85 protein-coding genes, 1 tRNA gene and 2 riboswitches are annotated in these 96,013 nt (G+C 37.8%); of the genes, 59 read left to right on the top strand and 27 right to left on the bottom strand.

Annotation, left to right across the window (positions count from 1 at the left end):
- Positions 1-227: 227 nt before the first annotated feature.
- Positions 228-362 carry a hypothetical protein gene (locus tag IWB18_RS12600; protein WP_269747913.1) on the bottom strand — a complete coding sequence of 45 codons (135 nt, stop codon included), beginning with the start codon at positions 360-362 and terminating at the stop codon, positions 228-230.
- 278 nt (positions 363-640) lie between these two features.
- On the opposite strand from IWB18_RS12600, the gene IWB18_RS06725 reads away from it, so the two are divergent.
- The 6 genes from IWB18_RS06725 (at position 641) to IWB18_RS06700 (ending at position 6,222) form a co-directional block, all read left to right on the top strand.
- Positions 641-1,495, top strand: coding sequence for an SDR family NAD(P)-dependent oxidoreductase (locus IWB18_RS06725; protein WP_195682849.1), 855 nt, complete (start codon positions 641-643; stop codon positions 1,493-1,495).
- A gap of 50 nt (positions 1,496-1,545) precedes the next feature.
- On the top strand, positions 1,546-1,785 hold the full coding sequence (locus IWB18_RS06720) for a hypothetical protein (protein ID WP_195682848.1): 240 nt from the start codon (positions 1,546-1,548) through the stop codon (positions 1,783-1,785).
- Positions 1,786-1,981: 196 nt separating this feature from the next.
- Positions 1,982-2,839: an SDR family oxidoreductase gene (locus IWB18_RS06715; RefSeq protein WP_195682847.1), complete on the top strand. Its 858-nt coding sequence runs from the start codon at positions 1,982-1,984 to the stop codon at positions 2,837-2,839.
- Positions 2,840-3,006: 167 nt separating this feature from the next.
- Complete coding sequence (locus tag IWB18_RS06710; RefSeq protein WP_195682846.1) at positions 3,007-3,870, top strand: SDR family NAD(P)-dependent oxidoreductase; 864 nt, start codon at positions 3,007-3,009, stop codon at positions 3,868-3,870.
- 48 nt (positions 3,871-3,918) lie between these two features.
- Entirely contained in the window at positions 3,919-5,166 is a 1,248-nt protein-coding gene (locus IWB18_RS06705) for an MFS transporter (RefSeq protein ID WP_195682845.1), read from the top strand.
- 231 nt (positions 5,167-5,397) lie between these two features.
- A complete protein-coding gene (locus IWB18_RS06700) occupies positions 5,398-6,222 on the top strand; it encodes a 3-methyl-2-oxobutanoate hydroxymethyltransferase (protein ID WP_195682844.1) in 825 nt (274 codons plus the stop codon).
- Between the two features lie 162 nt (positions 6,223-6,384).
- Here IWB18_RS06700 and IWB18_RS06695 read toward each other — a convergent pair whose 3' ends face one another.
- A complete protein-coding gene (locus IWB18_RS06695) occupies positions 6,385-7,035 on the bottom strand; it encodes a TetR/AcrR family transcriptional regulator (protein ID WP_195682843.1) in 651 nt (216 codons plus the stop codon).
- 265 nt (positions 7,036-7,300) lie between these two features.
- Between IWB18_RS06695 and IWB18_RS06690 the strand changes: the two genes are divergently transcribed.
- The 3 genes from IWB18_RS06690 (at position 7,301) to IWB18_RS06680 (ending at position 10,392) form a co-directional block, all read left to right on the top strand.
- Complete coding sequence (locus IWB18_RS06690) at positions 7,301-8,053, top strand: response regulator transcription factor (RefSeq protein WP_195682842.1); 753 nt, start codon at positions 7,301-7,303, stop codon at positions 8,051-8,053.
- A gap of 209 nt (positions 8,054-8,262) precedes the next feature.
- Positions 8,263-8,775, top strand: a complete 513-nt coding sequence (locus IWB18_RS06685) for a trigger factor (RefSeq protein WP_195682841.1) — start codon at positions 8,263-8,265, stop codon at positions 8,773-8,775.
- Positions 8,776-9,198: 423 nt separating this feature from the next.
- A complete protein-coding gene (locus tag IWB18_RS06680) occupies positions 9,199-10,392 on the top strand; it encodes a GGDEF domain-containing protein (protein WP_195682840.1) in 1,194 nt (397 codons plus the stop codon).
- A gap of 203 nt (positions 10,393-10,595) precedes the next feature.
- Here the strand turns inward: IWB18_RS06680 and IWB18_RS06675 are convergent, their stop codons facing one another.
- The gene (locus tag IWB18_RS06675) at positions 10,596-11,381 is read right to left on the bottom strand and encodes a DUF305 domain-containing protein (RefSeq protein WP_195682839.1); all 786 of its coding nucleotides are present in this window, start codon (positions 11,379-11,381) and stop codon (positions 10,596-10,598) included.
- A 347-nt stretch (positions 11,382-11,728) separates the two neighbouring features.
- Between IWB18_RS06675 and IWB18_RS06670 the strand changes: the two genes are divergently transcribed.
- From IWB18_RS06670 to IWB18_RS06610, 13 genes are all read left to right on the top strand, one after another.
- Positions 11,729-13,132: a sigma-54 interaction domain-containing protein gene (locus IWB18_RS06670; RefSeq protein ID WP_195682838.1), complete on the top strand. Its 1,404-nt coding sequence runs from the start codon at positions 11,729-11,731 to the stop codon at positions 13,130-13,132.
- 257 nt (positions 13,133-13,389) lie between these two features.
- Positions 13,390-14,793 carry a trimethylamine methyltransferase family protein gene (locus tag IWB18_RS06665; RefSeq protein ID WP_225877789.1) on the top strand — a complete coding sequence of 468 codons (1,404 nt, stop codon included), beginning with the start codon at positions 13,390-13,392 and terminating at the stop codon, positions 14,791-14,793.
- A 142-nt stretch (positions 14,794-14,935) separates the two neighbouring features.
- Positions 14,936-16,495, top strand: a complete 1,560-nt coding sequence (locus tag IWB18_RS06660) for a BCCT family transporter (RefSeq protein WP_195682836.1) — start codon at positions 14,936-14,938, stop codon at positions 16,493-16,495.
- Positions 16,496-16,587: 92 nt separating this feature from the next.
- Entirely contained in the window at positions 16,588-17,856 is a 1,269-nt protein-coding gene (locus IWB18_RS06655; protein ID WP_195682835.1) for an MFS transporter, read from the top strand.
- Between the two features lie 321 nt (positions 17,857-18,177).
- Positions 18,178-18,510: a CGGC domain-containing protein gene (locus IWB18_RS06650; protein ID WP_195682834.1), complete on the top strand. Its 333-nt coding sequence runs from the start codon at positions 18,178-18,180 to the stop codon at positions 18,508-18,510.
- Between the two features lie 214 nt (positions 18,511-18,724).
- Positions 18,725-19,171, top strand: a complete 447-nt coding sequence (locus IWB18_RS06645; protein ID WP_195682833.1) for an SRPBCC family protein — start codon at positions 18,725-18,727, stop codon at positions 19,169-19,171.
- Between the two features lie 357 nt (positions 19,172-19,528).
- Positions 19,529-20,632, top strand: a complete 1,104-nt coding sequence (locus IWB18_RS06640; RefSeq protein ID WP_195682832.1) for a flagellin N-terminal helical domain-containing protein — start codon at positions 19,529-19,531, stop codon at positions 20,630-20,632.
- 213 nt (positions 20,633-20,845) lie between these two features.
- Positions 20,846-22,534 (top strand): [Fe-Fe] hydrogenase large subunit C-terminal domain-containing protein, encoded by a 1,689-nt coding sequence (locus tag IWB18_RS06635; protein ID WP_195682831.1) that lies wholly within the window; start codon positions 20,846-20,848, stop codon positions 22,532-22,534.
- 23 nt (positions 22,535-22,557) lie between these two features.
- Entirely contained in the window at positions 22,558-23,700 is a 1,143-nt protein-coding gene (locus tag IWB18_RS06630; RefSeq protein ID WP_195682830.1) for a SpoIIE family protein phosphatase, read from the top strand.
- A 216-nt stretch (positions 23,701-23,916) separates the two neighbouring features.
- On the top strand, positions 23,917-24,450 hold the full coding sequence (locus tag IWB18_RS06625) for an NADH-quinone oxidoreductase subunit NuoE family protein (protein WP_225877788.1): 534 nt from the start codon (positions 23,917-23,919) through the stop codon (positions 24,448-24,450).
- Positions 24,419-26,287 carry an NADH-ubiquinone oxidoreductase-F iron-sulfur binding region domain-containing protein gene (locus tag IWB18_RS06620; RefSeq protein WP_195682828.1) on the top strand — a complete coding sequence of 623 codons (1,869 nt, stop codon included), beginning with the start codon at positions 24,419-24,421 and terminating at the stop codon, positions 26,285-26,287. The genes IWB18_RS06625 and IWB18_RS06620 overlap by 32 nt, the downstream gene beginning before the upstream one ends.
- 12 nt (positions 26,288-26,299) lie before the next feature.
- Positions 26,300-28,042 (top strand): NADH-dependent [FeFe] hydrogenase, group A6, encoded by a 1,743-nt coding sequence (locus IWB18_RS06615; RefSeq protein ID WP_195682827.1) that lies wholly within the window; start codon positions 26,300-26,302, stop codon positions 28,040-28,042.
- Positions 28,043-28,153: 111 nt separating this feature from the next.
- The gene (locus IWB18_RS06610) at positions 28,154-28,648 is read left to right on the top strand and encodes an ECF transporter S component (RefSeq protein ID WP_195682826.1); all 495 of its coding nucleotides are present in this window, start codon (positions 28,154-28,156) and stop codon (positions 28,646-28,648) included.
- 92 nt (positions 28,649-28,740) lie between these two features.
- On the opposite strand, the gene IWB18_RS06605 is transcribed toward IWB18_RS06610, so the two are convergent.
- On the bottom strand, positions 28,741-29,112 hold the full coding sequence (locus IWB18_RS06605) for a VOC family protein (protein ID WP_195682825.1): 372 nt from the start codon (positions 29,110-29,112) through the stop codon (positions 28,741-28,743).
- A gap of 77 nt (positions 29,113-29,189) precedes the next feature.
- Positions 29,190-29,534, bottom strand: coding sequence for a (2Fe-2S)-binding protein (locus IWB18_RS06600; protein ID WP_195682824.1), 345 nt, complete (start codon positions 29,532-29,534; stop codon positions 29,190-29,192).
- Between the two features lie 408 nt (positions 29,535-29,942).
- Here IWB18_RS06600 and IWB18_RS06595 point away from each other — a divergent pair, with 408 nt between their 5' ends.
- The 8 genes from IWB18_RS06595 (at position 29,943) to IWB18_RS06560 (ending at position 39,595) form a co-directional block, all read left to right on the top strand.
- Positions 29,943-30,329 carry a metal-dependent transcriptional regulator gene (locus IWB18_RS06595; protein WP_195682823.1) on the top strand — a complete coding sequence of 129 codons (387 nt, stop codon included), beginning with the start codon at positions 29,943-29,945 and terminating at the stop codon, positions 30,327-30,329.
- A 16-nt stretch (positions 30,330-30,345) separates the two neighbouring features.
- Positions 30,346-30,654 (top strand): FeoA family protein, encoded by a 309-nt coding sequence (locus IWB18_RS06590; protein WP_225877787.1) that lies wholly within the window; start codon positions 30,346-30,348, stop codon positions 30,652-30,654.
- 111 nt (positions 30,655-30,765) lie between these two features.
- Positions 30,766-32,766 (top strand): ferrous iron transporter B, encoded by a 2,001-nt coding sequence (feoB, locus tag IWB18_RS06585; protein ID WP_195682822.1) that lies wholly within the window; start codon positions 30,766-30,768, stop codon positions 32,764-32,766.
- Between the two features lies 1 nt (position 32,767).
- Positions 32,768-32,932, top strand: a complete 165-nt coding sequence (locus IWB18_RS06580) for a FeoB-associated Cys-rich membrane protein (protein ID WP_195682821.1) — start codon at positions 32,768-32,770, stop codon at positions 32,930-32,932.
- Between the two features lie 179 nt (positions 32,933-33,111).
- A complete protein-coding gene (locus IWB18_RS06575; protein WP_195682820.1) occupies positions 33,112-34,323 on the top strand; it encodes an EAL and HDOD domain-containing protein in 1,212 nt (403 codons plus the stop codon).
- Positions 34,324-34,498: 175 nt separating this feature from the next.
- Positions 34,499-35,869 (top strand): FAD-binding oxidoreductase, encoded by a 1,371-nt coding sequence (locus IWB18_RS06570; RefSeq protein WP_195682819.1) that lies wholly within the window; start codon positions 34,499-34,501, stop codon positions 35,867-35,869.
- 182 nt (positions 35,870-36,051) lie between these two features.
- Positions 36,052-39,279 carry a DEAD/DEAH box helicase gene (locus tag IWB18_RS06565; protein ID WP_207740768.1) on the top strand — a complete coding sequence of 1,076 codons (3,228 nt, stop codon included), beginning with the start codon at positions 36,052-36,054 and terminating at the stop codon, positions 39,277-39,279.
- A 133-nt stretch (positions 39,280-39,412) separates the two neighbouring features.
- Positions 39,413-39,595, top strand: a complete 183-nt coding sequence (locus tag IWB18_RS06560; protein ID WP_195682818.1) for a hypothetical protein — start codon at positions 39,413-39,415, stop codon at positions 39,593-39,595.
- On the opposite strand, the gene IWB18_RS06555 is transcribed toward IWB18_RS06560, so the two are convergent.
- The 4 genes from IWB18_RS06555 to rsxC all read right to left on the bottom strand — a co-directional run bounded on the left by IWB18_RS06555 (position 39,579) and on the right by rsxC (position 43,696).
- A complete protein-coding gene (locus IWB18_RS06555; RefSeq protein WP_195682817.1) occupies positions 39,579-39,971 on the bottom strand; it encodes a pyridoxamine 5'-phosphate oxidase family protein in 393 nt (130 codons plus the stop codon). The genes IWB18_RS06560 and IWB18_RS06555 overlap by 17 nt on opposite strands.
- 184 nt (positions 39,972-40,155) lie before the next feature.
- A complete protein-coding gene (locus IWB18_RS06550) occupies positions 40,156-41,037 on the bottom strand; it encodes a methylenetetrahydrofolate reductase (RefSeq protein ID WP_195682816.1) in 882 nt (293 codons plus the stop codon).
- A gap of 63 nt (positions 41,038-41,100) precedes the next feature.
- Positions 41,101-41,730, bottom strand: a complete 630-nt coding sequence (locus tag IWB18_RS06545; protein WP_195682815.1) for a methylenetetrahydrofolate reductase C-terminal domain-containing protein — start codon at positions 41,728-41,730, stop codon at positions 41,101-41,103.
- A 1-nt stretch (position 41,731) separates the two neighbouring features.
- Positions 41,732-43,696, bottom strand: a complete 1,965-nt coding sequence (gene rsxC / locus IWB18_RS06540; RefSeq protein ID WP_195682814.1) for an electron transport complex subunit RsxC — start codon at positions 43,694-43,696, stop codon at positions 41,732-41,734.
- Between the two features lie 490 nt (positions 43,697-44,186).
- On the opposite strand from rsxC, the gene IWB18_RS06535 reads away from it, so the two are divergent.
- From IWB18_RS06535 to IWB18_RS06490, 10 genes are all read left to right on the top strand, one after another.
- Positions 44,187-45,524, top strand: a complete 1,338-nt coding sequence (locus IWB18_RS06535; RefSeq protein ID WP_195682813.1) for an FAD-dependent oxidoreductase — start codon at positions 44,187-44,189, stop codon at positions 45,522-45,524.
- A gap of 171 nt (positions 45,525-45,695) precedes the next feature.
- Positions 45,696-46,508: an epoxyqueuosine reductase gene (locus IWB18_RS06530; protein WP_195682812.1), complete on the top strand. Its 813-nt coding sequence runs from the start codon at positions 45,696-45,698 to the stop codon at positions 46,506-46,508.
- 86 nt (positions 46,509-46,594) lie between these two features.
- Positions 46,595-46,774: riboswitch (cobalamin riboswitch) on the top strand.
- 150 nt (positions 46,775-46,924) lie between these two features.
- Positions 46,925-48,223: an MATE family efflux transporter gene (locus tag IWB18_RS06525; protein WP_195682811.1), complete on the top strand. Its 1,299-nt coding sequence runs from the start codon at positions 46,925-46,927 to the stop codon at positions 48,221-48,223.
- A gap of 59 nt (positions 48,224-48,282) precedes the next feature.
- On the top strand, positions 48,283-49,215 hold the full coding sequence (gene nikB, locus IWB18_RS06520; protein ID WP_195682810.1) for a nickel ABC transporter permease: 933 nt from the start codon (positions 48,283-48,285) through the stop codon (positions 49,213-49,215).
- Entirely contained in the window at positions 49,215-50,027 is an 813-nt protein-coding gene (nikC, locus tag IWB18_RS06515; protein ID WP_207740767.1) for a nickel transporter permease, read from the top strand. The genes nikB and nikC overlap by 1 nt, the downstream gene beginning before the upstream one ends.
- An 18-nt stretch (positions 50,028-50,045) precedes the next feature.
- Complete coding sequence (locus IWB18_RS06510) at positions 50,046-51,524, top strand: ABC transporter substrate-binding protein (protein WP_195682809.1); 1,479 nt, start codon at positions 50,046-50,048, stop codon at positions 51,522-51,524.
- A gap of 16 nt (positions 51,525-51,540) precedes the next feature.
- Complete coding sequence (locus IWB18_RS06505) at positions 51,541-52,326, top strand: ABC transporter ATP-binding protein (protein ID WP_195682808.1); 786 nt, start codon at positions 51,541-51,543, stop codon at positions 52,324-52,326.
- On the top strand, positions 52,319-53,101 hold the full coding sequence (locus IWB18_RS06500) for an ABC transporter ATP-binding protein (RefSeq protein WP_195682807.1): 783 nt from the start codon (positions 52,319-52,321) through the stop codon (positions 53,099-53,101). Before IWB18_RS06505 ends, IWB18_RS06500 begins: the two co-directional genes overlap by 8 nt.
- 279 nt (positions 53,102-53,380) lie before the next feature.
- The gene (locus IWB18_RS06495) at positions 53,381-54,001 is read left to right on the top strand and encodes a class I SAM-dependent methyltransferase (RefSeq protein ID WP_195682806.1); all 621 of its coding nucleotides are present in this window, start codon (positions 53,381-53,383) and stop codon (positions 53,999-54,001) included.
- Between the two features lie 86 nt (positions 54,002-54,087).
- A complete protein-coding gene (locus tag IWB18_RS06490; RefSeq protein WP_195682805.1) occupies positions 54,088-54,621 on the top strand; it encodes a DUF2284 domain-containing protein in 534 nt (177 codons plus the stop codon).
- A gap of 34 nt (positions 54,622-54,655) precedes the next feature.
- Here IWB18_RS06490 and selB read toward each other — a convergent pair whose 3' ends face one another.
- The 4 genes from selB to prxU all read right to left on the bottom strand — a co-directional run bounded on the left by selB (position 54,656) and on the right by prxU (position 58,906).
- On the bottom strand, positions 54,656-56,575 hold the full coding sequence (gene selB, locus IWB18_RS06485; protein ID WP_195682804.1) for a selenocysteine-specific translation elongation factor: 1,920 nt from the start codon (positions 56,573-56,575) through the stop codon (positions 54,656-54,658).
- 1 nt (position 56,576) lies between these two features.
- A complete protein-coding gene (selA, locus tag IWB18_RS06480; protein WP_195682803.1) occupies positions 56,577-58,007 on the bottom strand; it encodes an L-seryl-tRNA(Sec) selenium transferase in 1,431 nt (476 codons plus the stop codon).
- 70 nt (positions 58,008-58,077) lie between these two features.
- A tRNA-Sec gene (locus tag IWB18_RS06475) sits at positions 58,078-58,174 on the bottom strand.
- A gap of 138 nt (positions 58,175-58,312) precedes the next feature.
- Positions 58,313-58,906 carry a thioredoxin-dependent peroxiredoxin gene (gene prxU, locus IWB18_RS06470; RefSeq protein WP_207740766.1) on the bottom strand — a complete coding sequence of 198 codons (594 nt, stop codon included), beginning with the start codon at positions 58,904-58,906 and terminating at the stop codon, positions 58,313-58,315.
- Positions 58,907-59,220: 314 nt separating this feature from the next.
- On the opposite strand from prxU, the gene IWB18_RS06460 reads away from it, so the two are divergent.
- The 4 genes from IWB18_RS06460 (at position 59,221) to IWB18_RS12700 (ending at position 64,478) form a co-directional block, all read left to right on the top strand.
- Positions 59,221-59,391 carry a hypothetical protein gene (locus IWB18_RS06460; protein WP_195682801.1) on the top strand — a complete coding sequence of 57 codons (171 nt, stop codon included), beginning with the start codon at positions 59,221-59,223 and terminating at the stop codon, positions 59,389-59,391.
- 105 nt (positions 59,392-59,496) lie between these two features.
- Complete coding sequence (locus IWB18_RS06455) at positions 59,497-60,588, top strand: DUF362 domain-containing protein (protein WP_195682800.1); 1,092 nt, start codon at positions 59,497-59,499, stop codon at positions 60,586-60,588.
- A 154-nt stretch (positions 60,589-60,742) separates the two neighbouring features.
- On the top strand, positions 60,743-62,782 hold the full coding sequence (locus tag IWB18_RS06450) for a methyl-accepting chemotaxis protein (RefSeq protein ID WP_195682799.1): 2,040 nt from the start codon (positions 60,743-60,745) through the stop codon (positions 62,780-62,782).
- Positions 62,783-62,966: 184 nt separating this feature from the next.
- Positions 62,967-64,478 carry a PucR family transcriptional regulator gene (locus tag IWB18_RS12700; protein ID WP_332310671.1) on the top strand — a complete coding sequence of 504 codons (1,512 nt, stop codon included), beginning with the start codon at positions 62,967-62,969 and terminating at the stop codon, positions 64,476-64,478.
- A 16-nt stretch (positions 64,479-64,494) separates the two neighbouring features.
- On the opposite strand, the gene IWB18_RS06440 is transcribed toward IWB18_RS12700, so the two are convergent.
- The 5 genes from IWB18_RS06440 to IWB18_RS06420 form a co-directional block, all read right to left on the bottom strand.
- Positions 64,495-64,854 (bottom strand): FMN-binding protein, encoded by a 360-nt coding sequence (locus IWB18_RS06440; RefSeq protein WP_195682798.1) that lies wholly within the window; start codon positions 64,852-64,854, stop codon positions 64,495-64,497.
- 22 nt (positions 64,855-64,876) lie between these two features.
- On the bottom strand, positions 64,877-65,641 hold the full coding sequence (tatC, locus tag IWB18_RS06435; RefSeq protein ID WP_195682797.1) for a twin-arginine translocase subunit TatC: 765 nt from the start codon (positions 65,639-65,641) through the stop codon (positions 64,877-64,879).
- Between the two features lie 17 nt (positions 65,642-65,658).
- Positions 65,659-65,829 carry a twin-arginine translocase TatA/TatE family subunit gene (gene tatA, locus IWB18_RS06430; protein WP_195682796.1) on the bottom strand — a complete coding sequence of 57 codons (171 nt, stop codon included), beginning with the start codon at positions 65,827-65,829 and terminating at the stop codon, positions 65,659-65,661.
- A 19-nt stretch (positions 65,830-65,848) separates the two neighbouring features.
- A complete protein-coding gene (locus tag IWB18_RS06425) occupies positions 65,849-66,190 on the bottom strand; it encodes a Sec-independent protein translocase subunit TatA/TatB (RefSeq protein ID WP_195682795.1) in 342 nt (113 codons plus the stop codon).
- 77 nt (positions 66,191-66,267) lie between these two features.
- On the bottom strand, positions 66,268-67,809 hold the full coding sequence (locus tag IWB18_RS06420) for an FAD-dependent oxidoreductase (RefSeq protein ID WP_195682794.1): 1,542 nt from the start codon (positions 67,807-67,809) through the stop codon (positions 66,268-66,270).
- Between the two features lie 333 nt (positions 67,810-68,142).
- Here IWB18_RS06420 and IWB18_RS06415 point away from each other — a divergent pair, with 333 nt between their 5' ends.
- Together IWB18_RS06415 and IWB18_RS06410 are read left to right on the top strand one after the other, a co-directional pair.
- On the top strand, positions 68,143-69,276 hold the full coding sequence (locus tag IWB18_RS06415) for an exonuclease SbcCD subunit D (RefSeq protein ID WP_195682793.1): 1,134 nt from the start codon (positions 68,143-68,145) through the stop codon (positions 69,274-69,276).
- Complete coding sequence (locus tag IWB18_RS06410) at positions 69,273-72,047, top strand: AAA family ATPase (RefSeq protein ID WP_195682792.1); 2,775 nt, start codon at positions 69,273-69,275, stop codon at positions 72,045-72,047. Before IWB18_RS06415 ends, IWB18_RS06410 begins: the two co-directional genes overlap by 4 nt.
- An 11-nt stretch (positions 72,048-72,058) precedes the next feature.
- Here IWB18_RS06410 and IWB18_RS06405 read toward each other — a convergent pair whose 3' ends face one another.
- A complete protein-coding gene (locus IWB18_RS06405) occupies positions 72,059-73,228 on the bottom strand; it encodes a cation:proton antiporter (RefSeq protein ID WP_195682791.1) in 1,170 nt (389 codons plus the stop codon).
- 45 nt (positions 73,229-73,273) lie between these two features.
- Positions 73,274-73,347: riboswitch (Fluoride riboswitch) on the bottom strand.
- Positions 73,348-73,493: 146 nt separating this feature from the next.
- Here IWB18_RS06405 and IWB18_RS06400 point away from each other — a divergent pair.
- Complete coding sequence (locus IWB18_RS06400; protein ID WP_195682790.1) at positions 73,494-74,177, top strand: DUF1287 domain-containing protein; 684 nt, start codon at positions 73,494-73,496, stop codon at positions 74,175-74,177.
- Positions 74,178-74,220: 43 nt separating this feature from the next.
- Here IWB18_RS06400 and IWB18_RS06395 read toward each other — a convergent pair whose 3' ends face one another.
- Positions 74,221-75,117 carry a prenyltransferase gene (locus tag IWB18_RS06395; protein ID WP_195682789.1) on the bottom strand — a complete coding sequence of 299 codons (897 nt, stop codon included), beginning with the start codon at positions 75,115-75,117 and terminating at the stop codon, positions 74,221-74,223.
- A gap of 124 nt (positions 75,118-75,241) precedes the next feature.
- Here IWB18_RS06395 and IWB18_RS06390 point away from each other — a divergent pair, with 124 nt between their 5' ends.
- The 12 genes from IWB18_RS06390 (at position 75,242) to IWB18_RS06340 (ending at position 87,238) form a co-directional block, all read left to right on the top strand.
- A complete protein-coding gene (locus tag IWB18_RS06390) occupies positions 75,242-76,165 on the top strand; it encodes an ABC transporter substrate-binding protein (protein ID WP_195682788.1) in 924 nt (307 codons plus the stop codon).
- The gene (locus tag IWB18_RS06385) at positions 76,158-76,895 is read left to right on the top strand and encodes an ABC transporter ATP-binding protein (protein WP_195682787.1); all 738 of its coding nucleotides are present in this window, start codon (positions 76,158-76,160) and stop codon (positions 76,893-76,895) included. Before IWB18_RS06390 ends, IWB18_RS06385 begins: the two co-directional genes overlap by 8 nt.
- A complete protein-coding gene (locus tag IWB18_RS06380) occupies positions 76,873-77,637 on the top strand; it encodes an ABC transporter permease (RefSeq protein ID WP_207740765.1) in 765 nt (254 codons plus the stop codon). The genes IWB18_RS06385 and IWB18_RS06380 overlap by 23 nt, the downstream gene beginning before the upstream one ends.
- Positions 77,638-77,766: 129 nt before the next feature.
- Positions 77,767-78,531: a transporter substrate-binding domain-containing protein gene (locus IWB18_RS12480; protein ID WP_225877786.1), complete on the top strand. Its 765-nt coding sequence runs from the start codon at positions 77,767-77,769 to the stop codon at positions 78,529-78,531.
- 12 nt (positions 78,532-78,543) lie between these two features.
- Positions 78,544-79,206: an amino acid ABC transporter permease gene (locus IWB18_RS12475; protein WP_225877785.1), complete on the top strand. Its 663-nt coding sequence runs from the start codon at positions 78,544-78,546 to the stop codon at positions 79,204-79,206.
- The gene (locus tag IWB18_RS06370; protein ID WP_195682786.1) at positions 79,203-79,940 is read left to right on the top strand and encodes an amino acid ABC transporter ATP-binding protein; all 738 of its coding nucleotides are present in this window, start codon (positions 79,203-79,205) and stop codon (positions 79,938-79,940) included. The genes IWB18_RS12475 and IWB18_RS06370 overlap by 4 nt, the downstream gene beginning before the upstream one ends.
- A gap of 200 nt (positions 79,941-80,140) precedes the next feature.
- Positions 80,141-81,811: a PP2C family protein-serine/threonine phosphatase gene (locus IWB18_RS06365; RefSeq protein WP_195682785.1), complete on the top strand. Its 1,671-nt coding sequence runs from the start codon at positions 80,141-80,143 to the stop codon at positions 81,809-81,811.
- Positions 81,812-81,832: 21 nt separating this feature from the next.
- A complete protein-coding gene (locus tag IWB18_RS06360; RefSeq protein WP_195682784.1) occupies positions 81,833-82,618 on the top strand; it encodes a transposase in 786 nt (261 codons plus the stop codon).
- 55 nt (positions 82,619-82,673) lie between these two features.
- Positions 82,674-84,071, top strand: coding sequence for a hypothetical protein (locus IWB18_RS06355; protein WP_195682783.1), 1,398 nt, complete (start codon positions 82,674-82,676; stop codon positions 84,069-84,071).
- A gap of 434 nt (positions 84,072-84,505) precedes the next feature.
- A complete protein-coding gene (locus IWB18_RS06350; RefSeq protein ID WP_195682782.1) occupies positions 84,506-85,504 on the top strand; it encodes an ABC transporter substrate-binding protein in 999 nt (332 codons plus the stop codon).
- Positions 85,505-85,528: 24 nt separating this feature from the next.
- The gene (locus IWB18_RS06345) at positions 85,529-86,431 is read left to right on the top strand and encodes an ABC transporter permease (RefSeq protein ID WP_195682781.1); all 903 of its coding nucleotides are present in this window, start codon (positions 85,529-85,531) and stop codon (positions 86,429-86,431) included.
- 15 nt (positions 86,432-86,446) lie between these two features.
- Positions 86,447-87,238, top strand: a complete 792-nt coding sequence (locus tag IWB18_RS06340; protein WP_195682780.1) for an ABC transporter ATP-binding protein — start codon at positions 86,447-86,449, stop codon at positions 87,236-87,238.
- Between the two features lie 26 nt (positions 87,239-87,264).
- On the opposite strand, the gene IWB18_RS06335 is transcribed toward IWB18_RS06340, so the two are convergent.
- The 7 genes from IWB18_RS06335 to IWB18_RS06305 form a co-directional block, all read right to left on the bottom strand.
- Positions 87,265-88,218, bottom strand: a complete 954-nt coding sequence (locus tag IWB18_RS06335) for an L-lactate dehydrogenase (RefSeq protein ID WP_195682779.1) — start codon at positions 88,216-88,218, stop codon at positions 87,265-87,267.
- A gap of 51 nt (positions 88,219-88,269) precedes the next feature.
- A complete protein-coding gene (gene carB / locus IWB18_RS06330) occupies positions 88,270-91,491 on the bottom strand; it encodes a carbamoyl-phosphate synthase large subunit (RefSeq protein ID WP_195682778.1) in 3,222 nt (1,073 codons plus the stop codon).
- Between the two features lie 173 nt (positions 91,492-91,664).
- Entirely contained in the window at positions 91,665-92,642 is a 978-nt protein-coding gene (locus tag IWB18_RS06325) for a uroporphyrinogen decarboxylase family protein (RefSeq protein WP_195682777.1), read from the bottom strand.
- 167 nt (positions 92,643-92,809) lie between these two features.
- Positions 92,810-93,787, bottom strand: coding sequence for a uroporphyrinogen decarboxylase family protein (locus IWB18_RS06320; protein ID WP_195682776.1), 978 nt, complete (start codon positions 93,785-93,787; stop codon positions 92,810-92,812).
- 36 nt (positions 93,788-93,823) lie between these two features.
- Positions 93,824-94,444, bottom strand: a complete 621-nt coding sequence (locus IWB18_RS06315; protein ID WP_195681646.1) for a corrinoid protein — start codon at positions 94,442-94,444, stop codon at positions 93,824-93,826.
- A gap of 278 nt (positions 94,445-94,722) precedes the next feature.
- Positions 94,723-95,700 carry a uroporphyrinogen decarboxylase family protein gene (locus IWB18_RS06310; RefSeq protein WP_195682775.1) on the bottom strand — a complete coding sequence of 326 codons (978 nt, stop codon included), beginning with the start codon at positions 95,698-95,700 and terminating at the stop codon, positions 94,723-94,725.
- 41 nt (positions 95,701-95,741) lie between these two features.
- Positions 95,742-96,013, bottom strand: a 272-nt coding sequence (locus tag IWB18_RS06305) for a cobalamin B12-binding domain-containing protein (protein ID WP_195682774.1), incomplete at its 5' end; no start/stop codon positions are given.

Raw genomic sequence — 96,013 nt, 5'->3', positions numbered from 1 at the left:
TAATCTGAGTCATTTGGGTTTCCTCCTCGGGTTGATGGTTTTTCGACAACTCTATTTTATCCGAGGTTGAACCCTTTTGGCTCAATTTTTTTAATTTTTGAATTTACACCATTATATAGACTTTATCGACTCAACACAGCTACTAGTTTTTTAAATCTGGCATTCTCTTTTTCAATTTTGCAATACTTTTTAGCATCGCCGGTGGTCGTGCTTCCGTATTTCTTGCGCTAACGGTGATAGGTCTGCTCTGCTATGCCAATCTGTCTCGCGGTTTCTCCAATAGTTTTTCCCTGGCTGTACAAAACTTCAACCTCCCGAAGTTTTATGATGATCTGTTCCGTTGTGTAATTTACTCGTCCCATTTTTACATCATCCTTTAGAGTGATTTTATCATATCACCCCAACTCTAAATCTAAATACATTTTAAGGGGTCTGGCCAATACAATTACATAATTTTAACTATATACACAAATCGCGCATATTAGTAAAATGTAGAAAAAATATAAATTTGGGAGGGTGAATTGCGTTTTCTATAAGTCAAAGTCAAGGAGGTTAAAAGTTGCAAGAAAAAAATCATTTATCAAAAATTGATGTAATACATTAGGTGTACAAAACAACTTAATAATAGGAGGTTATTTATATGGAGAAAAGTAAATTTTTAGATCTGACTGCTAAATATGCTAATGAAACAGAACCATTTGCAGAACTAATTAACTTGAAAGGTCAGGTGGCGGTTGTTACAGGCGGCGCAGGCACTCTTGGGTATCTGATTTCCAGACGACTTTTAGAGGCTGGTGCTTCAGTTGTGCTGACTGATATCAATGAAGAACGTGGTGCTTATGCGGAGGAATCACTTATTTCTCTTTGCGGAAAAAACGTTATATTTAAAAAGGGCGACATTACAAAAACAGAAGACATGGATGCTGTTATGAACTTTGCAGTTGAAAAGTACGGCAGACTCGATATATGTGTTCACAGTGCAGCATACTGGAGCTACTATCCAACACTTGGAATTTCAGATGAAGAGTGGAACTACACAATTGATACAGTTCTGACAGGTACAATGATTGCTTGCCGCAGTGCGGCAAAAGTTATGAAAGAGCTTGGAAACGGGGGGAAGATTGTTCCGATTCTTTCAGACGCTTCGATAAATTGCGAACCACCATTGGGCGTTCTCGACCACTACGCTGCTGCAAAAGCAGGAGCAAGGGGATTTGCAAGATCCTTTGCACGGGAAGTGAAACAATATGGCATCAATGTCAACATGATGTTGGCTGGAGCAATGAATACCATTGGTGCACGCTTCTTGAATGTAAAAGGGATGGAGAATCCAGAAACTCGTGCAAAAATGGCGCATACAAATATGCCAATGAGCAATACTCCCGACGACATGGCACGCGTTGTATTCATGTTATGTACAAAAATATCTGATTTCATGTATGGTGCTGATGTAATTGTAGATGGTGGTGCTCATATCAATCTTGGCAAAGAATAAAACCAGGAATTCTTGATACAGGCCAGGCAAATAAAAAACGGAAATTTGGAATGACAGCTGAATTCAGCATTGCAGCTGGCGGTGATGATATTCTATTAAAATATACTGGTTTTGCGGGTCGTCTGGCAAATTCTACCGAAATGGCTGAGCCTGTAGTCTTCTTAAATAGCAATATGGCATCTTATATTTCAGGAGCTTTATTAGCTGTAGACTTTGGAACGGCTGGGCTTACAGAAAGAATCATGGGTGGCGCTACATTCGACATGGTTAAAATTCATTTCTTTGGATGATAATACTTGTCTAGGTCTGTTTTTCTGTACCCATTCATCGCTAGTCATCCAATTATAAATTATTTAAGGGCAGTTTTAAGAATGTCTATTTATTGATGAAATAAAATTCCTGTTCAAGAAGTTGATCGTAAGAAAATAATATTATTCAAATTTTGTAATTAAGAAAATTAAAGAGTGTGAAAGGAGAAGACTTTATATGTGCAATAAAGTTGTAACTGCAATTACTGGTGGAGCTGGTGGATTTGGAGAAGCAGCCGCTATTGAATTAGGCAAGAAGGGGACTGTTTTGCTTGGCGATTTCGATGAGGTTGCTCTAGAAAAACAAAAGGCTAGATTGGAATCTCTAAGCATCGATGTCAATACGATGTATTTGGATGTGCGTGATAAGGTAATCTGTAAAGAATTTGCAGAATATGCGGCGTCCATTGGAGATGTCAAACATGTTATCAATATTGCAGGAGTTGGTCCCCACACATCTTATATCGAAGACCAACCAGTTTCAAGTCCGGAACTTACCTTTCAAACAAATTCTATTGGGACAATTTATATCACAGATTCTTTCTATGAAGTAATAGCGGAAGATGGCGTGATGATTAATTTTGGATCTCTTGCTGGGCATTATATACCAGTAGACGAGAAAATAGCAGGAGTATTTGACAGTTGCTACGAAGATAGCTTCTTACAAAAGCTTGTGGGTATGGTTTCTGGACAAGGCAAAAGTGAATTGGAACAATCTCAAATGTCTTATTTGTTGTGTAAGGCATTTGTAATCCATTACACAAAAAGAAACGCAAAACGTTTTGCTGCAAATAAAAAGAGCCGTATTCTTACAGTATCACCAGGGGCCCATTGGACGAGACATATATGGGACCTTCCTGATGTTTCTAAAGAACGTACAATGGGAGCCCAAATAGAAAGCCGATGGGGAAAAACAGTAGAAATGGGTGAAATATTATCATTTCTTTGCAGTGAAAAAGCAGGCTTTATTACAGGGGTAGATATTCTTGTTGATGGTGGGGCATTGGCAAATGTAAAGGTGAAGCAGATTGATTAGTTTGCTTTGACTGCCTAGTCTGTTTTTCAATGCACTACTAAAACGTGCCTGGCATTTTGGAAATTTTCGAATTTTTGTGCATGAACAATTACATAATTTTGATTATATACGAGAACATTGCATAATAGTAAAATTTAGAAAATATATAAAATAGGAGGATGGAAATTATGTTCACTATGCACGAGGGATACCAAAAGTTGTTAGGATTGGATATTACAGGTATGCCCAATAGGATTATTGGGGCAGCAAATGCGACACCGATGAAAGAACTTTTAGACTTAACTGGAAAAGTCGCAATTGTCAGCGGCGGTGCTATGGGTATGGGATTCTGCGCTGCTAACAGATTGTGCGAAGCAGGAGCGAGCGTTGTTGTTGCTGATGTAGCCGATGAATACGCCGACAAAAATTTAGAATTTTTAAAATCTAAAGGATACAAAGTCAAGTACTGTAAAACAGATGTAAGCAATGTTGAACAAATTAAGGCAGCTGTCGATTTTACTGTTGAAGAATTTGGCGGTGTAGACATACTCGTTAACAATGCATCGGTTTGGAGTCACAGGACACTAAGCGAAATCTCAAAAGAATCATTAAAAGAAATAGTGGACGTAAATTTAAATGGAACTTTGTTTTTCACACAGGCAGTAGTGGATGTTATGGAAAAGCAAGGTCGCGGCGGAAAGATAATAAACGTAGCTTCAGTTGCAGGATTGTCTGAGGATCCGGGGCCGGTTATGTTTGAGTATGTTGCCTCCAAATCAGCAGTAATTGCACTGACTAAATCGTTAGTTAGAGCATTACAGCCACTTAAAATCAATGTAAACTGTGTTATCCCAGGAGGGATGATGACACCGGGTGCTATGCTTACACAGGCTACTGAGGCGGCATTAGAGATTAGAAAGACTCTTAAATCTCCACCAATTGGTGATCCTGATCATGTTGCCAGAGTCGTCTTTATGATGGCTACACAAATCAGTGATTATATGCATGGTGCCGAAATTATTGCTGATGGAGGTGCGTGCTGCGGAATATAGTTGAATAACAGGGTCTTAATTAAAAGTAATTAAAAAGGGGGAATATTAATGGACAACATAACTAGGGCACGAAATACAACTTTAGGCGCTATGATTATGACAGCTTTTGCAATAGGTTCATATGTGACGATTCCTGTATTTATTTTACCGCTCATCATGAAATTAGGAGTTGGTGTGGGTGAAATAACACTAGTTTTCACTTTTGCAGGTATTGGTGGATTAGTAACTTCATTTTTACTTGGAACTTTGGTGAAAAAAATACCAGTAAAGGTATTGGTAGTATCAGCAGGGATTTTGTTGGCTGGATTTTTCGTAATTCTAGGTACTGCAACAAATATTGTTTTGATTTATATAGGTGCAATCGTTTTCGGTTATACAACAACAGTTGGTGGATTTGGTATAGCCCAGACTGCCATTACCTGGTGGAATGCAGCAAACATAGGAAAAAAATTAAGCCTTGTTAGTGTTGGGGTGGGTATTGCTGGAATGATTTTTCCAATAGTTGTTGGAATTTTACTAAACAAAATGAGTTTTCAGGTTATTTCAATTGGAGTTGGAGTCGTTTCTGGGAGCATAATGATCCTGTGTGGATTATTCTTGATTTCGGATCATCCTTCTAAATATGATTTAACTGCGGTAGGAGCTGAAGAAGCTTCGGCCCAACAAGCAAATCAAGCAGGTGCAAGCACTAAGAAGTCTTTAAGTGTGAAGCAGATCATTTCCACACAATATTTCTGGTTTATTATCATTTCATTGTTTATTATGACGCTGGCAAGTACAGGTTTTACGAATAACGCACCTACATTTTATACAACGATTGGTATTTCTGAAACTATGGCTGCTACACTGGCAGGAATTACATCGGGTGTCGCTATTCTATTTTCATTACTATTTGGTATCATGGTTGACAAATTTGGCCCTGTTAAATCAATTACAATTTATGGCGTTTTGATAGCAATTGTATTTGTTGGAGCAACTTTCCTGTCAGGGGTAGTTGGGGGAGCAATCATAGCTGTTTTGCTAGGACTAAAAACCATGACAGGCATGATAGGATCCATGACATTGCCGAGACTCTTCGGAAGAAAAGAAGCTGCAAGTGTTATCGGATACTCAATGGTTTCGCAAAATATTGGCGCAATGTTCGGAGCGCCATTTGCAGGGTTCCTGTTTGACGCATTTGGAAACTATAATACATTTTTCTTAACTGCAGCTGCAATGGTTGTTGTTGCAGTAATATTCATAAACTTGGGTTCAGGCAAAAAAGCATATGAAAAAGTGGATCAGTTAGCAGCTTGATCAAAAATGTACATTTGTAGAACTCAAATGGTAGGATGAACCAGCATTAAAATACATAAAATTGGGCATTTTACCCTGTGAGATTCAATGATATCATGATATCAAATTCATTAATTGAATAAATTGTAAAATTTATGAATTTAATAAATTAAAAAGGAGAGAATATTAATGACAGAAAAAAATCAAGAAATCGAAGTAAAAAAAGAAGACAAGAAAGTACAAGCGTCCAAGATGAAAAAGGGACGTAAAACAATTGCGTACATACAGGAGTTAAAGGACAGTGGAACCCCAATTGTTCAGATGTGTCCAGCTCAGCGAGATCAGTATTTTACAATGGCTGCTGAAATGGCAGGTTGTGACATTTGTCGTTTGACAGTACCAGCAGAGAATACCGCAATGTCAATTGCGAATGCACCTTGGTGGATTCGTACTGTTCGAAACGCTGCGAAGACGATCCATATCAATTTTTATATGCAGACTCCGACTTTTGCTTCGAAGGAAAAAGCTTTGGAGTATGGCGCTATGTACATGGCAGAAGGTGCTGATTCACTGCTTCCAATGGGCGTTAATAACGAAACTTTGAAGTACATGGCTGACAATCATCTTGTGGTATTCGGTCATGTGGGGGCACTGTCGGGCTGGCAGACAAGCAGACATGGAGGCTATAAGCGTTTAGGCAAGACTGCTGAAGATGCGATGAAGGTATTTCGCATGGCTTACGAGTATCAGGAAAACGGCATGATGGGTATGACAATTGAGCTTACACCAATTGAGGTGACCAATGCTATTGCTAAAAAATTGAGTGTACCAGTAGTATCAATAGCAGCAGGAGGTGCTGCTGATGGTTGTGAGATGGTTGACTTTGATACCTTTAATATGATGCCGGCACCTGTTTCACACGCCAAGGCTTACGGTGATTTTTTCAAGTGGGCTGCAGGTGCATATGCAGGATGGGCAAATGATGTTCGTACAGGTGCTTACCCAGAGGATAAACATGGCTTTCATATGGAAGATAGAGAACTGGAAAAATTCCTAGATGCCATTGAAAAATTTTAATTTTTAACTTCTCATAGTATAATCGTTAGCATACAAAATCTAATAAAAGAAAAAAGGCTCTAAACAGCAATTCAATTGCTGTTTAGAGCCTTTATATGAATGCGCGCAATGTATGAGTACAAAACTTGAAATTCACGGTAGATGTGTAATTGCGGTTTGTCATTATTCAATCACAAAGTTTGGTTTGATTTTAATGGTTATCCGGTCAAGCAAATCGATTGCTTCTTTGTATGAACTTTCTAAAAAGGATTCATCGGCATGATATGGGCGAAGAACTTGGTAATAATAGTATTTTTCAAAAACATCCTGATCGACATTTATGTCCCCATTACAATAGTGATACAAAATTCCTCTTGATGCATAACGAGAACTTATATAATCTAATTCGCCTTCAATGCTGTTTTTGTCAAAATCTATCTTTGATAAATGATAGTGCCTTGCTTTTTCTGAACTAATAAAATCGATGTTAAATAATAAATATCGAATAAGTTCATTAAAAAAACGATGTGCATGAGGATCTTGCTTGTAATACCGTGAAGTCCAAACTGCAGAAGCAGCGTTTGTAATAAGTGTGTTAGTTACTCCTACCTCTAGGCCTTTTCTTTCAAAAACAGACAATATATTGACTGAGATATCATTTTGTACTTCTTGACCTAAATTAAATTTCGTCGCAAAATAATATGTTATAAGCTGTTTTTGTATACCGCAACGTTTTGCAATTTTATCCATAGTTGCGTTAGTGTACCCTAATTCATAAAATATTTCTTTTGCATTTTCGAGGATTATCTTATGTTTTTTATTATTGTTTTCCATAATAAAAAATATATCAGTTTATCTTATATAGCGCAAGAGTTTTTTGACATGTCAAAATAATCCTTGACAGTATAACGAAATGCGTGGTATATTTGACGTGTCAAAAACAATAATACCAAACAAATATACAATATAGAACTACAGTCGCGTTGATATGTAAACTGACAGAAATTTTCCGGCAATTATTTATAAGTCTTATTAGCATCTTTGTTTTTCTTGAGTTCATTAATTGAATGAGCAAATAAAAAGTAAAGGAATTCAAATCATGAAGAAAGACTATAGCAAATTACCTTGGATGGAAATCAATAAATTTTTACTCGAAGTCGAACGTTTAAGACAATCGAAAGACCTTTTTGCTGAAACTGTAAAACATATCGAGCAGATAATTGCTTATGATCAAGCCCGAATATATTTTATCAATGATTCTAGCAAAATAATTGACGAAATTTTGTTCGGCGTTGATAAATGGTGGAGCAGGATATACGTAGACTATTATTCAAAATCAAAACGCTATTCAATAAAAAATTCCACCAATAGACAGGGTAGCCATAAAGCTTTGTATAATTGGAATGATTTTGAAGAAGATGATTTCATTCGTGATTATATACGGCCACAAGGGATCAAATCAAGCCTTGCTTTTATTTTTTATAATGAAGACAGTTCAATTAATTGTATATGTATGTTGGATAGGACGGGAAAAATTAGTTTTTCAGAAACGGAAACTGAAATTGTAAACATAATTCAGCCCCATGTACAAAATCTTTCAATGAATCTAGTGAAAAATATCAATGACATTCAACATTCAAAAGCAAACAACAGTATTTTTGACCTGCTAACAAATAGAGAGCAAGAAATTGTCGACTATTTATCCCGTGGTCAAGCACCTTCAACAATCAGTGATGAATTATATATTAGCAAAAACACAGTATACCGGCATATAGCTAATATTTACTCAAAGCTACAAGTTAGTAATCGGCAGGAACTCATAGTGAAGATATTAGGTGTCAACAATTTTTAGTAAATTATAAACAAAACAAATTATTGCAATAAAAAAATTTAAGTCTTTTGATTTTCAAATTTGTTAATGAATGAAGCTGCATTGTTCAACTGGAAGAATCAGTCAATTGGTAGATAGTATAATTTAATGGACGATTATAAACATTCAACACAGTTCAAGTAATTACGTTGCGATTGAGAGAATGCAATTTTTAGAAGGAGAAAATAAACATGGACAGTATTACTGAAATAAGTTACAAGGGAATTAAAGTGGATCGTTTTGAAAAGCTGACTTCACCGAAAAAATTGGAAAGAATCATGAAGGATGCCGTCATTGATAAAGTGTTAGAAATTAATGATATAGACGTACCAAAGACTCAAGTTGATGAAGAAGTTAAAATGATGCTTGTTGAATATAACCATAGATTGAGGTATGAGAGTATGGGATATGCAGGGAATATGGAGTTAGAACAAGATGATTTAGAAGAGCTTCTGGTTAAATTCAGGGCAGAAGCTTTTAAGTTAATAAAAACAAAATTGATACTTGAAGAGATTATAAAGGCTGAGAATTTAGAAGTGACACAAAAGGAGCTCGAAGAAGAAGCCCGTGCTTTGTCTGAACGTCAGCATATTTCGATTGATTTGGTCAAGGATTTTCTCGGTGAAAATTTTGAATCGTTGAAAGGTGATTTATTGATAAATAAAGCGATTGATCTTATTTGTGATAATGCAGAATTTATATAGATTTGGATTAAGGTTTCAATTTTCTATTCTAATCTATTTATGCTTGACTAAATCACAAAGACAGCTCGATTACTGAGCAGGAGGAACTGGTTTGTCAAGACTAAATGAAAAACATATTAAGGCCATTCATTTCTGCTTAAAAGTCCGGTGTACTTGGGTTGGATCGACAATAGGCTAGCTTTATCTATTTCCAATGCCACCCTGTATGCTCCGATTCCACCAAATTTTACTATAAATTTAATATTTTCACATGCGCCGGATCAGTTTGCTGATCTGGTTTTTTATTTGACTGGAAAACTGTAGTTGAGTTGAGTTATAATAAATTTGTTACGCATTTTAAATTGAATTTCAAAAGGGGGAAAACAAGAAAATAAATTCTTGGAATTCAAATACGACATTTCGTAAGCACGAAAGGATTATTTTATGAACTTTGATTTATTTACGGTAATTCAAATATATATGTTTGTAAATTATACATGTACGCTAATATTGGGACTTGCTTGGTATCGAATCAAGGATAAGTATAGTGGTATTTTTTTCGTCTTTTTGGATTTTATATTCCAATCTGTAGGTCTTACATTAGCAAGCCTTCAATTCCTAATATCACCGATTTATTCTGTCATTCTTGCGAATACCTTAATGTATGTTGGTGCAATATTACTTTTACTTGGTGTTGGAAAGTTTATGAACATAAAAATACAAAATGTTCCTTATATTTTTACTAGTATACTTTTTATTTGTCTATATAGTTTTTTTACTATAATTTCTCCTGACACAAGGATTCGACTTATAGTTTTTACGGTTATGATTTCACCTGTTTTCATTCACACAATTTATATTATTTTATATAAAGCGGACAGAAAACATAGAAAATTTGCGGTTAATGTAGCGATAGCGCATACACTGCTTTTGCTGATTCACGGTTCGAGAGCGTATATTGGTTTGAATAATTTCAGTTTACTGGATTACAGTAATTTGCATCAAAGTGAGTCACTGCTCATAACAAGCAGTTTATTACTTATGATTTATCTTACATTTTCGATAACCCAAATGATTCATATGAAATTGCTGTTCCAATTGGATCGATCTAATGATTACACCAAGAATCTTCTAGTTAAAACACAGCATCTTGCCAATACGGACAGTTTAACTAAAATCTATAATAGAGGAAAAATTGAAGATATATTGAAAGAAGAAATAAATATTTATAAAACCTATGGTCGCTTATTTTCAGTTTTGATGGTTGACATCGACCATTTCAAGCGATTTAATGACGAATATGGACACGACTTTGGAGATCAAGTAATAATTGAAGTTTCCAGACTCTTGCAACAAAGTCTTCGTGCTACAGATTCGATAGGAAGATGGGGTGGCGAGGAATTTCTCATCATTTTAAAAGATTCAAATTTACAAGTGGCTCAATCGGTTGGACAAAAGCTTATAAACATTATAGGTGATAAAACCCTAGAATATGATGAAATTAAAGAGAATTTGACAATTAGCATAGGATGTTCAGTAATGAAAGAAGATTATACGATGAGTACACTGATTAAAAGTGCTGATACATCATTGTATAAAGCAAAACAGAATGGACGTAATCGTATTGAAATATTATGAATTAGTGCATAAAATGAGCTCAAAGGAGTGATTGTTGATGCAAGGTAAAAAAGTGGTTTTTATCTTTTTATCAATTCTATTGCTGATGTTAACTTCTTGTGGAAACAAATTAGTGCAGCCGGAAATGCATAGAAAAACGGCTTAATAATTGAGCCGTTACTTTCTAATTTCCTGATTTATTTGCTTCTTTTATCCATTTGCGATTATTTTTCCTCCAAGATATTTTTTGCCCTTAGATACTCTTCTTCTGTAATTTCTCCCTGTGCAAAACGTCTGTCTAATAATTCTTTCGCATTGTTTTTCAAAGGGTCAGACTTTCTTTTGTTTCCCAAGATTAGTATGATAGCAACAATAATGGCTACTATCCCAACACCAATCAATATCAACGGCAAGAAGTACCACTCCCGTTGATTCCAAAGCATGGGCATTCGATCAAAAATTACTGAGTCTTCATTGAACCATTCGTTCAACCATGCACTCATCTGGTGGATTTCATCCATTTGTTTCGATCGAATCGAAATGGCCAATTCTTCCACTTCGACGTGTTCTGCAAGACCTTGTTGAATTAATTGTTGGGACATCCTTACAGCTTCTATGTGATGCGGGATCATGTCTTCCAAGAAATTTTCATCCAATTTCTGACCGGTCAAGCCTTCATAATTGCCCATCATAGGTTCATATTCTATTTCATGGGGTCGATCTGGATACCATATTTCCAGCCATTCTTTCATCAAATCGATTTCTTCTTGTTGCGTCTCTATAATTTGCTCAGCAAAATCTTGCATTTCACTTCGGACGGTGTTATCTCGCAAAATTTTCGCATTCCGTACAGCTTCTTCATGATGAGGAATCATATGCAAAAGATATTCATACTCGCTATCCACAAATTCAAAATTACCCCGCATCATACCCGGTCCCATCCCGAGAGTGAAAAAGGCCATTACCACAAGCAGCAAAAGGATCACTATTTTGTTGATTTTCTTTTTCAACTTCATCCACCTCCAATCTTTTTCTGTTTCCAATATTTTTACCCATGCCTGGAATATCTACACTTTAGCGGGTTCTACTTTTCAAAACTCCATTCACTTAGAATGATGTATTTCATATCTTGACTTTGGTAAATGGCAGTTCAACCTTTTATCGAAAATCCGAAAAAGTATTAAAAATAGATCGATCGCGGCTTGAATAAGAGACTGAAATATAAACCAGATGTAGTGTTATTCTTGTGTCAATAATAGATTTTAGGTATGCGGTATGGTATACTTTTATATGGTAGGTTTTTGTAAATAGCAATAAATATTTTATAAAATATGACCTAATTTGGAGTTGTAATGCGATGAAAGATAATTTTGATCACAACAAACAGTATATGGATTATTTACATTCTATTCCTAAAGAAGTATACATTAAAATTCTTGAAAATTGTTTTTCTGATATTTACGTTACAGACAAAGATAGAAAAATTTTATACGCAAATCCGAATTCCTTGAGACATTACGGTGTACCACCTGAAGAAATGGTGGGTAAAGACAGTGAATCATTCAGAAAGGGAAAGTGGACTCCTTCTGCATTAGACCTCTGTATGAGAGAGAAGCGTACAGTTTTTGTCGAACAAAATTATCTCATGATTGGGAAAAATATTTCCTCTGTACTGACTCCAATTTTTGATGAAGACGGAGAAATCGAGATGGTAGTGGCAATAGCAAGTGAGCCACCGGTCAATTACGATTTGACATGGAGAAAAGTCGATGGTCAGATTTCTAGTAAATCAGGGATAGATCATGATGGATCCGAGGATAAAAAAGATGATATCATCGCTCAGAGTTACGTGTTTTGTAAAATCCTTAACACAATAAAAAAGGTGGCAAAATCAGATGTTTCGATTTTGCTCACGGGCGAATCAGGTGTTGGTAAAACACTTGTGGCTGAATATATACATAAAATCAGTTTAAGAGAGGATAATCCGTTTTGGGCTATAAACTGCGCAGCTATCCCTGAAAATCTGTTGGAGTCTGAACTATTTGGTTATGCGCCGCATGCTTTTACCGGTGCCAGCAACAAAGGGAAAATTGGACTTATAGAGTTGGCAGATGGTGGCACTTTATTTTTGGATGAGATTGGAGATCTTGCTCCGAGTTTGCAGGCAAAACTTTTGGACGTCTTAGAAAACAAGCGTTTTATTCCTGTCGGTGGAAACGAGATGAAACATGTGGATATCCGAATAGTTGCAGCGACGAATTCAGATTTGGGAAAATTGGTTGCTGACAAGAAGTTCAGATCGGATTTATATTGGAGACTGAATACTATCAATATAGAGATCCCTTCATTAAGGGAAAGAAAAGAAGATATTCTACCATTAACTTCATATTTTCTTAAAAAATTTAATGAAAAATATAAAAAGGACATTGAATTTTCTCCAAAAGCCATCGCTGTTTTTTTAAGTTATGACTGGCCCGGGAACATAAGGCAACTGAAAAATATGGTAGAAAGGTCAGTTCTTTTGGCAATAGGCGGGTCTGTTACTGCCAAAGATCTGCCGGAATTCATAATTGAAAGCGTAGCAATGGCTGAAGATAATTCGAATGAAAGCTACGATCGCATTTTGGACAGCATTGGAAAGCACCTGATCAGAGAGTCATATAAAAAGCATAGAAATATGAAAAAAGTAGCAAAAGAACTGGGTATGACTCATTCAAAAGCGTTTAGATTGGTAAATGAGTACTGTCAGGATATTAAATAGAACAAAATTGTAAAAGTGTAAAAAAATTAAATATGAAATTATTATATCAGTATTCTTGAGGATATATTTCAGAAATGAAATCCGAAAGAATACTTTTTTTGTAAAAATGCCTATTTATGCGATAAAGAGGCTGGTGTGAGTATTGGCATTATTCTTGCAACTAATTATGGTGTTAAAGAGATTTGTCGGATGGTCTATATCTTTTTGGGTTGGTGATCATTTGGGATTTCTCAAAATAAATTTATGGGAGGGTAATGATGAAAGATTTTTCTAGTTTATTTACCAGCGGTGATGATGTGGATTTGATTCATGAGAAGACGATGTACTTATTGGAAAATAAGGGTGTGCTTTTCGAATTGGATGAAGCAGTAGAATTATTTAAAAAACATGGTTGTCGCGCTGAGGGTAATATTGTATTTATGAAAAGAAGTTTCGTGGAAGACATGATCGAGTTGGCTCCAAAAGATTTTGCTTTTAAATCAAGAGGGCGAAAACAAAATGTGGGAATTGGACAGCCCATGATGCTTCAATCATCGTTGGGGCCTGTAAATGTGTTGGATGGTGGTGTTTATCGTCAGGCAACGTCTGAAGATTACTTGAATTTTGTAAAACTTCATCAAGGCAGTGAAATAATCGATTTGATCGATGCAGATCTTGTTGTACCAAACGACGTACCCTTAAAGGATCAGATGGCATTCACAACATTGACCACTCTCAAGTATTCCGATAAAATCATCGGCGGGCATAATGGGAATAGGGAACGATGTGAAAAGTTTCTGGATTTAGTCATGGACTTTAATGATGACCATGAAAGTTGTCAGACTTATACGCTAGCTACAAGCATGCCGCCTTTTGCTTGGAATAAGGAAATGTTGGAGACCATATTTGCCTATGCAGAAAGAGGCCAGTGTCTTGTAATGGCTGGTGTTGGACTTGAAGGAATGACTTCACCCCAAACGTTGGCTGGAACTGTATTGCAAAATAACGTTGAGATATTGGCGGGAGTGGTCCTGTCCCAGTTAATAAATCCTGGGACCCCAATTATATATCAGCTTACGTCTTTGAAATGCGATTTAAGATATTCCTTGTGCACATGCGGTGGGGCGGAGACGGCACAGTCTTTTCTTACCATGGCAGAGCTTGCCAAATTCTATGGTCTGCCTTACAGAGCCAATGGCTGCTTGTCGGACGCGAAAGAGGATGACTACCAGTCTGGAATGGAATCCTTCATGATTGCTTTAGGAGGACTTATGACAGAACCACAATTTGTATACATGGTAGCCGGGATCCTTGATTCTTACGGAGCGCTTGGTTATGAAAAATTTATTTTGGATGAAGAGTGCTTTAAAATAGCACGTCATTTCCTGAGTGGAATAACGGTCAATGAAGAAAGGCTTCAAATGGATAAACTTATGAAAATCAAACATAAGGACAATTATTTGGGAAGAACAAGCAAAGTGTATCGGGAAGATTTTTATCTTCCAAACCTTGCAAATCGCGAAAAACATTCGGTTTGGGTCGATCAAGGATCACAGAGCGTAAACACAGCGGCGACACTGGCGTGGAAGACTAGAGTAGCAGAATATCAGATGCCAAATCAACTGGAAGCTTTTCAAGAAAAATTGATTCGAGAAAATATATCTGAAGAATTTCTTTTATGACATTTATCATTTGTCTCAAAATTTTGTTTAGAGGATAACTGGATCAGGGATTATTTAAAATTTTGAAAAACTCAGATATCCTCATACGGCACGATGACATATTGAATAATTCTATGGAAAGCGAATGGAGTTGGTGCTTTGTATGATAGAAAAAGTTAAAGCTGAAGGTGTTCAAAAGGATCAATATGATGTAAAAACAGACAAGACTATTTTTATAGGAGCTTTGTTTATAATTGTTCTGGTATGTGGAGTAAGTATTGTTTTTCCCGAGACGACGCTTTCTATAGTGGAAAAGGCCAGGGTTTTTATAATTACCAAGTTTGATTGGTTTTTTCTGGCAATTGGATTGGCCAGCCTGATTATTTCAATTTACTTAGGGGCTGGACGATACGGGAAAATAAAACTTTCGGAAATCGATGAAAAACCTGAATTCAGTTACTTCAGTTGGTTGTTTATGATTTATTTTTCAGCAATTGGTTCATCAACATTGATGTGGGCGATCTGTGAGCCATTGGCAATAATTTCAGATCCCCCTTTTGGATTTCTTCCCTTTTCAGAAGAGGCGTATTTTGTTTCGATCCCGTACGGAATGTTTCATTGGGGACCTATAGCCTGGTCGTTTTTTGCCTTGCCGGGTTTAGTGGTATCTTATTGTTTTTATAAAAGAAAGAAAAAACGCCTGCAGATATCAAGTGTATTGTCCGATGTTATTGGGAAAAAAAATTCAGAAGGCATTTTTGGCAAAATCATCGATATAGCGTCCATTTTTTTCACATTTTGTACTTTTGGTCCAAGCTTGGGATTTGGAGTTCCTGTTTTGACACAATTGATAAGTAACGTGACTGGACTGCCATCAAATGATTATATGCAATATGCTGTCTTGGCAGTATGGACGATGATTTTTACATGCAGCGTTTATCGAGGCTTGACAAAAGGAATTAAAGTTCTCAGTGACATCAACATGTGGCTTTTGGCACTTCTGTTGATAATGGTCTTTTTTGTATCAGATCCACTTTATATCCTTAGAAGTATTGTTGAGCAGTCAGGTGAGCTTGTATCAAATTTTGTGAGAATGGCGACTTATTCAGATGTGTTTAATAACGGTTCTTTTGCCCGGGACTGGACAGTATTTTATTGGAGCTGGTGGATGGTGGAAATACCATTTATGTCGATATTTATTGCACGTGTATCAAAGGGAAGGAGCTTTCGAGAACTTTTATTCGGAATAATTGGCGCCGGATCCATAGGAACGATGTCAGTGTTTTGGGTTCTGGGAAATTACGGCTTGAAGTTACAAAAGACTGGAGCATATGATTTGGCTGGTATTTATAATACCCGGGGATCCACGATGGCGGTTGTTGAAACAATGAACAGCCTGCCGTATCACGAAATTATTTCAATTGTTATGATTTTATTGTATTTTGTCTTTTTGGCAACTTGTATCGATTCAGGATCTTTCACGATGGGATGCATGGCTTCAAAAGAAATCAAAGATTACCAGCAGCCTTCGAAAATCAATCGTGCTACATGGGCGGTAACCATAGCACTGATAGGTGTGGCAATCCTCCGTTTGGGTGGCGGATTAGCGGCTATCCAAACAATAATAATTATTGTCGGATTGCCTTCGGCAGTTTTGTTGATCCTTTTAGTCGCAGCAATTTTTAAATGGTTGAAGGAAGATTATCCGCAAAATTACTCATGATTTTCAAGATTGTCGTCCACCTTTCGTTTTTATGTGAAAGAAAATAGAGAAATTATTTGATACAAATAAAATAATCGATGAGGAGATATGAAATGAAAAAAAATAATCTAAAACGATTTTTGGCCTTGACATCCATAGCCTTTGCTTATGGGACAATGTATTTGCTTCCATATATGAAAGGGGTATGGTATGACCAGATGATTGCAGCTACTGGTTTTAGCAATGAACAACTGGGTTTTCTTGTTACAGTTTATACGATAGTACTTTCAATTACCTACATACCTGGTGGTTGGGTGGCAGACTTGATCAAACCCAAAAAAATATTGGCTTTTAGCTCTGCATTAAACGGTCTTTTATGTTTTGTATTCATGATGTTTTCTAGAAATTATGCAATTGCAATGCTGGTCTGGGGGGCGGCCGGTTTTACAGGTGGCTTTGCGTTTTGGCCGGCAATGTTAAAAGGTGTAAGATTGCTGGGAACAAAAGATGAGCAAGGACGAATTTACGGGATTTTTGAAGCCTTGAATGGCATTGCATCGTTGTTGGCGAGCATGTTCATGGTCTGGATATCGACCTTGTTTGTTACAGAAATTGCAGGATTCAAAGGTGCACTGACTACTATGGGAAGTATCGGTATAATCGTGGCATTGGCTGTATGGTTCTTGTTTGATGAAAATCTTACATACAATGAAGATGCGTTATCGGAAAGTTCAAAAATCGATTTAAAATCTTTTGTTAAAACTTTAGTGATGCCAGAGGTTTGGATCGTTGCATTACTTATGTTTGTAGGTGTCACTATTTTTGACTTGTTGGCATATCTAACTCCTTATAATACCTCTTTCATAGGCATATCGGCAGCAACTGCAAGTTTTATCGGTACGTTTAGACAATATGGGTGCAGAGTCGGAGGGATAGGAGGTGGATTCATGGCTGATAAAGTCTTGAAATCTTCAGCCTTATGGCAAATAGTATCAATGGTAGCATTTGTTCCACTAGTATTGGTGTTCGGGCTTATCCCCGAAGGGGCAACGGTACCGGCAGTAATAATGGGGTTTGTTTTAGCGTTAATGGCATATGCTCAACGTGTAACCTGTTACTCTCTTTTGACAGAATTGCAGATTCCTGCAAATGTAAGTGGTACCGCTCTCGCGCTGGTAACTCTCATTGGTTATTCTCCAGATTTTTTTGTTCATACCATGTGGGGGAATTGGATCGATCAGCATGGGAATGATTCATATCAAATGATCTTCAACTACAACGCTGTTGTTGCGGTAATCGGTATCTTATTGGCATTGATATCCTTCAGGATGGTTCGAAAAAAAAGACAATTCGCAATTCAGGAGCTTAGTGAAGAAAGTTAAAACGTATTATTAAAAGGCTTGAGGTGAATGTTAACGCATTCTTCTCAAGTTTTTTTATGGATAGAATGCGCTGGTTGCATCAATGATCAAGTGATAAAAATTTATGACAACAGACGTCGATTTTCACGGTTGTACATCTTTCCAATATAGTATATTATAAATGTTGATTTAATCAGAACAGTATAGGCTTGGCATAAAACTTTTGCAAATCAGAATTTTTGAATTTGCGAACTGCATGAAACGTTTGAAGTTAACATTGCGAAAAATAAAAATGACTTGAACAATAGCTTAAATACTTTTTGAGAATACAGGGAGGTAAATATGAAAGTTGGATTGATAAGATGTTTGCAGACAGAGGATATGTGTCCTGCAACAACATGCTTCAAAGTTATGAACTTAAAAAAGTTAGCTTTTGAAGGTGTTGAAGAAGATATTGAGGTAATTGGAGTTAATACCTGTGGCGGATGTCCCGGCAAGAAAGCGGTAACTAGAGCGGCCGAGATGGTTAAACGTGGTGCGGACACCATAGTTCTAGCCTCTTGTATAACAAAGGGGAATCCCATTGGGTTTGCTTGCCCACACGCAGAACAAATGAAAGCCGCCATAGAAAAGAAAATTGGAGAATCAATAAATCTGATCGACTACACTCATTGAAGCATTTAAAAGAATCGGATGTTTTATAGAAATGCAACCATTTTTGAGGGTTGTATTTTTTGATGTTAAGATGCAATAATTGATTTACTGATATAAAATTTAATATTTGGGTATAAACGAAGCAAAGAAGTGTTGATTATGGTGTGGTCGATTTTGTGTGTTTTATGGGTCCGTCGATTTTGATGAACCCTGAAATTGAAAGGAGATTTTTCCTGTGTCTAATTTAAAGAAAAGTATTTTTATCAATGCGCCAATGGAGAAGGTGGCTAAATATGGCACGAATCCCAAGGAGTGGGGACACTGGTACGCACATTTGTCAGATCCGGAAAATCTAGTAGGTGAAGGTGAAGCCGGAACCGTTGGAGAATTTAAATATACAATGCTCGGCATGCACTTGCCCATGAAAGTTGAAGTCATAGAAAATACTCAAAGCCCGGAGAAACATGTCTGGATGGGAACGTTTGAAGGACCATTATCTGGAAAACAAACTTTTACATACATAGCGAAAGATGGTGGGACCGAAGTAGATGTTGATATCGAATATACTGTGCCTGGAAGCATCTTGGGCAGGATTGCCGATATATTGATTATCGAGAAGATCCAGGAGAATGCAACTGTTGCCACATTGGAAAATCTTAAAGCGATTTGCGAATCCGCATAAAATCACTTAAATATCAACAAAAATCATCTGATTGTATAAAGCTTCGTTTGTTACCAGTAATAATGCATTACTTGCTGAATAAATGCTTCCTAATAGTTGTGTTAAAGTAAATCGACCATACTATTATAACAAATTACGCCGCATCGCGTTGCTGATGCGGTTTGTTTATTATATTGATGGGAAACTTGAATAGTAGAGTTGTACTTACTATGAAATGATAAATAATTTAATTAGCCTATTAAACTTTTTTAAATTCCGCCGATATTGATAACAAGAGTAAAAGAAGAAATGTCGGCCGACATCTTCCATACTTAAAAGGCAAGGATGCCAATACAAAATTTCAAGGAGGAAATTAAAATGAGAATCAATAACAACATTTCAGCAATGAACACGTATTCAAGGTTGTCAAGCGCTCAAAGTGCACAATCAAAATCTTTGGAGAAATTATCTTCTGGACTAAGAATCAACAGAGCAGGAGACGATGCAGCAGGTCTGGCAATATCTGAAAAGATGAGAGGCCAAATCGGTGGACTTAATCAAGCAGTAAGAAATGCACAAGACGGAATCAGCTTGATCCAAACTGCTGAAGGAGCATTAAGCGAAACACACTCTATTCTTAATAGAATGAGGGAACTTGCAGTACAAGCAGCAAATGATACTAACTCAACTGAAGATAGAGATGCAATTTCAACTGAAATCAATCAATTGAATGAAGAGCTAGATAGAATAGCTGGAACAACTCAATTCAATGGAAAAGCCTTGTTGGATGGATCTTTTGGTGTAAAAGATGCTGGAACTGGAACAATAGCTGTTGGCACAGCTGGTGTAACGAGTACAAATATTTCTGGGGCAAAAGCTGGAGAAACATACACACTTGCAGTAGAAGCATCAGGTGAGGTATCTTTAACTGATACTTCAGGAAATGTACAAGTGTTATCAGGATTAGCTAGTCCGGCTAGTTTTACTGGTACTCTAAACTTTGATAAAATGGGAATTAGCATAGGGATGGATGGTGCAGATTTAGATACAGTAGCATCATTTGGAACAATTATAACAGATGCTACTAAAGATGATCAAAATATTCAGATTGGAGCCAATTCAAATCAGAAACTAGCTGTTAGCATTGACAGTATGGATTCAACGGCATTAGGAGTAGATTCAATTTCAGTTTCATCTCACGATGATGCAGAGTTAGCAATTAATGCAATTGACAGTGCTATAAATAAAGTTTCAACACAAAGATCTAAATTAGGTGCATGGCAAAATAGATTAGATCATACAATAAACAACTTGACAGCTTCAGCTGAAAACCTAACTGCAGCAGAATCAAGAATCAGAGACGTAGACATGGCTAAAGAGATGATGGAATTCACTAAAAACAACATCCTTAACCAAGCATCTACTGCAATGCTTGCACAGGCAAATCAAATGCCACAAGGTGTACTTCAACTTCTTGGATAATACAAAAATTGAATCAAATATACACAGAAGCACGGATTTGGGTTTATTCCCGGATTCGTGCTTTTTTTTCAAACACCGGGGACGGTTCTTTTTGTTTGCGGAGCGTTGCTTAATAAAAGATTGTTAAATATTTAATTAATTAATTGGATTATACCTTTGCTTGATGTAGAATAAACCTATAAACAACAATTCGTAGATAGAGGAGCAAGTATTATGGATAATGGCAAAGGAATCGTTTATACGCTGACAGCCAACTGTCACGACTGTTATCGCTGTGTTCGTGTATGCCCTGTTAAGGCAATCAGGGTTCATGATGGCCAGGCTTCGGTGGAACGGGATCTGTGCATAGGATGCGGAACCTGTGTTCGTGAGTGTCCACAACATGCAAAATTGATTCGCAGAAGTCTGGAAGATGTAAAAGAAATGGTTGCAGATAATAAGGTAGCTGTTAGCCTGGCCCCTTCTTTTGCAGCTTTTTTCCCCAGAGAACAGTGGCTTAAATTACCAGGTGCTCTTAAGAATCTGGGATTTTCATATGTTTCTGAAACAGCTGAAGGAGCTAAGAGAATCACTGAGGAGTCTTTTAACAAAAATGCCAAGGGAAGCATCTGTACGGCCTGTCCTGCAGTCGTCAATTACATAGAAAAGTATCGACCACAGTATCGTAATCAAATGATCCCCGTAGTTTCTCCCATGGTCGCACACGGTCGTATGCTCAAAAAAAGACTTGGGGAAAACTGCAAAGTTGTTTTTATAGGGCCCTGCTCTGCAAAAAAACAGGAAGCTTTGCGGGAAGAAAATCTAGATGCAGTAGATGGGGTATTAACATTTGAAGAACTTTTACAGTGGATGGAAGATGAAAAAATCAATTTCGATGGAATAGAGGAAGAAGCCTTTGAAAGCCACGGAACTTTAAGTGAAGCAAGGCTATTTCCATTACAGGGCGGAATGTTGAAAACAGGGAATCTTTCTTTGGACAGCACAGACGAAAACGTACTTCATATCAGCGGTGCAGATGAAGTGCTGGCCTTGTTTGACATGCCGGTCGAACAGTGGCCATACAAGTACGTGGAACCTCTCTTTTGTACAGGAGGGTGCATAAACGGTGCGGGATTTCCTTCTGAAAAGAATTTGTTTTTGCGAAAACAGGATATTATTTCCTATGCAAAAATCCAGGGTGAGAATTCCATTGAGGACATAGACCGGACAGTTACCTGTGAGACGGGTTTTTATGAAGAATATCCCCAGACATATTACGGATACGTATCTGAGGAAGTCATAGCCGACATTTTAGATAAAACCGGAAAAGCCTCTGCTGATCTTCAGCTTAACTGTGGTGCCTGCGGATATAAGACTTGTCGCGAAAGCGCAATTGCCATGGCAAAAGGTATGGCTCAACCTGAAATGTGCATGCCATATATGAGAAGGCTGGCTACACAAAAGACAGATAAAATAATGGAAACCAGTCCAAACGGAATCGTCATTTTAGATCAAAATCTACATATCATTCACATGAATCCGGCTTTTAAGAAAATGTTTCTTTGTAATAATGCTTTGCTGGATAAAAGGATATCCTACCTTTTAGATGCTTACGGATACGAGAAAATGATAGAGGGATCAGAACCCCGACATGAATGCATTAATTCCAAGTACGGGGTAAAGTACCAGGAAATTTCTTACTTTTTACCGGAAGAGAATCAATACGTGGGCATCTACATCGATTTGTCAAAGATCAAATTTGATGAGAGACAGCTGGATGTGATAAAGAAGCAGACCTTGGAAAATGCGAAAGAACTATTAAATCACCAAATAGGATTTTCCCAGGAACTTGCCCACTACCTGGGTGAAAGTACTGCTAAAAGCGAGGAGATGCTGCAGCGGTTGATGAATCTGTTCGAATAAACAGGGGAAGGGGAGAAGTTGCATTGAATTATATACAAAGTACGATTCGCCAACAAATCAAGGACAACAAAAATGTCTGTGGCGATGTTGTTCTTATGGAACGGACGGCAGAATACACTACAGCAATTTTATGCGATGGGATCGGATCCGGGATATATGCTAATATTGCAGCTATCGCCTGCGGAAATCGACTGTTGACCCATGTAAAAAACGGGATGTCTGCTCAATCGGCCAGTTGCATGGTGGCAAGCTCAATGCATAAAGCCCGTACGGAGGCATTTCCTTTTGCTGCGTTTACTCTTGTCAAGATCCTGAAAGATGGACACTATACCATACATACATACGAATCTCCAGTTCCCATCGTAATTAAGGACAGCCTTGCTTATCTTCCTGCAATGATTGCTTTGAAAGCAGACCAGGAGTTTGTCATGGAAACTTCGGGGGCACTTGAGAATGGAGATGGCATCTTGATTTTTTCAGATGGAGCATCCCAGGCAGGCATGGGAAGAGGTTATATAATGGGCATAGGAGAAAAGCGGATATGCGAATCAGTAAACCATATGCTGGATCACAATAAAGGCCATGATGATATATGTGATGGAATATTGAAACTGGTCAAGGAAAAAAGCGGAGGATATTGGGAAGATGACACTACCCTTGCCCTTTTAAATTCACGTCCGAAAAATTCTATGGTGGTAATGACAGGACCGCCCTCTTCCATGTCAAAAGACCGGGAGTTTGTGATTAAAGGTACACAATTAGCGGGTTGGAAAGTTGTTTGTGGTTCTTCAACGGCTGACTTGGTAGCACGAGAACTTGGAAGGTCGGTTGAAAAAAAAGAAAGAAGGCACTTTTATGGGTCTGTGCCTGAATACAATATTGAAGGCATAGATGTTGTAAGTGAAGGAGCATTGGTCCTAAACAGGGTATATAATATTTTGGATGAAAAATTCGACGAAAAAAATGAATTTTCCGTGGTAGAACGGATATCGTCCTTATTGCGAAAGGCAGATGATATAACGTTTTTAGTTGGTAATGCCTACAATAACGCCCACGTCGCTTTATCTTTTAAAGAGATAGGAGTTATGCCGCGGCATATGATCGTCAAAAAGCTGGAAACTAAATTAAAGGAGTTGGGAAAAATCGTGACAGTGTACTATTATTGATGTCATGAAAATTTAATATAGTAATAATTATTGAAATTATTATTTATTTATTGACAAAGTTTGAGTTAGTGTTTATTATAGTTGTAACAAATGACTTCCAAGGAAAGTCTTTTATTAGAGAAAGATCTCCTTGGAGCTTTTTTTACCCGACAAAATATGTTAAAAAACTAACATTATAACTTGGCTCAATATTTTAAAAAGAAAGGAATGTGGACGATGGAAAGAAGCAAGTTGGCAAAAGTAAAGTTGCCGAAGGAGAAACTTGTGGAGTTGGATGCCTTCATAGACAGCTTGGAGGATAAAGAGGGCTTATTGATTCATATATTGCATAAGGCTCAAGAAATCTTCGGATACCTGTCTTTGGAAGTTCAACTCTATATTTCAAAACGATTGGACATACCTGCTGCTAAAGTTTTTGGAGTTGTAAGTTTTTATTCGTATTTCACTCAAGAACCAAGAGGAAAGCACACCATAAGCATGTGCATGGGAACTGCATGCTTCGTTAAAGGATCCGAACAGATTTTGGAGACATTTTGCAATGAGCTTGGAGTGAAATCAGGAGAAACATCCAAAGACGGTCTTTTTACGATCAAAGATGTTCGATGCATAGGAGCTTGCGGTTTGGCACCGGTAGCCATGATCGACGACAAGGTATACGGACATTTGACAGTTGAAAGTGTAAAAGAAATCCTTGATGAGTATCGGAAGGAGGAGCAAAATGAAAATCAGCACTCTGAGTCAGTTATATGAGGCGAAAGCCAACAATGAATCCATTTATAAGTTGCGCGAAACTGGAGATGCAGTAGAAGCCAAGCCTGAAATATTAGTAGGAATGGCGACATGTGGTATAGCTGCAGGAGCAAAAAAGACCATTGCTGCCTTGGAGAAGGCACTGAAAGAAAACGGTCTGACAGACGTTAAAGTCAATTCCGTAGGATGTATCGGCTCATGTTATTGTGAACCCACCATTCAAGTAAATATTCCAGGCCAGGCTCCTGTTTACTACGGATACGTGGACGAAATGGCAGCTGGGGAAATCGTAAAAAGCCATCTTGTAAATGGAGTTGTTTTTGATTCCAAATTGTTGAAAATCGGATTTGAAAAGGCGGACAAGGAAAAAAGAGACGGAAAGCGACAGCAGCGTATTGCACTTCGTAATTGCGGTTCTGTAGATCCCCAAAATATAATGGATTATATAGCTTATCGAGGTTATGAGGCTTTGGGAAAAGTCCTGGAAGAAAAAGATCCTGAAGCTGTTTTGGAAGTAATCAAAAAAAGTGGTCTCAGAGGACGCGGTGGTGGAGGATATCCTACAGGTTATAAATGGCATGCGACAGCCATCCAGCCTGGCAAGGAAAAATATATCATCTGCAATGCTGACGAAGGAGATCCGGGCGCATTTATGGATCGTTCCATTTTGGAAGGTGATCCCCACAGCGTACTTGAGGCGATGGCCATCGGCGGTTATGCAACAGGGGCAAATAAGGGATTCATATATATTCGTGCAGAGTATCCACTAGCCATTGAGAGATTAAAAACTGCAATGGCGCAAGCGGAAGAACTGGGACTGCTTGGCAAAAATATTTTTGGAAGCGGATTTGATTTTGATATTGAATTGCGCCTTGGTGCAGGTGCTTTTGTTTGCGGAGAAGAAACTGCATTGATCCACTCTGCAGAAGGTGTGCGCGGAGAACCTACAAAGAAACCACCGTTTCCTTCTGTGGCCGGATATAAGGGAAAACCGACAACTGTAAATAACGTAGAGACATATGCAAATGTACCCCCGATAATTTTGAACGGCGCTGATTGGTTTGCGGGCATTGGCACGGAAAAATCCAAAGGAACTAAAGTTTTTGCATTGGTCGGGAAAGTCAACAAGGTGGGCTTGGTAGAGGTTCCCATGGGGACAACTCTTAGAGAGATAATATACGATATCGGAGGAGGAATAACTGGTGATAAGAATTTCCGAGCCGTCCAAACAGGCGGACCTTCTGGAGGAGTTATCACTGTAGAAAATCTCGATACACCAATCGATTATGACAGTTTGAAGGAGATAGGCTCCATGATGGGATCAGGCGGCATGATTGTAATGGATGAATCCGACTGCATGGTAAACATAGCTAAATTCTACCTTGGGTTTACCCAAGAAGAATCCTGCGGAAAATGTACACCTTGTAGAATTGGAACCAAGAGAATGTACGAGATTTTAGATAAGATCACCAAGGGTGAAGGAGAACCGGAGGATTTGGTGAAATTGGATAGTTTGGGACAAAATATCAAATTGTCGGCATTATGTGGCTTGGGACAGACTGCGCCAAATCCGGTGCTTAGCACCATGAAATATTTTAAGGAAGAATATGAGCGACATGTCTTCGACCACAAATGCGATACCGGAAGTTGTAAGGGAATGCGTGTATATAGGATACTTGAAGACAAGTGCATCGGTTGTCGAGCATGTGTAAAGGTTTGCCCTGTTAACTGCATCAGCATGGTTCAAAAACCGGCCCATCGTATTGATCAGACGCTGTGTACAAAATGCGGAGCTTGTTTTGCCGCATGCAAGTACGATGCGATAGTCATAGAATAGGAGGAGCGAACGATGGAAACCGTAAAAGTTACTATAAATGATATTGAAGTGGAAGTAAATGCGAATTCCACAATATTGGAAGCGGCGAAAATGGTGGACATTCAGATACCGACCTTATGTTATCTGAATCTGGAAGGATTTGATATTGCCAACCAAACCGCATCATGTCGTGTATGCGTAGTGGAAGTTGAGGGACGACCGGCACTTGTTCCTTCTTGTGCAGAAATCGTTACAGACGGAATGGTGGTTCGAACCGATTCGCCTAAGGCAATTGCAGCCAGAAGAACAAATGTTGAATTACTATTATCAAATCATCCTAAAGAATGTTTGACTTGCAGTAAAAACTTGGAATGCGAGCTCCAGGAACTGGCACAGCGCCTTGGCGTCATGGAAATCAGTTACGAAGGAGAAAGAATGTTGCATGAGATTGACCATTCCTCACTTTCATTGGTCAAAGATCCCGAAAAATGCATCATGTGCCGTAGATGCGAAACCATGTGCAACGAAGTTCAGACTTGCGGTATATTATCTGCTGTTTCCAGAGGATTTGCCGCTCACGTAGGTCCCGCATTCCATCTTAACATGGTAGATACTTCATGTACGTTTTGTGGACAATGTGTTGCAGTATGTCCGACAGGGGCACTTACTGAAGTCAACAACGTCCGTAGTGTAGTAGCAGCGCTTAACGATCCCACCAAACACGTAGTGGCCCAAGTGGCACCGGCAATTCGAGTTGCCATTGGCGAAATGTTTGACATGGATCCGGGAACCATAAGCACGGGACAACTTGCAACTTCATTGAGACGTCTGGGATTCGACGGTGTTTTTGATACGGATTTTGCAGCAGATTTGACCATTTTGGAAGAAGCATCTGAATTGGTACATAGATTGGAGAATAATGGGCGGCTACCTATTTTGACCAGTTGCTGTCCAGCTTGGGTAAGGTTTATTGAGCACCAATTCCCGGATTTATTGGATATACCATCAACATGCAAGTCTCCACAAATGATGTTTGGTGCAATTGCAAAGACATACTATGCAAAGAAAGTAGGATTGGACCCAAAAGATATCGTAGTTGTATCCATCATGCCTTGTCTGGCTAAAAAGACTGAAGCTGCCAGAGAAGAAATGGATATAGATCATATGCACAATGTAGACCTTGTTCTAACGACACGTGAGTTTGGAGCCATGCTAAAAGAAGCGGGAACAAATTTTGCTCATCTTCCTGTGGGCGAATTTGACTCGATCCTGGGTGAAAGTACAGGGGCAGCTGTTATATTTGGCACAACAGGTGGTGTTATTGAAGCTGCGGTTAGAACAGCATATGAATGGATAACCGGAGATGAACTGGAAAATGTAGAATTCAAACAACTTAGAGGTCTGGAAGGTATAAGAAGCGCCACGGTAGAAATTGGAGATAAATCTCTGAATATCGGTATTGCACATGGATTGGGAAATGCTAGAAAACTCTTGGAAGAGATTCGCGAAGGAAAATCCAATTATCATGCAATTGAAATCATGGCATGCCCGGGAGGCTGCATTGGTGGGGGCGGACAACCTTACCATCATGGAGACATGGAAATCCTGCGCAAACGTCAAGAAGCAATTTATCGAGAGGATGCAGGCATGAAAGTACGAAAATCCCACAAGAATCAAGAAGTTTTGAAGTTGTATGAAGAGTTTCTTGGAGAACCCTACGGAGATAGAGCACATAAATTATTGCATACTCATTATTCACCTAAAGAAAGAATTTAGTTTCAAAGAGCAGTGGTTTCTGCCGCTGCTCTTTTAAGTATAAAATAAGGTATTATTCTTTAAAGTATCATAGAGAAGCATTATACGATAACTTGCATTGGAGGAGTACATATGAGTAGAGAAGTAGAATTTATAACTAAAACAGGATTATTGCTGGCATTGGCACTGGTGATTCAAATAGGGCTTGCACCATTTGCACAGCCTGTAGTGGGACCATTGATCAACATGTTGTTAATATTGTCCGTAATATTGGTAGGACCCTGGGGAGCAGTAGTGGTAGGTTCCTTGACACCGATAATTGCTTTCCTTGTGGGGATCATGGGGCTTTTTCCAGTAGTACCAGTTATCATATTGGGCAATTGTGCCTATTCATTGGTTTTCTGGGTGTTTGGCCGGAAAAATCGAATCATTGGTTTGATAATCGCTGCAGTCTTAAAATTCATAGTATTGGCCGGAGGAGTAAGATTGTTGGCTATGTTCTTTATGCCTAATTTGCCGGCACCAGTCATAGCAACTTTGTCCTTGCCACAGCTTTATACAGCACTGGTGGGGGGGAGCGTTGCCTTACTGGTAGTGCATTATCTGCCTAAAAGAATGGTTGAATAAAAGGGACGAAACAAAAGGGACGGTTCTTTTTGTTTGGAGAGTATGATTATAAAAAGCGATTCACCCAGTTAACGGTTGAATCGCTTGATTTTTTACACATGCTGATCTACGAGTATAGTGTTGCCATCAGGGTCTTTAATCATAAAACTAGCTGGTCCTGAACCTTGTGGGTCGGCTTTTTCAACAAAGGAGATGCCTTTGTCGATCAACTCTTTTTGAAGGTCACGAATATCTGTGAATTCTTCAAGTGCTTCTGCGTTGTTGTTCCAACCGGGGTTGAATGTCATGATATTGCTATCAAACATGCCTTGGAATAGACCAATGACACAGTCATCATTTTTCATGATCAACCAGTTTTCAGCTATATCGCCATGAAAAGCCTCAAAACCTAATGCTTCATAAAATACTTTTGATTTATGGATATCTTCGACTGCTAAACTTAATGAAAACGCACCTATTCCCATCTCTATTCTCCTCAATTCGTAATACCTGATATTTACCCATTATATTTAGTCAAATAAAGTCAACGGTAAGCTTATTTTTATCTCCCAAGATCGATCATGTTTTGGATAAGTGGTTTACAACGACCACAAGGTTCACCGGTTTCCTTGTCGATTCCGGTTCCGGCTTTTGTAGCTTCTCCAACTTTCTCTACAGTATCAGCACCAGCTTTTATAGCAGCTAAAACCGCATCGTAAGAAACCTTTTCACATCCGCACACGGTAGATAAAATGATCGGCAATTCTGTTTTGCACCCTTCACATTCACCACACACACAAATTTTTTCCTTTAAATCATTGACAGTTCTTGCACCGCCGATCATAGCCCTTCTAATTGCAATGTAATCCACATCGTTAGTCGTACAAATGATTCTGTTTGCTGCCATAAAAAACGCCTCCTGATTTCATATTGTAATAATGTACTACTTTTCATTTTCTGATATTTAAGATTGATTGTCAAGTTGCTTAAAAAAACAAAACAGCAGTAAAACAGCAGGGACGGTTCTTTTTGTTTGCATTTGAATTAGAAGTCATTAGTCGTAATTTGAGTTTAACATATTTTTTAGAGCACTGGATTTTGAAAATAAGTGTACTTCATTTTGCAAGCCAAGAGCTAATGGACAGTTTTGTTTATGAAAAAGGCGAGATAACTGTAAAGAGTTTATTGAAAACGAATAAGGTAATATTGAAAGTTTTCGTTGTCATCATACGAAAAAAAGTTTGACAAGTATAACAATGTGTATTAAACTGTTAATAAGTTAACCTGAGTTAACAAAATGCCAAGGAGATGTAATATGAATCTAAGTGAGTCTGTAGAAATGTATCTAGAAACAATCTATTTTATACAAGAAAATCATGGACATGCCCATGTTATAGACATAGCAAACATGATGAATGTTTCGAAAGCTAGTGTTTCTAAGACCATGAATCAATTAAAAGAAGAAGGATTGGTCAATAAGGAAACTTACGGACATATTACATTAACAGATAAAGGGGAGACAATCTCCAGGGAGATCGTCAAAAAGCATTATTCGATTTCACGTTTCTTGGAAAAATCATTGAAATTGAACCCATCTGAAGCTGCAAAAAATGCTTGCAAGATGGAACACATCATAAGTGACGAAATGATAAAGGCAATCGAAATGTATTTGGAAGAAATAGATCAATTGGCAGGAAAATAGAAATGGGGAGGTTAATATGGAATTGACAATGGGTAGTGGATTATTTAGACGAAAGCGAAATCGTCATGGGAAAATTAAAGAAACCAACATAGAAGCCAAAATCAATCTAACTCATGCGGCAATTGACGCAACATATGAAATAAAAGGAATTGATACTGAAGATCAAGTAATGAAAGACTTTCTTTTTACTTTGGGATGTTTTGAAGGAGAGAAAATCACATTGATTTCAGCTTTGGCAGATAATTATATAATTCATATAAAAGATGCCAGATACAGCATAGATTCACAATTGGCAAGTGTAATCCGGATCGGAAATACTGAATAAGACCCGGATTATGTTGCTTTTGCGTAAGAGAAAAAAATTTTAAAGTAAAAGTTAACTTAGTCTAACAATTAAACTTATGAACTTATAATATTATACCTTAGGAGGTCACCAATGAGAATAGCATTAACAGGAAACCCAAATAGCGGAAAAACAACTTTATTCAATGTTATAACCGGGAAAGTGGAACATGTAGGAAACTGGGCTGGTGTAACAGTAGATAAAAAAGAGGGAGACGTTAAAGGAGATTGGAACAAAACCGGTACGAAAATTCGAATCGTTGATTTACCTGGTGCATATTCAATGTCTCCATATTCTTCTGAAGAAAGCATCACAAGTAATTTTGTCAAAAATGAACAACCTGATGTTATTATAAATATTGTGGATGCCACAAATTTAAGTAGAAGTCTCTTATTAACAACGCAACTGCTTGAGTTGGGAATACCTGTCGTAGTTGCACTAAACAAAATTGATTTGCTGAAAAATAAAGGAATCACTATAAATTTAAAAGTACTGTCAAAAAAACTAGGTTGTCCGGTTGTTGAAACTTCATCCATCCTAAAGAAGGGAATGGTTGAAATCATAGACCAGGCAGTGAAAGTTTCCGGAAAAGGACAAAAAGCACCTTTCCAAAGCTCTATTTTGAATAATGATGAGTTGGATAAAAAAGCATACGAAGCCAAAGATAAGGAACGATTCAGATTTGTAGACAAGTTGGTAAAAGAAACGGAAATTAGGGAAGTAGAAAGTAAAAAACAGACCAGACAAGATGCCATTGATCGAATAGTTGCCAACAAAATATTGGGCATACCAATATTTGCAGCTGTTATCTACTTGGTGTTTTCTATTTCTCAAAGTTGGCTAGGACCATTGATTGCAGACTATTTTGTTGGTTGGATCGATAAATTGTACGTTTTTGTAGACGGGATAATGGGTGAAAATATATCACCTCTATTGAGCACTCTGCTTTTGGACGGAATCATAGGCGGTGTGGGAGCACTGATTGGTTTTCTGCCATTGATCATGGTTTTGTTCTTTCAACTTGCCTTGTTGGAAGACAGTGGCTACATGGCCAGAGTAGCAGTAGTTATGGACAGATATCTAAAAAAAGTTGGACTTTCAGGAAAGTCTATCATACCGATGATAATAGGTACCGGATGTGCAATACCCGGCGTTATGGCTACTCGAACAATTAGAGATGAAAGACAACGGCGAACTACAGCCATGTTGACTCCTTTTATGCCTTGTGGTGCAAAACTGCCAGTGATCGCATTATTTTCCGGGGTGTTTTTTGAAAACGCCGCATGGGTAGGTACATCAATGTATTTTGTAGGCATAGGAATAATTATCGGTGGAGCTCTGATCGTTCGAAGAATAACCAAAGAAAGTTCTGCAAAATCTTATTTCATTATGGAATTGCCGGAATATAGACTGCCCAGCATCAAAAGAGCATATGTCTCTATGATGTCAAGAGCAAAAGCCTTCATAATTAAGGCAGCAACAATAATTCTTGTTTGTAACGCAGCCATACAAATAATGCAGACTTTCAACTGGAATTTTCAGCTTGTGGCGGAAGGTATGGAAAATACAAGTATTCTAGCCAGTCTCGCAAATCCGTTTGCATACTTATTATTGCCTTTGGGATTTGGTGTGTGGCAATTGGCAGCTGCAGCCATTACCGGGTTTATAGCAAAAGAGAATGTGGTTGGCACCTTGGCAGTTGTATATGGAATCAGCAACTTTATAGATACTGAAGAGTTGGCCTTAGTATCAGGAGCAAATGATGTAGCTTCGATCATGGGATTGAGCTCTGTGGCAGCTTTGGCTTATTTAATGTTCAATCTGTTTACACCACCATGTTTTGCAGCTATCGGAGCCATGAATGCAGAAATGGAAAGCAGAAAATGGCTTTGGGGAGGAATCGCTTTCCAATTGAGTATGGGTTACGTTGTTTCATTTATTGTATACCAGGTGGGCACATTGATAACGACAGGTTCATTTGGAAACGCTTTTGTACCAGGTCTTATAGCCGTAGCATTCATCATTGGGATCATTTTTTACTTGATGCAGAGAAATAATCAAGAAGAATACGAAGCTTTAAAGGAGTTGGGTTAAGATGTTGGAGAATCTGATCGTATTTTTAGTAGTAGGAATGATCATTTCAAGTGCTGTTTACAAAATTTACAAAGATAAGAAAAAAGGTGGAGGTTGCGCATCCTGTCCATACAACACTAGTTGCAGTGGTGGGATACAAAATACCGGTGAATGTGATATAAAATGATGTAAAACAAACAAAAGGGACAAACAAAAGGGACGGTTCTTTTTGTTTGTTTTTTTGTTTACCATCACTAATCGATTTAGAAAATAGAATGATCGATAATTGAACCAAAACATAGTAAGAATCCGTCTCTACTGATATAATAATTGAGTAAGTTAAAAAAAGTTTATGTGAGGTTAAGCATGTATATCGCAAGACAACCAATATTTAAAACCAATAAAGATGTATACGGATATGAATTGCTATTCAGATTGGAAAGGGACTCAAGCGGATTTGGAGGTGCCACAGAAACCCAGGCTACTGCAAGCATAATAACAAGCTTGTTCGAATCAGGAATAGAAACCATTGTAGAGAACAAAAGGGCCTTTATAAATTTTAACAGAGAACTCTTGGAATTGGATCTGGTAGAATTGTTGGATAAAAATAGGCTGGTCATAGAGGTGCTTGAGAATGTTGAATTGGACCCTTTGCTTATAGAGAGAATTCAGTGCTTGTCAAACAATGGTTATGAAATCGCTCTGGATGATTTTGTTGAGAGCTACGAAGAGTATCCCTTGGTAAAATATGCAGATATTATTAAACATGATATAATCGCTACTCCTTTGGAGACAATAGAAATTAGTGTGGAAAAAGCTTTAAAAGATAGAAAAATCTTATTGGCAGAGAAAATTGAAACGGAAGAGGAGTTTTTGAAAGCCAAGGAAATGGGTTTTAAATTATTTCAGGGTTATTTTTTCAGCAAGCCTTCAGTAGTCGGACAAAAGAATGAAACAATAACGACGACAAAAATCCAATATCTAAGGATCCTTCAAGAACTTGATTATGAGGAACCATCGTATCAAAAATTGGCGGAAATAATTGAGATGGATGTTAATCTTGCATATAGATTATTGAGAGTTGTTAGTGCAAGGGTAGGAGATGACCTGATCTATTCAATCAAACGGGCATTGACATTTATGGGATTAAAAGAATTGGAGAGGTGGATCAAGGTATTGATGATCCAGGAATTGGGCGTAAACAAACCTAAGGAACTTGTACGCATTTCTTTGATTCGTTCAAAGTTGTCGGAGCTGATAGCTTTATCAAGCAATCTGAAAAAATCAAAACATGAAGCAGCAATAATGGGGCTTTTCAGTACTATCGATGCAATCCTGGATATGGATATGGAAGATGCGTTAAAAGATATTACTTTATCCCCAAAAGTTTCCAATGCCCTTGTTCTAAGCCAAGGAGAGTTATCCATTATAAAAAAAATCATTGAAGCATACGAAATAGGTGAGTGGTCAGAAATAGATTCCCTGGCAAAAGAAATCAATATTGAACAAAATGCCATATACGATCATTATTTGGAGTCGGTGAAATGGTCAAAGGAAATAATGGACATGATTTATTAAAAAGAGCAAAAGGAAAGGAACAAAAGGGACGGTTCTTTTTGTTTTCACTATAATAGATTTATATTGTATAGGTGAGGGTATAAATATACAAATGTTTAAGGTTCAGTCAATTTCTACTATTGGAATTAACAAGAACAGTTAATTATTAGATTTGTCTTCGCAACAGCCTAAATGAATGGGGATGAGAACGGACATGAATTCACATGATGTTAAAATCAACAGGATTGTTCAAGAATTGAGGGAACGTAAAACAACTTCACCTTTGAGTTTGAGAAAAAGAACAGTTTCTCATACCGTACCTAAGCCAAAAGACAAGAAATACTCGGATGATAAGCTTGATATCAGCGATCTCGATGAAATAATATTAATTGACGTAGAAAATCGTACTTGTATTGCTGAACCAGGAGTGACTTTTGAGAAACTTGTTGCAGCCACATTAAAGCATGATCTTGTACCTGCAGTAGTTTCTGAGCTTAAGACAATAACAATAGGTGGAGCGGTTGCAGGTTGCTCTATAGAATCAATGTCATATAAATTAGGGGGATTTCATGACAGTTGCATAGAATATGAGGTCGTAACTGCAAAAGGAGAGGTGCTTAAATGTACTCCCAACAATGAGAATAAACTTATATTTCAGATGATGCATGGTACATTCGGAACTTTGGGTATAATCACGTTGCTTAAATTTAGACTTTTACCTGCAAAAAAGTTCGTTAAAGTAACATATCACAAATGTAAGACTCTTGAAGAGTACAAGGCAGAAATCTGGGATCATTACATTAAAAAAGACCTCGATTTTATGGATGGAATAATTCATTCACCGAACGAGTATGTTTTGAGTGCCGGAGAGTTTGTTGATGAAGCTCCATATACCCACAATTATGACTGGATGAGAATTTATTACTTGAGCACCTCAAAACGTCAGGAGGATTATCTGGAGACTTCGGACTATTTTTTCAGATACAACAAAGGGGTTACGAACGTGCATCCTAAATCGTTAGTTTGCAGGTTATTATTTGGAAGGGCGATGAATTCCAATAATGCTCTGAAATTCGCCAATACTTTCAGAAAAATTATTCCTCCAGACAGTATTCCGGTTACACTTGATACATTTATTCCCTTTTCAAAAATGGAAGAGTTTACCGAATGGTATATTAAGGAGATAAATCATTTTCCCTTGTGGTGTGTACCGTACAAGGTTGTCCATAAATACGAGTGGATATCAGACGATTTCTTGAAAAACGTCGAGGATGAGCTATTTCTCGATATTGCTCTATATGGCATGAGAAGAAAAAATCCAGAATACTATTATAAAATTTTGGAAAATAAACTTTCTGAGATAGGTGCCATAAAAACTCTTATTTCGACAAACTTATACTCTGAAAAGGAATTTTGGAGCATATGGAATAAAGAAAATTACTATAACGTCAAAATGAGAACTGACCCGGATTGCATATTCAGGGATCTTTATGATAAAACTTGCAGAGCTGCCAGAGGATTGGAAAACGGATCTGATAAAGAAGAGACCAACGATTTTGTAATGTAGAATTTAAAATTTATTGAGCCTGACTTTTATACGATTAGTTGAAAGTGAGGCTCTTTTTGTTGAGCTATAATGCTTGTAAAGAAACAAAAAGAACCGTCCCTTTTGTTTTCTTGTGATATAATCAAAAATATAACCAGTTATAAATTGAATTTTTAAAATATATGCAAAGCAGGTGAGAGGTTTTGAAATCAATTTTACCTATTGGAATATATGAGCAGGTTGTAAATGAAGTGATTCATAATGAGTTGGAGAATCTTACTAGCGAGTTTGAATTTTGTATTCAAAAAAGTCCTATTGATTCGGTCACATCACAAGAAGTTTTGTCAAATTATTTGGCAAAGATTATAAGCAAGGTATTTATATCTCTTGATCGAAGAGATCACGAAATTGAAGACAGAGTATCCTTGGCAAACGAGTTGATTAGATATATGGCGCATTTTTTGTCTAAACAACCGAACCCTGACGTGGATTTAATCAGACGACTTGATAATTATTGGATCCACAAAGAAGGAGAGATGCTGCTGGCCATAGCTGAAAAACAGACAGGGTTGATAAATAAAAAATCCAAGTGGGTAGTTACGAGACCAACCACCAGTGTTGCAAGGCAAACCTTGTTCACGGGAGCAGCACAAGAACCAAGAATGGATTCAGAAATTCGCAGAGAAATATTAAGTTGCAAACAGATAGATTGGCTAGTCTCATTTGTCAAATGGACCGGACTTAGGCTAATTATGGATGAATTGAAAGAATTTACCGAAAAAGGTGGCAAGCTTAGAGTTATTACAACATCTTATTTGGGGGCAACAGATTATAAAGCGGTACTGTGGTTGTCAGAACTTAAAAATGCTGAAATAAAAATTTCTTACGATACCGAACGAACAAGACTGCACGCAAAAACGTATGTCTTTTGGAGAGATACAGGATTTAGTACGGCTTATATTGGATCTTCAAATTTGTCTGAGAGTGCCATGACTAGTGGTTTGGAATGGAATATTAAAATTTCCGAATATGATTCGAAACCTGTATTGCAAAAGATTGATGCAACTTTTGAAACTTATTGGAACAGCACTGAATTTGTTTTATTTAATCCGAGAACGGATGCAAATAAATTGAAAATTGCGCTTCAAAAAGGCAAAGGCATTGATTCAGGGAAAAATTCCGCACTTGATGTTCATTATTTTGACATAACACCACACCATTATCAACAGGAAATCTTAGATCAACTTGACGCTGAACGTAGGGTACACGGTCACTTTAAAAACTTGGTTGTTGCTGCAACAGGAACTGGGAAAACAGTAGTATCAGCTTTTGATTATAAACGATATCAAAAAGGTAATGACAGAGCTAGACTGCTATTTGTAGCGCATAGAAAAGAAATCTTGATTCAAAGTCTGCAATGTTACAGAAATATTCTCAGACAATCAAATTTTGGCGGTTTGCTGGTAGATGGAATCAGACCAGAAAGTTTAGAACACGTATTTGTTTCCATACAGTCTTTAAACTCAACGGGTTTTATTGAAAGTCTACCGTCGAATTATTACGATTTTATTGTTGTAGATGAATTTCATCACGCGGCAGCACCTTCTTATAAAGACTTGCTTGATCACTTTAAACCCAAAATACTACTGGGACTTACAGCTACACCTGAGAGAGCAGACGGCCAAAGTATTTTTGAACATTTTGATAATCCAGATGCCATTCAATTAAGATTAGTGGAAGCCATCGAAAGAAAGCTTTTAAGTCCATTTCATTATTTTGGAGTTAGTGACAACATTGATTACAGACAGGTTAGATGGCAAGCTGGGAGATACAGCGTTGAAGACTTGAATAATTTAATTGTATTGGATGAATTTCAAGCACAAATGCGTGCTGAACAAATAAAATTAGCTATTGAAAATTACGCTTTGGACTGGTCCGAAATCAAAGGGATAGGATTTTGTGTTTCAAAAAAGCATGCAGAGTTCATGGCAGGCTATTTTAATGACTCAGGGATTCCGTCAGATTGCTTAACTGCTGATTCCGATCCTGAAATCAGAGAAAGCGTCAAACAAAGACTTGTTTTAGGAAAGATATTATTTGTGTTTGTAGTAGATATCTACAATGAAGGGGTTGACATACCGGAAATTAATACGGTTCTTTTTTTAAGGCCGACTGAGAGCTTGACTGTTTTTTTACAACAACTTGGAAGAGGACTTAGATTGTCACAGGGAAAAGAAGCATTAACTGTTATAGATTTTGTAGGACGTCAAAGAGCGGAATACAATTTTGAAGGGCGCTTTAGAGCTCTTATGAAGCAAACCAGAAAGTCTGTCACTCAGGAAATAGAAGCTGGCTTTGTTCATGTACCAAAAGGGTGTGCTATATATCTGGAAAAAGTGGCACAGAAAACAGTTCTAGATCACATTGCAGGCGCTGTTAACAACAAGAGGCAAGTACTTCGCAAAATCAAAGATTGGAAGCATGGCAACCACTCAAATAATTTTTTGGAGTTTTTTAGATATTGGCATGTTAGCCCCATTGAAGTATATAAAATAGATTCAAAAAATGCAACAATATCTGGGCTTTCTGAGCAGCCTGGATCTAGCAAGGATTTGGATAAACTGTTAGGTAAAGGATACGCAAGATTATCGCAAGTGAAGGCAGTTCATTGGCTCAAATGGCTCTTGGAAAACTTGCCTGATTACAGAAACAAAAATTTTAAACTTGAACAATTTATGAAAAATGATTCCAATAGCAAAGTATCGAATGAATTGAAAATGATTTACCTGAATATTCTTTATTATACATTTTTATCAGATGGAGCAGATAAAAACGGGATGAATCTTGAAGATGCTTTAATTATGCTATTTGGACATAAATGTTATTTTGACGAGCTTATGGCAGTTGTTCAGTATACTTACGACCAGCAAGACCAAGTAACGATGCCTTTGGGAGAGTTGAATGGAGCACTCGAACTTTATGGTGCCTACACAGTAAATATGATTCTTTCAGCTCTCGGTAAACACACGTATAAAAAGTGTTACCCTTTTCGAGAAGGAGTTTTATATTTAAGTGAGCAAGACATGGATGTATTTTTTATTACTCTTAATAAAAGTGAGGCGGATTTTACAGAAACTACTCTATATGATGATTATGCCATTAATGAAAAACTCTTTCATTGGCAAAGTCAGAGTAGGACTACGATACAATCTCCTACAGGGCAAAGATATGTAAATCAAAATGGCAGTGATCGAAAAGTTCTTTTATTTGCAAGGGCTTACAAACAAGATCAAGGTTTTACTGGTCTTTATACCTGTTTAGGCTTTGCTGATTATGTTCGCCACGAAGGTTCAGCTCCTATTAGTATAGTGTGGCAACTTAGAAATCGAATGCCTGCCAAGTTACTGGAATTAGCCAGTAAGGCTGAATAACAAACAAAAAGAACCGTCCCTTTTGTTTGTCCCTTTTGTTTGGAAGGAATAGAGCTGGCAGAAAAGTATTTGGGCGTAAAGTTTCCACTGACTACTGAAATAATAAGGTGTGAACATGTTGAACGTCATCCTCATGGGTGTAGAAAAGAAAAATGTGTTTATTATGAAACCAGAAAAGATTCCAGAGCAGTTTGATATGATGGAAACGATAAGATTTGAAATATCGAAATTGGCAAGTGAAACATTAATTAATACACGGATTCGGGGATTGACCCAAATCCGTGTTGTCTTTTTTAAATTTAAAATATTACAGTAGTAGGTTCTTCAGAAAAGGAACTGAAAGTAGCAGTAGCATCTCTTAAGAACAGGACTTCAGTATTGTCGTCAGTGGCTGAATAGATGCTTTTTAACATTGGATAAGCTTCAAGCATATGCTCTTTGGCTTCTGTTCGGTCATCACGCACTACGGTTGCTGAGACTCGCAACCACTTGTCGCCGTTGTAAGCACATATCTCCACCTTGGGATTGGTTTCCATTTGTTTTGATACAGACTTGACTTTTCCGGTTTGAATATAAATTTTTCCTTCAAATAAATCGACTGTCCCAAAAGGTCTAACCCTTGGCTGATCATCTTCCACTGTTGCCAAATAGTAGGTTCCACATTTTTTAAGAAATTCGTACACATCATGCATTCTAACATCCTCCTATCGATTTTTACGATCATCTACTTAATCAACATGATATCACATTAAGGGTTATAATGGATGCATAGATATTTATTTAGTTAAAAATATTTATGCTTAAACAGAGGTTGTAAATCAGAAAAGATCACCTCAGAAATGATATCTGAAATGATCTTTTGTAGGTTCTTGATTATTATAATCCAGCTTGGTCAAGAATTGCAGGGATCTTTGATTCCCAGCCTAGTGCCATAATGTGCACTCCTTGGCAGTAATCTTTACATTCTTTAATAATTCTGGCGGAAATTTCTACGCCGGTAATACCTGCTTTAGTCTTTTCTTTATCAGCCTTCAACTCTTCAATCATATCATCAGGAACGTGAACACCAGCTACGTTTGCATTCATGTATCTGACCATGCCCACATTTTTCGGAATGATGATTCCAAGTTGTACAGGTACGCCAAACTGCTTGGCCTTATCCATGAATTTGATGAATTTTTCAGGTTCGTACACGCCTTGAGTTTGGAAATATTCAACACCAGCTTTAACTTTTTGCTCCATTTTAGCCAACTGTGCATCTACTGAATCGCTGCAAGGAGAAACAACAGCACCTTTTGAAAATTTAGGAAATTCTCCGTCTATTGCATTTCCAGCTATATCAAATCCTTCTTCCATACGCTTAACAGCGTGAGTCAATGATACAGAATCCAAATCGAATACAGGTTTTGCCTGTGGGTGGTCACCTAATGTTGTGTGGTCGCCGGTAAGCAACAGCAAGTTGTCAATGCCCAATAGTGCAGCACTCAAGATGTCAGACTGCAGTGCGATTCTATTTCTATCACGACAAGTTACTTGAAATATAGTATTCAATCCGTTGTCTTTAAGAACTTTACAAGTAGCCAGTGAACCTAGTCTCATTACAGAGGACTGGTTGTCTGTAACATTCACTGCGTGAACTCTGCCTTTTAAAAATTCATTGGCTTCCTCAACTAAATGTTCGATATGAAACCCTTTTGGAGGTCCTACTTCAGCAGTTACTACAAATTCACCACGATCAAAAAACTCGGTTAGTCTCATTACTTAATCACTCCTAATCATCATTTTCTTATTAATTATTCGCAAATTTTTGTTGATATAATTTTATTCAGCGTCTGTCTGTTCAGCATCCGGATGCCAATAGTTGCGCACTTTAGGTTCATATTTCAAGGTGTCCAACTTGTTTAGTTTCTCTAGTTTTCTGTAAATACGTTCCCATCCGCATTCCATTTCTTTGTCAACTTCACACATTCCATCCTTGGCGCCGCCACATTGTCCGTTGACCAGACTTTTCGAGCAGGAAGTGATGGGGCATATGCCGCCTGTGTAATTAAGGTAACATTCTCCGCATTGTGCGCAGTCAACCTGCAAAGGAGTAACACCTTGGAAGCCAGGTAAAGGAAATGTGTCGCATCCGGAATAGACTCGCTTGTCGTCCAGATATTTTGCAACAGTTTGTATCCCTACACCACAAGAAAATACAATGACAGTATCTGCATCTTTGATTTTATCCATGTGTTTTTTCAGCTGTAAAGCCAAATTGTCCGGGTGGCAGATGTAATCTGTAGTAACGATTTGAGTTATATCGTTGGTTTCTGATAATTCCTTTTGCAACTCTTCTGCTTCGTGTTCAGCAAAATAAACCTCTTTGCAACCGTGACAGTTGACGATGAAAGTTTTTCCTTTAGCCAGTGACTCTATAGTTTCTTTTGATTTTAGTTGGGTAATCAACATTTTATTTACCCTCCCTTATAGCTTTTTTTCCGATTTTGATTCTGTCCACAATCGGTATTTTTGAAGAACAGATATATGAACAGGAACCGCATTCAATACAATCCATAACGTTTTGTTCTTTCATGCCTTCCCAGTTTTCAGCTGGGGCATATTTGGTATAATATAGTGGTTTTAGTTCCATCGGACAAACATCCACACATCGTCCGCACTTGATGCATTCGACTGCTTCAGATACTTTGGTTTCAACAGCAATGACGCCATTAGTGCTTTTTATAACTGGAACATTAAGATCACGAACCTCAAAGCCCATCATCGGACCGCCTAGTTTGATAGTCGTATCGTCCCCTTTAACTCCACCGCAATGCTCTATTATGTCTTTTACTGATGTACCATTTTTTACCAGATAGTTACCTGGATTTTTAATTCTTTCACCTGTAACGCTGACGATTCTTTCAACAAGAGGCATTCCTGTCTGCATGGCATCGGAAACTGCTTTTGCAGTACTGACGTTTGCTACTAAGGCCCCTACATCCGTTGGGAAACCGCCACTGGGAATTTCTACACCCAACATACGTTTAACAAGCATTTTTTCTGCACCTTGCGGGTACTTTGTTTTTACAACAGCGACTTCAATATTAGGAATATCCGCCGTTTTTGCCTCTAAAATTTCTATTGCATCATGCTTATTGTCTTCTATTACGATAACGCCTTTTTCTGCTCCAGACCCTTTGATCAGAGTTTTCATACCAAAGATGATCTCTTCCGGATATGTAGTCATTAACTTATGGTCTGCAGTCAGCATGGGCTCGCACTCACAACCGTTAAGAAGTACAGTGTGTACCTTCTGTGGTGCTTTTAATTTTACTGACGTCGGGAATCCAGCGCCACCCATGCCTACGATCCCTTTTTCCCTGATAAGCTCGATAATTTCATCTCTGGTGATATCATTCAGATCCTTTGCCGGCTTAACTGATTCGTGAATTGAATTTTCACCATCTGATTGTATAACCACAGCCATGGTTTTAATTCCTTGGATCGGGTGGAGTCTTGGTTCAACAGCGACTACTGTACCGCTGACGCTTGAGTGGATCGGACTGCTGACAAAGCCGTTGGCTTCAGCTAATTTTTGTCCTACTTTTACAGTTTGTCCAACTTCTACGATCAAATCAGCGGGAGCACCTGCATGTTGCGATAATGGAATAACAACAGTTCTTGGTTCCGGGAATGAAACCAGATCGATGTTTTCGCTAAATTCTTTTTTCTCGCTGGGATGAACGCCGCCATAATAACCTTCAAATCTGCTTTCGCGAACTGAAGTGACATATTGGTTGATGAATTTATGGTTTATTTTTGAGTAATCCCGAACCTCTACTTGTTGTGCAAGCAACTCATCAAGTCTTCCCAAACTTTCCATTTTGTTATAGATTTTTTCCCATGCGCAATCCTTATTTTTATCCACTTCACATTTACCGTCTTTTGCTCCACCGCATTGACCGTTAAGCAAACTTTTTGCACAGTCAACAATTGGGCAAATACCACCTGTAAGATTCAAATAACATTGCCCGCACGCATCACAAAGTGTTGTAGTCAAAGCCATGCCGTGCTGACCATCTACGGAAATGGTGTCACTGGCAGCATAAACCGGATTCTCCAACTGCTCTGCGACTGTTTGAATGCCCAGACCGCAGGAAATAACAAAGATATCCTCAGCTTCTTCAGGTACTATTGATTGAAGCAACTTTGAAGTCAGTGTTTCGTTACATAGAAAATCGATTTTTGCTGAACCAACTACAGTTTTACCCTGTTCCTTGGCAAGTTGCTCTAAATTGCTGCACTCAGGCTCGTCGCCAATTTCAAATTCCTTGAAGCATTTGTTGCATGCAAGGATAAACAAGTTGTCCTTGTCTTCAAGAAACGGGGTTAACTCTTCCTTTCTTTTCAGCTTAAACTTGGTATAATTTTCCAATTATATCCCCCTCCATCAAACTTAGTAAAATTGAATTACATTAAATATTTTTTGGAAATTTTGGTAACTGAACTTGCAAAAAACTGATTTAAAAATCTTATGATAAGGATTACAAAAATCTTAATCAAGTTTAGCACAATATTCTGCGAATATCTAGAGGATTGTGGAGTAAAAAAATACATTTACATAATTATTTTTCTAATAATCAATATATGAAAAATAGAATAGCATCATTGAAAATAATAAGATATATGTGCGAAATCAAAGTGTAAAAGCGACAATAAATACAATATATAGATTTTGGCGATGTGTGGTATTTTACACAAAATAATTTTAAATTAAAAAGTTAATGACATATGTCGAAAATATTATTGACACCCTCGGGGGTATAGGAGTAGAATCATGTTGTAGATAATTAATACATAAACGACCGTTTACAAATTCTAGATAGATGTAAATGCTCGATAAAATTTTTTAAGGAGGAGCAAAATTGAAAAAAGTTGTTGTAATAGGCGGAGGCGTGGGAGCAAAGGGATTTCTAAATGCTTCTTTTGCTATGAATGATGATATTGAGTATACGCTAATAAGAAGTAATGAGAGAGGTCCTGTTCCTTGCGGGATTCCATATGCTTTTGGTACGCTGGACGATCCAAATGAAAATCTTTCAACAGATAAGAATCTTCTGGATAACAACGTAAAGATGGTGATCGACGATGCAGTCGAAATAGATCCCGAAACAAAGCATGTAAAAACCAAGAGCGGAAAGGTATTTGACTACGACAATCTTATTTTGGCTACTGGATCACATCCAGTTTTTCCACCGTTTCCAGGAAGAGAATTAAGGGGAATTCACGTAATTGAAAAAGATCTTGATAAAGTGGTAGAGTTAAAAAAAGAGATTGAAAAAGCCAAGTCGGTTGTGATTGTAGGTGGAGGTTTTATAGGGATTGAACTTGCGGATGAAATAACCAAGATGGGTAACAAGTCAATTACTTTGGTTGAACTGGCAGATCATTGTTTAAGTGTTGCTTTTGAACCTCATATTTCAATTGAAATAGAGGACGTGCTAAAATCTCATAATATCAATATAATCACCGGTGTTGGAGTAGAAAGCTTTGAAGGCAAAGAGTCAGTTGAGAGAGTCAAACTCGGTGACGGTCAATTGATCGACGCAGACTTGGTAATTGTGGCGATTGGTGCATATCCCAACGTAGATTTGGCAAAAATGATTGATCTGGACCTGGATGACCGAAAAGCTATAAAAGTAAATGAGTTCCAGCAGACTTCAGACGAGGATATATTTGCTATCGGAGACTGTGCGTCAAAAATCGATATATTTACAAACAAGACAAGCAATATTAGGTTGGCATCCGTGGCGGCAAAAGAAGGGCGTAATGCTGCTCTTAATTTAGGTGACCAAAAGAAACCATTGTCAGTCATAGGTATTATGAATCTTTTTTCTACTTCAGTTGGAGGCAAGTACTTTGCAGCTGCCGGGATGACAAAGGCACAGTGCCTAAATGAAGGATTTGAAGTGGTCGAAGTTGAAGTATCGGCACCAAATCATCATCCGGGAACACTGCCAGGAACAATAGTAACAAGATCAGTATTCTTTTTTGATAGCGCAGACCTAAAATTATTGGGAGCTCAACTTATTGGTGACAAGGAAGTTGCGGAGGTAGTAAACACCCTGGGAATTGCAATTCAAAACAACGTAGGAGCAATGGACTTGTACAGTTATAATTATGGAACGCACCCACTGGGAACGGCATCTCCCAACCATTATATTCTTCATCAGGCAGGTTTAAAGGCAATAACGGCAAAATAAATCAGAAAGTCCAAATTCCATTCTTTTAAATTAAGAGTGGAATTTTTATTTTTAATATTGTAATCATCGTCACTACTGATAAAATTACTCTATGATGATGTTGAAAATCAAGAAAATAAAATGATCAAAATATCGAGATATAAAAACATGTGAGAACAAATGCAAATTTAAATGAATAGAGTCAAAGGAGCTGACGGCTTGAACAACAAAATCATCGAATGGATAACAGATCATGTGAAAAATTATAAGTTCCAAAATAACACAGAGTCAGATTGGCGAGACCCCATTGTAGGATTTGCCAACGCAGAGGACGAAATGTTTCTGCAATTAAAAAAGATTATTGGACCCACACATGCTATGCCTCATGATTTGGTTCCAAGCGCAAAATCGGTGATCACATTTTTCATACCTTTTTCAAAGAAAGTGATAAAAAGCAATATCGGCGGGGAAGAAAGCTCCAAAGAGTGGGACATCGCATCGATAGAAACAAACAATTTGATAGGCGATCTCAATAAATATTTGTTTGATAAAATAACTGAAAAAGGTTATAAGGCATCTCTACTGCCGGCAACGTACAATTACGATGAAGTCAAGCTAAAAAGTGACTGGTCCCACAGAAGCGTAGCGTACATTTCAGGGATTGGAAAATTTGGAGTTAACAATATGTTTATTACAGAAAGAGGCTGTTGCGGCAGGCTTGGAAGTATTGTAACCGACATGAAGTTGAAGGCCACGATCAGGAATGATGAGGAGTATTGTCTTTTTAAACACGATGGATCGTGTAAAAAATGCATTGAAAAATGCGTCAATGATGCCTTTACACTTAAGAATCAGGAGGTAGTATTTGATCGCAAAAAATGTAATGAACAGATTTATGAAAAAATAATTCCAGAGTATGAAATTGGCATAGGAGATACCTGTGGGAAGTGCCTGTGCGGGGTGCCGTGTTCCATGACTATTCCAATAAAATATCAAGAGGTCTGATGATAAGATAAGAGTTGTATTAAAAAATCGATTGAAAAAATTGCTTGAAAGAAAAATTGTAAATTGATATAATCAAAATCACAATAAAATATTTAAAGTATTAAGGTGCCTTGTAAAAAAGGAGAATAGGGAAGTCGGTTGAAATCCGACACGGACCCACCACTGTAAGCAGCTACAAACTTTGAAGATGCCACTGGTATAAACCGGGAAGGCCAAAGTGAGAACGATCTGCAAGTCAGGAGACCTGCCTTAAGAAATGGTTTTGGCGATAGGGATTTTCGTGCAAAATAAGATAAGTTACTTTATAAGATGGGATAAAGTCTCTTGGCAATTGCCGAGAGACTTTTTATTTTTAGCATGAAATATAATTGACTTTTACAATCAACAAGTAGACTTGTTCATGAATGGAGAATGATATGAAACACCTCGATTATTTAAGACTTGCGATCCCTTTGGTAATTTCAACGATAACTCAGCCGATTTTAGGAGCAGTCGATACTGCAGTAGTCGGACATTTGAACAATTCTGTCTATATAGGTGGAGTGGCCATAGGAACGGTGATTTTTAATACAATTTATTGGCTTTTTGGATTTTTAAGAGTCAGTACTTCAGGGTTTACAGCCCAAGCTGATGGGAGAGGCAGCGAAAAAGATTTGACACTTTCTTTTTTGAGACCTTTTCTTTTAGCAGTGCTTATAGGATCATCTATAATTATTCTCCAATATCCAGTAAAGATGGTTGTGAGTAGTTTATATGGCGATAGTAGAGAGGTGTTGAATTCAGCGCTGTCATATTTTGAAATTCTGGTCTGGGGTGCTCCATTCGTATTGATAAGTTACGTAAATATCGGTTGGCTTATGGGAAAGAGACTGATTAGAGAAACCTTATTTCTGCAAATATCTACAAACGTGCTGAATATATTTTTGGATGTAATGTTTGTCATTTTTCTGGGTTTCAATGTTCGAGGTGTTGCATTGGCCACCTTGATTTCACAAATTTATGGATTTATCGTTGGATTTATCATTATATACAAAAGCCTTGATGGGATGGAAATTTTAAAATTTATTCCTGAAGCAATTCACTTGAAGGCGTTAAAAAAAATTTTTACTGTGAACTCCGATCTTATGATACGAACGATATGTTTGTTGACAATGACCAATATCTTTATGAAGCAAAGTGCTGAATTTGGAAAGGATCTCTTGGCTGCGAATGCAATCCTATTTCAAATCCAATATATAATTTCATATTTCTTTGACGGTTTTGCAAATGCATCGAGTATATTTGCAGGTAGATTCAAAGGGGCAGGTGATAAAAAAAGTCTTGATTCCGTAATTGCAATCTCAAATTTGTATTCATTGATAATTGCAATACTTACGGCAACGATCATGATTGTTGCAGGGGATAAGATTTTTGGATTATTTACTGATTTGAATCAAATAATAGATTTATGCATAGACTACAAGATTTGGCTTATTATCTTTCCGTTTTCAATAGGATATGGATTGATTTTGTACGGATTATATACTGGCTGCACTTTAACAGGTCCTGTTAGGAATTCTCTATTGGCAGCTTTGGGTGTATTTATGCTGATTAGATCCGTAGCGATTCCAATGATAGGAAATCACGGTTTGTGGCTGGCATTTATCCTTTTTAGCTTGACTAGAAGTTTGTATCTTTATATGTCACGAAAAAAACTGTTTTTGAATATTGAATAGCTTAATCCTCGGATGATATTTCGATTTGAGATGTGATTTGAAAACAAGTGAGGTGCTCGATGAAAAAATATATTTTAACTAGGATGGTACATCTTCTAATTGTCATGTTTGTAGTTTCATTTTTTACTTTTGCCATGGTTTACATCGCTCCCGGAGATCCCGCAGAACTGTTGTTAAGTGCTCACGATACGATACCAACATCTGAAGTTTTAGAAAAAACAAGAACTGAAATGGGCTTGGATGATTCATTTATAATACAATTCGGCAGATGGTTGAAGGGAGTTTTGCACGGGGATTTGGGAACATCCTATGTTTCAGGTGAAGCTGTCTGGGACAGGGTGATTCCCCGGCTGGGGATGAGTATCAAATTGGCGGTAACTGCTTTTATATTATTGGTCGGAATATCATTTCCACTAGGTTTTTTATCAGCCGTATTTAAAAGCAAACCCGTAGATCATACGATCAGGATAATTTCCTTTCTAGAAATTTCTGTACCTACCTTTTGGTTGGGATTGATTTTGATATATACATTTACAGTAAAATTTCAATGGTTTAAGATTATGGATCAACAGTCTGTAAAAAGCGTTGTTTTACCGGCATTTACATTAGCAGTACCTTTAATAGGCAGATACACAAGAATTATACGGGCCGCCATACTGGATGAGTACTCAAAAAACTACGTTTTGGGTGAAAGATCGAGAGGTGCTGGTGAGCTCAGCATTCTTTTGCGAAATGTCCTGCCTAATTCGATACTTGGTATTTTGACTTTGTTGGGCTTGTCAGTGGCACTATTGCTGGGAGGTACGGTAATAGTTGAAAATATATTTTCCTGGCAGGGACTGGGTTCATTGGCATTGCAATCTGTTACATATAGAGATTATCCTGTATTGCAATCGTACGTATTGTTGATGTCGATCATATACGTAAACGTTAATTTTGTTGTGGACGTTGTTACAATAATACTTGATCCAAGATTGAGAGAAGAAAATTAATGAATGCGATTAAAAAAAATATCTATTATAAAATTTTGGCTGTGGCTGTTATTTTTATTTTTTTTGCTTTAGTCGCCCCTTTATGTGCTCCAAATGATCCTTTGCATACAGATTTTGAACACGTTCTTGAAAAGCCGGGTGAGAACTATCTTTTGGGAACTGATCAGGTAGGGAGATGCGTGTTGTCAAGAATCTTATATGGAGCGAGGGTATCGCTCGGGATGACATTTTCACTATTGGGAATGGTGTTCATATTTGGAGTTGGAATAGGAACGGTAGCCGGAATGTCAGGAAAAGTTGTTGATTCATTTATAACTAGGTTGATAGATGTAATATTGTCATTTCCTGAAATAGTATTTGCAATTGGAATAGTGGGAATAATTGGTCCGGGAATAAAAAATACAATATTTGCCTTATCGATAATATGGTGGACTAAATATGCCCGTCTGACAAGAGTTTTGGTGATATCGATTAAAAATTCGGAATACCTTGCTGCTGCAAGAATGGCGGGAGCAGGAACATTAAGATGCGTCTTTAAATATATACTGCCAAACATCGTGTCGCCGCTTGCAGTTCAATTTGTTTTGGATATCGGCAATATAATGTTGGCTTTGGCAGGTCTTTCTTTTTTAGGATTGGGAGTTCAACCACCCATACCCGAGTGGGGCAACATGTTGAATGAAGGCAGAGCCTATCTGCAGACTGCACCCTGGCTGCTTCTATATCCTGGTTTGGCAATTTTCTTGACGGTATCGCTTTTTAATGTTTTGGGTGATATGACAAGAGATTTTTTAGATATAAAAAATATTTAATATTTGAGGGGGATAACAATGAAAAGGAACAGTTTAGTTCTCTACGCTATAATTATGATTATGATAATCAATATTGCGTTTGTTGGGGCTGGATGCCAGAAAGACGATTCCAATCAGGCAGGGTTGGGGGAAGGAGAAACAAGCAATTCAAATATAAATTCCAGTGAAGACAAAAATCTCAATATGGCAATTTTTTGGCTCGATCCAAATATTGAACCTACTGAGGGTTGGAATGGTTGGACATTGACGCGTTGCGGAATTGGAGAAAATCTGATTCAAATTGATGAGAACTTGAATGTTAAACCGGTCGTGGCCGAAAGTTATGCAGAAGTTGACGAAAAAACGTATGTGTTTAATATCAGGGAAAATGTGAAATTTCAAAATGGAAAAAATGTTACTGCAGATAGTTGTAAACAATCCATTGAGAGAGCCTTGCTATTAACTGATCGTGAAGATGTAAAATTCAATTTGGATTCAATTGATGCTGAAGGGCAAATGTTGACTATAAAATTAGTAGATGAATTTGATCCCGATAGCGGGATGAAATTATCAAAAAATGAATATCATTGGAGTGGTGAAATCGGTATTGATACGGTTGATGTTAAATACGTACAAGATGGCACTACCCGAGCCATGATGTTGCAATCAGGAGAAATCGATTTTGCTCCACAAATTGAGACTAACGATTTAAGATTGTTTAAAGATGATGACAGGTATGTCGTATTAAAGGGAGCGAATCTTAGAGTATTCCTTTTAAGACTGAACATGGAAAAACCTTATATGCAGAGTAAAGAATTCAGGCAGGCTCTAGCTTATGGAATTGACAAGCAGACATACGCAGATAATATTGTACATGGTATAAATGCAAAGGGGCCTTTCAACAGCATGCTGCCATTCGGATCCTCGGGAGAAGATGTGCACGAGTATTCTCCTGAAAAGGCAAAAGAATTGTTGGATGATGCCGGCATAGTGGACACGGACGGCGATGGGATCAGAGAGTTAGACGGTGAGAATATAATATTGAAGTATTACTCCAGGACCAACCATGGAGCGGGAGCAAATAATATTGGCATTGCGATGCAATCTCAATATAAAGATATAGGTATTGGATTAGAAGTTTTTCAAGTTGAGAACTACTCTGATATTGCAAAAAAGGGAGAATTTGATCTATTGTGGGAAAGATGGACTTCCGCTCCTTCTGGGGATCCCCAATATTTTTTTGATGCAAGCTATAAAACCGGAAGTGCAGGCAATTTCGGAAATTATTCAAATTCTAAATTTGATGAAATTTGCGACAAGTTAAATGACGCAACTGAAAAACAAGAAAGAGAACAGTTGGGAATCGAGGGCGCAAAGTTGTTGGTCGAGGATGTTGCCTCACTTTTCATGTATTATCAAGAGGGCAACGTAGTAGTCAGCAGTGAAATAGACGGAGTTCATAGATTTATATCTGAAATCTACTATATAGATGAGAGATTAGGTTTCAAAAATCAGTGAAAGATAGGACTTGTTTATGAAAAAAAATTTTTTATCCGTTAGTAAATTGAATATCAAAATGGACAATAGTTGCGTTTTAAGCGATATTTCATTCGAACTTGAATCTGGTGAAATACTGACAATAGTTGGAGAGAGCGGTTCGGGCAAGACTACGCTCTTGAAAAGTATAATCCGATTGCTTCCGCCGAAGGCTCAAATAATCAGTGGGAATATTTTGTTTGAAGGAAAAGTATTATCTGAAAATAACTTAAAAAGAATAAGAGGAAAAGAAATTGCATTTGTTTTTCAAAATCCAGGAGATTATATGGATGCAGTAATGAGAATTGACAAGCAGTTTATTAATTTTATCAAGAGACATCAGGGAGGATCTTCTTTAAAAGCGCTTAGCAAGTCAAAAAAAATATTAAAAAGTTTAAAATTTATCGACGTTGAAAAAGTTTTGAAGTCCTATCCACATCAATTGAGCGGGGGAATGAAACAAAGAATAGCTTTGGGTATGGCATTGGTTCTCGATCCAAAACTGGTTATGGCCGATGAACCGACAAGTGCGTTGGATGTGTTGACTCAACGCGATATTATGACTGAAATCAAAAATATGAGAGATAGAGATAACACAAGTTTTTTGATCGTAACACATGATTTGGGGTATGCAGCACAGATTTCTGACAGAATAATTGTTATGCAGCAAGGAAAAATAGTTGAAATTGGCACTCCGATTGAAATTATTCAGAATCCCTTGAAAGCATATACAAAAGAGCTGGTTGGATCAATTCCAGGATTTAAGGAGGCGAAATATGGATAATAAATTAATATTCAGAGGGGATAAAATTTCAAAACACTATGGTACACCTCAAAACAAAGTTTTAAAAGAAGTAAGCTTTGAAATATATGAATCAGAGTGTGTAGGCTTTGTAGGTGAAAGTGGATGTGGTAAAAGTACTCTTGCCAGGATAATAACTCATTTGACTCAAGCGAATGGCGGGGACTTTTTTTTAAAAGAAAAACTGATGACCAATCTTTCAAAAATAGAAAAAAAAGAATATTACAAAAAAGTTCAGATGATTTTTCAAGATCCATTGAGCACTTTTAGTCCGAGAATGAAAATAAACGAATATCTATTGGAACCATTTATAAATTTCAAACTAAGTAATAGAAAAGGGGCTCAAATTTCAGTAGATAAAATTATGAATTCCATGAAGTTGCCTTTGGAGTATTTAAATAAATACCCCCACGAATTAAGCGGCGGTGAATTGCAAAGAATAGTTATTGCAAGAGCGGTTTTACTTGACCCGGAATTAATAATTTGTGATGAGGCCACTTCTGCACTGGATGTAACAACTCAAAAACAAATTATAACTCTATTAAAAGATATTCAAAAAGAAAGAAGTTTTTCTATTATGTTCATAACACATAATTTGGCTCTGGCCGAACAGATATGCAACAAGATATACGTCATGAAAAACGGGAAAATTCTTGAAGAAATTGGCACTAAAAGTATAATCAAGGATGCCAAACATCTTTATACTCGACAATTTTTTACAGCCGGAAGACTAGGTGAAAAATTTTGTGATGCATAAAATCATACCTGCCCCATTAAGGGGCTTTCTGTTTTTTTGGCATGATTTTAGTTTAAAAAGCCGGATCAAAAGCCAGAAGAAGTCGAATCTTCAAATACTTGAAGTTTATCTGTATTTATAGTATTCTCATAGCTAAATATTGGTATGATTATCAGTGTATAAATTTATTCTAAATGGAATCAATAAATAATGGTAGTCATGGCGAGATAAGTTTGGAAAATCATTTAATTAAAATACGATCGATGAATTAAAAAAATTTAGTAAAAGGAGTGCTTGTCCATGGGTAAAAGATACAGTAACCTGTTATTCAATTTTATTGCACCTACGTACGGTTTGTTTTACGAATTCCAGAAAAAGCATTATGATAAAATATTAGACGTGATAAAAAGTGAAATTGATTTAACGGTTTACCATAATATGGTGGACGTGGGATGCGGCACAGGAGCGCTGTGCTCAGTATTAAATGAAAAAGGAATTTCCGTGACGGGTATAGATCCTGCAGAGAGAATGCTTGAAATAGCTAGGAATAAACTGGAGAACCAAGATATCGTTTTTATCAATGCAAATGTTCTTGAAGCATTGCCTTTTCAAGATAAGGCATTTGATATTTCCATCGCTTCATATGTGGCCCACGGATTAAAGGATGAAGAGCGAAAGAAAATGTATGCTGAAATGAGCAGGGTAACAAAATATAAAGTAATAATATACGATTACAACCAGAATCGAAATTTGTTGACTACGATCATCGAGTGGCTTGAAAGAGGAGATTACTTTAAATTTATCAAGGTAGCAGAAAATGAAATGAGAAGTTGCATAAGGGAAATGAAGGAATGCTTCTTTGAGGTCAAAGTTATAGACGTGGACAGTCATGCTTCCTGGTACATTTGTACACCAGCTTGATGAGCAGATATATTTTGATATTGTTCCAATCATTAAATTTATGATAACATATATATCAGAATAATTTAGATGATTGGAATGATTACATGATTTCAAGAGAAGAAATTGAAAAGGGGATTGCCAAATACCCCATATTTGAATATGCTTTTTTCAATACGGACGAGTTGAATTTTTATCCTAATGTAAGAAAGATCTGTGAAGCACAGTGTCCACAATATGGCAACTCGTGGTCTTGTCCTCCCGCAGTGGGAACTTTGGAAGAATGTAGACAACGATGCACAAATTATAAAAATGCATTTATATTCAGCACAATTTCTGAAGTGAAGGATATTTTGAATATGGAGGAAATGCTTGGAGCAAGGCATGAGCATACAGACATAGTTCAAGCTGTACACCGTGAAGTTTTTGGCAAGGATGCGGATGTGCTGGTTTTGACGGCAGAGTCTTGCGAGATATGTGATGTCTGCGCATACCCGGATGCCAGATGCAAATACCCCGAAAAAATGTATCCATGCATAGAAAGCCAGACTATTTTGGTTACTGAAATTTGTGAAAATCATAATATGACATTTTTAAATGGGCATAATGTAGTAACATGGTTTTGTTTGATCTTATATTAAAACTGCACCTCAGATCAGCTGAGATGCAGTTTTTTTAAGTTCGGAATTTATCAAAATTCGGTCCTGGAACCCTGTCGTTGTCTAAACGCACTGTAACACCTATGGAATCAAAGTATTCCAGAAAATATATGGATGACTTTCTACTGGTGTTCAAAATGTCCCTTAGCTGAGCTACAGTAATGGCACCATGGGTTTTAATTTGTGAAACCACAAGGTTATATACCAAATTGATGCTATTGGCTGAAACAAATGATCCAGGTTCAACTTCCACCAATATTTGAGTCGCAGACAAAAAACGCAGGATCTCTTCCACCGTTTTTTGAGGGATTTTAACTTTTTCGGAGACTTGTGAAATGGTCCATACCGGATGGTCTTCATTTAAAAAAATGCCTTTGATTGTGTTTATTTCTCTAGAGGTCTTTATAGACTGAAGCCTTGTTTTATCTATTGGTTCAAAATATTGACTGTCAATCTTGAATTTTTCTTCCTCAATCAACATGTCAGCCAATTCTTCAAATTCTTTGGCCGACGAGTCTGGTAAAATTTTATTCTTAATTTCTTCCTTTAGCATTCGATATCTATAGGGATGTTTTTTAAAAAATATTTCTAATTCTTCATTTATCTTTGACACTATTTCATCGTACCAAGTTTTATTCAAGTAGTTGCCTGAAGAACTTAAATATCGGACAGTTCCTTCTTTGATCATGCCATCCAATATTTTTTTAATTAGATCACGGTCTAAAAGAGTTGTTTTATAAAGTGATTCCAGATTGAACAGACCCTTCGAATCAAAAACTATGGTTTCCAAGAGATCTCTAGTGTTTTCTGATTCAGCGATTTGAAGCATTTCAAAAGACTTTGGATCAAAGCGTTTTCTGCTTTTGGTTTTGTGAAAGAGTATGGTTCCACCGCCAATTGTTTTAACTGGGGAGTAGGAGCGAATTATAAAGCGATCGCCTCTAAGTGCTACTATTGGTTCTTCTAATCTGAGTTGAACGTAGCCTTTAGAACCTTCTTCGATACTGTCACCGTTTAACATTCGGATCCTGGCTATAACGGTAGTGGTACCTGTATGTAGATGCACTCTTTGGTTATGAATAAGTTCAACGCTTCCGGGAACCATGTGAACGACAGCATCCATCAGAGAAACAGGCTTTGTCATATCTTTTTCAATTACTACGGTCCCTCTTTTAATATCCTGCTTTTCTATACCTGAAAGGTTAAGAGCACACCTGTCTCCAGCAATAGCAGCAGTCACAGAATTGTTTCTGACTTGAATACTTCGAACTTTGGATGACAAACCTTCGGGTAAAATTTCAACTGTATCACCCTTTTTAATTATGCCGCCGGAAACAGTCCCCGTAACTATGGTGCCATGCCCGGTGATGGTGAATACTCTATCCACAGGAAGTCTGAATAAAGATTGGTAGGAATTTTTGGAAGATTTTATTGTAAGTTCATCGATCTTATTTATGATGGATTCGACACCTTCACCGGTGATGGAAGAGACAGGAATTATATCTATTCCATCTAAGGATGTTTCCTTAAGAGCTGTAGCAATTTCTTTTTGTCTATTGAAGATCGTAGCTTTATCAACCAAATCGGATTTAGTCAGAGCAACAAATCCAGTGTTTACACCCAAGACTGACAAAATATCCAAATGTTCCCTGGTTTGAGGCATTATGCCTTCATCTGCTGCTACGACCAAAATTACGAAATCTATTCCAGTTATACCGGCAACCATAGTTTTGATGAATTTTTCATGTCCGGGAACATCAATAATGGAGACCGTAGAACCGGAGGGGACCTCCATGTGAGCAAATCCCAATTCTATGGTCATGCCACGGATTTTTTCCTCTTTCAATCTGTCCGTATCTGCCCCGGTCAGGATTTTAACCAAAGCTGTCTTTCCGTGGTCGATGTGTCCCGCTGTTCCGAGAGTTATGTGTTTCATGTCAATCACCTAAAACCTTTCGCAATTCTTCAGCAATTATGGGAAAGTCTTCCTTTTTAAGGGTTCGAACATGAAGAAGCAACTTATTATTGACAATGCGGCAAATAATAGGTCTTTTGCATTGTCGTAAAGATTTTGCAATGGAATTTAAAGATTTGTCGACAACATGTATTCCAACTGCTTTGCCCTCCAGCACTGCACCAGGGAGAGAACCTCCACCGGCTTCTTCTTCGACGTCAATGATTTCTGTGGTGCATAAATTTTCCATAGTTTTATTTAATGTATCTTCCAGTAGTCTAGCAGCTTCTGAAAGTTGATTTTTATCCTTATGAAGCATTTCCAAGACAGGGATCTCGCTGATGAAATTTTCAGTTCTAAGATAGATATCCAAAACAGCACTCATTGCCGCTATGGTCATTTTGTCGCATCTAACTATCCTGGCCAATGGATTTTTTTTGATTCTTTCGATCAGATTTTTTTTGCCTATTATTATTCCCGCTTGCGACCCACCCAGGAGCTTATCTCCGCTAAAAGTTACGATGTCAGCACCGGCATCAAGACAATCCTTTGGCGTTTTTTCATGAGAAAGTCCCAGTAGTGACAACTCAGAAAGGCAACCACTGCCCAGATCTTCCATTTTGATTATGTCGTGACATTCTGCAGGTACCAAAATATCTTTTAAATCCACTGATGAGACAAATCCGGAAATTTTATAGTTGCTGGTGTGAACCTTAAGTAGGATCGATGTGTTGTCGCTTAAGGCATTTTCGTAATCGGATGGATGGGTCTTGTTGGTGGTGCCCACTTCTTTGATAAAACAACCACTTTGTTGGATTATCTCGGGAATTCTAAAACTGCCACCGATTTCAACTTGTTCTCCACGAGACACTATCACTTCTTTACCTTGAGCAAACGTATTGAGACACAAGAATACGGCTGCCGCATTGTTATTGACGATCACAGCAGATTCAGATCCGGTCAATCTGCACAAATCTTCTTCAAGGTGATCGTATCTGGAACCCCTTTTGCCCTTTTCCAGATCGTACTCTAGATTGCTGTAACCGGAAGAGATCTCTGCAACTTTGTTTATAGCTCTGTCAGGCAAGGGCGCTCGGCCTAGATTTGTGTGAAGAACAATCCCGGTTGCATTGATTACTTTTTTTAAAGAACGCATCTCTTGAATCTTTAGGGATTCAACCAAATCTGATATTATTTGAAGTTTTAAATCCCCTTTATCTTGAATTTTCAAGTTGAGTCGATGTTCTTTGTTCGCAATTATAGAATCTTTTGTTTTTTGCAAAATTTTCCTTAAATGAATAATAACTGTTTCTCTGCCTAGAGATTCAATGCAATCAATTATTATAGGATCTCCCAGCAGATCATTAACTGGGGGTATGGATCTAAGAACTGATTTTTTGTCAACTGCGACCATCAAGATTCCTCCTATGCAAAAAATGACCGGGATGAATGGACTTCCCAGTCATAGTAAATTTCATTAAAAATGGCGGGAGCGTGTAGGAATTGAACCCACCTCGGACGGTCTTGCCGCCCGACATCGGATTTGAAGTCCGTGAAACCCACCAGGGCTTATCCGTTCCCATGATTTGATTATAGCTTTTAAGATAAAAAAATTATACACAAAATTAAATTTTTTTAAAGGTGGTTCGAATATCATACTTATATCTCGAACCACCACCATTTATTTATAACAGCTTTTAATAACCCATCTTACTAATGTTATTCCTTGGGCGGCTGCCAAACCTTCCAAACATTTCCAGCCAAATCGGTTGAAGGTTTAAGAGTGCTGCCACCTTCTTCCCAACCAGAGGGCATGACCTCTCCAGTCTTTTGATGATGCTGGTAAGCCTTGATTTGACGAACAAGTTCTTTTGGATTTCTTCCTACCGGTGGGCTCAATATCTCGGCTGCTTGGATAATGCCATCGGGATCGATGAGGAATCTTCCACGAACGTTTTGTCCGGCATCTTCGTCATAAACTCCATAAAGCTTGCCTATTGCACCGGTTTGATCTGAAACCATTGGGAAAGGCATGTCTTTGCCTGCCATCTTGCTGAGTTCTGTTTCGTTCCATATCTTGTGAGAGAAGACGCTGTCTGTACTTACGGAAAGCACTTCAACATTTAACTCCTGTAGTTTGTCATAGCTCACGGCTATGTGTGAGATTTCGGTCGGTCAGACGAATGTGAAATCGCCTGGATAGAAACATACGACGACCCATTTACCACGGTAGTCAGACAAGGAAACCTTTTTGATCTTGCCTTGATAAAAAGCTGATCCGGTAAAATCAGGGGCTTGTTTAGTGACTAGCATGTTTAACAACTCCTTTCAAATTTATATTCCCTTACAATTACAGTTTATTCATAATTTTGATAAAAGTCAACGAAATCGCTCTATTTAAACGTGAGTATTTTTGTATTATAAATATATTTTACTATATGAATTTATATGTTGGAAAATTTTGCTAAAATAGATATTGAGCAAGTTTTCGAATCTAAATTTATTTATAATATATTAATGGTAGACTTGACCATAATGAACGTATTATAGTAATTTAGTAGTAGTTATTTGTAGAAAATACACTTGCGAATAAAAAATGCATAAAATATATTGAATCGGAGGAAATTATGAAAAACAAGAGAACTCAGGGAATCATGTTTTGGGCGTTAGGATTGGCGATGCTTTTGTTCAATGCCGTAAACTATTTGATGGGATTGGGTTATGAGAGACCATCCCTGACCATCATAGGAGTTGGTTTGCTTTTTACCGGACTTAATATACTTAGAAAAAATAGATAAGGGTATTTTGTATATGAAACGAGGGCGTGATTTGTACCATTTAAACATTGTTTGCCTGGAAAAATAGAAGTATCATTGAATTTAAACTAAGGAAGGTGGGAGATTATGGACAAGAAAGATTTGATCATAGTATACGGAAAAGATCCCAAAGAGATGGCAAAACAAGTATTGGCGGCATCAAAAATCGAAGAAATGATAGGCGACAAAAACAGAAAAATAGGATTAAAGCCTAACCTTGTAGTAGCAAGACCAGCAGAGGGTGGAGCAACGACACATCCGAAAATGGTTGCTGGAGCCATAGAGTATCTGCTGGAAAAGGGGTTCAAGAATTTGGCTGTTATAGAAGGGTCGTGGGTGGGAGATCGGACTTCCGAAGCATTCCAGGCCTGCGGTTACAAGGATTTACATAAAAAGTACGGGATAGAACTGATTGATACTCAAAAGGATTCGTACAAGTTGTACGATTGCAAAGGTGTGGATATAAATATATGCGACAGTGCTATGGAAGTCGATTTTATGATAAATATGCCTGTTTTAAAAGGTCATTGCCAGACGAATGTAACATGTGCACTTAAAAATAACAAAGGTGTGATCCCCAACAAGGAAAAAAGAAAATTCCATACCATGGGATTGCATAAGCCCATTGCACATCTAAATGTAATTGCAAAAAATGATTTCATACTAGTCGATGGAATATGCGGTGACCTGAACTTTGAAGAGGGTGGAAATCCTGTGCCCATGAACAGGATTATCGGTGCAACAGATCCAGTATTATGTGATGCGTATATTTGTGATTTAATGGGGTATTCTTTGGAAGATGTTCCATACATAAAATTTGCTGAAAGTCTTGGAGTTGGGAATGCAGATACTTCTTCAGCAAATCTGATCGAATTGAATGAAGCAAAAGGTTTTGAAAAAACTTTTTCACCAGGGCGAAAAGTGGAAAGACTGTCTTCCTTGGTAATTGAAAATGACGCATGCAGTGCATGCTATGGTAGCCTTATACATGCTCTTGACAGATTGGATGAAACCGGTGAATTGAGAAAAATTAAGAAAAAAATATCGATTGGTCAAGGCTTCAAAGGCAAAACCGGAGATATTGGAATTGGTATCTGCACCAAGGAATTTGATAACTACGTTAACGGATGTCCTCCCAAAGCTATCGAAATAATAGAATTTTTACGCAAGCAGATTTAATTTGGTTTAATCGATGAGAGAGTTTTCTCATCGATTTTTTCATAATTTTTTGCGAATCGATCATAGATGCTCTTAACAAAAACCCTTTACTGCCGATTTAATATAAATAAGATACTTTTTATAAATTTTTATCATATTAAATAGGAGGGGAAAAATGGGCAATAACGTGAAAAAGAGGAAAAATTCAATAAAGACTAAATTACTTGTCATACCGATCATCGTTGTTATACTTTCTGTAATTTCCATCGGAATCATATCTTCGCTGACAAGCAGATCCAGCTTGATCCATCAAATGGATCAAAACGGATTATTCATTTTGCAGGAGTTTGAAAGCAGGTTGGAGGACAACACCGATTCTTTGGAGGTAATCAATGAATTGATCGAAAATCAAATCAGAGGAGCTGCCAAAGTTGCTGCAAGTTTGGGAAATGAACTGAGCAATGAACGAATAACCAAACTCGCGGTGGATCTGGGTGTTGATCAAATCAATTATTACAATGCAGATGGCATAATTGAATATTCAAACATAATTGAATACGTTGGGTGGGAACCGTCGCCGGATCATCCGCTTTTTGAATTTGCCAGAAACAACCAGACAGAGTTGATGGAAAACATAAGGGCTGACGTTGAAACAGGAATATACTTTAAATATGGTAACGTTAAGAATTCGGACGGCACTTTTGTTCAAGTGGGCATAGAGGCCGACAGTGTTAATAAATTGACTGAACAATTCGGGTATCAACGATTGGTTGAAGATTTGGCATCAAGCGAAGAAATAGTGTATGCGATGTTTGTAGACAATAATTACAAGGTAAGCGCACATAGTGACATCGAAAGCGTTGGATCAGATGCAGCAGACAAGACAAGTGTAGTTTCGGCTATCGACAAGGGGGAAGACCATTCTTCAAGTTCCAGTTATGGAGATGAAAAAATCCCTGTCTACGATATCGTAATACCGGCTGAAATAGACGGAAACAGAGTAGGGGCCATAAATATCGCATATTCTATGGAAGATGTAAATGCAACTGTGATGAAAAATATTATAACCATCGCAGTTTCGGGATTGTTGGCTTTACTTTTACTTGGTTTTATATTATTTACAACTTCAAATGGTGCTGTGAAAACCATAAGAAAGCTCAATGAAAAGATGAATATAATGGCATCTGGAGATTTCAGCCAAGATGTACCTTCAGACCTTATAAATAAAACTGATGAATTTGGAGAAATTTCTCAAGCTGTAAGTAGTATGCAGATATCCATACGTCATATCATAAAAAATGTTATGGACAAATCTCAACAAGTGGCGGCTCATTCAGAAGAACTTACTGCCACGGCTCATGAAGCAGCAAAGGCAGCTGATGAAGTTTCCATGGCTATTCAAGGGATTGCCAACGGGGCAAGCGAGCAGGCTAACGATACTGAAAAAGGATTTCAATCTGTGACTGAATTGGGTGAAGTTGTCAATTCAAATGCAACATACATAACAAATCTCAATGATTCCACTTCCAGGGTAAACAACTTGAAAGATGAGGGATTGAAACTGATCAAAGATCTTGTGGAAAAAACAGAAATAAGCAGGAAGTCATCCAGAGATGTTCAGGAAGTGATCAAAAATACAAGTGCGAGCGCCAAAGAAATCGTCACTGCCAGTGAAATGATAAAAAACATAGCTGATCAGACTAATTTACTTGCATTGAATGCTGCTATTGAGGCTGCAAGAGCGGGTGAAGCAGGCAAGGGTTTCGCAGTTGTTGCAGATGAGATCAGAACCCTGGCGGAGCAGTCCAACCAATTTACTCAAGAGATAAGCAAAGTCATCAAAGATCTTTCTGAAAAAATTGAATCTGCGGTTCAAACTATGGAGGAAGTTGAAGATGTAGTGAAATCTCAGAGCAACAGTGTGGATTTAACAAGTAATAAGTTTAAAGGTATTTCCGATGCAATCGAAGAGATGAAAGAAGCTATAGAAAAGGTGAACAATTCCGGAAACGAAATGACTAATCAAAAGCAGATCATTCAGCTGGTCATGGAGAATCTTTCTGCAATATCTGAGGAAAATGCCGCAGGTAGTCAGCAAGCTTCAGCATCGGTTGAAGAGCAGACGGCTTCCATGACTGAAATATCCAACTCCAGTGAGGAATTATCTAAAATTGCTGAAGAGCTTAATGCGCAAATAGAGAAATTTATGATTTAGCAAACATAATAATAAAAATTAATTTCCAAAGCAGATAAGTGCTGTAGCCATTCACCTGCTTTGGATTTTTTATTTGCAAGAAATTTCATATTAATTTCATTAATTTTCAATAAATGATATAATTCACTAATAGAATTTGTATTTCAATTGGATAAGTGCGTAAAATAAAATTAAGGAGGAAACCGTGAGAATCAAAAACCTTCTACAGTATATTGAAAATTATAAGACGGATTTTATTAGTACAAATATTCTGGAAATTGATATAAATAATATATATCACGTTTCAGATGAAAATTGTATCAAAAACAAGAACGTTATATTTTATGGGAAGAGCGCTGAGTTTACAAAACGAATTGATGGGAAAATAATTATTTCAGACAAGCCAGTGGATTGCCAATACGGATGCGAGTGCAACTTTATCGTAGTAAAAGAAAACATGATTGAAAAATCAGCAGAGATAATCAAAGATTTGCTAACTAATGAAAATTTAGTACTTCAATATAAAAATGATATGTTTGAGGCAATCATTGAAAAGCGTAATTTGAGACATATCTTGGAGTTGACATTCAAATATCTCGAAAATCCAATTATCGTCACTGATTCCAGGTATAGATTGATTGATCTGTATCCTGATAAAAGACTGAATGAACCGGTTTGGGACAATATTAGAGAAAAAGGGTATGCAACCCAGGAACTGATGAATCAAATAGAATCTGACAAAACCAAGGAAGAAACACTAAAAAGAAATTTTCCTTTCTTTCTCGACTGGGGATTTGCAGGCAACTTTAAACGGATCGCCAGAAAAATTTCTGACGGCAAGAATTTTTTCGGTGTAATTGGAGTCTTGGAATCATATCGAACTTTCAAAAATATTGATTTGGAAATCGTCGAAAGTCTCAATAAAGTAATTGTAAATATTTTGTTGGATACTGATCCTCCAAATGCTGAAGAATCGTCCTACAAACAAACACTTCTCTCAAATATAATAGAGGGAGATCTTGCAGACAGAAACAAGCTGGAATACTCTTTTGAAATTTCCAAGACCAATTGGAAACCACCATATAAAATCGTTGACATACCTTTTGATATTAAAAATTTTCATATATCAACACTAAGAAATATTCAAGATACGATCATAAGAGAAATACCTAAAGTTCAGACTACAATGCACGGATCAAATTTGGTAGTTTTGCTTTATGGAGGCGACAAATACAATGGGATCGAGAAAATAGGAAGGATCCTTAAAAAAATTGATTTTGACTGTGGCGTAAGTGATGATTTCTTTGATTTGACAGACGGTTTTTTCTACTATAGACAATCAAAAGTGGCTTACGACTATGGAGTTAAAGAAAAAAAAGAGACGAATATACATTGCTTTAATGAGTACTATGAAGTATATTTTTACGACACTTTGAATAAAGATGAAGACTGCAAGATGTTCATTTATTCAGGGACTCATAAATTGATCGAATATGACAAGGCTCACGGAACTGATTTTACTGATACTTTATCTACATATTTAAATTGTTTTAAAAATATTCCGCAAGCTTCGGAAATGATACACATTCACAGGAATACGTTAAATTACAGGATAAAAAAAGCGGAAGAAATTTTAGGGGTTTCGTTGGATGATGACCGGATTTGCAGGCAAATTCAAACCTCCATAAATATTATGAAAAATAGAGGTTCTGCCTAAGCAGAACCTCTATCGATTATTTCGCCTGTTCCAATGCAGTGTTGACTGCATCTTTTATGCCCCCTGAAGTTTTAGTGGCACCGGATATGGAGTCTACTTCTGTTGATTGTGCTGCAATAATCGCCTCTTCCAATTTATCAAAGGCTATGGTGCCGATTCCTTCAGTTTCTCCATGTTCGATTACTGAAACATCGGATATCTTTCCGTCAGTAACAGTAACTGACACTTTGAGACCGGAATGCATGCCCAAATCGCTGGTTCCTTCATATGTACCGTCTTTGTACATTGACGATGAAGTGGAGGAACTGCAACCAAGGGTTGCAACAATTATTGTGATCGTGACAAGTGTAATTAGTAACAGTTTGATTTTTTTCATAAAGTTCTCCTTAATGTATTAATTATATTTCGTTTTCTCTCTTTTGCTTTCTTCGCCCTATAAGTTTGCTAAGTAATACACTGATTTCGAAAAGCAAAAGCATGGGCAAAGCAACTAAAATCTGTGAAACAATCTCAGGCGGCGTAATTAACGCACCAATGAGAAATAGCAACACTATAACGACTTTCCTGCTTTTGACGAGCCATTCGGATCGAATTAGCCCCAGTTGACTCAACAAAACTGTAATCACCGGCATTTCGAAGACAATACCAAAAGTGAGCAAAGTGGAAATAATGAAATTTATGTAACTTTGTATTGAAATAGTTGGAGTGACCAACTGATTTTGATCTACTGTCATAAAAAAGTTTAGCATTATCGGCAAAGCCAGTATATACGCAAATGATGCACCAATAATAAAACAAAGCAATCCGGCCAGCAGGGATAAAAAAACTACTGCCTTTTCTCCCTTTTTCAAACCTGGCTTGATAAAAGCCCATAATTGGTACAATATTATCGGAGATGACAGGCAAATCCCTATTATCAACGATATTTTTATGTATTGTGAGAACAGTTCACCCGGAGCCAAATAAACCAGAGAGTAACCCAATTCCTTTGAATTCGAGATCAGGATACTGACGATTTTGTCTACGTAGTTAAAACTGACCATGGAAAAAATGAAGAACACAATTATGATTTTAAAAAGTCTTTTTCGGACTTCTCCCAAATGTTCAACAATTCCCATATGATCCTTTGAAGATTTTTTTCTGAATTTTTTTTTGTTTCTCAAAAAAATCGACCCCTAAATTAGCTTTTTTCCATCTCCGATTCGGAAGTATCATCTTCTACTCCATCTTTGAAGCTTTTAATAGTGGCACCAAAAGTCCTGCCAAGTTTAGGAAGTTGTTTCGGTCCGAAAACTATCAGAGCGATCCCTAAAATAATTAATAATTCAGATGTACCAATTCTACCAAACATAGTAATTCTCCTTTATTATTTATTGTGAAACGACTTCCAGAGATTCGGCCTCCGGTGGATTCACTTTGTTTTCATGAGTTTTTCCGATATTTTCAATTGATTTTTTTGTCTCGATAAACGGTTTGTTGATTTCGTCTTTAATAGTATTTAGAGGCTTGGTAGCTTTTTCTATGGGTTCTTTTACCTTGGCCATGGGTTCAACTATATTTTCGTCTATGTTTTTGGTCAGATCGCTTGTGTAACTTTTTATTTTATTCAAAGCACTACCAAGTTTTTTGGCGTAAGAAGGTAATTTTTCCGGACCAAGAACCAATAAGGCCACGATCAGTACTACTATTAATTCAGATGTACCTATTCTCATAATTCACCTACTTTCTTTAACTTCAAAATGCTGGATTTCAAGCTGAAACCCATAAGGTGTTCCAGCTTGAATTTAAATTAAAGAGAAGTCAGCTTTGCGGCATGGGCACCTGCTTTTCTGCCCCAATGTACTGTTCCTATTATAGCTGTACCGGAACCTGGATAATATGGACCCAGCCATCCACCAGCATTTAATCCACCTGCATATAGTCTTGGAATGATTTCGCCGTCTGTATCGATTGCCTGTGCATCTGTATTGATTTTGACACCACCGATGGCTCCCAGATTGAATGCAACGTTTTTATATGCGTAAAACGGACCAGAAATTGGCTTGATTCCAGTTTCACGATCAAATTGGTTATCAGAACCGCTATTGGCATCTGAGTTCCAAGTCGAAAGGGTTGCAGCAAGGTTTACGGCATCAACATCAATCTTTTGTGCAAGTTCTTCAATAGTTGCACCTTTTATGACCACACCGTCTGCGATATCTTTTTCTAGGCTTTCAGTTGTCCATCTTGCGAATTCATCTGAAAGACTGCTTTCTCCGAAGATCATATAAGTGGGTGCTCCAAATTGACTTTCTTGTTGGAAAATAGCTCTGTAATGGAATGCATATGTAGCATCTTCACTTACAAATCTTCTTCCTTGTTTGTTGACTATGAATGATGGGAACATGGGTACTCTATTGTCAGTGGCCGCACCTGTTTTACCACAGAAATCTATTGTTCCACCAAATCCGCAGACTGCAGCACCGATCTCCATTGCCATCCTTATTCCATCACCGGTATCTGTCTCGGCACACAACGGAACTCCATTATTCAAAGACCAATATTGCTGAGGAGCTAATTCTTTAGCCATTTCCTTGTTGTTGTCTACGCCTGCTGCTGCCAATATTACACCTTTTTTAGCTTTTATATTGAGGGCTTTTCCACCTTGGTTTGCAACAACCCCGATTACTTCTCCATCATCATTCGCTATCAAATCAGTAACTTCGGTTTCGTATTCGATGACCGCACCTTTGTCCAAAGCTGTATTAAGCATGGCTTGTACCAATGGAACGCCTCCGCCATGGCCGCCCCCACCTTCGTAGACGTGTATTCTGTCGGCAAATAAGTTTTTATCGACGTATGGTATGTTGCAATGTCCGTAAACACTTGTAAAGTTCAAACCAAGTCCTGACAACCAGGAAATATGATCAGCGGCACCGTAAGCCAAATCTTTTACAAGTTCTTCATCGACTAAACCTTCTCCTGCCCTTAACCACAATTGAAAGTGATTTTCTGCTGTATCGTTCTTGAAACTTGTCAGGTTCTTTTGAAATTCTGTTCCTGCAGCCTGCATTACACCGCCTGAATAGTTGGTAGTTCCACCTGCAATACCGGCCTTTTCGAGTATCAATACTGCTGCACCGTCGATAGATGCTTGAGCAGCAGCTGCGACACCTGTTCCACCTGCCCCAACTACGAGTACCTCTGTCTCTTTATCCCATTTGATGTCTTTTGTGGTGTTGCCGGAACCTTCTTGCGAACAAGCTCCGAAAATTCCCATTGTGGCAACTCCGATAGTTCCTACAGCAGCGCCTTTAATAAAATCTCTACGGCTAACTCCTTTTTTCTCCATTGACTGATATCCCCTTCCTAATTCAAAAATTGATAATTAATTAATTAACTATCGTTCATTTAAACGAATTATATAGATAAATCTGACAATAATATATATCAATATTGCCGAAAATTGGTTTAAATCTTGTTCGAAATGACGAAAGCATATATAAAGTTGAATTTTAACAAATGATGAGTGATAAAATTTACACAATAAATCAATGTGGCGTTAATCAGATGAGAGTGGGGCTTATTTATCATAATTGTTTTGAGGTTTGATTTCCGTAACTGTGAAAGGTTATAATTAAATTTGATTGGATCAAAAATACGAAAATATGAAAAGAGGTTGGATATGCGACTGATTCATTTGTCGGACCTTCATTTGGGCAAGAGAATAAACGAGTTTTCCATGATTGAGGACCAGGAATATATATTGACTAAAATAATCAACATAATAGATGAAAAAGAAGTTGAAGGAGTTATGATTGCCGGAGATATATACGACAAGGCGGTACCACCGGCTGAGGCCATACAACTTTTTGATGATTTCATAACCAGGTTGTCTCATAGAAATATTCCGGTGTTTATCATTAGCGGCAACCACGATTCAGCAGAGAGGATGGCCTTTGGATCAAGGCTTCTTGACAGTAAAGGTATATTTTTATCACCGGTTTTCAGCGGCAGGGTCGAATCTATAAGGATGGTTGACAGTTTTGGAGAATTAAACTTCTATCTGCTCCCGTTTATCAAACCTGCATATATAAGAAAAATTTATCCGGACGAAAATGTTGAATCATACAACGATGCCGTAAAAGTTGCAGTAAAGAAGATGGAAGTTGACGAAAATAAAAGAAATGTACTTATAGCACATCAATTTGTTACCGGTGCAACCCGGTGCGAGTCGGAGGATATTTCCGTTGGAGGCATTGACAATGTGGAAGCAACGATATTCAAAAGCTTTGACTATGCGGCTTTGGGGCACATCCATAGTCCTCAGGATATGGGTATCAATGTAAGATATTGCGGAACGCCGCTCAAGTACTCTTTTTCTGAGGTGAATCACAAAAAATCCGCCACTATCGTTGAAATCGGGGGAAAAGGAGACTTGTCATATTTTACCGTTGACCTGATACCCAAAAGAGACATGCGCAAAATCAAGGGATCGTACATGGAAGTAACTTCGAGAGAAAATTACATCAATACGAATGTCGAGGATTATATTCATATTACTTTAACGGATGATGACGACATACAGGATGCAATAGGCAAATTACGTTCCATTTACCCCAATATCATGAGCATCGAGTATGACAATAAAAGGACCAGGGAAAACAAGCAGATCGATGGGACTGAAAACATTGAAAAAAAGACACCTTTGGATATGTTGAAGGAACTTTATGAGTTGCAAAATAACACTCCCATGACAAAAGAACAGGAAAATTTAGCATCGGATATGATTGAAAAAGTTTGGGAGGTCGAAAGATGAAACCACTGAATCTGATTGTGAGCGCATTTGGACCTTATGCAGAAAAAACGGAAGTAAATTTGAAAAATTTGGGCAATAGAGGACTTTATCTCATAACAGGAGATACCGGCGCAGGAAAGACGACGATTTTTGACGCGATCACTTTTGCTCTTTATGGGGAGGCCAGTGGTGACAACCGAGAAGCCGGAATGTTCAGAAGTAAATATGCCAAAGATTCAACACCCACATATGTTGAAATGGAGTTTTTATATCAAGGAAAAATTTATAAAGTGAGAAGAAACCCTGAATACGAGCGGCCTAAAAATTCAGGAGATGGTTTTACCAGTCAAAAGGCGGAAGCTACGCTTAATTATCCCGATGGAAGACAGCCGGTTACAAAAACTCGGGAAGTTACAAAAGCCATTGTGGATCTAATAGGTTTGGACAGAAGCCAGTTTACACAGATTGCAATGATAGCTCAAGGTGATTTTCTAAAATTGATATTAGCAAAAACAGAAGAACGAAGCAGGATCTTTAGAGAAATATTCAATACAAAACCATTTTTAAAGCTTCAAGACATGTTGAAAGAAGAATCAGGAAATCTCAGAAGAAAATATGAAGATGTTGAAAAAAGTATCCAACAATATGTGAAAGGCATAATATGTGATCCGGACGATGTGCTTAACATTGAGCTGAGAAAAATAAAAGATGGCAAAAATTTGGGTCTGATAGAAGACACCTTGGAACTTCTGGAAAAGATAATTTCTCAGGACGAAAGACTTTTGAACGAATCAAAGCAGAATATCACGGAATTAAGTAATTCCATCAACAAACTGAATGTAAAGATTGGCAAAATGGAGTCAGCATCCAAAACGAAGAAAAGTCTTGAAACCGCAGAATCGATAGTCGCAAGTTTAGGACCCAAATTGAATTTGTTGAAAGATGAATATGAAGCTGAAAGCAGGAACCTTCCCAAAATCGAGTTGCTGGCCGTAAATATCGAAATTGAAAATCAAAAACTAAACAGTTATGATGAACTGGAAATCTTAAAAAAGTCCAGCTCTGAGATAGATAAAGAAATCCAGTCGGGCAAGTTGAAAAGAGAAAACTTTCAGAATATACATCAAGGTCTCAAAAAAAATGTTGAAAAATATAGAAATGAAATTTTGGGGTTAAAAGGCTGTGAAGAAAAAAAAGCATCAATGGAAAAAAGATTAACAGAAACCGAGAACATTTTAAAGGTGTATATGGAATTGAGCAACTCGATACATCATCATCATGACTTGGAAGAAAAATATGCCAAGGCGCAAAAGAACTACAGCGAAATATACGATGAATTTATTCATCTTAGAAATTTATATGATTTAAAACAAAGAGATTTTTTAAATCAACAGGCTGGAATACTTGCTGAAACTTTGATTGAAGGCGAAAAATGCCCGGTTTGTGGATCGATCGAGCATCCTCATCCGGCTAAGTTGATGAAAGACGCCCCGACTAAAGATGAACTTGAAAACATCAAAGAAAAAATCAGTAAAATAGAAAAGAAAGCTACTGATTTAAGCGCCCATGCAGGCAGTGAAAAAGGGAAATGGGCCAAGTCCAGAGAAATAATAACCGAGAAAAGCAAGGAATTATTTGGGGAATGTGAATTTGAAGAGATTGAAGACAGGCTTACAAATAAAATCCAGGAATTAGAACAAATAATTCAGTTGCAAAAGCGGGAATACGAAGAAGCAACTTTAAATACTTCAAAAAAAGGAAAGTTGGAGATCGAACTTCCCAAATATGAAAAAAAATTGAACGAAGTTACTGAATCGATAAGCAAAGCGAATGTATATCTTGCCGGGAAGGAAGAAAGACTTAAAAATTTGATCGATCATATTGCCGGATTAAAAGAAAAACTGGAATTTGACAGCAAGCTGCAGGCAGCTGAAAAGATTGATAAACTAAGATCAGAGAAATCACTTTTACAGAAAAAAATAGACGAAGCAAGGAAAACTTACGAGCAAGCTCAAAAGACATACGAGGAAAATAAAACTAAGATAATTACTTTGAAAAATGAGTTGATGGATCATGAAGAATTGAACTTGGAAGATTTGTTCAAGGACTTGGAAAATTTGAAAATGAAAATGGATAAATCCGAATCAAAAAAAGAGGTGCTGACTTTAAGGTTAGCAACCAATAAAGAAATCTTCGACAACATAAAAAATCAAAAAGAATTTATGGTTGAAGTTGAGAAAAAATGGACATGGGTCAAGGCTTTATCTAATACCGCAAATGGAAATATAAGCGGAAAAGATAAAATCATGTTGGAAACCTATGTGCAAATGACCTATTTTGACAGAATAATTGATAGAGCAAATTCAAGGCTAATGACAATGACTGCAGGCCAGTATGAGTTGACTAGAAAAAAAGAAGCGGAAAATCAAAGAAGTCAGAGTGGGTTGGAATTGGATGTGATCGATCACTATAACGGAACAGAAAGAAGTGTCAAAACACTCTCCGGGGGGGAATCATTCAAAGCGTCATTATCCCTGGCCTTGGGATTGTCTGATGAGATTCAATCTTCGGCCGGGGGGATACAACTTGACTCCATGTTTGTTGACGAAGGTTTTGGATCCTTGGATGAAGAGTCACTGGATCAGGCTATCAAAGCGTTGCATAATCTTACTGAAGGCAACAGGTTGGTGGGAATAATATCTCATGTAGCTGAACTCAAAGATCGAATCGATAGACAAATTATTGTAACCAAAGATAGAACCAGCGGAAGCAGGATAAGGATAGAATCTTGAAATCAATAAGGTCAAAGCAATTTATTTTGAAGTCTATCGATTCCAACAGCTCCCAATGGGGCGGTAATCATAATCGCCAGAACAGCTACTGTGAGGATTGTATTGCCGGAGGCTACACCGGCAGACAACGGAATCGAACCAATTGCCGCCTGTACGGTGGCTTTTGGTGTATAAGCAATTGCACAAAACAACTTTTCCTTAAAATTCAAGTTGGTATTTACCAAGCTGGTGAACACTCCTGCGATTCTAAATATCAACGCACAAATAATCAGGATAAGAGCGGAAACCCCTGCAAGTGGCACATATCTGATGTCAATGGCTGCGCCTACGAGAACGAATAAAAGAATTTCAGATGCAACCCAAATTTTTGAGAATTTACCCATCAAGCGTACAGCTAAGACTTGATAGGATTCCAAAATCGTTCCTCCCAGAGCCATTACTGCCAGCAGACCCGAAAAAGGAACAACAGCGGCAATATAATCTTCAAGCGAAACTAATAGAAATGAAATACTGAGGATTATCAATACTTTTATTGTATCGCGGGTATGAATTGTTTTGAATAATTTAACTAAGATCAGCCCGGTGACGATTCCAGTAGCAAGACCAAGAATTACTGACAAGGGCACTTTCAACAAATTTAGACCATCGAATCCGGATCCGGTGTACATACCCAAAAAAGAAGCAAATAAAATAATGACAAAAATATCATCAACTGAAGCTCCCGCCATTATAAGTTGAGGTATTTTTTTTGAAGAGCCTTTTCCATTTCCAATCATTTCTATCATTCGAGGAACCACCACGGCAGGTGAGACTGCCGCAAGCACACTTCCCATTATGGCAGCTTCCAGATAGGAAATATTAAAAATCACAGGCGCAAGAAATGTTGTCAAAGTCAATTCAAACAGTGCTGGAACAAAACACATAAGAAATGCAGGTCTTCCAACTTTTTTGAGATCGTTGATATCCAAAGACAGACCAGCACGGATAAGAATAACTATCAGAGCGATTTCTCGTAACTCTGTGGAAATGTTAAGTATGTCATCTGAAATCATATCCATTGCATACGGTCCAAGTATGATTCCGGCAATCATCATGCCCAGTAGAGGAGGCAATCTGAATTTGTTTAAAACACCACCCAGGGAAAACCCGAGGATCATCATCAATGAAATACTGAGAAGCATAATTTCCTCCTAGAATAAAAAATAAGCTGACGATCTGCAATAAAATTAATCGCAGAAGTCATCAGCTTTTACAAGCGGTTTTGGCTTAGCCATGGGAGAACTTCATTCCCAATATTTATAAAATATCACAAAAGATTTATATTTGCAATGGAAATCAAATCAGATTGAATATAAATCTCCAAAATCATTGAATGCTAATTAAATGTTAAGCAATTTTTAATAGACTTGGTATACAATCTTTGGTGTCTCGCAGGGAGGGTTTTATATGAGTGCCAGGAAAAGAAATAAAAGAATAAAGATCAAAAAATCAAGATTGATCATAATAGCAGTAATTATCTCATTTTCCACTTTTTTTCTAGGCAATCTTGATATACTGGACCGAGGATATTATAGAGCCAAGGATTTTGGAATAGAAACGCTTAAAAGTCAAAATGATAAAAATGAGAATGGAATTGACGATTATTCGGATATAATGCTGGGCGCTAGAGAAGACATAAAAAATGACCCTGAATATATTAGTACTTATTATGAAGGTGGTTACCCACCAGATGACGAAGGAGTATGTACAGATGTGATCTGGAGAGCATTTAAAAATGCCGGTTATGATTTAAAAGAAATGGTCGATAAAGATATAGAAGAAAACTTGAATGAGTATTACAGGATATCAGGAAAACCGGACCCCAATATTGATTTCAGAAGAGTGCCTAATTTAATGGTTTATTTTCAGCGTAATACCACATCACTCACCCTTGATCCATATGAAATCAAAGAGTGGCAACCGGGAGATATAGTTACATTCAGAGACACTCACATAGGGATCGTATCCGATAAAAGAAATGAAGAAGGAGTGGCGTATATAATTCACAACGGTGGTGATCCTGCCGAGGAAGATATTTTGACTCGAGAAGATACTATCAAGACTATTTCAGGACACTTCAGATTCAAATAAGAAGCCACTTAAACCGTATTATCAGGTTTGAAGTGGCTTTTAATTATAAGAGAGATATGATTGTCAACAGATTAAAGGAAATGTGCAGCCAGTTGGTTATCCTGATGCCACTAGTCTCGTGCGAAACTGTCTTGTATGCTTTTACCGCAACGGGTATGGTTATGAGGACTGACAATGATGCCAAAGGTAGTTTTCCAAAGTATACAAATATGCAAGTTAGAAAATAGGATGCCAAAATTATGGCTGCGTAGACAATTTTTCCAGTATTTCTGCCGAAAATGACTGTAAAAGTCTTGATGCCGAGCTGTTTGTCTCTATAATAATCCCGAATTTCGTTTGACATCATCATAAGAGGGATCATTAAACCTGCTGGCAGTGTATAAATTATCGGCTCCCATGAGAAATGTTCGCTAAACACCATGTAACTTCCCAGTACCATCAAAGATCCCACCAAAATTAGGGATAATATGGCACCGAAACCTTTTCGCTTATAGACGAAGGGTTCTCCTGTATATGCGTATGCACCAATGATACCGACCAAACCTATCAGCATCAATTTCGGGGTGCTCATTCTAATCAAAACAATACCGATGACTGCGGTTATCAGAATGCAAAGCATGCTGAATGCGAAAACAAGCATATCAAAAGCAGTCCTGTCGTATTTTAAAAACTTGTAGGTTTTTTCACCGGGTCTGTGGTATTTGAATGAACCTTCATAGAAATCATTTACAAGATTTGCTGAACCAAGAACCGCCATGCCGGCTATTGTAATAAGCACTATCTTGATGATATCCACGGATTTATCACCTGAAAAAACATAACCCGCCCTATGAGCCATTATAATCCCCAATGTAGTTGAAGATACGGACAAAGTCAGGGATAACGGCCTCAATGCCACCCATAAGTCTTTAAATACTTTAATTGTAAAACTGACGTTCATGTAAACCTCCTTGATAAATATTTCATTGATTTAAAAAAAACGTACCTATATAATAAACTGAAGGTTAAAAATCAATGGTTTTTTTCCGACATCATATATTTTACAACATCGAGGAGGATATTTAATGAAAATTTTAAAAAAAATCGCTATTTTAATCACAATAGCCATGTTGCTATCTTTTGCAGGATGTAAAAATGATACTGGAGAACAGTCCCAGGACGATGAGAAACTTCAACTGAAGATAGGTGTGATGCCCGCAGTGGATTCGGCACCCATATTTTTAGCTGATCAGAACGGATATTTTGATGAACTTGGATTGGACGTAGAGGTGCAGATATACACAAATGCAATGAACAGGCAAAGTGCGTTGCAAAGTGGGGAACTGGATGGTGCCATGACAGACGTGATAGCTTTGGTAAACAACGTTGAAAATGGATTTGACATCAAGGTCACTACAAGTACGGACGGTGCGTTTCCTTTTTTGATCAATAAAGATTACGATGGGAGCAAAGACGTAAAAGTTGGAATGATGGAAATCAGTGTGTCAAACTACCTGACAGACAAGAGCCTGAAAGACTACCAAGTTGAAAAAGTGTATATAAATGAAATCCCTGCGAGATTGGAGATGGTGGCCACTGGCAATCTGGATATGGCAGTGATCCCTGAACCCATGGCATCACAAGGTGAATTGAATGGGCTGAAAAAAGATTTGATAGAAAATGATGATGAGTTTTCACCCGATGTCATGGTCTTTACTGGAACAGCAATAAGCGAAAAAGAAGAAGAGTTGAAACTATTTCATCAGGCATACAACAAGGCGGTTGAAGTCATCAATGAAGATGATTCGGCAGCGAGAGATGTTTTGATACAAACATTAGAATTAAATCCGGATATCAAAGACAGCATATTGATGCCCGAATACAACAAAGCAAGAGTGCCTAGTGAAGAATTTTTAAAAGGAATCATGGAATGGAATGAAACCGTAATTGGCAAAACACTTGATATGGAATATGAAGAACTTGTGGAGAGTAGATTTGTAAATGATTAACGTACGAAATATCGATGTTAAATATGGCAGCGAAACAGCTTTAGCGGGTCTGTCGTTAAATGTTGAAAGAAATTCTACATGCGCTATAATAGGGCCGTCAGGGTGTGGGAAAACTACATTGCTTTACGCATTGGCCGGGATTTTAAAAACATCGAGCGGTAGAATTGAAATAAACGGAAGTGAATTGAGCCACATTAGACCAAACACTGGTTTGATACTTCAAAATTACGGGTTGTTGCCTTGGAAGACTGTTTGGAACAATCTGGCATTTCCTTTGAAAACAAGAAGTGTGAGCAAGACCGAAATTCGTGAAAGGGTTGGATCTACGCTGGATATCCTAGGGATTGGTGAGTTTTCAAAGAAGTATCCTGATGAATTGAGCGGAGGCCAGAAACAACGGGTGGCAATTGCTCGTTCTTTGGTTTTAAAGCCGGATTTATTGCTAATGGATGAAGCATCTTCAGCTTTGGATGCCATTACGAAAGAACAAATCCAAGATTTGATTTTGGACATTTACAAGAAAAATAAAATGACCTTGGTATTTGTCACCCACAATATTGAAGAAGCTGTTTTTTTAGGACAGAAAATTGTGGTAATGAATAGCGGAGAAATCAGCAAAACAATACATAATCCTTGCTTTGAGCTTGAAAACCTTAGAACCAGGATTGAGTTTTATCAAATGTGTCTCGAAGTGAGAAAGGTGTTAGATGAAGATAATGAAAAGTTTTAAACTAACCAAGACATTGTACAGTTTTATCTTCGTTTTGATTTTTTGGTACCTGCTTCATATATCTGTTAAAACGGCAGCTATCCCTTCACCTTACGAGACGATTGTAAATTTCGTTGAAATATTTCCGCAAAAACTGAGTCTTCACCTTGGTGCGAGCATGGGAAGGGTATTTTTAGCTTTGGGCATATCTATTGTTTTAGGTAGCATGATAGGAATTTGGACCGGTATTAGTCCAAAGGCGGACAGCATGATTTCGCCGCTTGTATATCTTCTTTATCCAATTCCCAAAATAGCTTTTCTACCGATTTTGATGATTTTGTTTGGTCTCGGGGATCTTCCAAAAATTTTGTTGATCGTGATTATAATAATCTTTCAATTCACCATGGCAGCCAGAGACGGAGTGAAGGAAATACCCAGGGAGTTGACGTATTCAGTAAAATCCTTGGGATTGACAAAACCGCAAATGTACTTGCACCTTGTAATCCCGGCAATATTGCCAAAAATAATTACCACGGCAAGGATCAGCCTGGGTGCAGCAGTATCTGTACTATTTTTTGCAGAAAATTTTGCAACAACATATGGGATAGGTTATTTTATTATGAATCAATGGGCCATGGTAAATTACAAGGAAATGTTTAGTGGGATATTGGCTTTGAGTTTGGCTGGATTTGTCATATTCTTGATAATAGACCTCATCGAGAATATAGTCTGCAAGTGGGTGCAACAAGGAAGACAAGAGTAGTAAGAATGATTTATTTTTCAAAATATCAGCGTTGTTGATTAAATTGGGCGGAAATAGTTCATATTTTATTTTGATTAATGTATAATGAATCAATAGAACAAATTTCATAATTTAAAAGGGGGAAAAGATATGAAGAAAAAAATGATTTTAATTTTAATTTTAATTTCGGCATTAGTGATTTTTGCCGGGTGTTCCGGAGGAACCGATAATGGTGAGGACAAAGTATACAATATTGCTACGGACACAACATTTGCTCCATTTGAGTTTCAAGACAGCTCAGGAAATTATGTAGGCATAGACATCGAGTTGCTTGCTGCCATCGCAGAGGATCAGGGTTTTAAATACGAGCTTAATCCTTTGGGATTCAGTGCCGCAGTAGCTGCACTGGAATCTAATCAAACAGATGCGGTCATAGCAGGTATGAGCATCAATGATGATAGAAAAAAGAAGTATGACTTTTCAGAGCCATATTACGATTCAGGTGTGGTAATGGCTGTGAGCGCTTCAAATTCCGATATATCCGGTTACGAAGACTTGGAGGGCAAATCAGTTGCCGTAAAAGTAGGTACTGAGGGTGCAACTTTTGCCGAGAGCATCGCAGATGAATACGGATTTGAACTTACTTATTTTGAAGATTCGCCTTTAATGTATGAAGATGTCAAGACGGGAAACAGTGCAGCTTGTTTTGAAGACTATCCAGTAATGGGTTATGGAATAACTCAAGGCAATGGATTGAAAATGGTAACTGATATGGAAAAAGGTTCTTCTTACGGTTTTGCCGTAATGAAGGGAGAAAATACAGAACTGCTGGAAATGTTTAATGATGGACTGGAAAATATCAAATCCAATGGAAAATACCAGGAGATTATCGATAAATATATCTCAGCAGAGTAAAAGAGGAATCGTATGAATTTAGGCAAAGTTTATTCAGAAGTAGGACCACTGTTAATAAAAGGAATGGGAGTCGCCGTTCAGGTGACCGTTATTGCATTGGCAATTGCATTGGTATTGGGTATGGTAGCAGCTCTTATGGGGTTGTCTAAAACCCCCTTGCGTTTCATAACCAAGGCGTATGTATGGCTGATCAGAGGAACACCCATGTTGGTGCAGGTTATGTACATATACTTTGCAATACCGCAACTCCTGCAATTTATGGGATACAATGTCAGGCTTACCGCATTTGATGCAGCGCTTATTTCATTGACATTGAATGCAGGTGCCTATATGTCGGAAATCTTCCGTGGCGCCATTAATGCAGTCGAAAAAGGACAAATGGAAGCAGCCAGAAGCCTCGGCCTATCGCAAGGACAGGCTATGAGAAAAGTAATATTGCCGCAAGCTTTGCGTATCTGTTTGCCATCCCTTGTGAACCAGTTTATTATCACATTGAAGGATTCTTCGATCATTTCCGTAATTGGATTTGGAGAAGTAATTTATCAAGCGAGAATCTACGTGGGTCGAACCATGGAATCCTTTGCCACTTATACCTGGGTTGCTTTGTTTTACCTGGTGGTGATCACTGCGCTGACTCAAATTAGCAAAGTGGTTGAAAGGAAGGTGCGGATATGACGGCCCAGATCGTAGTAAAAAACTTGCACAAGTACTTTGGGAAACTGGAAGTGCTCAAAGGAATAGATATTGAAATAAACAAGGGTGAAGTAATTTGTGTCATAGGCCCCAGTGGTTCCGGGAAGTCGACATTTTTGCGATGTTTGAATCGTTTGGAAGAGCCTACTGACGGGGAAATCGTTGTAGACGGTGAAACGATCACTGCACCGGGAACGGACATCAACAAGATTAGACGCCATATTGGGATGGTGTTTCAGCAGTTCAATCTGTTTCCACATCTTAGCGCAAAGCAGAACATAATGATGGCACCTTTGGAATTGAAAATCAAAAACAAAAAAGAGGCAGAGGAAAAAGCCTTGGAACTTTTGGATCGGGTTGGCTTGTCCGAAAAAGCGGATGTAATGCCGAGACAGTTATCAGGTGGACAACAACAGCGTGTCGCAATAGCGAGAGCTTTGGCGATGGAACCCGATATAATGCTTTTTGACGAACCTACATCTGCATTAGATCCTGAAATGGTGGGTGAGGTATTGGCTGTAATGAAGGAATTGGCATCCATGGGCATGACCATGGTTGTGGTAACCCATGAAATGGGTTTTGCCCGAGATGCGGCTGATAGAGTTATTTTTATGGATGAAGGGATCATCATGGAAGAAGCAGTCCCGGAAGAAATGTTTACAAATCCCAAAAATCCTAGAACATCAGAATTTTTGAATAAAGTACTGACAACATAGAATATGCCCGTCACATCAGATTAAATTTGTCTGGTGACGGGCTATTTTTAAATTTGTTAAATTTGACTTTGTAAGCAATTTAGGCAAATCGAGTTTAACGGTTTACATTATTTTTCTAATTGGTATACTAAGTATAGGTTGATATTAAAAAACGCTAAACATTTAGTCAAACTATTTTGTTGACAGGAAGAGAGTGAGACATGATCAGCGAAAAACTTGGTAAATATGACGATTATAAGACAATTTTTGGAAGTTTGGTGATTTCAGCTATTGTTTTTTATTTTGTTAGATATTTGGAAAATCATGTCTACAAAATATTTTTAACAGATCATTATCTTGTATTCCATACCATAGTGGAGTACGCAAGTATAGTAATGTATTTTGCTACTTTTCTTTTAATTTATTACGTAGGCGATCGAGATGGAAGACTGCGGATGAAAATTACTGCGTCAACTTTGTTATTTGTCGGCTTCATAGATTTTTGGCATACATTTTCCTATGAGGGTATGCCGGGGATCTTAGTAGACAGTTCTGTGCAATCTGCAACAGCCTTCTGGATACTGGGCAGGTTTGTATTCGCGTTGGGTTTGTTGGTGGGGTCTTTTATTCCTTTAAGAAAAAGGGTAGGTACTAAGTATAGATTGCTTTTTTTGTGGATACCAATCATATCTGCCGTTTTTTTTCTCATATATATAAGTTTATTTCCTGAAAAATTCCCAGTTTTATTTGTTGAAGGCCAGGGGCTAACATTAACAAAGCAGATCCTAGAATACACAATAATTCTTATAATGATGTTGGCGTTTGTGCTGCTCATGAAAGAATTCAAAAGGCAAAAGAGAAAATCTTTGTCGCTTTTTTTATCAGCTTTGATAGTAAGCATATTCTCAGAATTGGCATTTGCCAGTTATGCCAATGTATACGACACCTACAACTTGTTGGGTCATATTTATAAACTTATAGCATCCTATATGATATTCAAGGTAATGTTTATATTTAATGTGCATTATCCTTACGTAGAACTTGATAAAGCAAAGGGTCAGTTGAACAAATATGCCAATAATCTTGAATTTCTCGTCAAACAACGAACAAGAGAGGTTCAGGAGGCCAACGAACAATTGTTCAAGGATTTAGACTATGCCAAGAAGATTCAAAAGGCGATCATGCCCAAACAAAACGAGGAATTCGAAGCTATTGAATTTTTTAGTGAATATATTCCCTGCGAAAAAGTAGGAGGAGATTTTTTCGGCATTGAGGATCTTAGTGATAGATACATTGCGTTTTATATAGGTGATGTGGCAGGTCATGGGATACCTGCGGCAATGATGACTATTTTCATGAAACAGGCTATCACTACCAGAAGGGTTTATCAAAGCGGTGTAAAAGATATATACAGTCCCAGAGAGGTACTGACAAACTTGTACATGGAATATAACGAAACGGATTTTCCTTTTGAGATGTACGCGGTCATGATTTATGGGTTGATCGATAAAAACACTAAGGAAATGATCTTTTCATCAGCAGGTTTAAACACTTATCCTATATTGAAAAGGCATAATGGAAATGCTAAAAGGCTTGTACACAACGGATTTCCCATATGTAAATACAACAAGGACTTCAAACCTGATTTTACTGATTATAAATATGATTTGAAATCGGGAGATAAGATCATATTTTATACAGACGGTACAATTGAAGCCAAGAACAACGAAGGGGATTTTTTTGGCGAGGAAAAAATTGTAAATCTAATGAAAAAATCTGACGATAAAAGCCCCAAGAGCATATCAAAAGAATTGTTGGACAAACTTCATGGATTTACTGACAGTGAAAAAATTAAAGATGACATAAACTTTTTTATCATAGGAATAAAATAATTCTATTTCAGAGGTGTACATATGGTTCGACAAGGAAGACAAATTAGTCCGACAGGATATTATCATATAGTTGCAAGAGGCTCCAACAGAGAAAAAATATTTAATGATGATGTAAGCAAGCTGTATTTTCAGGATCTTTTAAAGAGTGTATCGATTGAAGAAAATTATAGCGTTAACTCCTATTGCATTTTGGATGATCATGTTCATTTGCTGGTGAAATGTGACCACAATTCCCTTGGACGTGCTATGAAACGTTTAAATGTTGGTTATGCGTCTTTCTACAACCGGTCGAACAAAAGGGAAGGTCACGTTTTTCATGACAGGTACAAAAGTGAAACAGTAGATAACGAAGTCTATCTCTTGAGCGTGATGTGTTATATCCATTACAACCCTTTAAGAGTCGGATTGGTAAAGGATCCATCGAAATATCCATGGTCAAGTTTTATCGAATATTCTCAAAACGAATCCACAGTCATCAATAAAGATGAAATGGATAAAGTTCTAGCTTTTTTTACCGATGGCATTATGGGTTTTGAAAAATTTCATGAAGAATGTGAATATTCCGAACATCTGGATACTCCGGGAGATTTGGAGACAATGAGAAAATTGATTTTAGATGACCAGATTAATCAATTTTATTCGGAAAACAACATAGAGTCTCTGGAAGATATAAAAAAAGACAAAGAGTTGATGCGGGGATTAGTTTCAAAATTGCTCAATGAAACTCCCGTAAGTCACAGAAAAATAGCGGAGCACCTGGAGATCAACAGCAATGTAGTGCATCAAGTCAGTACCGGAAAATACTAATTGAATGAACGTTACAATTAATTAAGTCAAATCCCAAACAGGAGGTCCGAAATATATGAAAAAAATCATTTTAGCGGTCATTTTAATCCTGGTAACGCTGAATGGAACGATTTACGCCAATGCAACGCCTGTGAAGTGGAATGAATGTCCCACATCCGTATTGATTTCTATTGACAAAGAATCTCCTGTTGAAGTTTTAAGTGAAGATTTGACTTTTGATTTAAGCGCGGGAAAAATTGAAAACTATGGATATGTTGCTGAAGTAATTGCTGATTACATGATGAGAAATGATTCTCAAGAGACTGTTTCTACCAAGATGATATTTCCCATTGCAGGAAATATCTTTGAAAAGACAGAAGAAACAGTTTTGGTCGAATCCAATGGAGCTTGGGTGGACTATGAAATCTTTTATGGTCCCACGATCGATTATGAGGGAACATACAAGACAGATTTGAATCAAATGGTATCAGAAATATATCATAATAATTATTTTAATACAGAAAATTTTTCCGCCGAAGATACAGGTACATTATACACCTTTGATACTGAAAAATTGGATGATGATTTTCGACTGGAAGTGTCCTTTGATATTTCTCCAGCGGATAACAATTTCTTTTCATTCGGATTCAATGGGTTCAGCGTAACAGAAGAAGGCGGTTGTAAATTTGTATCTCAAATCAAGGATGAGACGCCTAAAATATTTATTTTAGGCGATAAAGCAGAATTTTTGGTCAGGATTTACGAACTTGACCAAGGAAAAGAAGTGGAACACAATTATTTGGAAATAACAAAATCCGAAAAAGAAATGCAAGTATCGGATTTTGTAGTGGATTATATATCAGATATTACTAAAGACGGTATAACTTCCGAGAATATTGAAGATCACAAAGGGTTTTACTACGAATTTTTGGATGAACTATTTGACAAGACAGGATTTTTTGTAACTGATGATGACGTGGCAAGCGGCCTTGTCGAAGAAAGATTTATAATGCTCTCATACGAAATCGAGTTTGAGCCGGAAGAAGAAAAAAATGTTATGGTAAAGTACAATGTACAGGGCAGCTACGACAGGTCTGAAACTGTGGCACCTATATATACATATGAGTATTTGTTGACGCCGGCTGAAAATTGGAAGACATTTTCTGATTTGGAAATCAAAATATTACCACCGGCTGATGTACCATATGTAATCGAAAGCACGTTGAATCTTAATAAGGATCCCCTTGGTAATTATATTGGTTCCTTCGAAAATTTACCTGAGAACGACTTGAAATTCTCTCTTTATAAAAATGAAAAAATTACATTGCAGGATAAAATTGGGGGATATTTCAACAATAATTTGTATAGTATTTTGATATTTGGTTTTATTATTTTTCTTGTCTCAATAATTTTGGGATTTTCATTATTATTGATTAAAATATTTAAGAAAATGAAGAATAGATCTCATTTTTAAGTTGTTTCTTCCTTGTTTGATAATTTTATGAATTTGAATGAGTTTAAAGATTAGCTTGACAATTCTTTTTTACATAAATATAATTAGTTTAATTAAACCGATGATGTAGAGATCAAACCGATATAAGTACCTATAGAGAGCAGGGGGCTGGTGGAACGCCTGCGGAGAAGCTGATCGGCAAATGGACTACTGAGGGCAAGGTGAAAAACTTTTTAGTTTAGTATCCGAGACGTGTGTTGGCGTTAACGACAGGGAATGTGTTGGCATTTTCGTGGAAAACTCATTTTGGCTGGTCAAAATGATCAAATTAAGTATTAAGGTGGCATAGCAGATAAATTCTGTCCTTATATTCAGGACGGGATTTTTTTTATTTTAGCTGAGTGCAACCTTCCTCACTTGCCATATCACATATCAAAAACAAAGGAGAGAAGAAAATGAAAAAATTAATGTCAATTTTGGTCGTATGTTTTATGCTAGTAGGGTTGTTTGCAGGTTGCACAAGTGGTGAAGGTTCGGGTGATGAAAACGGTGATTCAAATGAAGTCGAGAAAATAAAAATAGGGATCGTTCAACCAATGGATCATCCGTCATTAAATCAGATAAGAGAAACAATTATTGAAGAACTTAAGGAGATGGGACTTGAAGATAAAACTGAGATCGTAGTGAAAAATGCCAACGGTGATATGAGCCTCTTACCTTCGATAATGCAGGAATTATTGAATAGTGAGATAGATATACTAGTACCAATAGCAACACCAACTGCTCAAGCGGCGGCTGCTTCAACATCTGAAGTACCTATAATTTTCTCAGCAGTCAGCAATCCGGTAGAAGCAGGATTGGTAACAGCTTTTGAAGATACATCAAAAAATATAACCGGAGTTTCCAATTCCATAGCTATAGAAGAAATCTTCCAATTAGCGCAGCAACTAACTCCCGAGGTAAAGACTTTTGGATTCATCTACAACAGTAGTGAAATAAATTCAACTGCAGGGATTGAGAGGGCAAAGGTATACTGCGAATCAGCGGGTATAGAGTACAAAGAAGCTACGATAACCGGAACAGCCGACTTGCAACAAGTAGCTGCATCTCTGGTCGATAGCGTAGACGCTTTTTTTACACCAAATGACAACACAGTGGCAAGCGCAATGGCAACATATATGCAAGTTGCCATGGAAGCAAAATTACCCACATATGTTGGAGCTGATTCAATGGTGGCGGATGGAGCATTAGCCACAGTGGGAATCGATTATACGGTATTGGGAAGACAGACAGCCGACATGATCGGAAGAATAATAAACGGTGAAACCATATCAGAAAATCATGTTGAACAAATAGCTGAGTATGCAAATATGATAAATATTGGCACCGCAAATGAATTGGGAATCGAAATACCTGAGAATTTGAAGGAAAGTTTTGTTATAATAGGAGAATAAGATTAATCAGAAAGGTGCGGTAGCATGACATTGATCACAGGGTCTCTTCAACTGGGCTTGTTATACGGCATAATGGCCTTGGGGATATATATTACATTCAGAATACTCAATCTACCTGACTTGACTGTGGATGGTAGCTTTGCTTTGGGAATGGCTGTTGGAGCTGTGGTTACTATAACTGGTCATCCTGTATTGGCATTGCTATTGGCAATGCTGGCAGGTTCAATTGCGGGACTGGTGACAGGATTACTTCAGACCAAGCTTTCAATACATCCCATATTATCGGGGATTTTGGTCATGACGGGTTTGTACACCATAAATTTATTTATAATGGGTGGAAGAGCAAATTTGTCAGTTGTCGGCAATGAAACAGTTTTTACCTTGATGGAAAGGCTTATTGTCCAGATGGGACAAGCCAAGACCGCTTTAGCCCTGATATTAAGTATAGGCGGGGCGCTGATTTTGTCCGTGATTTTTAAAACCAGGTTGGGTCTTGCCATAAGAGCAACCGGTGACAACGAAGACATGGTCAGATCATCATCAATAAATGCTGATTTGACAAAGTGTGTAGGTCTTTCAATGGGAAATGCTTTCGTAGGACTGGCAGGGGCTTTGATCTGCCAATACCAAATGTTCTCTGATGTGGGGTCTGGCAGTGGCATGGTTGTTATTGGATTGGCTTCGGTAATAATAGGCGAAACCGTATTTGGTAAACGAGGTGTGACCATTGGCTTGATTTCAGCCGTTGCAGGATCTATAATCTACAGAATTATAATAGCTATGGCATTAAAGATCGATTTATTCCCGTCTTATGCGCTGAAACTAATATCAGCGGTGATAGTAATGGTGGCGTTATCGGGACCTTCCATTAAGGGGTTGATGGATCAAGCTAAAATCAGAAGGGAGGTAAAAAACCATCTTAAATGATTGGTTTTAACTCACATGCTGAAAATGATCAACGTTAGCAAGACTTTTTATAAAGGAACTGCAAATGAAAAAAAGGCTTTGAACCATTTGAATCTTACCTTGGAGCAAGGAGATTTTGTTACGATCATAGGGTCGAATGGAGCTGGAAAATCAACGTTGTTTAACGCTGTTGGAGGAAGTTTTCTCATTGATTCCGGTGCGATAATATTAAATGGAAAAAATATCACAACAATGCCTGAGTACAAGCGTGCTTATGAAATCGGAAGACTGATGCAGGATCCGATGAGAGGAACCGCACCTTCAATGACAATAGAAGAAAATCTTGCTCTGGCATTTACAAGAAAGGCCAAAAAAAGCTTCTTTGCGCTTAACGGAACCGACTCAGCCTATTTTAGAGATGTTTTGAGTACTTTGGATCTAGGATTGGAAAATCGGATGAAAACCAAGGTCAAAAATCTTTCAGGTGGACAAAGACAGGCTGTCACACTACTAATGTGTACAATAGCTTCACCGAAGTTATTGCTGTTGGACGAACATACTGCAGCTCTGGATCCAGCTACAGCACAGAGGATTTTACAGATAACTACAGAAATAGTCTCCGAGTCAAAAATTACTACAATGATGATAACCCATGACATCAAAGCGGCACTTGCCTTAGGCAACAGAACTATCATGATGGATGAAGGAGAGATCATACTGGATATTAAAGGTGAAGAGAGAGAAGACATGTCTCTAAACAAATTGATGAGTTATTATTCAAATAAAAAACACAAAGAATTTTCAGATGATAGAATATTACTTTCATAAAAAAAAGCGCATATGCGCTTTTTTAATTACAGACTTTCTGCAGCCCGAGAATGTTCTCGGACAATGTCACATGAGTTTTTAAACATGTCCATCTCATGTTGTGTCATGTTCAATTCCAAAACTTCTAAAATTCCACTTCTTCCAATAACTGCCGGGACTCCAATACATATGTCTTTTTCGCCGTACTGGCCTTCCAGTAATACAGACAATGGGTATGCCTTTTTTTCATCATTGAGTATACTCCCGACTATTTGAGATGCGACCGTGCCAATACCGAATTCGGTGGAGTTTTTCCCGTTTATTATATCCATTCCCACCGTTCTTACACGATTTAATATCTTGTCGAAATTTATAGATGAATAAGGTTCCACTTGCTCTTTCTTTAGATCGAGCAAAGATTTTCCACCAATTGTAACATGTGAAAAAGGTATCATGCTGGAATCGCCATGTTCTCCCATTACCAAGGATCCTATAGACTTTGGATCTCTATCCAGTTGGTCCGACAATATCCTTTTAAGCCTAGATGTGTCCAAAGATGTGCCGGTGCCAAAAACTTTCTTTTTTTCAAATCCCGTGTGATTCAACATGTATTTTGTGACCACGTCTGCGGGATTCGATATGCATAGAAGTATACCTTCAAATCCGGATGTTTTCAATTTTGGGACAATATCTTTCATGACGTTTATTGAATCGCTCATTGTATCCAATCTTGTTTGGCCGGGTTTTCTTGGTACACCTGCGGCAAGTATAACGATGGATGCATCTGTGCAGTCGGAATAATCACCAACTCGAACGATAATTTTGTGAGGCATGAAATTAACACAATCCATAATATCACCCGCTTGTGCAGAAGCTTTGATATGATCCAAATCTATAAACACGATTTCTGATGCATCGCCTTTGAAGGCCAGACTGTAAGCGCAGTGTGAGCCTACATGTCCAGCGCCGATAATAACGACTTTTCTCGAAACTTCGTTCACTAAATCACTCCCTAAAAGATACTTTGTTTTGACAAACAAAATAGTAAATATTTATTTAATGTTGGCATGGTACTCCTGCAGTGACTTGAGGCTGGGTCCAGATGAAATGTTTTCCAGGTGTGCTTCAATGCCCTTGGCGCTGGCCAAAGCTGCAGTAATTGTGGTTATATACGGTATTTTATGTCTAATTGATGACTTTCTAATAAATGAACCGTCACTTTGACTTCTTTTGGATGAAGGGGTGTTGATCACCAGTTGGATTTCACCATTTGCTATAGCATCCAAAATATTTGGCTTTATTTCATATAGTTTGTTGATTTCTTCGGAATCGATCCCATTTTCCTTAAAGTAAGCGTGAGTTCCGCCGGTAGCTTTAATTTTAAAACCGATTTTTATGAAATTTCTCGCTAATTCCAAGGAAGAATGTTTATCATTGTCATTTACGCTAATCAGAACAGTTCCCTCAGTTGGGAGAGGTGATTGAGTGGCTTCCTGTGCCTTGTAAAAAGACAGCCCAAAAGAATCTGAAATACCGAGCACTTCACCTGTTGATCTCATTTCAGGACCTAAAACCGGATCGACTTCTGGAAACATGTTAAATGGGAATACAGCTTCCTTGACACCATAATGCGAGACTGCGATATCGCTAAATTTATCTACAGGATAAATATCTCCTTTGAATTCAGACATCAAGATTTCAGTTGCAATTTTAGCCATGGATATATTGCAAATTTTTGAAACCAACGGCACTGTCCTGGATGCTCTTGGGTTAGCCTCTAAAACGTATACTTTGTCATCAGATATGGCATATTGCATGTTCATTAGTCCAATTACGTTCATTTCCTTTGCGATCTTTTGTGTGTAGTTTTTTATTGTTTCCTGGTGCTTTTCCGGAATTGAGATTGGTGGTATGACACAAGCCGAATCTCCGGAGTGTATTCCTGCGAGTTCGATATGTTCCATAATTGCTGGAACAAAAACATCCTTGCCGTTTGATAATGCGTCTGCCTCTGCTTCAATCGCATTACTTAAAAATCTGTCGATCAGAATGGGTCTTTCAGGTGAAACGCTAACTGCTGAGTTCATATATCGGATCAGCATTTCTTTGTCATGGACTATTTCCATTCCGCGGCCGCCTAAAACATACGATGGTCTCACCATCAAAGGGAATCCCAATTCATCGGATATCGCCAGTGCCTCATTTGTGTCTACAGCCATACCGGATTGAGGCATTGGAATCTGTAGTTTTTCCATAATTTCTCGGAATTGATCCCTATCTTCTGCAAGATCGATCGTAGCAGGGGAGGTGCCGAGAATATTCACGCCCAAATCTTCCAATTCTCTAGCTATATTTAGAGGTGTTTGCCCTCCAAATTGAACTATGACTCCTAGGGGGTTTTCTTTTTCATAAATGCTTAAAACGTCTTCTACAGTCAGCGGTTCAAAATAAAGTTTGTCGGATGTATCATAATCTGTAGACACAGTCTCGGGATTACAGTTTACAATAACAGTCTCGTAACCCAATTCTCTCAATGAAAATGCAGCATGAACGCAACAGTAATCAAACTCGATGCCTTGTCCGATCCTGTTTGGTCCACCGCCTAAAATCATGACTTTGGGTTTATCGGTTGTAGATGTTTGATCTGGGGCATTGTAAGTGGAAAAATAATAAGCTGCATTTTCAACGCCACTGACAGGGACTGCTTCCCAGCCTTCCATTATATTTAATAATTTTCTTTTTTCCCTGACTTTGGTCTCAGTGGTATTCAAAAGTTGAGCCAGGTAGCGATCTGCAAAACCGTCTCTTTTGGCTTCAATAAAAGTTTTATCCGGTATTGAATTTATATCATAATCAAGAATCGTCGCTTCTAGATCAACAAGTTCTTTCATTTGCTGAAGAAAATAGTTTTTTATATGTGTAATTTTGTATAAGAGATCCAGATCCGCACCTTTTCTGATTGCTTCATACAAGATGAAATGTCGTTCGCTGGTTGCCTCCGAAAGCATTGCCAATAGCTCGTCCAGGGATTTTTTGTTGAAATCCTTAGCGAATCCTAGACCATATCTTCCTATTTCCAAAGATCTTATTGCTTTTTGCAAGGCTTCTTTATAATTTTTACCGATGCTCATTACTTCGCCGACAGCTTTCATTTGCGTTCCCAACTTGTCCTGAGAACCGGGAAATTTTTCGAAAGCCCATCTCGCAAATTTAACAACTACGTAATCACCTGAAGGGGTGTATTTGTCCAAACTTCCATCTCTCCAATAGGGTAGTTCATCTAAAGTGATGCCTGCTGCCAAAAGAGCGGAGACGTAAGCAATAGGAAAACCAGTTGCTTTGGATGCCAACGCAGATGACCTTGACGTACGCGGGTTTATCTCGATTATAACAACACGTCCTGTTTTTGGGTCGTGTGCAAACTGTACATTTGTGCCACCTATTACTTCAATTGCTTCTACGACCCGGTAAGCATAATCTTGAAGTTTTTGTTGCAGTTCAGTACTAATTGTCAGCATGGGAGCAGTACAGAAAGAATCACCTGTATGAACTCCTATGGCATCCACATTTTCGATGAAGCAGATGGTGATAAGCTTATTATTGGAATCTCTTACTACTTCCAATTCTAATTCTTCCCAACCCAGTACCGATTCTTCGATCAAAATTTGACCAACACGGCTGGCAGAAATACCTCGGCTGGCAACCGTTCTCAACTCATCGACATTGTAGACTAAGCCGCCACCTGTTCCACCCATTGTAAAGGCTGGTCTAATGACTACTGGATATCCAAGATCTTGAGCGATCCTTTCGGCTTCTTCAACAGAGTAAGCGGGAGCACTTCTCGCCATTTCTATTCCAAGTTTGTCCATACTTTCTTTAAAAGCTATTCGATCCTCGCCACGCTCGATTGCATCCAGCTGTACTCCTATTACTTTTACCTCGTATTTATCTAGTATTCCCGCATTCATTAATTCTATACTCAAATTTAATGCTGTTTGCCCACCTAGATTAGGGAGAAGGGCATCAGGTCGTTCTTTAGCGATTATTGATTCAATGCTTTTGACATTCAAAGGCTCGATATAGGTCACATCGGCAATTTCCGGATCAGTCATTATAGTTGCAGGATTTGAATTTACCAGCACTATTTTATAACCAAGACTTTTCAAAGCTTTACAAGCCTGAGTGCCTGAATAATCAAATTCACAGGCTTGTCCAATGATAATCGGTCCTGAACCTATTATCATCACTTTATTAATATCAGTTCTTTTAGGCATTTTAAACCTCCATCTCTTTAAGCTTTATTTATATATATTATCACAATTGGTGCATGATAATAAACCTAAATAGAGTTTTTATGCATGTTGTAAGAAGCTGTTTGTATTGAAACCGTATATGATTTAAACAAAAAAAAGACCTATCCTACTAAGATAGGTCCCAGTAAACTAATCTAGAACATTTTTTTACTCATTTCATCTATTGACTTGCTTGTTTCTTCATAGACACCCGGGAATGAACCATAGTCTCCACCTTGAGTTAGACAAGGGATAAAGTAGAGTTTGCCGTTGTTTTTGCAAGCTCGCTCAACCTCTCTATCAATGATTTCGCGATTCCAGCCAGGAAAATCTACCACACCGCTGTCGATGTCGCCCATGAATGACATTTGTCCACCATACTTTTTAACTAATTCAGGTGTGTTGTTGGTTGTCATGACCCCTTGCCAGATATCGACGCCCATTTCAATCATGAAAGGAACAAATGAAGCGGCATAAGAGTCGCTGTGATGCACTGCTACTTCTACTCCGTTATCTTTGTAGAACTTGTATATTTTCTTATAATAAGGAAGATAAAATTCTTCGAACATCTCAGGCGAGATGAATGTTGATTTTTGTCCACCCCAGTCATCATGGTGGAACAGACAATCAGGTTTAATTCTCTTGATAACTTCTGCAGCGTATTCCAATTCTCTTTCACATAAAGCTTCAATCAATTCATGCATTTTGTCAGGATCTTCGTAATAAGCCATTAGAGCATTTTCCATGCTCATCAAGTGATGTGTCATTTCGAAAAGACCAGGTGCAACAAAAGCAGTAACAAATTTTTCGCTTCTGTCGATTTTGTTGGCATGCTCGACTGCTGGAGCCCAAGCAGCATCATCTTTAACTATCGGAGGAATTTTGACTTGTTCCTTCCACTTGGTTATATCTTTTAAAACTATGTGTTCTTCGTCATGTATTGGAAATCCGCCAACTTGTCCTTCCGGCCACGTAAAGGTAATACCCCAGTCATTGACAATTGTTTCACCAGGGCCGGGGAAAGAACCCATAGGGCATTCGTAAATAAGCTCCATGAATTCAAACTGTTTTACGAATCTGTCAGGATTTCCACCTTTGATGGTTTCAAGTAAATTTTGTCTGATTGTTAACATTTATATCGACCTCCAATAATTTATTTTCAAAATTTGCGATGCAATGATAAATTTAAATAATAAATAATGTTAAGCTGTTATGTTGCTGATTAGATTAAATGTTAATTGCAGTTAATAAAGTTGTCTAAAATTTCCGGGGTGTATTTTTCACCCCGGCAGAAGTGTTGTTAAAACATTTTTTTACTCATTTCATCGATTGCCTCAGAAGTTTCTTCGTAAACTCCCGGGAATGAACTAAAATTCAATCCTTGTGTAAGATTGGGGATAAAGTAGTGCTTACCACAGTTTGTACACGCTCTTTCAACTTCTCTGTCGATGATTTCTCTTGTCCAATTTGGGAAGTCGACAACGCCGCTGTCAATGTCGCCCATGAAAGAAATCTGTCCGCCATATTTCTTTATCAGCTCAGGGGTGTTGTTCGTTGTCATAACACCTTGCCAGATATCGATCCCCATTTCGATCATATACGGCACAAAAGTTGCTGCGTAAGAGTCACCATGGTGGACAACGAGTTCCACTCCGTTGTCTTTGTAGAAACCGTATATTTTCTTGTATGCAGGAACAAAGAATTCTTCGAACATTTCAGGAGAAATAAACGTAGAAGTTTGCCCGCCCCAGTCATCGTGATGGAAAAGGGCAGTGGGTTTAACACGTTTTATGACTTCTGCTGCATAAGCGAGTTCTCGCTCAGTCAAAGCGGCTATAAGTTCATGCATCAATTCCGGCTCTTCATAATATGCCATTAAGGCGTTTTCCATGCTCATCAGGTGGTGAGTCATTTCGAAAAGTCCAGGTGCTACAAAAACGGTTGCGTATACCTCGTTTCTGTCAATGTTGTTTGAATGTTCGACCGCTGCAGCCCAAGCAGCATCATCAGTGACTATTGGAGGTATTTTGACCTGTTCTTTCCACTTGGTTATATCTTTCAATACGATATGTTCTTCATCATGAACAGGGAAACCGCCGATTTGTCCTTCAGGCCATGAAAATGTGATTCCCCATTCGTTGACAATTGTTTGTCCTGGTCCAGCCATGGTTCCCATTGGGCATTCCATTATAATATCCATGAATTCATATTGATTTACAAACCTGTCAGGTTTTCCACCACTTATAGTTTCAAGTAAATTTTGTTTTTTTGATAACATTTATATGCGCCTCCCAGTTTAATTGTTAGTTGGATGTTATGCTTTAACCAGTTCCTTTGCTTTTGTAACCGCACCGCCGGCATCAGGAGCATATCCGTCTGCTTTGCACTCGGCTGCATACTCGGGTGTTACGGGCGCTCCGCCTACCATGACCTTGAATCCTGCGTCCTTAAGAGCCAGGGATGTCTGTTTAAGTGCCGGCATGGTGGTGGTTAGAAGACCAGAACAAGCTGCCAACACCGCATTGTTTTCTTTTGCCGCTTCTACGAATTTATCAGCTGGAACATCCACTCCAAGATCTACGATGGTAAATCCTGAGCTTTCAAGCATCATGCTTACAAGATTTTTTCCTATGTCATGAAGGTCACCGGCTACTGTTCCTATTACGCATGTTCCCAAGGATACGGAACTGTCGCCTGCAAGCAGGGGCTTTAATACGTCTACACCTTTGCTCATGGCCTTTGCCGCTATCAGCATTTCAGGTACGAAGATTTCTCCGGCAGAGAATTTGTCTCCAACTACTCCCATGGATTCGATCATTGCATCAAGGATTTCTTTCGGTTGTTTGCCTTCGTCCAGTGCTTCCTGAACCAAACCTGCTACGACTTTGGTTTTACCTTTTGATACCATTTCCTGGATCTCTTGAATTTTTGACATTTCTGTTCCTCCTCGGTTTATAAAATCGTTAGACACAGTATTGAAAAGTATACTGCTTCATAAAATTGAGACCGTTTACACTCACTTAAAAATGTATAATCAATCTCATGTACAAATTCTAACAGATTAATTTTGGCATGTCAATAAATTAGTTGCACTTAAATTGTAAAATAAGAATAAATTTTAATTGTATTCAAATGATATGTAAACTTATAAATTATTAAGCATCTGCAAAATAAAAAACGGACACACTGGTGTGTGTCCGCAAATTGGCAGTATTAAAACATTTTTTTACTCATTTCATCGATAGACTTGGAAGTTTCGTCATAAACACCTGGGAATGAGCTAAAACCCAACCCTTGAGTCAGACATGGAATAAAGTAATTTTTCCCGCAGCTTGTACATGCTCTTTCAACTTCCATGTCGATGATTTCTCTGTTCCATTCCGGGAAGTCTATGACTCCACTGTCAAGATCACCCATGAAAGAAATTTGTCCGCCGTATTTTTTGATAAGTTCTGGTGTATCGTTTGTGGTCATGACTCCTTGCCATATGTCAATACCCATTTCGATCATGTAATCTACCAGGTTGGCGCCATAGCTGTCACTGTGGTGTATTATAAGTTCGACTCCGTTTTCTTTGTAAAATCCGTAAATCCTTTTGTAGGCGGGAAGAAAGAATTCTTCAAACATTTCAGGAGAAACAAATGAAGATTTTTGGCTGCCCCAATCGTCATGATGGAAAATCGCTTCAGGATTGATTCTTTTAATCACTTCCTTGGCGTATGCCAGCTCTCTCTCAGTCAAGGCATCTATCAACTCGTGCATCAGCTCAGGTTCTTCATAGAGACCCATCAAAGCATCTTCCATGCTCATCAAGTGATGAGTCATTTCAAAGATTCCAGGTGCAACGAATGCAGTGACGTATTTTTCATTTCTATCAATACTTTTGGCACGTTCTTCTGCAGCAGCCCAGGCAGCATCGTCAGTAACTATCGGAGGGATCTTGACTTGTTCCTTCCACTTGGTAATATCCTTAAGAACTTTGTGATCTTCATCGTGAACGGGAAATCCACCTAATTGTCCTTCAGGCCATGTGAAAGTGATGCCCCACTCATTGACTATAGTCTGACCTGGTCCCGCCATCATTCCCATGGGACATTCCATTACTATATCCATGAATTCATACTGATTTACGAATCTGTCAGGATTTCCACCTTTGATGGTTTCAAGCAAATTTTGTTTGATCGATAACATTTATAACGCCTCCCGGTTTTTAGTTGATTGCAAGATATTGATTACGCTTTTATCAGTTCTTTCGCCTTTGTTACAGCGCTACCAGCGTCAGGAGCGTATCCGTCTGCTTTGATTTCTGCTGCATACTCAGGTGTTACAGGTGCTCCACCTACGATTACAGTGAATCCTGCTTCTTTAAGTGCAAGAGATGTCTGCTTAAGTGCAGGCATTGTAGTAGTAAGAAGTCCTGATGCAGCTACTATAACTGCGTTGTTCTCTTTAGCCACTTCTACAAACTTCTCTGCTGGTACGTCAACTCCAAGGTCGATCATTG

It is taken from the genome of Alkalibacter mobilis, from assembly GCF_015594845.1.
Classification (GTDB): Bacteria; Bacillota; Clostridia; order Eubacteriales; family Alkalibacteraceae; genus Alkalibacter; species Alkalibacter mobilis.
The sequence above is the reverse complement of the archived record's forward strand: the minus strand, read 5'-3'. Positions and strand labels throughout refer to the sequence as shown.

Excerpts from the sequence above, each read along its gene's own strand:
- IWB18_RS06570 (WP_195682819.1), top strand. The coding sequence starts at position 34,499 with ATGGGGATGAGAACGGACATGAATTCACATGATGTTAAAATCAACAGG.
- IWB18_RS06400 (WP_195682790.1), top strand. The coding sequence starts at position 73,494 with ATGAGTGCCAGGAAAAGAAATAAAAGAATAAAGATCAAAAAATCAAGA.
- IWB18_RS06695 (WP_195682843.1), bottom strand. The coding sequence starts at position 7,035 with ATGGAAAACAATAATAAAAAACATAAGATAATCCTCGAAAATGCAAAA.
- IWB18_RS06395 (WP_195682789.1), bottom strand. The coding sequence starts at position 75,117 with ATGAACGTCAGTTTTACAATTAAAGTATTTAAAGACTTATGGGTGGCA.
- IWB18_RS06390 (WP_195682788.1), top strand. The coding sequence starts at position 75,242 with ATGAAAATTTTAAAAAAAATCGCTATTTTAATCACAATAGCCATGTTG.
- IWB18_RS06405 (WP_195682791.1), bottom strand. The coding sequence starts at position 73,228 with ATGCTTCTCAGTATTTCATTGATGATGATCCTCGGGTTTTCCCTGGGT.
- IWB18_RS06605 (WP_195682825.1), bottom strand. The coding sequence starts at position 29,112 with ATGGGAATAGGTGCGTTTTCATTAAGTTTAGCAGTCGAAGATATCCAT.
- IWB18_RS06665 (WP_225877789.1), top strand. The coding sequence starts at position 13,390 with ATGAAAGATTTTTCTAGTTTATTTACCAGCGGTGATGATGTGGATTTG.
- IWB18_RS12600 (WP_269747913.1), bottom strand. The coding sequence starts at position 362 with ATGGGACGAGTAAATTACACAACGGAACAGATCATCATAAAACTTCGG.
- IWB18_RS06640 (WP_195682832.1), top strand. The coding sequence starts at position 19,529 with ATGAGAATCAATAACAACATTTCAGCAATGAACACGTATTCAAGGTTG.
- IWB18_RS06620 (WP_195682828.1), top strand. The coding sequence starts at position 24,419 with ATGAAAATCAGCACTCTGAGTCAGTTATATGAGGCGAAAGCCAACAAT.
- IWB18_RS06385 (WP_195682787.1), top strand. The coding sequence starts at position 76,158 with ATGATTAACGTACGAAATATCGATGTTAAATATGGCAGCGAAACAGCT.
- nikC (WP_207740767.1), top strand. The coding sequence starts at position 49,215 with ATGAATGCGATTAAAAAAAATATCTATTATAAAATTTTGGCTGTGGCT.
- IWB18_RS06370 (WP_195682786.1), top strand. The coding sequence starts at position 79,203 with ATGACGGCCCAGATCGTAGTAAAAAACTTGCACAAGTACTTTGGGAAA.
- IWB18_RS06615 (WP_195682827.1), top strand. The coding sequence starts at position 26,300 with ATGGAAACCGTAAAAGTTACTATAAATGATATTGAAGTGGAAGTAAAT.
- IWB18_RS06555 (WP_195682817.1), bottom strand. The coding sequence starts at position 39,971 with ATGCATGATGTGTACGAATTTCTTAAAAAATGTGGAACCTACTATTTG.
- IWB18_RS06595 (WP_195682823.1), top strand. The coding sequence starts at position 29,943 with ATGAATCTAAGTGAGTCTGTAGAAATGTATCTAGAAACAATCTATTTT.
- IWB18_RS06625 (WP_225877788.1), top strand. The coding sequence starts at position 23,917 with ATGGAAAGAAGCAAGTTGGCAAAAGTAAAGTTGCCGAAGGAGAAACTT.
- IWB18_RS06365 (WP_195682785.1), top strand. The coding sequence starts at position 80,141 with ATGATCAGCGAAAAACTTGGTAAATATGACGATTATAAGACAATTTTT.
- IWB18_RS06350 (WP_195682782.1), top strand. The coding sequence starts at position 84,506 with ATGAAAAAATTAATGTCAATTTTGGTCGTATGTTTTATGCTAGTAGGG.
- feoB (WP_195682822.1), top strand. The coding sequence starts at position 30,766 with ATGAGAATAGCATTAACAGGAAACCCAAATAGCGGAAAAACAACTTTA.
- IWB18_RS06580 (WP_195682821.1), top strand. The coding sequence starts at position 32,768 with ATGTTGGAGAATCTGATCGTATTTTTAGTAGTAGGAATGATCATTTCA.
- IWB18_RS06415 (WP_195682793.1), top strand. The coding sequence starts at position 68,143 with ATGCGACTGATTCATTTGTCGGACCTTCATTTGGGCAAGAGAATAAAC.
- IWB18_RS06505 (WP_195682808.1), top strand. The coding sequence starts at position 51,541 with ATGAAAAAAAATTTTTTATCCGTTAGTAAATTGAATATCAAAATGGAC.
- IWB18_RS06460 (WP_195682801.1), top strand. The coding sequence starts at position 59,221 with ATGAAAAACAAGAGAACTCAGGGAATCATGTTTTGGGCGTTAGGATTG.
- IWB18_RS12480 (WP_225877786.1), top strand. The coding sequence starts at position 77,767 with ATGAAGAAAAAAATGATTTTAATTTTAATTTTAATTTCGGCATTAGTG.
- IWB18_RS06340 (WP_195682780.1), top strand. The coding sequence starts at position 86,447 with ATGCTGAAAATGATCAACGTTAGCAAGACTTTTTATAAAGGAACTGCA.
- IWB18_RS06525 (WP_195682811.1), top strand. The coding sequence starts at position 46,925 with ATGAAACACCTCGATTATTTAAGACTTGCGATCCCTTTGGTAATTTCA.
- IWB18_RS06600 (WP_195682824.1), bottom strand. The coding sequence starts at position 29,534 with ATGGCAGCAAACAGAATCATTTGTACGACTAACGATGTGGATTACATT.
- IWB18_RS06510 (WP_195682809.1), top strand. The coding sequence starts at position 50,046 with ATGAAAAGGAACAGTTTAGTTCTCTACGCTATAATTATGATTATGATA.
- IWB18_RS06690 (WP_195682842.1), top strand. The coding sequence starts at position 7,301 with ATGAAGAAAGACTATAGCAAATTACCTTGGATGGAAATCAATAAATTT.
- IWB18_RS06590 (WP_225877787.1), top strand. The coding sequence starts at position 30,346 with ATGGAATTGACAATGGGTAGTGGATTATTTAGACGAAAGCGAAATCGT.
- IWB18_RS06315 (WP_195681646.1), bottom strand. The coding sequence starts at position 94,444 with ATGTCAAAAATTCAAGAGATCCAGGAAATGGTATCAAAAGGTAAAACC.
- IWB18_RS06355 (WP_195682783.1), top strand. The coding sequence starts at position 82,674 with ATGAAAAAAATCATTTTAGCGGTCATTTTAATCCTGGTAACGCTGAAT.
- IWB18_RS06495 (WP_195682806.1), top strand. The coding sequence starts at position 53,381 with ATGGGTAAAAGATACAGTAACCTGTTATTCAATTTTATTGCACCTACG.
- IWB18_RS06490 (WP_195682805.1), top strand. The coding sequence starts at position 54,088 with ATGATTTCAAGAGAAGAAATTGAAAAGGGGATTGCCAAATACCCCATA.
- IWB18_RS06670 (WP_195682838.1), top strand. The coding sequence starts at position 11,729 with ATGAAAGATAATTTTGATCACAACAAACAGTATATGGATTATTTACAT.
- IWB18_RS06725 (WP_195682849.1), top strand. The coding sequence starts at position 641 with ATGGAGAAAAGTAAATTTTTAGATCTGACTGCTAAATATGCTAATGAA.
- IWB18_RS06325 (WP_195682777.1), bottom strand. The coding sequence starts at position 92,642 with ATGTTAACAATCAGACAAAATTTACTTGAAACCATCAAAGGTGGAAAT.
- IWB18_RS06310 (WP_195682775.1), bottom strand. The coding sequence starts at position 95,700 with ATGTTATCGATCAAACAAAATTTGCTTGAAACCATCAAAGGTGGAAAT.
- IWB18_RS06720 (WP_195682848.1), top strand. The coding sequence starts at position 1,546 with ATGACAGCTGAATTCAGCATTGCAGCTGGCGGTGATGATATTCTATTA.
- selB (WP_195682804.1), bottom strand. The coding sequence starts at position 56,575 with ATGAAACACATAACTCTCGGAACAGCGGGACACATCGACCACGGAAAG.
- IWB18_RS06425 (WP_195682795.1), bottom strand. The coding sequence starts at position 66,190 with ATGAGAATAGGTACATCTGAATTAATAGTAGTACTGATCGTGGCCTTA.
- IWB18_RS06700 (WP_195682844.1), top strand. The coding sequence starts at position 5,398 with ATGAAAAAGGGACGTAAAACAATTGCGTACATACAGGAGTTAAAGGAC.
- IWB18_RS06345 (WP_195682781.1), top strand. The coding sequence starts at position 85,529 with ATGACATTGATCACAGGGTCTCTTCAACTGGGCTTGTTATACGGCATA.
- IWB18_RS06575 (WP_195682820.1), top strand. The coding sequence starts at position 33,112 with ATGTATATCGCAAGACAACCAATATTTAAAACCAATAAAGATGTATAC.
- IWB18_RS06685 (WP_195682841.1), top strand. The coding sequence starts at position 8,263 with ATGGACAGTATTACTGAAATAAGTTACAAGGGAATTAAAGTGGATCGT.
- IWB18_RS06380 (WP_207740765.1), top strand. The coding sequence starts at position 76,873 with ATGAAGATAATGAAAAGTTTTAAACTAACCAAGACATTGTACAGTTTT.
- IWB18_RS06360 (WP_195682784.1), top strand. The coding sequence starts at position 81,833 with ATGGTTCGACAAGGAAGACAAATTAGTCCGACAGGATATTATCATATA.
- IWB18_RS06680 (WP_195682840.1), top strand. The coding sequence starts at position 9,199 with ATGAACTTTGATTTATTTACGGTAATTCAAATATATATGTTTGTAAAT.
- tatA (WP_195682796.1), bottom strand. The coding sequence starts at position 65,829 with ATGTTTGGTAGAATTGGTACATCTGAATTATTAATTATTTTAGGGATC.
- IWB18_RS06455 (WP_195682800.1), top strand. The coding sequence starts at position 59,497 with ATGGACAAGAAAGATTTGATCATAGTATACGGAAAAGATCCCAAAGAG.
- IWB18_RS06530 (WP_195682812.1), top strand. The coding sequence starts at position 45,696 with ATGAATAGAGTCAAAGGAGCTGACGGCTTGAACAACAAAATCATCGAA.
- IWB18_RS06650 (WP_195682834.1), top strand. The coding sequence starts at position 18,178 with ATGAAAGTTGGATTGATAAGATGTTTGCAGACAGAGGATATGTGTCCT.
- IWB18_RS06410 (WP_195682792.1), top strand. The coding sequence starts at position 69,273 with ATGAAACCACTGAATCTGATTGTGAGCGCATTTGGACCTTATGCAGAA.
- IWB18_RS06545 (WP_195682815.1), bottom strand. The coding sequence starts at position 41,730 with ATGTTGATTACCCAACTAAAATCAAAAGAAACTATAGAGTCACTGGCT.
- IWB18_RS06710 (WP_195682846.1), top strand. The coding sequence starts at position 3,007 with ATGTTCACTATGCACGAGGGATACCAAAAGTTGTTAGGATTGGATATT.
- IWB18_RS06635 (WP_195682831.1), top strand. The coding sequence starts at position 20,846 with ATGGATAATGGCAAAGGAATCGTTTATACGCTGACAGCCAACTGTCAC.
- IWB18_RS06440 (WP_195682798.1), bottom strand. The coding sequence starts at position 64,854 with ATGAAAAAAATCAAACTGTTACTAATTACACTTGTCACGATCACAATA.
- IWB18_RS06420 (WP_195682794.1), bottom strand. The coding sequence starts at position 67,809 with ATGGAGAAAAAAGGAGTTAGCCGTAGAGATTTTATTAAAGGCGCTGCT.
- nikB (WP_195682810.1), top strand. The coding sequence starts at position 48,283 with ATGAAAAAATATATTTTAACTAGGATGGTACATCTTCTAATTGTCATG.
- IWB18_RS06550 (WP_195682816.1), bottom strand. The coding sequence starts at position 41,037 with ATGAGACTAACCGAGTTTTTTGATCGTGGTGAATTTGTAGTAACTGCT.
- selA (WP_195682803.1), bottom strand. The coding sequence starts at position 58,007 with ATGGTCGCAGTTGACAAAAAATCAGTTCTTAGATCCATACCCCCAGTT.
- IWB18_RS06610 (WP_195682826.1), top strand. The coding sequence starts at position 28,154 with ATGAGTAGAGAAGTAGAATTTATAACTAAAACAGGATTATTGCTGGCA.
- IWB18_RS06655 (WP_195682835.1), top strand. The coding sequence starts at position 16,588 with ATGAAAAAAAATAATCTAAAACGATTTTTGGCCTTGACATCCATAGCC.
- IWB18_RS12475 (WP_225877785.1), top strand. The coding sequence starts at position 78,544 with ATGAATTTAGGCAAAGTTTATTCAGAAGTAGGACCACTGTTAATAAAA.
- IWB18_RS06500 (WP_195682807.1), top strand. The coding sequence starts at position 52,319 with ATGGATAATAAATTAATATTCAGAGGGGATAAAATTTCAAAACACTAT.
- carB (WP_195682778.1), bottom strand. The coding sequence starts at position 91,491 with ATGCCTAAAAGAACTGATATTAATAAAGTGATGATAATAGGTTCAGGA.
- IWB18_RS06450 (WP_195682799.1), top strand. The coding sequence starts at position 60,743 with ATGGGCAATAACGTGAAAAAGAGGAAAAATTCAATAAAGACTAAATTA.
- IWB18_RS06660 (WP_195682836.1), top strand. The coding sequence starts at position 14,936 with ATGATAGAAAAAGTTAAAGCTGAAGGTGTTCAAAAGGATCAATATGAT.
- IWB18_RS06705 (WP_195682845.1), top strand. The coding sequence starts at position 3,919 with ATGGACAACATAACTAGGGCACGAAATACAACTTTAGGCGCTATGATT.
- IWB18_RS06715 (WP_195682847.1), top strand. The coding sequence starts at position 1,982 with ATGTGCAATAAAGTTGTAACTGCAATTACTGGTGGAGCTGGTGGATTT.
- IWB18_RS06320 (WP_195682776.1), bottom strand. The coding sequence starts at position 93,787 with ATGTTATCAAAAAAACAAAATTTACTTGAAACTATAAGTGGTGGAAAA.
- IWB18_RS06560 (WP_195682818.1), top strand. The coding sequence starts at position 39,413 with ATGGGTGTAGAAAAGAAAAATGTGTTTATTATGAAACCAGAAAAGATT.